The following is a 115,343-nucleotide window of genomic DNA, read 5'->3' on the forward strand; positions in this document are numbered from 1 at the left end:
AGGTGTAGCAATAGGTTGAATTAGCCTCTTGTTTAGGATATAATTTACTGTAAATGAGTTGGCTAACACTATGGTAGTCGTTGGCTGACATGAACATTTATACTAGTAAAAATTATCTCAATTCATACTAATACTAGTAGGTTAATATATTAAGTTAAATAAATTAGTTAATGTAACTATAGCTTATTTCTATATAAATAACTTTTATCAAGTATTGATAATAACAGAACAGAAATTAGTATAGATAATAGCCTATAGACCATTAAATAATTTACTAATGATACATTAAAATCGAATATATAAAACAGCCATGAAGAGCAAAATATATCTTAAGTAATAGGATATAATATGTGAATAGTATAGATATATGGTACAAATATTGAATTAAAAAAAACCTATCAATACTGCAATACATGCATTGTTAGTGTTGGAGCTATTTTACCATCTATATCAAACTATTAAATTTTATGAAAACCTATATTAATATAGATAATAGAGCTATAAAACTCTTTGTAATATAAGTTAGTGATTGAAATTAAGTTCGGCTAAATACGGTCAGGCTCAACGGAGAGTACAATACTTCAGATATGCATTGGAACGGGAAACATCATCTAAACAAAGCAAAAAAATTATTGTCGGAATCTTGTTTACCAGTTTTGTATCTTTAGTTGTAATGAAAGTCTGGTTTGCAAGAAAGTATAAATTACTAATGAAAGCCCACCAGCAGGAGAAGACAGAGATGGGGAATGATATTCATGACGTAATTAACCCTATGCTTACGTATACCAGAATGACTTTATACAACTTAAGTATATCATCTGGGTATGATCGTGAGAAGTTAAGTGACGTTATAAAATCTTTAGATTCTTCTATTCTTGAAGTAAGAAAATTATCATCCTGGATTCGAAAGACTAACGAATTCAGCGACTTTAAAAATGCTCTTTCAGACATGCTCACTGATCACGGGGCGGCCTATAATCTGAAAGTCTATTTTACCTACCAATTAGATGAGTCTGTTCTAACCAATAGGTCTAAAGCGAATATCTATTTTATTCTGGAAGAATTACTACTTAATACCTGGCGGCACGCCGCTGCTACACGGGTGAAAGTATCCCTATTCATGCAGGAATCAAAGGTTGTAGTACACTATAGTGATAATGGTAAGGGTATTCCCTGGGAGAATGACCACAAGACCACAGGCTTGTCCAGTATTAAACATCGCATAAGCCGCATGGAAGGACATCTTCACTATGCACCACTCAACGAAAACGAAAGTTTTAATTACCTTTTTTCATTCAAAATTCCTTTTAGAACGTAAGATGAATAAGAAGCTTAAAATCGTGATTGCCGATGATCATCCCTATGTCGTACAGGCTTTTAAGTCAACGATTACAATGGATCATAATCTTACCGTAGTCGCTACTGCCCCTGATGGACAACAGGTTCTTGAAGTAGTTGCCAAGTATCAGCCCGACGTAGTCTTCATGGATATACGTATGCCCCGGATGAATGGAATTGAGGCAACTAGATATTTAAGTAATACGAAGTCTGGAGCTAAAGTAATATGTGTAACTGGTTTCGATGATGAGGATGACTTGATGAATATGCTAAAGGCAGGAGCCAAAGGGATTATTTTGAAGACGTCAGAGCCCAGTGAAATACTTAGGGCCGTTGAAAAAGTAATGAATGGAGAGGAATACTTCTGCAGGGACGGAATGATGGTGATGATTAAACGCTTCATGAAAAATGCTCCGTCTGTACGAAAAGCAGAATTCGATGGATATTCTAGTAAAGAAATGGAAATAATCAAGCTTATTGGTAAGCAGAAAACCAGTAAAGAAATCTCTGAAGAACTGTTCTTAGGCGAGCATACCATTAATTATTACCGCCAGAGAATTATGGAAAAAATGAATGTCAAGACTTCAATTGGTATTGTTTTGTACGCATTGAAAAATAATATGATGAGCCTTAACGAGCTATTTTGAAGTTGCAGATGAGTCTCAGTCAAGCTCTTTCAGTATAATACAATTTGTTTTATAATTTTGTTTATGTTAAATAAAAAACATCTTCAACCCTATTCCACTTTATAAATACCCACTAAAAGCTAAAATTAAGACTTCGTTTTTCGCAGAAAGAGAATAATTAATAGAATACATTCGATCCCATACACAAAAAGCAGGGCCCGGATGTAAGGCATATTGTCTGGGTTGGAATAATAATATAAGCCCACCGTTACCATAAAACAGGCGAAGACCGTGAGCGGAGCTTTCCAGCTAGGACGGTTGGGCGATTGAAGTACGTTAATCGCGTAAACGAAGAGTAAAGACTGTACTAGAATGAAAATAAAAAGGCTTATGACGGAGCCTAACTGGTATAAAAAATTCATGTAGGGAAGTCTTGCTACTTTAGGTAAAGTTAATAAAACAACCTATTGTTTCAGGGTTTCGGTTCCGTCAGGGGCATCATCTTTCAGTGCTACGCCAGTCAATTGCAGACGAAAAGCCTGTTGAGTCAGGTACATAAGCTTGTCTACGGCAAGGTTAATACCTAATCCCTGCGGACGAATGTTGGAGATACAATTGCGGCGTTCGTCGGTCAAACCGGGTTCTGGTGCGTACGTTACATACGCTCCCATGCTGTCTGAGGAACTCAAGCCGGGCCGTTCTCCAATCAGTTGGACCACCATTTTGACCTGAAGTAAAGTGCCAATTTCGTCAGAAATAGCTACGCGAGCCTGTTGGACTAAAACCAATGGACTGAAGGTGAAACCCTGGGCCAAGGCTTGTGCCCGAAAAGCCCTAATCAAAGGCCAGGCGTGGGTATTTACCGCTGAGGCCGATAGTCCGTCTGCAATGACGATGGCAATATCGGCTGGTTGTAAATGAGTTGCTGCTAAATTTTTCCGGGATTCTTCCTGTAGCCGTCTTCCTAAATCGGGTCTTTGCAGGTATTCGTCGCGGTGAGCGGCTTTGCTTTTCAGGAGAAAGAACGGTAAGTCATATTCCGTAAATTTTTCCATGAAAAAATTGGTATCCAGGGAAGAATACACCGCGTCTTTGGCGTGAGCATGAGCAAGTTTGAAGGCCAGCGATTCCCGCAGAGGAATGGAAACACCCGTACGACCCAGGGCGATGCGAGCCTGCGTGAATGTTTTCAGACTTTCCCATCCGTCGGGCGAAACCGGACTTTTTTGTAGTTCATTCATGACTCAAAAAATTGTCGATATAACGTTTGTGAAGCTCCCGATTCAAGCCTTTTCTGATCCGCTCCCATGATTCCCTGCTGCAACAGCCAGGCCTCAAATTCGGGTGCGGGACGAAGTCCTAACGCCCGCCGTAAGTATAAGGCATCGTGAAAGGAAGTAGACTGGTAATTCAGCATAATGTCGTCGGCTCCGGGAACGCCCATAATGAAATTGATGCCCGCTACTCCCAAGAGCGTTAATAGCGTATCCATATCATCCTGATCGGCCTGGGCATGGTTGGTATAACAGATGTCCATACCCATCGGCAGACCCAGTAATTTCCCGCAGAAGTGATCTTCCAGTCCTGCCCGGATGATTTGCTTTCCATCGAAAAGGTATTCCGGCCCAATGAAACCAACGACGGAGTTGACCATAAATGGCTTAAAATGACGAGCAACGGCATATGCTCGTACTTCGCAAGTTTGCTGATCGACGCCGTGATGAGCGTTGGATGACAAGGCACTCCCCTGCCCCGTTTCAAAATACATGACATTCGAGCCAACCGTTCCCCGATTCAGGGCTAAACCGGCCTCGTAAGCTTCCTGTAATAAAGCGAGGGTAATCCCAAAACTGGTATTGGCCTGTTGAGTTCCGGCAATCGATTGGAAAATCAGATCCACCGGAACCTGTTGTTCCATAAGCGGGATCGTAGTAGTGATATGACTCAACACGCAGCTTTGTGTGGGCATATCAAAGCGTTGCCGAACGTCGTCGAGCATACGCAATAATCGGGTAACGGCAGCGGGACTGTCAGTGGCCGGGTTAATACCAATCACGGCGTCACCGCTGCCGTATAATAAACCGTCGATAATACTGGCGGCAATTCCTTTGGCATTGTCCGTAGGGTGATTCGGCTGGAGACGAACGGACAAGCGACCTCTCAAACCCAGCGTATTACGAAAGCGGGTAACGACTTCGCACTTTTGAGCAACCAGAATTAAATCCTGATTTCGCATCAGCTTTGACACCGCTGCGACGATTTCGGGGGTTAACCCAGAGCTAATCGTTTGTAAAAGCTCTGGCGTGGCGTCGTCACTTAATAACCAGTCCCGCAAATCTCCCACGGTAAAATGACTCATAGCCGCAAAGGTGTGTGTATCGTGCGTGTCGATGATGAGTCGGGTTACTTCGTCGTTTTCGTAAGGAATAACCGTTTCAGATAAAAAGACCGGTAACGGAACGTCCGCCAGAGCCATTTGAGCCGCAATTCGTTCTTCATACGTCTGAGCCGCAATGCCCGCCAATCCGTCTCCCGACCGAAGCGGACTAGCTTTAGCCAGTAACTCCTTGAGGTCTGCAAAGCGATAGGTAAATCCCCGAATGGTACATTGATAACTCATAAGGAGGATTGAGTCGGTTTTTTCTGGAAACGATAGATTAGTAAAATCAGAAGTAATCCGCCGAAAAAGAGCAGGGTTAACAGGCTGTAGAAATACACCATTGCTAGTAAAGCCAGTAACGCAAGGGCAAAAGCGATAGCCGGGAAATACGGATAGAAGGGGGCTTTAAAGGGCCGATTCATACCAGGTTCGGTTTTCCGCAGACGAAACAGCGTTAACATGCTTACGACGTAAACCACCACCGCTCCAATCGTGGAAAGAATCACTAACTTACTGGTGTCCAGCAATAAGAGTGCCAGGATGCCTAATCCCGCCCCGACCAACAAAGCCACGTAAGGTACCTGTCGTTTCGAACTGACTTTCGCTAAAGACGCCGGTAAATATCCCTGTCGGGCCAGTGCGAACATCTGCCGGGAGTAGCTGATAATAATGCCGTGAAAAGAAGCGATGAGTCCGAATAGGCCTACGCTGGCAAACAGCTTGGTTAAGGGATTATTCTGTCCGAGTATCAAACCGATGGATTCGGGTAAGGGGTAATCAATGGTGGAAAGTTGCTCCCAGGAAGTAATACCACCCACACTAATCATTACGGCCAGAGCGAGCAAGGCCAGCGTTAACAAAGCAGAAATATATCCTTTGGCCAAAGCCCATTTTTCGTCTTTAACCTCTTCAGCCACCATAGCAATTCCTTCCAGACAAACGAATAACCAGATGGCAAAAGGTAAGGCGGCAAACACACCCGCCCAACCAAAGGGAAAGGGGTTATGCAGGAAGTTACTCATCTGAAAATGAGGGGCCGCCACACCAATGAATAGCAGCAGTTCGGCAATGGCCAGAATCGTCATGATGAGCGAAAACCAGGCTGCTTCCTGAATGCCCAGCAGATTAATCAGCGTGAAAACGATATAGCCCGTGATGGCCGCCGGAATGACGTCAATGCTGGGATACAGAAAGTGCATGTAACTGCCCAGAGCCAGGGCAATGGCTGGGGTAGCAAAGAGAAATTCGATGAGTGTGGCGTAACCAGCAATGATGGCTCCCCAGCTCCCAAAGGCTTTCAGGGCGTAGGCAAATGGGCCACCCGCATTGGGGATGGCGGTAGTTAATTCTGTAAAACTGAAAATGAAGGTAAAGTAAAGGACGGTGATAATCAGCGTGGCGATTAACAGACCCAGGGTTCCGGCCACTCCCCAGCCCAGATTCCAGCCGAAGTATTCGCCCGAGATGACCAGCCCAACGCCAATGGCCCACACGTGAACGGGACTTAATGCTTTCTTTAATTCTGACATAGTTTCAAATGGTTAAGGGAAGGTATAAAATAAAGGAGAAGTATTTATCTATCTTGCCTAATAAAACTTAGGTAAAATTAATAAATACTTCTCCTTTGTTTTAGGGATAAAGTAATAAACTTAACTCATAGCCGGATCACTGAAGCTGGATTTCCCGGTTTCGATATGACCTGCGTAGCGGTAAGAAACACCCTGAATTGCTACGCTGAAATCATACCAGTGATGGCTTTTCTGCTGATTCAAGGTTAGTTTCTGGGGCTTGTTACTGAGCTTTTTAGTCTGCGGGGCCTGCCCGTAGGAGTGGTCGGTAATGGTTGCGATCTGACCGTCTTTTCCTGAGAATGTTACGAGTAGATTACCCGTAAATTCTTTCTTCGCTGACTGCTCATACGCACAGTGGACCTGGAGATTCGCAACCCCAGCCGCACCTTTAAATTCCCGATAAAAACCGTTCGGCCCATAGACCCGGAAGTAATAATTTCCAGAAATCGGCCAGTGATCGGTTAACACATCACCCGCCGCAACGGTATAATGACGGATGTTGAAATCGTTTTCGAGGATTTCGTAAACCGTGAAAGGAGAACCCGCTGGGCCCAGGGATTTCAGCGTTAATACAAAATCATTACCATTTACTTGAGCATCTGCATAGAGTTCGTAAGGTAGGGCATTGGCCGGACGCGTGCCCTTTTCCTGACGCGGGTAATAGATGGAAGACTTCGGATCTTTCAGCAGTTGCTGAATTTCAGTCTCTGAAAACGCGTGAAAATTGGAAGGTAATCCTTTGAACTGAGCCGAGTGAATTTGCTCAATAAATGCGTTTTTATTGACCGGTTGTGGTAAATCCATTTTCTCTCCGTGAAAAGGACGGAAAACCGAAGTTAAGTCGCCGCAAATCGTCCTTCGCCAATCGCTGATGTTTGTTTCTCGAATGGACTTACCTTTTTTGTGACTCAAAAAGTTTTCCAGGAATTGAAGAACGGAGGTATGGTCAAATACCTCGGAACATACAAACCCACCCCGACTCCAGGGCGAAGCAATGACAAGCGGAACGCGGTAGCCCAGACCAATGGGGCCGGAACGGGGATTTTTTTCCTTTGCCTCCTGTTCTAGACTAACAAATTCCAGGGTTGTGTCAATGCCTTTACTGGTCTTACCCGTTTCTGGACGAGTCGGATGAGCCGGAACAAAAGGCGGCAGGTGATCGAAATACCCGTCATTTTCATCGTAAGCCAGGATGAAAATGGTCTTCTTCCAGACGTCAGGATTTTTCGTTAGAATATCCATTGCTTCTGAAATATACCACGCCCCATACCAGGGAGCCGTCGGGTGATCGGAGAAGTTTTCGGGAGCCACCAGCCATGAAACCGTGGGTAAGGTCTTGTTCTCTACATCCGAACGGAACTGGTGCAAAATATCGCCTTTCGGCAGCATCGTTTCGCGTTGGGTACCTTTGTCGTCGTAGGTAAGCTTGGTTACTTTACGGTAGTCAGGATCGTTTACGTTAGTGGTAAAGGCTTTCCGGTGAAGATTTTTTTCTCGTTCTGAAAGCTTGTCAAAGGCTTCAGGCGTCCACTTGGCATGATCCTGTTTGGCGATCTTAAGCCATTCGTTCAGGCGGGTTAACTCCTGTTTGGTTCTTTTATGAGCTTCAGAACCAGCCGTTTCCTGCTGAAGTTTTTTCTCTAAATCCGTTATTTTTTGCGGAGCTTCCTCAATAAATTTTGTGAGATACGCATGATAAGCCGGGTGAAAACGTACCTGAAACTGACTGAACCATTCAATGGGGTTATCGGTGAAGTTTGCTAACCAGCTTTCGGCTTCACCTTCCAGGCCGCTTGGTAGGCTGATTTCATTCTGATAAATCTTCCAGGAAATCTGTTCATCCTCTAATCGTTCAGGGAAGGTTTTCCAACTGGCTTCTTTTCCATAATCGACGTTACTATTCCAGACGTTAGCCCGGCTTTCGGGATGACGCGGATCGCGGATGGTTCCGGTCCACAGGAATAAACGGTTGGGCGTAGTACCCGTTTGGGACGAACAAAAATTATGGTCACAAACGGTAAAGGCATCCGCCAGGGCGTAATAGAAGGGCAAATCCTCACGCGTGTAATACCCCAGTGTGAGGGGCATAGAAGCAAAAGCTTGATTACCTGATTTTTTAGCCTGAAGCCATTTATTGTATTTCCCGCCGTTAAAAGCCTCAACCTGATCGCCCCAGGAGTGCGGCAGGGAGTTCATCCAGGTGGCTTTGGTGTCCTTCAGATTCAAACGGAAAGGGGCATACGTTTCACCTTTGTCATTGGTTTGCAGCCAGACGGGACGTTTATTGGGTAAATCAATGGCTCGAGGATCATTGAAACCGCGAACGCCCCGCAGGCTTCCCAGGGCATGATCGAACGAGCGATTTTCCTGCATTAAAATGACGATGTGTTCGGCATCAAGGTAGCTAGTTCCTTCTTCTGGATCAATGGCAAGAGCCTTTTGAATGGAAGCAGGAATAAGCCCGGCGGCAGCTAATAAGGAAGCTTTTTTCAGAAAATCTCGTCTGGAATCCATCATTTGAAATTACTGACTAAGTTAAAAGCTCTTACCAGGTTGGTAATCTAAAGAATTGGTAAGAAATTCGTAATATAAATTAGGTAACTAGGAGTTTTGCTTGTAAAAAATGTAGTTAGCTAGCCTATTCATCCTTACGTAAAATAAATAGATTAGATGATTCAAATACCCATTTTTGTTGTAGTTGATAATAACACGGATTACCAGAGAATTTTAAAAATGGCTTTTCAGAAAAGCCAGATCGACGGACAGTTACACTTTAGTGAAGACGCCAGCCAGTTATTTGACTTACTTGAAAAGCTTGATTCAAAGCCCGACCTCTTTATCCTGGATTATGAATTGTCCTCATCCAATGGCATAGAGATAGCTAAACGCATCATGCAATTAGAAAAATGGAAAACCATTCCAATTATTATCTTTTCTTTTCTGGATAGTGCAAAAGTGAAAAAACAAGCTCTTGAACTCGGCATTAAAGCCTTTGTTGCCAAACCAGAAAGTTACAATGGCACAATTGAATTCTGGAATGCAATCCGTACTTATTTATAAGTGAGGATTGCATTATGGACATGCAAAAGTAATAGCTGGTAAGAAAAGAAGGGTGTTAATAAATGAGATAGTTGTTGTGGTAAATACTTACAATAATGTAAAAAGCCAGTAACATACAAGTAATATATGGTAGAGAATTTTGCAGCTTAACAGCAATTGATCACATGCAACGAGCTTTATCTGCAACGATTCTTTTAGGGGCTGCTTTATGGGCGTGTACGGATCACACCGACCCTGATAATAGCGGCGTGGTACTTCAAAATCATTCAGTAACCCCAGTGTTACTGAAGAAAAAAACGGGCTTCGAGAACCTGGAACTTTTCTCGCTCATTGGGTCTGACGACGTGCTTCCTCAGTCACCGGGTTTCGTTTTCGGAGGTTCTGCGGATGGCTCAGGTTTATTGAAAAACGCAGATGGCACCTTCTCGATGCTCATCAACCACGAGGATAACTTCTCTGTTTCACGGATTACCCTGGATAAAACCTTCAAACCCGTGAAAGGAGAATACATCCTTAACTCGGATGGAGGCCAGTATCGTTTGTGTTCGGCTACGATGGCAACGCCAAAGGAACACGGTTTTGGTCCCGTTTATCTGACTTGTGGTGAATCCAGCGAAGAGTCTCAGATTCATGCCCTAGACCCCTACTCTATGCCCGGAGCGGCCAGCACCTCCCGCACGAAATCTTCATTGGGTCGTCAGAATGCAGAACAGGCCTTGCCCTTACCTAAAACGGCCTATGCGGGTAAAACGGTTATCATTGTAGGGGATGACGACAGCGGAACCAATGGCGGTCAGGTGTTTATGTACATGGCGGATCAGGTGGGTGATCTGGATAATGGGTCGTATTACACGATGCGTCGCAAGGACTTGAACCAGCGGGAAATGGACATGAAAGAAGGGCAGAAATACGCCGTTGAATTTGTGAAAATTGAAGATCAGAAAACGCTGACGGGCCGCCAGATGAACCAGAAGGTTGATACTGAACTGAAATCCATCAAATTTGGTCGGGTTGAAGACGTGGATTACCGCAAAGATGGCATCGGTCGCGAGCTGTATTTCAACGTAACCGGACAAAACAATACGGGAGTTAATGCTGATTATTCCCGTACCAAATATGGACGTACCTACCGTCTGGTATTGGATGCTAACAACCCGTTAAATGGGCAACTGGAAGTGATTCTGGACGGTGATGACCGCAATGGTAAAGCTAAAACGTTCCAGGATGTGGATAACATTTGCGTGACGAAAAACTACGTTTACGTGCAGGAAGATCCTAACGGTTACGGCGATGAAAAGCACGACAGCTACATTTATCAGTATAACATTGCTACGGGTGAACTGAAAGTAGTGCTGGAGCTGGATCACCACCGCACGGCGGCTGATAAAGAAAAGTATAACCAGAACGAGTCAGCCACGCAATACGTGGAGTCACGCCTGGGTAGCTGGGAATACGGCTCAATGGTAGATATTTCGGAAGCTACCGGACAGGATGCTACCTTTATGTTGATGGTTCAGCCTCACAGTTGGCGTTCGTCCAAATACGCAGGCGTGGATGGCGGAAGCATTCGTAAAAACGAAAATCAGGCGAGTCAGGTAGTAATCATCCGTGGCTTACCTCGCTAGTTATCAATAAAGTAACACCTAATTCCTGCCGGGTAACTGGCAGGAATTTCTGCTTTTTATTCATGAAAAAAAGCTTGATTTTTTGTTTGAGTTTAGGAATTCTGGCGGGGGTAATCTGGTGGGGATGCCAGCCTAAGCAGAGCCGTGCAGCACTCGTTCAGGAGCAATTTCGAAAGGATATTATTCAACTGGATTCATCGGTTAGTTTATTACTAAAAAGCGTTGAAAGCAAAGCAAAGCCCGCTGAGATTCAGAGCCGCTTTTGTCAAGCCCGCCTCGCCTACAAACGGGTGGAGTGGCTGACGGATTATTATTTTCCGGAAACGGCAAAAAACCTGAACGGCCCGCCACTGGACGAATTTGAAGAGGCTGATCAAGTGGTCATTCCGCCCGAGGGTTTCCAGGTCATTGAAGAATACCTGTTTCCGCAAGTAGACACCACCCAGAATGCTGCTTTATTGCAACATCTGAGGGTATTAAAGGCGAATCTGACCCGTTTAACTTTCATGGATGGTTCGAACCAGCTAACCGATCAGCATATTTTCGATGCGGCCCGGCTGGAGCTTTTCCGCATTTTTACACTCGGCATTTCCGGCTTTGATTCTCCCGCCGCTTTGCATTCTTTACCCGAAGCCAGAGCAGCTCTTAGGGCTATAGAAGATAACATTAACGTATATAGAGAAGAGTTACAGGAAGAAGACCCGGTTTTGGCTCAACAATTACAGCGGCAATTTGAATTATGCCATCACCCTTTACAGGGGTCGTTTGAAGCGTTCAATCGTCTGGACTACCTGACTGAACACCTGAATCCCTTGAGTAAAAAGTTATATGAAGCCCAGTTAGCCCTTCGTATAGAACCCTTTGGAGAATCGAGAGCCTTGTCGGCTTCGGCTATGACGATGCATGATTCGGCTGCTTTTAACCCCGAACATTACTTATCCGTTGCCAGCCAGGGAACCACTCCGCAAAAAGTGGAACTGGGTAAACGTCTGTTTTATGATCCGATTCTTTCTGGCAATCATCAACGCAGTTGTGCTTCGTGTCACCAGCCGGACAAGGCCTTTACCGATGGCATAACGCGGAGTGCTTCGCTGTCGGGCGGGACGATTCAACGCAATACGCCGAGTTTATTAAATGCTGCCTTGCAAGCTCGTCTTTTTAGCGACTCCCGCGTGGTTTATCTGGAAGATCAGGCTCAGGATGTTATTGCCAATATTGACGAAATGCATGGCTCTTTAGAGAAGGCCGTGGATGAACTTCAGCATCATGCAGCCTATAAGAAAGCTTTTCAAAAGGCTTATCCGACAGAAGCCATTAGTCCTCAAACGATTCGTAACGCCATTGCCGCTTACGAGCGAACGCTGCTGTCCCTAAATAGTCGCTTTGATCAGTACGTTCGGGGTAATTATAAAGCTCTGAATGCCAGTGAGAAAAGAGGGTTTAATCTCTTCGCGGGGAAGGCCAAATGTGCGACCTGCCATTTTCTGCCTCTGATGAATGGAACGGTACCGCCTTTCTATGAAAAAGCAGAAAGTGAAGTGTTGGGCGTACCGGCACAGGCTGGTTGGAAAAACCTTCGCCTGGATTCTGACTTGGGAAAATACAACTTAACCAAAGCAGATCTGCATCGACATGCCTTCAAAACACCTACTGTACGGAACGTCGAGTTAACGGCCCCTTACATGCACAACGGCGTTTATAAAACCCTCGAAGAAGTCGTCGAGTTTTATGATCGCGGTGGTGGGCAGGGATTAGGCTTGATAGTACCCAATCAAACCCTAGCCGCTGATTCGCTTCATTTAACGATCCAAGAGAAAGCAGATCTGGTTAACTTTATGAAAGCATTAACGGATGTATCTGCTATTCAGTAATTTATAGGAGTGGTAATTTAATCAGAAGAGCGTATGAATGGCTAATGTTCATACGCTCTTCTGATTTATCTGGCCGACTTAGATATTTTAAGAACTTACTTTTCTGGTTTTCAATTGGCTAGTTACTGGCTTTACCGAATTGGATCCTTCAAAACAAGCTAACTAAGTAGTTGATTTAACTTATCTAAGGTTGTATAACATTTTACAAACGCACAATTATAAAATGTTATATAACCTTTCACGGAAAGTTTATTATACTCAGAAATGGATAAAAATATATAATAGTTGTTGAAAAGGCTTGAAAAGTTACTTCGCGAGAATGGCGTAGATGAAAAAAATAAGACAGAGACCGGCTCTGTCTTATTCTTACGAAAATGAGATTAGTTGCAACTATCCCCTATAAAATCATTACTTTTTTCGTATAAACACCCGAATGGTCCTGGATGCGAAGCAAATACGTTCCAGTCTGTAATCGATGGGAAGGAGTTACTTGAAGAGTTCTGCTTTCGATCTGATGGGTAGAAATGGCGATTTCAATGCCTTGGGTACTCATCATTTTTACCTGAGTATCAGCATCCTGCACGCGAATGGCGAAGCTTTCGCCGTGATTAGGATTGGGGTATACCGCGTGTAAATGATTTTCAGGAGAATCGATAACTATTGAAACTATCCGCAGGTTATGAATAGTGCCGTCAGTATCCATTTGTTTCAGCCCATAATAGTTCACGCCAAAACTGGGGTTAGTATCCAGGAATGAGTAATTTTTCGTTACTGTAGACTTCCCTTGGGCAGCTACAGTCTTGATGGTTTCAAAAGACTTACCGTCCTGACTCCGTTCAATGGTAAAATAGGAGCTGTTCGATTCCTGGGCTGTAGACCAGGTTAATTTCGTTTGCTGCTGATCCGTAGCCTGAGCTTTGAAAGTAGCTAACTCTACTGGAAGGCTTTTATTATTCGTCTGACATCCGCTTACGTCCGCACTAAATACCTGGTAGTGATTTTCTCCACCCGATTGATTATAACTCAAGGCCACTACCTGACCGTCGATGTTACTTGAAATAGTTTTTTCGAAATCAGCGTTTGGAGCGAGAATCGTACCCCTGATTGTATTATTGCGAGATTTTAACGTAAGTGTTGTGGTATTGGGGAAATTGAATAAAATGTATTGCCCCTGCTGATCTCCAATGCCGGAAATATCAATGGAATTCCAGTTAATGGTTGTTCCTTCGGTGATGTTAATAACAAAAGGAGTAGTACTATTAGGCTGAATATTATCTTTAAAAACCAGCGTACTAATCTTATTTAGTTGTTCGCCAGTTAAATTTAGAAAATTGACTTTATCCCGCGTTAATTTTACTTCTACACGTCCTGAACCAGGGATTTCATTAGCAGTAATTTTTCCCTTATTCGCATTTGATGCTTTGTCTGTATCATACAGATCTACAGAGGATTGACAGTTAGCAATCAGGGTAGAGTTATCCTGAAGCTGACTAAAAATGGATTCCATATCCAGCTTTTCACTCTTCTGGATCTGAACACTTTCAACGGGTTGAGTGGTAGATAATTCAATGCGTGGATTCTGGTTACGAATGGTATTAATATCCGTTGCCGATGTTTTTTTAACGATTCTGGTAGTCTCTGTTCCCTGATTACCATTGTTTACGGTAGAGGTGCTTAAGTCACCAATTTTAACGTAACGACTGTTGTCCACTTTTACGGTATTTCCAGCGTTATAGTCTACTTTACCACCCACGTACAAGCCTATAAGTTTTCCTTCCACACCCGTGTAAGTACCTACGGAATGAATATTTACCTGATAGTTACCCTTAATAGTAAGATTTCCACCAACGGCCATTGGCCCATCGGTTTCATTACTACTAATGGTCAAATTGTTCTTAACCATGACATTAAATCCTTTTGCGGGTGTAAGCGGATTTTGAGCCATTAAAGCAATACCTGATAAAAGAAATCCAATGGAGAAGGTAATAGTTTTTTTCATGTTGATTAGTTGACGGATGATCCTTTTTGTTAGAATGAGCATACGAAATACAGGCTCTGTTGATTAGTCAGAGCTGAAAATAGATCAATACGCGACTTACCAGAACTTTATAAAAGTCTGGGTTAGATAGCATTATATGCTTGCGTTACATGATTGACGTATTGACGATTATGTATATACGTACACAAAAATCAATTGAATAAATTCTACTTCCGGGTTGGATTTTCAAATGAACAGCAAACGGGATGAGTAACGATCAGTAGTTATGAGTAGTGGCGGTTGCCTGGCGGAGCTATGATTTACTCATAAAGACTCATAAAAGAAGATTCTGAGCGGGAATCAACGCAGAATACAAGTCTTCTGATCTTAGTTATTGGCGGATACTATAATCTCATCGTTCTTAACCACTAGAAGCATATGGCAGTATGCCGCGTTTAAGAACTCCCCAAAATTAGGTATATATCGGTATTGTAGCAAATTAAATTTTGTCGTTTTATGAAAATTAAAGTAGTGTTATAATGATTAAACGGCTGCCTACTATAAGTATGTATTGGGATTGATATATTAAGTTAATAAACTCATTCATGCATTACATCATTGGGATTATTAGAAATTTTATTTTATAATACACTCATTATCAATTAGTAAATAAATCAAAGTTATAATAACTTACTAACTAGTTAAGCTATTCGAGTCAGCTATTGATGTTAAGGCAATAAATACGTAGCAAATTTTGTAAGCTATTTTTAACAGTTTATGATGAAATTCTACCAATGAGTAGTAATAGATTCAATAGTGTATCATTAGAATTATATCTCTACTTTAATAAAAATGAAAAAGAGAACTAACTCAGGCGAGCTAGTTCTCTTTTTTCTTCTATTAATTACAAATCAATAGACGATCGGCTATGGATTTCTTGTCCGCCTGAACGCTGCAGCTCCTGAGCAATAACTTCATATTCAGCATCGCTTCTAGGCGTAACTCCTAACACAATTCCTCCTTCCTTCAGACTGTTTTCATAATACTCCGCTCGCTCCTGGGGAATTCCAGATCCTACCAGAGCACCAATAATGCCACCAGTCAGTCCACCGGCCCCTGCTCCGGTCAAGGCCGCCAGAAGCGGACCTGCTACCACCAGACCTAAGCCAGGTAATACAACGACTGTACCCAGAGCTGCTATCGCTCCAACAATGGCTCCGGCAGCTCCGCCGATGGCTGAACCAACGCCAGCTTTTTCAAGAGCTTTGTTACCCAATTCGGACGTATTTTCCTGATCTTTGAAACGTTCACGCGTTTCGTCTGACATTAATACAGAAATGTCTTTGGATGAAAACCCATGATTGATCAATGCGTTATAAGCATTTTCAGCGTCTTTCGTATTAGCGAACACCCCCGTTACAACAGCATCAGAAGTGTGAGTTGGATTTACTGCATTCATAGTTATGGATGGCTTAGTTGATAATGTATGTATGCTTATATAATCATACCAGTGAAGGTTTTGAATGGTAAAGTGGGGCCATTATCGGCCTGGTTGGGGCATTTCCTTTCTAGTAAAATCAATTCCATAGATCAGATTTAATCGAAAGCCCTGATTAATCTCATAAATAGGGCGGTTGCTGACGGGGTCAAGATCAGACTGACGCGTGATTTGATGCAGATACCCCAGCTCTAGTTTCAAATCATCGTTAAATTGATAACCGACGCCCCCCAGAATTCGATTCTGATTATAGACATTATCATCTTTGCCCAGATTAATAAAAAGCTCGTCAAAAGCAGTCAGATAAAATTCCCGATCATCGATACTTGAGCCTTGTAAGGGATACTGAATTTCAAGTTGATAGCGAATTCGGTTGGCGTAATTCCAGGTATCAAGATGGTGAACTCCTTTGACGGTAGACTCGCCCATCCAACGCTGTTCTACTCGGATTCGTTGTTCCAGATTGAAACGGGCAAGGGTTTGCGACCATTGAATGTCTTCGTACAAACGGTGTTCCCGATTGGGTACCATTTGCCCGGCTACGGGATGCTCGCCATAGGGATAAGTAGTTAGATTGGTATAACCACCGGATACTTTTACCAACTCATGTAATGAATAAACGGCTCCTATGCGAGCCAGCGATTGCTGCCAGGAACGAATATATTGCGTCCGCCGCCACTGGTATTCGGTATGAATAGCCCATTTTTTGCTCACCTGATGATTGCCATTATAAGTAAACCAACCAATCGAGTTACGATCAATGATACGTTCGGATTGAGCCAAGGTAATGAAGGGTATTGAAAAAAGAATAAGTAGAGATAAGATAGATTTCATGTTAGTAGGAGTGAGTATAGATAGGATAAAAAACGTTTGCCACATTAACACTGATTTTATATAAATTATAAAAACGTTATTTAAACGTTATAATTTCTATAAAAGTAAATTGATACAAACTAATGCGTAGTTTCCATTTATAAGCTGTCTAACACTACAATTTCAAAACCTACTACGAATGGAAACGACTACGGCTCTCTACCACTACTTGACTCTGGCGATGTTTTATTTGAGAAAGCATTTTCTAGTGATGATCCACTGGTTTACATCCTCTCGGCCAGAGGCCTATAGCCAAGTAGTCGCTCGGCTCTCGCCGAGCGACTGCGAGAGTGGGGAGCCACTCTATGACCCCATAACTTCGCAATCCTTCGCTTCGCTCTGGATGACAGCGGTAAGAAGATGGTAACAGTAGTGATCCGCGACTGTGTCGCGGACGCCCAAGAAATGCGTCTGTGACGCTAAATGTTACTGATGCAGACGAGCAATGGTCATGAGTAGATTAAGATAATCCCACAGCTCATATCGAATACTTTAATCAGCTCTAGCAACGGAGTATCAGAGCTTGCTTATGTAGAATTTCCGTATGCTTGATGGATGTTAACTATTCAATCGGTACGATACTCCCCTCTCCTTCCAGGCCACAAGTAAAAGGCTTCCCGTGTTCGGACGTGAAAACGCCATCTTCTCCCAGATTTTCTTTACGTCTTACTGAGAAATTAATGTTATAAAACTTCTTGTAAGTCCCCCCAATTGATCCATAGGAATAATGCGGTACATTCAGAAACAAGAAAACCCGGAAGTCAAAAACTTCCGGGTTACGAATAAAATTCTCTAAATCTATTTAGGTAAGGCTTCTAAAACGGTCTTCACCAGGCCATCTATCGCCTTTGTTTCAATCCAGCGAACTACCATGACCAGTTCGTGATCAGGATCTACATAAATTATATTTGTTCCGTTACCCACGTGAGTAAAAGCCGTTTCGGGAGCACTGGGTAAATATTTCTTATCCGTATTCAAAAACCAGTTCATGTATCCGTACGTTGGCTGAGCAAGAGTTGGCGTGCGTGCCTGACTTACCCATTTTTCGGACAATAGTTGCTTGCCATTCCAATTACCTTTGTGCATGGTTAACAAACCAAAACGGCCCATGTCATACGCATTAATAAACATGCCCCCACCCCAGTGACCACCGCCACTCACCGACTGAACGGGATGCCCGTCGAGTACAATCCAGGCATTGCGGTAACCCGTCCATCGCCACGTATTAGAAGCTCCAATGGGGTCCATAATATGCGTCTTCAACACTTCAGGCAAAGGCTTCCGCCAAACACTAGTCGCGGCCAGAGCCAATGCGTTTACCCGCACATCATTGTACTCATACGTGCTACCCGGTTTGTTTCGGGGGCGTGTTCGCCACTCTGATGCATTCGCACTGGGACGGTCGGCCCATTCTGGTTTTCCCCACAACATGCCTTCCCAATCGCTCGTTTGCCGCAGCAGATGATCCCAGGTAATGGTGCGGTTATGAGGTGTAGCGAAAGGTTGCAGTAATTCAGGCTCGCCCAATTGATCAGCCGCACGCATGAGTGGTTGTGCGAACACTTCGATGGGCGGCACATACGGAGCCACGGTATCGTTCACATTCCGAATCAATCCCTGATCTACGGCCAGTCCAACGACAGTAGACAAAAAGCTTTTTGTCACACTGTGCGTCATGTCGCATCGCATGGGTTCACCCCAGCTAGCTACGACATACCCTTTGTAGATGATTAACCCCGTAGGTTCCCCACGTTCGGCAAAAGGGCCAATGGCAAAGCCGTAAGGTTCTTTCCCGAAACTCTGGTAGTGCGACATTTCCATGCTTCGGGGGTTTTTACTTTCATTAACCTTCGCATAGTTGATTGCTGATGCAATTTGAGTGGCATTCAAACCCAGGTCCTGCGGGCTTTTCTGCTCCCAGTTTTGAGCAGTGGGAAAGTACGGAGTTGGAGCGGCAGTCTTCTTTTTTTGAGCTATGCTTGTGGAAACACTCAAGAGAAGAAAAGCAATCGCTGTTGATGATCGACGAATAGACATCATAAGGATGGGCACGAGAAGACAGTTCAGTCAAAATTACTAGATCAACCGTAGCAAATCCATAATTAACTTCAATTTAGAAGAGTTTAACGTTTAGGGAAATCCGTTCAATCACTTCTATTCTTATTTAAGTCTGTGAAATTGCATTAATTAATGCTTGAAATATACACAACTATTTAATTATCAGTCTTTTATTCAGCATCAATTTGAATTATGTGGTGATTGTAGCTTATGCATTCCTTGCATCATTGAAAAATATATCTACTCACTAGAAAAAATATCATTGATTATCAGAGTATTACTTAATAAAATGGTACCTTAGAGCCAGTAGATAATACCTGCTTGTGTATCCTGTTCCTCGTGTTTACAATTCACCGAACGTATGAAACTTATCTTCTTATTACTTGGCCTAGTGGGGTATCCGCTATGGGGTATCTCTCAAACTGCTCAGAGGGATTCTGTAGTGTTTCTTAGAGCGAACACGATTGAATTAACGTCTACTTTTCCTGAAGACGATTTGTATCACATCTCTCAGGTTTACTTGATTGGTCAGGGTTATCAATTAGAAACCAATCATTCTACGCATAAATTAGTGGTGGGAGTTTTAGAAGATGAGGCCTTATCCAAAAAACATAAAGTACGCATACAAATTCGCAAAGATGGCTTGTTTCTTCAGTGGGAACACCCTCTCAACCAAAGCATGGGATATGCCGCTATTTCGTACTTACCCAGCTCCCCTTACTGGCCTATTTTTGAAGCTTTGGCCGATGAATTGAAAGGGTATTTAAAGGGCTCTGACAAGTATTACCTAAATTTATAAATCGCCCAAAAAAGTGTTTAAACGATTCAATTAATCTATAATAGGTACGAAAATAAAAAGACCTGCTTGTCGTCACAAGCAGGTCAAATTTTTTACATCTATCAATCGTCAAAGCCGCCACTAATCTGACTGATTTTAGTGATTCAAATATAAACTTCCGATATACCCCCAAACCATCGTCTTCGATGAATGGTACTATTTTCTCGATGAAATGTATAAAATGGCGGTTAAATGGTTTTGTTTAAAATAATCTTACGAACAAAAATGTTTTATTAAAGCAAGTGAAGTAACTCCTGTTTAAAAGCCATTAACGTATGATAATCAAAAGCTTAAAATATAGTTAACTAGCCATTAATTGTTTACTAATCATTCCTGATTCCATTGTATTATTTAGTATCGCTTAAAACCGGAAGCTTAGAAATAGATGTTACATTTTTAATACGCTGGAAACTTCACTAGTAATTAATTATTTCTACCACTTTTATTTATGATAGGCTATCAAAATATATTAATGTATGTGCGTTTACTGCGAATAAATTATTACCAATAATCAATTATCTTATCTTACTAGCTATTTATTTTAGTTGACATTATTTAGAGATAGATTTGAACCATTTTTTGCCAGGAGTCCGCTTCGTGAGCCCGACCTTCCCAGATATAGAATTCATTGGAAATGTTTTTCTGATCTAAAGCCGCACGTAATTGCAAGCTACTGCTAAGAAACGGATCGGTATTGCCAATCGTTAACACGAAATGCAACTTTTGTAATTCTTCCAGTAAATGCACGTCGTGGAGGTTGGGCAGGAAGTGATTAGGCGTATGGTAATAAATGGTATCGTCGTAATATTCGTCGAACAATCCGCGGAATTCGGATACCGGTGCGGAAAGATCATAACGTCCACTAAAAGCAACGACCTTTCGAAACCGTTGCGGGTGCCGTAAAGCAATGTTAACCGCGTGAAAAGCTCCAAAACTGCAGCCATGAACGATCAGAAATGAATCAGGATTCAGCGTCTCACTGTAGGGAAGGACTTCATCGAGAATGTAATGCTCATACTGAATGTGCCGCTTGATTCGTTCCGAAGGAGGAATACTCTGACTGTAGAGGCTCTCCGCATCAATGGAATCCACGCAAAATAACTGGAGCCACCCCTGGTCAATTTTATCCTGAATAGCCTCAACCAACCCTAGTCTTTCGTATTCATAAAAACGTCCGCGTCGAGTAGGAAACACCAGAACCCGGGCCCCGGCGTGTCCATAGACCTTCATTTCCATCTGCTTTTGCAGAGCCATACTAAACCAGGCGTGAGCAGTACCCGACATTCCCATTATGGTAGTTAAAGTTCCGAAGGTCTATACTTTTTAAGTAGTTTTTACGCTTCGGAAGATCAAGAAATCGTTAAAAAATTCCTTTCTGCTTCTTCAGTATTTCTGTCCATAATCGGTAACCTGCCGGACTTAAATGCAGGCCATCCGATTCAAATAACTCCTTTCTTGGACGATTATCCGTTCCCAGCATCGCCGAGTGGGTATCGACATACGTAAAATCAGGCGTCTCGCTTATTTTTTGAGCGATAAGCGAGTTGGTATAACGGATTCGTTCAATCAGGTCCCAGCGGGCCAGACTTGGTTTAATGGAGATGAAGTATAGAGGGATACCGGGAAGCCGATGCTGCATCTTCTCAACCACGGTGCAGAAAAACAGGTATACCTCTTCAGGATTTCGCTGATCTCCGAGGTCATTATCACCCGCATAAAAAACTACTGATTTGGGTTTGCGGGGTAAAAGCAAATCATCAAAAAACCAGGAACACGCAGCTAAGGTCGAGCCGCCGAAACCAATATTAACCGTTGGCGTACCAGGAAAATCCTGAGCTAACGTGGACCATAAACGGATGGAGGAGCTTCCGTAGAATACTGTGCTTTGCAAGGGGGCATTCGCAACTCTTTGCTGAAGTTGCCGTACTTCGTCTTCGTACCAATTCATTCAAAAAACCATTAAAGCGAGCAAATTAACGATCCTGAGTCGAAAGCGGAAGGAATCTTTTGCTTTTACCGCCAGAATCTAAAAGATTATCTGAGTATTGCTAATTACTGCCTGTAGGAAACTATTTTCGCAGGAATACAGCTAGAGTTTCATGCACGATTTTGTTCTGATTCATACCACTATTCCAGCGTTATCTGAAAGTCAGTTGATCCGCTACAGTCTGGATTTCAACCATTCGGACCTAGTGGATATTTTGCCACAAACGCTGGAGGTAAATGAAGGTGTTTTCAATAAGACGTCCCGGGCGAATCCGTTTCCCAGCGTACGGGTTAGTCAGACCGAAGATTCGGTGCAGGTTTCGTGTAGCTGTAACCGTTCGGCGGGCGGACTCTGTGACCATGAAGTACAGGTATTAATGGCCATTAAAAGTCGTAAGGAGCTACTTATTTTCTTTGACTCAACGCTACGTCAGAACGAAATGCGAAGAGTAGCCGAGGGATACGGACTCGAAAATGAAGAAAATCTGGAGGATTATTTTGAGCTGGAATACACTGCCCGGACGTACGTCATTAAACCCCTTATGGCTGAGTTATTTCCGGTAACTCCTCAGTCAACGGATGAATTACGAGCGATTTTATTTCCTGACGAATCTTTTAGTAATGAGACGATTACCCGGCGAATCGTAGTCTTTTCAAAGCCCCGTTTTCAGGATCGGTTCGTCATTACGTTGCATGAAGCCGCGGTTACTAAACAGGGTAAGCTTAAAAACCCCATTTCGGTCATTAACCCGCTGGATGTCATTGAGGCCTCCATGAAGGAAGCCGAACTGAAAGCGTATACCAGTCTGGCTAAATTCCAGAATCCACATCGGCTCAAACGGGAAGCCGCGGACATTGACAGTCTTAAATTTTTGCTGGATTTAAACCTTGAAGTGTATTATCACGATCCCCGGATTTCAGAGAACATTAATGCTCCCTCGCTTTTTCCTATTCAGTTGAAAAAATTGCCGTTGGATTTGACCTTATCAGTTCATAAACAGGACGTGATGTATCAGATCAAAGCCACGCTGGATATTAACCATCAACCCTTTTCGTTGGAGCATCTGAGACTTCGTTACGAATATTTTCTGGAGTTTCAGGGCAGTTTATTACTAATTGATCACGTCCAGTATTTACGGATTATCACGGTTTTCAAGCAGAAAAATCATGCCTTAGTAATTCATCAATCTAGGTTTGAAGATTTTCGTAATAATCTGTTAATCAGTCTTGAAAATCGGATTAAAGTCAAGTATTCCTACCTCAAACCTGCCACTCCCCGGCAACGGGAAGAGAGTGGTTTTGACGAACCGCCTCAGCGACTGATTTACCTGACGGATTCCGATCAATACATTTCCCTAATGCCAGTGCTCAAATACGGCTCGCTCGAAGTGCCGATTCTTTCGCAGCGACAAATTTACGGGCTTGATCCACTCGGCAATCCGTTTACCCTGGAACGCGACGAAGAAGCTGAAATAGCTTTCACCAGTCTGATTCTGTCTCAACATCCGAACTTCATGCAGCACCCGGAGGAGCCTTACTATCAGCTAACTAAGGGCGATTTTTTAGACGAACTTTGGATACTCGACGCATGGGAGTATTGGCAGCAACAAGGGATCACCGTTTTAGGTTTTAATACCCTCAAAAACAATCGGTTAAATCCGAATAAAGCTAAAATTAGCGTACATGTTACCAGCGGTATTAGTTGGTTTGAAACGTCTATTGGTGTTTATTTTGGGAAACAACGGGTAAGCCTGAAGCACTTACATCAGGCCGTAAAAAACCGAAACCGTTTCGTTAAACTGGATGACGGAACGCAGGGCTTATTACCACAGGAATGGCTGGAGAAGTTTGCCCGCTATTTTCAGTCTGGAGAAGTAGTAAAAGAAACGCTGCACACACCGAAAGTTAATTACGCTGACATTCGGACGATGTACGAGGAAGAAGTACTCGATTCAGACGTTATGCGGGAAATCTCGCTGTATGAATCGAAATTTGCGAACCTTTCGAGTAGGCCCGCTCCAGAAATTCCGGCAAGTCTCAACGCCTCTCTGCGAGATTATCAGAAACAGGGTGTACACTGGCTTCAGATTCTGGATGAACTAGGATTCGGTGGCTGCCTGGCGGATGACATGGGTTTAGGGAAAACGCTTCAAGTAATTACCTTTTTGCTACTTCAGAAAAACCAGAGACCGGACTCGACAAGCCTGATTGTGGTGCCGACATCTTTATTAGCAAACTGGCAAAATGAAGTAGCCCGCTTTGCTCCTTCCTTGGGATTGAAGATTCTGTACGGCCCTGATCGAATTGCCAATACGCAAGATTTTTTAACTTATGATATCATTCTGACCACCTACGGAACGCTGGTATCAGATGTGCATTACCTGAAAGATTTTGCGTTTAATTACCTCATTCTGGATGAATCTCAGGCCATTAAAAACCCGGATTCCCAACGGTACAAAGCGGCCCGATTACTACAGTCGCGGAACAAGCTTGTATTAACCGGCACCCCCATCGAAAACCATACCTTCGATTTATACGGCCAATTGTCTTTTGCCTGTCCGGGCCTACTTGGGAGTTACACTTATTTCAAGGAACATTACTCCATGCCCATTGATCGCTACCAGGATCGGAAACGGGCCGCTGAGCTTCATGAAAAAATTAATCCTTTCGTTCTTCGTCGAACCAAAGCTCAGGTAGCTAGTGAATTACCCGATAAAACGGAGATGGTGATTTTCTGCGAAATGGGTTCCGAGCAACGTCGGGTATATACGGCTTTCGAACAAGAATTCCGGCATTTTCTGCTAACTAAAAAAGAAGGCGATTTACCCCGTCGGAAACTGCGGGTGTTGCAAGGTTTAACAAAACTCCGGCAAATCTGTGACTCGCCGATACTGGTTAATGACGAGAAGTATTACGGGAATCATTCGGCGAAAATTGATACGTTAATTGAACAGATTGAAGAACGGGCTCCTGATCATAAAATCCTGGTTTTCTCGCAATTTGTCAGCATGCTGGAGCTAATCAGGACCGAACTTGAGCAAAGAGGCATTGGCTACGAATACCTGACGGGGCAAACCCGAAACCGGGCGGAGCGGGTAAATCGTTTTCAGGAAAATGAAGATGTTCGGGTTTTTCTGATCAGTTTGAAAGCAGGTGGAACGGGCCTGAATCTAACGCGGGCCGATTATGTCTATCTGGTAGATCCGTGGTGGAACCCGGCGGTAGAAAATCAGGCCATCGACCGTTGTTACCGCATTGGTCAAAAAAAGAACGTCGTGGCGGTCCGCCTGATTTGCCCTGATACGATTGAAGAAAAAATCCTGCAATTGCAGCAAAACAAAACCTTTCTGGTTCAGGGGTTGATCAAAGCTCAGGATGTAGAAAGCTGGAGCACAGATGATTTGCTGAAATTGTTTCAAACGTAGAGACGCGACTTTTTATCGCGTCTGGGTAAGAGGCGGTTTTTATTATCCTTACATTGTTCCCATCTCCGAACCAGACACAGTTTGGGTTACCCTTAACATTATTCTCATCTCCCGGCTAGACGCGATAAAGTCGCGTCTCTACGAGAAAAATTTATCCTGTCTCCTATAACTGAGCGTTACCCGTAATGTATTCCTGAATACGTCGTAATGATTCGTCATTTCTGACAATATGGTCGTGAAAACGAGCTTGCCATCCAAACGAAGACTGGAATTTACGAATCTCATAGCTGGATTTTCCTTTATACCAGCGGATCACTTTGGATAGGTTTTCATGAAACATAGGATTGTGGATACTGGTTATGCCACCTTTCGCATTTGCAACTGCAATTTCTGATTGGCCGACCGCATGATTTAAGGTTAATAAGCCATGCATGTGATTCGGCATCACGACAAATTCATTCAGTAAAACATAAGAAAATTGTTCAGAAATGGTTTCCCAGATATGGCTAGTAACCATACCCGCTTCATTTAAAACCATCTCATCGTTGATGATTTCTCCGAAAAAATGTTTACGATCTCTTGTGCAAATGGTGATAAAGTAGATACTGTTCCAACCGTAGTCCCAGTGTGTTCGTCTTGCTGAGGGTATTCTGTATTTGTTTCTATATAATTCGTCCATTGTCTTTGTTGAAAGTTTGACAACAAAAACAACATAATTCAGCCATTTATTGAAGAGGAATAATTAGTATTGACTATGTGGTAAGGTATCTGGATAAGGCACCTCAACTAGAGATTAAACAAACATAAAGACTCAACTTCATCGCATCTGGGTAAGAGGTGGTTTTTATTACTTCTACATTACTCCCATCTCCCAGCCAGACGCGATGAAGTGGATTGCCCCCGAAAAGTTAGACATTAACTGAAAGGAGCAATGCAAAAGAAAAAGAAGTATAGTTATGCCTTTAAGAAAGCAGCGGTGGAAGCGGCCAAGTCGAGTAAAGCATCGATTCACGCCCTAGCCCGAGCTTACGGTATTCACGAGTCCATGCTACGACGATGGATCGATGGGTATGAAGCCTTTGGGCCATCGGCTCTGGCATGCGTTTCGCATCAACATCGCTATTCCGAATCGATCAAAACTGCCGCCGTTGCCGCTTTTCTGACTCAAGACTTATCTTTGCGGGAAGTTTGTTTGACTTTTTCTCTTCGCTCGACTAGTGTGCTTCGGGGTTGGATTAACAGGGCCCTGGCAAATTACCCCCAGCAGAGCGATGAGCTTAACGATTTCCCCCCTATGGCTTCATCCCAATCGAGTCGAGTGCCCGCCAGTGAATACGAGCGAGTCGTTGAGGAGAATAAACGACTGCAGGCGGAGGTGGCTTACCTAAAAAAGTTACGAGCCTTGATTCAGGCCCAGAAAAAAGGCAAAAAGCCCTGATTGTGCATGAATTAAGGCCTGATTATGATCTATCGCTGCTACTAAGGGCCGCTCAGCTCGCCCGCAGTACGTACTACTATCAACTCAAAAGCAGGGATAGGTTAGGCAAGTATGCTCCCCATAAACAGCGGCTGAGCCAGCTTTATCAGCAACATCAGGGACGCTATGGCTACCGACGCCTGACCTCTGTTCTACGGGCAGAAGGCTATACGCTCAATCATAAAACGGTGTTCAAACTCTTGGGAGAGTTGCAGCTCAGAAGCCGGATTCGCCTCAAAAAATACCGGTCCTATCGGGGAGAAAAGGCTCCCACCACTCCCAACCTACTGAATCGGGAGTTTACAGCAGAAAAGCCTTTTGCCAAGTGGGTGACCGATGTCACCGAGTTCAAAGTGGGTGCTCAAAAACTGTATTTATCCCCCATACTAGATCTTTACAATGGTGAGATTGTCAGTTATGATCTCTCGGAGCGAGCCAATTTTAAACAGGTAAGTCGGATGCTGGAAGAGGCCTTAGCTAAATTGCCTGCTCCTACGAGGCTCTTGTTACACTCGGACCAGGGCTGGCAATATCAGATGAAACCCTATCAGAGAAGACTGAAAAAGCAGGGTCTGATCCAAAGTATGTCCAGAAAGGGGAATTGTCTGGATAATGCGGTGATGGAAAATTTTTTTGGTACGCTTAAAAGTGAGTTATTTTACCTTAACAGTTATGAATGTATCCAGGCTTTAGAAAAAGACATCAGGCAGTACATTCACTATTACAATCACCAGCGAATCCGTTTGAACCTACAGGGTATGAGTCCCGTAGACTTCCGCATCAACGCTGGCTTTTAAAACAACCGTCCAACTTCTTGGGGCTAGTCCAAAGTCGCGTCTCTACGATAAATTCTCTAAAACAATAGTAGCCTACGCACTAAAATACCCTTCACATTTTTTTGGTAGAGACGCGACTTCATCGCGTCTGGGTAGAGGCGGTTTTTATTACCTCTATATTAGTTCTATCTCCGAACCAGACGCAGTTTGGATTACCCTTAACATGATTCCCATCTCCCGGCCAGACGCGATAAAGTCGCGTCTCTACATTCTAACAGAATAAACCCCGCTGGTTCTCAGCGGGGTTTATTCTGTTAGAATTCCATCATTTCTTCCTAAAGGCAACAAAGTTATAAACCCAACCGTACAGCACAACCCCTAGCAAAGCCCAGGTTCCGAACATATAGCCCAATCCAATGTAGAAGAATCCAGCAATAACGGCCAGGGTGCCTAAGCCAATAATGCCCCAACTGACTACTTTAAACCAGGTAGGTAACTCTTCTGCATCAGTAATGACTCGGGACAATGGAATGATTACCAGCAAACTATACAAACCAAGAATGAACAAGAGTTCGTAATAATGGGAATACTGCCCCAGATAATACGCCGCTGGCGACGAAGAATCTACAGGTATAAAAAACGGTATCAGGTAATAAGCCCCGAGTGTTAGGATTCCTATTAACAGAGCCACACCCGTAATAATCCCCACCCATTTCTGCCGTTTCTCCAGAGCCAACCTTCCGTAGGAATCCAGTTGCAAAATGAGGTACCCGATGGGCATCATTACCCAGGTTAAGTACATAAACAGGATCATGAGTACTAAAGCTACGTTCAGAATCGGATAACGCTCGGCGTACTGACGAATCATGTTTTGACCAATCATAAATCCGATAATGATCGTCCACTGCACACTGGACTGGTGACGGTTCATCCAGAACAAGTACCCCAGATACGCCCGATAAATAGGGTTTTTAGCTTTTACCGCCTCCTTCATCCCTCCCTGAGCATATTCATACGTGGGGTTGATCCGTAACGATTCCGCAAAATGCTGACGAGCTTCGTGCACATTGCCTCGTTCCAGCTTACTCCAACCCACGTTAGCCTGTGTGTAAGCGTTATGCGGATCAGCAGCGAGGGTATCTTCAATGGTGCTTTGCAGTTCTTCAAGTCTGCCGAGTTTGGTTAACGCTTCCGTTCGGGTATTCAGGCAACGCACGTGTTCGGGATCAACGGCCAATCCCTGATCTGCGTAGAACAAACCCTTTTCCCAATTCTTTTGCAGGTTATGCAAAGCCCCCAGCATGCTGAAATAGTCAGCATCCCAGGGATCCATTTCAATGGCCTGTAACAAGGATTCTTCGGCTTCCTTATAGCGTTTATTCAGCATTAAGGTAACCCCGTAGAAGTAATGCGACAGCGAATAATCGGGAATCATTCCCAGCATATCTTCCGCCGTTTCGAGAGCCGCCTTGTGCTGATCGGTTGAGATATAGGCCTGAATCAGTAAGGACAAAGCTTCAATATCTTCGGGGTATAAAACAAGCCATTGCTTTAACTCCTGAATCGCCTCCGATGCACGGTTGAGATTCATTAAAAGTCGGGCTTTGTTGAGTTGAGAAGATTCCAAGTGAGGTTAGGTTTTAAAAAGATTAATCGTTACTTCAGCTTCAGATATTTTAAAATATCATCATATAATCCGCTTTCATTCGAATAAAGGGCGTAATTCTTCGCCGTCGCAAACCATTCCTTCGTTGTAGGCCGGTGCTTTTTCAGGGCTTCCTTGAAATCGGAAGTCGTGAGGGGTAATACTTTTCCTAACCGTAGCGACTCAGGTAACTTTTGTTCTACGGCGATGTCTACCAAAGCCCGTAAATCTGCTCCCGAATACCCATCGGATTGTTTGGCAATGTAGGTATAATCAATACTTTCCGTAGGTTTGTCTTCCATCAGAATTCTGAGGATATCTATCCGGGCTTCGGCATCGGGCGGGGTAACAAACACAATCCGGTCAAATCGCCCGGGACGACGGAAAGCCGTATCCAGATACCAAGGCGTGTTTGTAGCCCCAAGAATCAAAATGCCTTCATTGCTATATTTCACGCCATCCAGCTCGTCCAGAAACTGGTTAATCAGGGTTCGTCCTGCCGCTTTTCGTAAATCCGTCCGGCTGGCACCGAGAGCGTCTACTTCGTCAAAAAATAACACGCAGGGGGTATTCATCCGGGCCTGCTGAAACAGATCGTGGAGGTTCTTTTCAGAATTTCCCATCCACATATCCAGCACATCGTTAATTCCCACTGAAATAAAATTGGCTTTAATTTCACCAGCCGTCGCCCGAGCCAGTAAGGTTTTTCCGCAACCCGGGGGGCCGTACAAAAGGATTCCACCGCCAATCTTTTTACCGAAGGCTTTATAAATTTCTGGATTGTTAATCGGATGAATTACTTTCAATGCAATCTCTTCCTTTACAGCTGACAATCCGCCTACTTCGGCAAAGGTTACCCGGGGGTTTTCCACTAAACCAGATCCTTCCGCTTCGATGCGATCAATTTCCTCCTGAAAAGAACTCGTCTGAGCCTGCCCGGACTCGCGAATAGCCTGATTGAGTTGACTTTCAAATTCGGCCTGGGTTAAGGTATGATCCTGAGCGGTGGCTTTTTTGTAATAACTATTAGCCGACTGTAAATCATTAGAAGCTAGAGAAATACGAGCTAATAAAAAGAGAATTTGGGGCGATGGATTGGTTTCCAGCAATTCCTCAGCGATGACGTGAGCCGTCGGATAATTGGATAATTGCAGGTAACACTCCGCCAGTTTAATTTTCAGATCGGGGTCGGCACTGAGTTGTAAAGCGGATTTATATTCATCCAGGGCTTCTTCGTAGCGAGCCAGTTGAAAATAAGCATCGGCCAGCATTCGCCGAAGCGGAAGGTTTTGAGGCGAAAACTGAAGGGCTTCGCGTAAGGCATCTAACTGAGACTGATTCATACCCAAAGGTAGGTCTTCCGCTCAATTCTTCCATTGTTCTATTCTAGATTCAGAAATGAAAATGGCATAAAAAAACCTCCCAAGCTGATTACACAGCATGGGAGGTTTTGGTTCGAATCGTTAAATCGTGGGACGACCGCCAGTTACCTGGATGGTAGATCCGTTCATGTAACTGGAATCTTCCGAAGCCAGTAACACGTAGGCCGGAGCCAACTCTGCGGGCTGGGCTGCCCGACCAATCGGCGTATCTTCGCCAAAGGTTTTCACTTTTTCAGGCGGCATGGTTGACGGAATCAGAGGCGTCCAGACGGGTCCCGGAGCCACGCAATTCACGCGAATGCCCTGCTTGGCAAAGGTTTGAGCCAGGTTACTTGTAAAATTTTGAATCGCTCCTTTCGTGGTCGTGTACGCTAGCAGGTTTGGTGAAGGCGAATAGGCATTTACCGAGGTAGTATTAACCACCGTACTACCGGGTCTCATGTGAGGCTCGGCAGCTTTGCAGAGGTAAAACATGGCATAAATGTTCGTCTTAAAAGTATAATCCCATTCCTCGCTGCTGATTTCCTGAATGGATTCATGCGACATCTGAAAAGCGGCGTTGTTGACGAGAATATCAATTTGACCAAATTCGGCAACAGCTTTTTCAATAATAGCCTTGCAGTGAGCTTCCTCACTAATATCGCCGGACACTAAAACGGCTTTTCGTCCAGCTTCCTTAATATATTTGGCCGTTTCTTCGGCATCTTCGTCTTCATTCAGGTATGAAATAAGTACATCGGCTCCTTCGCGGGCAAAGGCAATGGCAACCGCCCGACCAATACCTGAATCACCACCCGTAATAATTGCTTTTTTACCCTCTAATTTTCCGTGCCCCACATAGGAGTTTTCGCCGTGGTCGGGTGTGGGTGACATCTTGGATAAATGTCCAGGAACATCCTGCCCCGTATTGTCATACGGAGGCGTTGGATATTTTTCCTTGGGATCTTGCTGGGTTAATGCCTGTGTTTCTGATAATAGAGTCATGTGGATTGGAAATTTAAGTGAAACCATAGACCTGTTGGTCTTGCTTATCACCCAAAAAGACACGTACCAGAAACTCCAAAATAACGATCAGAAAGGAAGAAAATACCTTACATCAAGCGTAAGGGTCACGCCGTTACAGCCATTTTTCCAGTTGAGAACGATACGAAGAACCAATGGGAATCTGTCGATCTGGTAACTGGATGTCGGCCCGTCCGATGCGTTCAACGTGCTGCATATTAACGACAAACGAACGATGTACGCGAATGAAATTTCCCGGTGGAAGCATTTCCAGCAGTTCAGGTAAGGTACTACGAACAAGTACCGTTTGCTGAGACTGGCGAATTTTTACGTAATTATCCGCTGATTCCAAGTAATGCACCTGTTCAGGCTGAATACTTACCCATTCATACCCATCTTTGACGAACAAAGGCATCACTTTTGCAGGTACGCGAGATTGCCGTGCTTCCTGCACTTTTTGACTGGCTTGCAGAAAACGGTCAAATGCAATGGGTTTCAAGAGATAATCTGAAACCTCCAGTTCATACCCTTTCAGGGCGTGTTCGGGATAAGCCGTTGTGAAAATAACAGAGGTCTGACGACGAAGAATTTCCGCCATTTCCAAGCCATTAATAACCGGCATATTCACATCCAGGAAAATCAGATCGACGGGTTGGGTTTTCAGGAATTCCAGAGCCTTACGGGGATTCGTAAACGTCGCTTTCAAATCCAGAAAAGGAACCCGATCGGCAAAGGTTTGAATGATTTCCAATGCGATAGGTTCATCATCAACAGCCAGACAGCTTAACATAGGTGTACACGATTAAATATTTTTCAACTGGATCGTCAAATCAACCCGAAACGCTTGTTCATCCGACTCTATTTGTAAGGTATGCTGAGCAGGATACATCAACTCCAGACGCTTGCTCACATTACTTAAGCCAATCCCAGATTTTTCCTGTAATATCGTTTTAGGCACAATGGTATTAGCTAACTGCATGGCTAACTCTTGCTCATTGACACTGATTTTCAGACAAATCCAACACGGAGCGTCCGTTCTGATGCCATACTGAAACGCATTTTCAACAAAGGGAATCAATACTAACGGAGCTATTTCTTTAGGAGGAATGTACGAAGGAAATTCAACCTGAAGGTCAATATCGGCATCCGTAGGTAACCTTTTTCGCTGAAATCTGATGTACTCATCAATAAAATGAATTTCTTCCGCAATCGGCACCTTAGTTTGTCCATCGGTTTGTTGTACATAGTCCATTAAACTTATTAATTGTTGCAAACTTTCCTCCGTTGCAGTTCCTTTTAACTCCCCTTCTATGCCTAATAAACCCTGCAATAGCGTTAACAAATGGCTATTACTCTCCTGCTTTTTCTGTTCTTTCAATTGCTTTTCCAGATTTTTAGACTGGGAAATCCACATAAGGGATGTATAGATGATAGCGGTAATTACGTAGGGAATAATACTAGTAACGCATATGACTACAACACTTCGAATGATTCCTACATAGAAATCTACATTTATTTCCTTCTCCCAAACATACTTCAAATCAGATCCAGGTAAAGATGGAAGTGCATAAGGTGATTTCGTTCGTATTAACCAGGTATTGAGCTCATTTTGAATATTCATAATAATCGAATAAAACACAGCTAAAATGAATAAACCTAAAACATACAATGGCAACTTATAAAATATCGTATTTCTATTTAAATTAGTAAACCAGACCGGTTTAAAAACTTTTTTAAAGTGCACTAAAGTAAAAATTGAAAAAAGAATAGCACTAGCCAAAGCTCCCTGAGGATTCAATATCATTTTAACCCAAGTATGAGCAATAAAATTTGCCTTTTGGGGGTCGCTAGAAAAAAAAGAAATAAGCAAAGAATGAATAAAGGCTAATGTTCCAATAGCAATGGAAACAATGTATAGTATTGTATTTTCGGAATAGGTAACCGTTTTATAATCAGACTCTTTCAGAACTTTCTTTCTGGCTTGCAAAGCCATATGCTGGATTAAGTCAGCAAAAGTATCCAATCTATCTTTTATAGCCTGCCCATAAATTGTGTTGAGTGCATTGTATAAAAAGTGTGGATTAATCTGAGATTTCAGCAAAAAAAGCTCTGATTGTCGATTAGCTATGTACAGTTCTCTCTTTCTATAATAACTATCCACTAATAAGTAAAAAAAGCCTAAGCTTATAAAAAATATGGCAAATTTCATCAAGCCAACTAGCAACATGCTCCTTTCGGGACCGCTATGCAAAGCCCGATTAAACATGGCTATATTCTTTTTAAAATCAATGAGGTTATTTAAATATTGTTTAACGTCAGTACTTTCCTGATTTCCTATGATTAAATCAATAAATATACTTAGACCTAATATACTAATAAATAATAGTAATTTATATAAAGTGGTTTTATTAAAATTATTGATAAAAATAGGTTTAATGAACAACTGATAGCTCAACAAACCCATGGAACAATAGAATAGACTAAACAGCCCGTATTTTATATAAAAGTACAGTTGATGCTCTATATACTTTGCAAAATTAAAAAACAATAGCAACAAGCTAAGTTGGGCAATAAAAACGGTTTGGTGTCTGGGTAAGCCGATCATGTTCTTGTCATAAATGGTTCAGTGACAAAAGAAGTGCCCTGAATTCGTCCCTAAAAATAAATGGGATAAAGCCATAGATTGGTGGGGTAAATGCATGAATCTTTTCATGTAAAGGTAAATGCCACAACCACGACGAATGAAAGTATACTTGCCAGATCATTAAAACTGCCCTTGACAATACTCTATATTTGGCGATGGCTTTACGTACAGCCATTGCCACTATTTGTATGCAAACCAAAATTCTGCTGGTAGACGATGAAACCCGGCTTAGAAATTTACTGGCCCGTCTGCTTCGATTAGAAGAATATGAAGTACTAGAGGCTGAAAATATTCAGTCGGGCTTAACCTTGCTTCAACTCCATCCAACGATTAAAGTAGTCTTACTGGACGTTCGACTTCCTGATGGAAATGGGCTGGAAACGGTTCCCAAAGTGAAACAGATTAATCCATCTGCCGAGATTTTATTACTTACTGCGTACGGAACGATTCCTGATAGTGTACAGGCCATAAAAAATGGGGCATTCGATTACCTGGTTAAGGGCGATGACAACGATAGAATTATCACCCTGGTTTCGAAGGCAGTCGAGAAAGCGAACCTGCAATTCAGAATTCGTGAACTGGAAAATCAGGTCAGCGAAAAACTCATTTCATTGGAAGATATTCAGGGAGAATCACCGGCAATTCTTAGGGCAAAAGAATTGGCTCGAAAAGTTTCTCATACCGATACGACCGTTTTGTTAATTGGAGAAACGGGCACGGGAAAAGAACTCTTTGCCCAGGCCATCCATCGCGAAAGTAATCGTCGGACTAAAACCTTTCTGGCCATCAACTGTGGGGCTTTTTCTCGGGAATTACTGGAAAGCGAACTGTTTGGCCACCGGGCCGGAGCTTTTACCGGAGCCACCAAAGATAAAAAAGGGCTCTTCGAAGAGGCTAACGGCGGTACGTTGTTTCTGGATGAAATGGGCGAAATGTCACTGGATCTTCAGGCTAAACTGCTACGGGTGCTGGAAAACAGGGAGTTTTTACGAGTGGGTGACACAAAACCTACGCAGGTGAATGTACGCATCATTGCAGCTACCAATCGGGACTTGTTAAAAGAAAGTCAGGAGGGGCATTTCCGGGCAGATTTATATTACCGCCTTTCCGTTTTTCAGATGGATTTGCCTCCCCTTCGCGAACGGCTTAGTGATTTACCGATCCTGGCACAGGGACTTGCTCAAAGTTTATCTCGCCGCTTACGAATCCCCTTTCAAACGATAGAACCTGATTTTTTAAAACAATTGAGTCAACATAACTGGCCGGGCAACATACGAGAGCTTCGAAACGTAATTGAACGGGCTTTAATTCTATCAGATACTGGCTTATTAAAAGCAGAAACGTTACCTTTCCATACGCAAAATCAGTCAATCGATTCTTTTGAACTTTCAGTGATCGAGCAGCAACATATCAGGAAAGTTCTTCAACATACAAAAGGTAATAAAACCGAAGCAGCCCGATTATTAGGCATTGGTTTAACCACCTTATACCGAAAAATTGAAGAGTACCAGTTGAATGAATAACCCCTTTATTACGACAGTTATGAACAAAGAATTGATTGAAAAGTACATTGAGGCTTACAATTCCAAGAACGTACCCGGCATGATTGCTCTCCTGGAAGATGATGTTCTGTTTGAGAATGTTTCCAACGCTTCTGAAGGCATAACAACGCATACTAAAGTCGAATTTGAACGCCTAGCGGTGCAATCATTAGCCTACTTTTCGGAGCGAAAACAAACCATTCGATTTATAACTGAATCCCAGAATTCCATAGCTATTGAAATTGATTACCAGGCAACTTTTGCTGCCGACTTTCCAGATCCTACCAAAGCAGGACAACAACTGAACCTTCGGGGAGTTAGTGTTTTCGAAATAAAGGAAGGCAAGATTACCCGAATTAGTGACTATAGTTAGACAATACTAATGTAAGCTATCCTTCACTCACTCTGCGTAACAAGCTTGGAAGTAACGACAGATGGGAACCTGTCTTAGGGCAGGAACGAGATGGGATCTCGTTCCTGAGTAGTTATAAAAGAAAAGAGAGATCCAGTATGGTCTCTCTTTTCTTTTAGGATCTTATTCTTAGACCGCCTCTTCCAATAGTAAACAAGTTATTTACTATCAATAGCTTAGCTTGATTTCCGCTATGCCTTAGGCAACTACTCATTTTATTATGAAACACTTTTTCTTTCTATTCACATTGTTTTTTAATCCCTCCGTTGCTTTAGCTCAACAGAGTCTGAAATTTGAATCTACCCTAGCAGTAGAATACTTTCATCATTTAACCACTATGCTACAAGTAGACCCTGGCCCTGGCTGGAAAGGCTATTATCTACCGAAAGACAGTCAGGGATTCAAGATTACCTCTATCAACGGAATCGTTAAGAATCAATCTTTGCATATTGGTTTAGGACTTAGTTACGCCAGACTTGCTCAAATTGATGGAGCTTTGGCTTTTGTGGATATGCGTTTTGACTTCAGTAAAAAACGACTGGCTCCTTATTTCTATCTCAATCCCGGTTATTCTCATTTCTGGAATCAGTACGAGGGCGGAACGGGTTCATTTAACTGGGAAAATGGTCTGGGTGCACGTTACCGCATCAGAGGCAAAAGTAGTGTACTGGCCAGTGTCGGCCTGGCTATTATGCAACAAGGGAGTATGTTTCTAACAACAAAAGTGGGCTATACCTTTTAATATTCGGAAATGTCTACCTAAGCTTCAGAAAATTTCTGAAGCTCTTGCTTTATTAGGTAGGTAAATTACTCGGATGCAGGCAGCTTTTCCAGTAATTGTAAATAGTTTGAATCTGCTCTTTTAACTCTATGAACGAACTTCCTTTTCGGTAAAATCCCTGTATCATTTGCTGGTAAGCTTCGTCAATTAGTTTGGCATTCGCAGCTGTTGTAAAAAATATGAAAGGGATAGATTTTTTCTTTAATTCTTCGTTTGAAATAAGATGCATATGTAACTCCAGCCCATTCATGATAGGCATATTGACGTCACAAATGATGAAGAAAGGTTGTTCTTCCGTAACCAGTAAATAATCAAGAGCAGCTTTTCCATTATTAAAAAACAAAAGCCTGTTTGTAATACCTAATTCATCAATTACTGACTGAATTAAGTATTGATCGTCTTCGTCATCTTCGACTGAAATGATTGGACCTTGCAAGGACATAATGATATTCTATTCTGTTTAAATGGGTTGCTTAAACATGTGTATGCTTAGGCAAATATAATTCAAATCCACTTTCTAAACAGCATTATTGATTCGGTATGAGATTAATTATTATTGATTAGATAAGTTATTTTTTAAATACTCAAGTATTTCTACTTTATAGGTATTTAGTTACATACAAGGTTACTAGTAATTTTTACAGTTATCATGCCTACATTTGACTTTTAAATCTAGAAAGCCTGTCCAGATTCCGAACAGGCTTTTGTATAATAGCGTTTAAACCGCCAGGATTAAACACTGAGTTAATAAATCCAGGGGCCTAAATTATAGGCACCCTCTAGTTTCTGCAAATCACATCCTATCTAAAGTCAATATTTATCGACCAAACGAATAATAACGTATACCCATATGGTTAGTATTACGTATAATATCAAAGGTTAGCATTTATTCCCTAGTAGCATTCACATTAGAATTGATTTAAATAAAGATATTCTTACAAATTGTTTCCGTGATTACACGATAAACCCTAACCGGAACCCAGTCAGGGTTTATGATAACTTAAAGTCTGTACAAATCTCACTAGAGAGCCCTACAAACTCCAAGTGTTTACGATGTTAATATGAGGCATATATTTTATAAATTCAAACTAAAACCTTTTTTGTTTGGTCGTTCTGTTACAATTAGTATGTCATTTAACCATCTAATATTTAAGCATTAATAGCTATGCATTCTCCCCCTCAGTTGGTACCTAGTTATTCTTTTGACCTAATTATTGGCATCATTACCATACGCTCAGAAAATAAATAAAATTCTTCTGTTCTTATTGATATAAACGTTATGCTTTTAATGGATTAGTGTGGTGATCTCAATAGTCAATAAGTGCTATCAGATAACTTTATTTGACAGCTATAAATCCCCCATAAAATTAAAAAATCGGGTAGGTTAGGTATTTATACAAGTCAAAATTAGCATTATCACTTATCCATTAATTTAATTTGTGGTAACAATACTCAAAATTACCTTAAGCAACGAATCCATTTGCGAAAAAGTAAGTTATCTGTCTACGGATAGACCCTTCTACTGGTACTCGGTTTGTCTTGAAAACTAGATTTTATGTTGGGATTATTACTTTCCTTTTCCAGCCTGATTTTTTCGCCACCTCCTAATCTGACTGATCTGAGGCGGGAAGATTCGCTTAAGCCTTCTCCTGTCAGAGCCGTCTTTAACCTGGATTCGAGAAGCTCCTTTATTGAACATCAACCCGTTAACATTTGGGGAGTAAACGCGGGTATTTCCTTTGGGGCTAAACGTAACCAGCTCACGCTGGGTTATTACTGGATGAATTATGCCACCTACATGCGTCTGATTAACTGGCGAAAGGAAGCTGCCCACCGTATTAATCTGGACTATTATACGCGTACCGATTTATGGTTTGCGAGTCTGCTTTACTGGTGGAATCTCAAGAATAGCAAACGCTGGATGATTAGTATTCCTATGGAAGTGGGTGGAGGGTTAGCCTATGCCATCCCGCATGATTTAAAAAGCGACGTGCCGATTGATCGTACGACCCGTCATTTCTTTGCTCCCGTTCAAATGGGGATGTACGTTCAGTGGAAAGCTACCCGTTGGGTAGGTTTTGGCATTCAGGGGGGGTATCGCTATTCTGTTTTCCAGACTGATATAAATCAGCATTTCAACGGAACGTATTACAGTTTTGGAATGACCATCTACCCTACCTTTCTGAAAGATTCCTGGCGTTTTTTAAAATATAAAGACCGCATTTCTCCTTTTCACCCACCCCGCCCACGCAATAAATCAACGGTTCCTCAGTAGATAGTCTTCATCTGCATTGTTAGAGCAATCCATCCTTTCCCTGCTTTTTACCGACTTTCACGAACGGGCACTTGCCCTCAGATTGGTATTTGCGTTTTCCAACTAACGCAGTCCATTCGTACCTATGGATTGTTGACTTCGACTGGTTCATTAGAGGTCACGCTTCAATTCTTCTCCAAGCGTTTTTCCTGCGTTTTAAGCCCCTGTTACGTGAGATTCGAAAGCGAATTGATTTCCCTCTCCATCGTCCACCCTTCCAAAATGAAAAACTGACCTTTTCAAAATGAAAGACCGATAAGGATCAATGCTTCAACCAATTCTCTTATCTATCTGATTTTCAATAATATATAAACACTTTTTCAAGTTGGCACGGGGCTTGAATAAATACAGACGTACAAACATTTTTCCCATGCTCATCACCATCGCATATCTTCTGGCTGGCCTGCTCTGCTTCGGGCTTTTCTTCAAATCCGTCGACTATTTCGAAAAAATCTGACGCCATGTTTATCGCACTTTTCATACTGTCGCTACTGGTTTTTGCTTACATGATTTACGTCCTGCTGAAACCCGAAAATTTTTAAGAAATGAATTCTGAACTTCTGGGCATCGGTCTTATTTTTCTCATTACCCTTGTCCTTTCTATACCTCTGGGTCGTTACATGGCCCGGGTTTACGCCGGGGAACGCACCTTTCTGGATCGTATTTTAGGTCCTCTTGAGCGACTATTCTTCCGAATTTCTGGCATTGACTCTCTTCGGGAAATGACTTGGAAAGAGCACTTAAAAGCTTTGCTAACCATTAATCTCATCTGGTTTTTCTGGGCCATGTTTGTGTTAATGAATCAAAGCTGGCTGCCCTGGAATCCCGACGGTAACCCTGATATGACCGCCGACCTGGCCTTTAACACGGCGATTAGCTTTCTGGTTAACTGCAACCTGCAACACTATTCCGGCGAAACGGGCGTGTCTTACTTTAGTCAGATTTTTTGTCTGAATTTCCTTCAGTTCGTTTCTGCGGGCACGGGTATGGCGGCAGCAGTCATTGTCTTTAAAGCCATTCGTGACCGTCAGACTACTCAATTAGGTAACTTTTATGATTTCTTTCTGAAATCCTGTACGCGGGTATTGTTACCGCTTTCACTCATCGTAGCAGCGATTCTGGTGTTTAACGGAACACCCATGAACACCGCCGGGAAAGCCTCTTATGTTTCGATGCAGGGCGATAGCATGCAGGTATCGCAAGGACCAGCCGCGGCCATGATTGCCATCAAACACATAGGTACTAACGGGGGCGGTTACTTCGGCGTAAACTCTGCTCACCCCCTCGAAAACCCCAATTACTTGACCATGGTCGTTGAGCTCATTGCTCAAACGGTTATTCCTCTGGGGATGATTTTTGCTTTGGGTTATTACATCCGAAACCGCCGATTCAGTTACATGGTCTTTGGCGTAATGACGCTTGGATTTCTCCTCTTGCTGGCTTCAGCCATTTACAGCGAAACACAGGGGAACCCTGCTATTGCACAAATGGGGATTAATCAGTCTGCGGGGGCAATGGAAGGAAAAGAAGTTCGGTTTGGTACCGTGGCCTCGGCTTACTGGAGTATCATTACTACCGTTATCTCTACGGGTTCGGTTAACGCCATGCATGACAGCACCATGCCGCTATCCGGGATGGCCGAATTATTGAGCATGATGACTAATGCGTTTTACGGAGGTTGCGGCGTCGGCATTCTGAACTTTTACATATTCATTATTCTAGCCGTATTCATTTCGGGATTGATGGTGGGTAGAACGCCAGAATTCATGGGTAAGAAAGTAGAAGGTCGGGAGATGAAAATCGCCATGATTGTGGCCCTCCTTCACCCCCTGTTAATCATGGCAGGTACCGCCATCGCTAGTTACCTTGCGGCCAACGACGTAAACATGGGCTGGTGGTACCTCAATGCCCAAGGACAACCCAACACCGCCACGGCCTGGCTGAATAACCCCGGATTTCACGGTTTTTCAGAAATGCTTTACGAGTATACGTCCTCGTCAGCTAACAACGGTTCGGGCTTTGAGGGTTTGGGAGATAACAACCCATTCTGGAATATCACTACAGGTATCTGCCTGATTTTCAGTCGGTTCATTCCCATCATTGGGCCCGTAGCCATTGCCGGATTGCTTGGTTCCAAGAAATACATTCCAGAGTCGGCCGGAACCTTACGCACCGACACTGGAACGTTTGGTATCATGGTCTTCGCCGTCATCGTCATCCTGGCTGCTCTGGCCTTCTTCCCAGCCCTAGCCCTCGGACCTTTAGCTGAATATTTCTCTTAGTTTACAGTCTTCGGTTTACCGTTTTCAGTGGATAAAAATTGGAAACCGTAAACTGGAAACTGAAAACAGTAAACTGAAAACTAATCTCATGAACAATTCCACCCGGTTGTTTGAGCCTGCTTTGGTTCAGACTGCCATCCGGCAGGCTTTCATTAAACTTAATCCCCGCGTCCAGTTTCGTAATCCGGTTATGTTTACCGTTGAGCTGGGTACAGTGGTGATGCTGCTGGTGACTCTATACATTGCCGCTACGGGCGACCAAAGTCAGGGATCGCTGGCTTACAACCTGATTGTGTTTGTAGTTTTATTATTGACCTTGCTCTTTGCCAACTTTGCCGAAGCCCTGGCCGAAGCACGGGGCAAAGCTCAAGCCGACAGCTTACGAAAAACCCGCGAAGAAACCCCCGCCCGGCTCATCCAGCCCCTGGGTGAAATGTACGTCGGAGAAATCAAAACGGTTCCTTCGTCTCAACTGCGAAAAGGGGACGTCTTTCTGTGTGAAGCAGGAGACATCATTCCATCCGACGGTGAAATCATTGAAGGGATTGCCACCATCGACGAATCGGCCATTACGGGAGAATCGGCTCCGGTTATTCGGGAATCCGGCGGGGATCGTTCCAGCGTGACGGGTGGAACAAAAGTGCTTTCCGATCAGATTAAAGTGCTAGTGACGACTGAACCGGGCGAGAGCTTTCTCGATAAAATGATTGCTCTGGTCGAGGGAGCTTCCCGCCAGAAGACTCCTAACGAGATTGCCCTGACCATTCTGCTGGCAGGATTTACGCTGGTTTTCGTCATTGTTTGTATTACCCTGAAACCCTTCGCCGATTACGCCCAAACCCCCATTCCCATTGCAGCCTTCATCTCGCTGTTCGTTTGTCTGATTCCTACAACGATCGGGGGTTTATTATCCGCAATTGGTATTGCCGGAATGGATCGGGCCTTACGGGCCAATGTCATTACCAAATCCGGCAAAGCGGTAGAAACTGCTGGAGATGTAGATACCTTGTTGTTGGATAAAACCGGCACTATCACGCTGGGCAATCGCCGGGCTACGCATTTCTGGCCCGCTACGGGCATTAGTGAACAATCGTTCATCGAAACAGCTCTGCTTTCTTCGCTGGCGGATGATACCCCTGAAGGTAAATCTATTGTCGAACTCGCCCAGCAAAAGGGTAGTAAAGCAAGTTTACCCGAAGGAGTTGAACTCATTCGCTTTACCGCCGAAACCCGTTCCTCGGGCGTTAACCTTCCTTCTGGACTACGGATTCGGAAAGGAGCCCAGGATTCGATCCGCAATCTGGTCACTCGTCAGGGAAATGCCGTTCCGGCAGACATGAGTGATCGCGTAAAAGCCATTGCTCAAAATGGCGGAACTCCGCTGGTGGTAGCCCAGAATGAAGAAGTTCAGGGAGTGATCGAATTACAGGACATTATTAAACCCGGCATGCAGGAACGCTTTGATCGACTGCGGAAAATGGGGGTAAAAACGGTAATGGTCACGGGCGATAACCCCTTAACAGCCGAATACATTGCCAAAAAAGCGGGCGTTGACGACTTTATTGCCGAAGCCAAACCCGAAGATAAAATGCAGTACATCCGCATGGAACAGGCCAATGGTAAGTTGGTAGCCATGATGGGTGACGGTACTAATGACGCCCCCGCCCTGGCTCAGGCCGATGTAGGAGTAGCCATGAACTCGGGTACGCAAGCCGCCAAAGAGGCGGGGAACATGGTCGATTTAGACAATGATCCAACCAAGCTGATTGAGATTGTAGAAATTGGGAAGCAGTTATTAATGACTCGCGGCACGTTAACGACCTTTTCTATTGCTAACGACGTAGCCAAATATTTTGCGATTGTTCCAGCCTTATTCATTCTCAGCATTCCCGGACTGCAAAGCCTGAATATCATGCACTTGCATAGTCCAGAATCGGCCATTCTCTCTGCCGTCATCTTTAATGCGATTGTCATTCCCATGCTGATTCCACTGGCTCTAAAAGGTGTGGCGTATAAACCCATCGGTGCCAGTGCCCTACTCCGCCGCAATTTGTTCATCTACGGTTTAGGCGGAATCATTATTCCTTTCATCGGTATCAAATTATTAGACCTGGCTGTTTCCGTTTTCTTTTAATACATGGATGAGCAGCTATTTAAATATGAAATTTTATGAAAACGCATCTGTTTCCAGCTCTCAAACTTACCCTGCTTAGTGTTGTTTTTTTCAGCGTAATCTATCCGGCAGTCGTTTGGGGCATTGCTCAGTTAAGTCCGACTAAGGGTAACGTAGCCTGGTTTGAACACAAGGGCAAGGTCGTTGGAGCAAAGCTCATCGGACAATCTTTTACTCAGGATCAGTATTTCCAGAGTCGGCCATCGGCAGCGGGTTATAATGCTGCAAGTTCAGTCGGCTCCAACAAAGGCCCGACGAATGCTGATTACCTGAAAGAAGTTCAGGCTCGCATTGATACTTTTCTGGTACATAACCCAGGTATTCAGAAAAACCAGATCCCGGCGGATTTGGTAACGGCTTCGGGTTCGGGCCTTGATCCTGACATTAGTGTGCAGGGAGCTTTGGTGCAAATTCCACGCATCGCCCGTATTCGTCACATTTCCGAAGAACAGCTTCAACAATTAGTAAAAATCCACACTCAGAGGTCATTCGTTGGGGGTGTTGAAACGGTCAATGTCCTTGCTCTCAATGCGGCTTTATAGGAGAAGGTTGGGAGTTGAGGGGGTTATGTTTAGGGTTTAGGGTTTAGGGTTTAGGGGTTTGGGGTTTGGGGTTTGGGGTTTGGGTTTAGAGTTTTGGGGTTTGAGTTGCTATTAGTTGCTATTAATAGAATTCTCTCCATGCCGCTGCCAGCGTGGCCCGACCAGCTTTTCCGCTGGCAGCAACCACCCAGGACTTTGTAAAAACTTCCTAATCCCTACTCAACGCAGCCGCTGCAGGCGTGGCCCGACCACCGTGGCCCGACCAGCAACCACCCAAGGCTTTGCAAAAACCTCCTAATCCCTACTCAACGCAGCCGCTGACAGCGAAAAAGCTGACTGAACCACTGAGGAAACCTTCTCCCGACTTCTACACAAAATCTGAAAAACACAGTTTATAGTATTACATCACTTTATTCATGAAAACCATTCTTACTGCTCTATTTGTCAGTGCATTTGCCAGTACTATTCATGCTCAGACTGATTCTACCAAAGCCCTAACCGTCAGCGGTTATGCAGAGGTATATTATGGGTATGATTTCAACCGTCCGGCCAATCATACCATGGACGGTTTCCTCTACAATTATAACCGCCATAATGAATTCAATTTAAATTTGGGCTTCGTAAAAGCGGCCTATCAAACCGATCGCGTTCGCGGAAACATAGCCCTGATGGCTGGGACGTATGCTCAGTATAACCTCGCCGCCGAGCCTGAGTTACTGCGTCACGTTTACGAGGCGAACATCGGCGTAAAACTGGCTAAAGATTTCTGGCTGGACGCCGGGATCATGCCTTCTCACATTGGTTTTGAAAGTGCCGTTGGCAAAGACAACTGGACGCTAAGCCGAAGTTTACTCGCCGAAAATTCTCCTTATTACGAAACCGGGGCTAAACTTTCCTACACTAGCGGGAAATGGTCTTTCTCCGGACTGGTTCTCAATGGCTGGCAACGCATTCGTCGGGTAGACGGCAATCAGACGCCCGCGTTTGGCTGGCAGGTGCAATACAAGCCATCGGATCGGATAACGCTGAATTCCAGCAGTTTCATTGGGAATGACAAACCGGACTCAACCCGGCAGATGCGTTACTTTCATAACTTCTATGGCATTTTTCAACTCAGCTCAAAAGTTGGCCTGATCGCCGGATTTGACAGCGGCTGGCAGCAGTCGGCTAAGGGTTCAAACGATCTGAATTTCTGGTATTCTCCCGTAGCTATCCTGCGGTATGTCATTACTGATGCTTTTTCACTGGCGGCCCGGGCCGAGTATTACCAGGACAAAAAAGGCGTTATCATCACCGCTCCAGCTCCGTTTAAAGTGTATGGATTTTCAATCAATGCTGACTATAAAGTAAGCCAGGAAGTATTGGTTCGACTGGAAGCTCGGCAGTTAACCAGCTCCGAAGACTTATTTCAAAAAAATGGTACGTATACGAATACCAATACCAGCGTGAAAACCGCCCTTTGCATCGCCTTATAACGAACTATTTTAACCGTGGAGACGCGATTGATCGCGTCTGGGTATAGGCCGACTATGGATTTGATGAAGAGACGAGTTAGGTTTCCCTTAACTGGATCTCAGCCAGACGCTATAATTCGCGTCTCTACATAAAAAGATACACTTGCTCTTCGCAGTCGCTCGATTCTGCCGAGTGGCAAAATGAACATAGGCCTTTGGTAGGATAGTATTGAAAAACATTGGAATCTGGCAAACATTGGTTTGTCTACGGTTTAGCAAACGACAAAGCCGAGCGACTGTAGGGTAATCTAAATCGCTTGTTAATCAGACAAACGTTGCCTCTACCCAGACGGAATCCATCGCGTCTTTACCTATTACAATCATGGAACCGAATACCAGCCATTTTCTGGAACTCATTCAAAAATCCCGACGTGGGAAATTCAAAATTTACATTGGAATGAGTGCCGGTGTAGGGAAAACCTACCGAATGCTTCAGGAAGCACATGCTCTGCACCGGAATGGTCTGGATGTTCGCATCGCCTTTGTTGAAACCCATCGGCGGTCAGAAACCGAGGCCCTGGTGGAGGGCCTTCCTTTATTACCCCGTCGAAAAGTTTTTTACAAGGGCAAAGAGCTCGACGAAATGGATTTACCCGCCGTGCTGGCGGCTCATCCCCAATTAGTAGTAGTCGATGAGTTAGCTCACACGAATATTCCCGGCAGCAAGAACGAAAAACGCTGGCAGGATGTGCTAGAAATTCTGGATCAGGGGATTAGCGTTATCTCAGCGGTTAACATCCAACACCTGGAAAGCCTTAACGAAGCCGTTGAACGCATTTCGGGCGTGTCGATTACTGAACGTATTCCCGATCATTTATTACGGTTAGCGGACGAAATTGTCAACATCGACCTTACCGCCGATGAGCTCATTACCCGCCTCCGCGAAGGGAAAATTTATCAGCCTGACAAAGTAGAACAGGCCCTTCGTAATTTCTTTCAACCCGAAAAAATCCTGCAACTGCGGGAACTGGCCTTACGGGAAGTGGCGACTCAGGTAGAGCGAAAAATTGAAAAAGAGTTACCCGGTACCTTCGAGGCGGAGCGTTTTTTAGCCTGTGTTAGTTCTTCCGACCAAACCGCCCGTAAAATTATTCGCAAAACCGCCCGGCTGGCCTCGTATTACAATGCCCAGTGGTATGTGTTATACGTACACACGCCCCGCGAAAACCAGAATAATATTTCCCTGGCCTTACAGCGACATTTGATTAATAACTTCAAACTCGCCACCGAACTGGGGGCTGAAATTATTCAGATTCATGATCCGGACATTGCCCAAACCATAACTGCTACCGCCGAAAAATACAAAGTAACAACCATTTGTATCGGCAAGCCTCATCTGAACCTCTTCCAGGTTATCTTGCGTACCAACGTTTTTAATCGACTGCTGAAAGAACTTAGTGCGTCGGACATCGATTTGATTATTTTATCATGAAACTCAAGGTTAAATTATCGCTGGGCTTATGGTTTCTGTTTCTGGTAAGCGGGGCCCTAGGAGTGCTGGGCGTTTACTTTTTGCGGGAATTAGCCCAGGATTCGCAGGACATCATCAAGGCTAATTACGAGTCGCTTACGTATGTCGATGAACTAAGTTCGGTGATTGATGCTCAGGAAATGAAATCATCTATTCCTGACTTTCAACAATTTGAATCTTTATTAAAACGGCAGGAAAAGAACGTTACCGAGCTGGGCGAACGAGATTTAACCCGGCAAATCAGGCTGGGCTATGAGCAATGGAAAAGGGATACTTCCCAATTTCAGTACTTAAAGAACCTTCGCCTACCCCTGCATCGCATTGCAGAATTAAACCGAGAAGCCATTTTCAGAAAAAGTGAAACGGCTCGGGAAACTGCCGATTCAGCCCTTTTATTACTCACCTGCATCGCCACTTTTTGTTTGCTCGTCACCTTTTCATTTGCCGTTAATTTTCCTTCCTTTATCGCCAATCCCATTCGGGAATTAACGCAGAAAATCAAGGAAGTAGCCGCCCGCAATTATTCCACACGACTAGGTTTTCGTTCCGACGATGAATTTGGCGAGCTGGCCGAGGCCTTTAATACCATGGCCATTAAACTCGATCAATGGGAAAACAGTAATCTGGCGAAAGTTCAGTTTGAAAAACGTCGCATCGAAACCGTCATTGCTTCCATGCCCGAAGCCATAATCGGCTTGGATGATCAACGTATTATCCTGTTTGTGAACGAGCTGGCTCTGGGATTATTAGGCATGAAAGAGTCCGATCTGGTTGGCAAGTATGCTCCCGACGTTGCCCTTCGTAACGATCTGTTGCGAACACTTTTGCAGGAAAAAGCGGAAGATTTACCCATTGTGGTGGATGGACAAGAGCAATATTTCAGCCGGGAAAAACAATCTGTCATCAATGGTACTACCGTTATTGGAGAAGTCATTGTCCTTAAAAACGTAACCCGTTTTCACCAACTCGATCAGGCAAAAACGCATTTTATTGCTACGGTGTCTCATGAATTAAAAACACCCATTTCCGCCATAAAAATGAGCTTACAGCTTCTCGGCGATCCCCGCATTGGTTCCCTTTCGGAAGATCAGCAACAGTTATTATCCAGTATTCAATCTGACACCCAGCGATTGCTCCGCATCACGGGAGAATTACTGGAACTGTCGCAGGTAGAAACGGGTAATATTCAACTGCAAATGGCTTCGGTAAATGTGCAGCAAATTGTACAGTTAGCTCAGGAAAGTATCCAGAGTACGGCTCAACAGCGTCACGTTACCATTCAAGTAAACCGTTCTGAGTCCCCCCTTTCCGTATATGCCGATGCTGAGAAAACAGCCTGGGTATTAATTAACTTTCTGACCAATGCCATCCGGTACAGTCCTGAGCAAAGCACCGTTGAAATCAACATTCAGCCGCTTGATTCCTGGGTTGAATTTCAGGTAAAAGATCAGGGTAAAGGTATTGAAGCGACGTACCTCAGCAAAATTTTTGACCGCTATTTTCAGATTCCAAACGGGCAGGGAAAAACAGGGACAGGTCTGGGACTAGCCATTTCCAAAGACTTTATCGAAGCTCAAAATGGATCCATCTCCGCCAAGAGTCAGGGTTTGGGTTATGGGAGTACCTTTGCTTTCCGATTGCCAAGAGTAACTTCCCAGAACTAATGAAATAATAATTGCCAGAGTCGCTTTAACAGAGGAATAAGTATATAGATATGAAATAGCAGACAGAGAAGCACTAGTATTGCCCAGGTATAAACGTTATACCACTTTATCGTCGTTTTTCTTTTGTGCATGGATAGATTTGTGGTTGGGTTAATTAAAGCTAATCCATGGCGGTGGGGACTTTAAAGATATGGTAGTTTTTCCATAGAAGATGAATTTTTTAATTATATAATTATCAGTAGCTTACTTTATAGCTAAAAATACCCAAAAATAGTCTATATATTTTTAGAGAAAGTTAGTGCTCCTTACTTGACGTTAAGTAATGGCACTAATTTCTCCGCCATTCGCTCGTAACCCGTTTCGTTGGGATGTAGCCCATCCGTAAAAAGTGTCTCATCAATTTTACCATTAGCAAGTAAAAGTGCCTTACCCGGTTGCGTAAATAACACTTGTTCATCGCCTGCCGCTTTTGCTAGCTGAAGATTTAATTCCTCCAGGCGACTTTCCTGGTTTCGACGCGGTAGGATGCCAATCAGTATAGTTCTTGCTTTCGGCTGTTTTCGCCGAATGGCCTGTATCAAAAACCGGAGGCCTTCCACAATCTCTTCATTTGTGTTCCATTCCAGGTTATTGGTACCAATCATTACCGCCACTGTGTGGGGCTTATAACCGTCCAATTCACCGTGATACACCCGCCAGAGCACATTTTCAATCCGGTCCCATCCAAAACCAAGATTCTGAACCCCTAAAGGCTCCATGTATTTAATCCAGGTTTTAGGACCATTGGAACGTTCGCTCAGCGGTTCTCCTCCCCAGAAATGTGTGATGGAATTTCCCAGAAAAACGATCGGTGGTTTCTTTTGCTTCAACCGCTTCAAAATAGCCCGATGGCGAGTTTCATAATTATAAAAATCACGACTTTGGGGAATGGGCCTCGTCGTAGAAATACTGCCTTGCGGTTCATTCCAAATCATACGAATTTTTCGCTGGTAAGCATCCGCGTAGGCCTGCATGCCTAAATCGGAAGGGTGCGTTCCATCCACCATCGCATCGTTACTCAGATTAATCTCGGATTTTGACAACAGATATAATCCCTCAGGAAAACTGGCTTTCAATTCCTGATAAGCTTCCTGTAAAATCGCATTTACCTGAACGACATACTCATTTCGAAGCGGGTTCATGCCCGCATCCGAATAACCCGCGTGTTCGACTACTAATACGGGCACTTGGGGGTGCTTCTGTTTCAACACCTTCACCGATTCCACAATTCTCTTTCTGATTTCTTCGGGAGCAATCCCCACACTGGCCACCAGATTAGGCAAGCAGTCCAGCACAAACAGCCGGGCATCGATTTCATTCACATAGTGCAGTACCTCTTTCTCCAGTCGTCCATTTCCCGAAAAACCCAGGTTAATAAGCGGATGGTCCAATTGCCGTTCGAGAATTGAGGTCCAGGCCATGCCGGGACGGGATGCACAGGCTCCCTGAGCAATGGAAGTGCCGTATACCACCACCGGCTTTTCTTCTCTCAAGGCCAGCGGCGTTAACTTTTCCTGTTCAGGAACACCAATTTCCAGCCATTCTACCGAATTATAAAGGGGCAGATATAACCTAAACTCCTGCCCTTTAGCCACGCTTTTGAGGTTTGAAAATTGATAGGTAATGGTATCTCCAAAGGTGTATTTCCCACCACACCAGGCAAAAGCTCCATGCGGATCACGGGCGTATAAATCCACTCCACTAACCCCTGTAGCGGGCATGTGCGGCAAACCCGGCTGCTTTTTACCTACGGTATACCTGACCGTAATTTGGGTAGCATTACTAATAAAGCGAATGAACATTCCCGCCGATTGTCGCGATAAATCCCAAACGGGCGGACGGACCTCTTTTTCAGCCGAAGCAGGTAAACGATCGTAGAACTTCTGTAGCCCCTTAGACCAGCCCTGGCCTTCAATCACTGGAAATGAATGACTGGCTGGATTCCACCAGGAAATTTTAGACTGAGCCTGAACGGCAAGGTTGAAAAACAGAAGTAAGACTAAGGAAATTTTATGCATAGAAATCAAAAGTCAATCGTAAAAATTACCTCAAACCGATCAAAATAAATGCGAACGTTTATTCTTAGAGTCTCCAATTTTAGCAATATCTAATCATTTATCAATGAAAATAGCTCAACGCGATGTCATTTATCGAGCAAACACTACCATTCATCGAATAAATACCTTACCGGCTTCAATTATACACAAGTTTGTATTACATACTCGCTAATCACTCCGCTTATGCTCCGCCATTTCTTACTTATCACGCTAGTATTAACTTGTTTCATAAGCTCTGCCGTACCTCCCAGAGAAATGCATTTGCCTTTCGGAATGAAGTTCGGAATGAACGCTCAAGAGCTGACTCAGGTACTTGGTAAAAAAGTTATTTCAGAGTCTAAGGATGAGTCAATCGAGTATAAAGGAGTTGTATACCAGAATCGACCTGCGATCCTGAAAAGTTATTTCAAAAACAACCAGCTTTATATGGTTTCTATTGAAATGCAGGCGAAGACAGATATACAAGCGGATTTTAACCAATGCAAGCAGGAGTTAAGTACGCATTATGGCCAAGCATCTAAAGAGTCCGGTTTTGATGCTCGTTTACAAGCCGCTACCTGCCAGTGGAATTATAAAAACGGCTTTTCTACATTAGTATTAGCAGATCAAACTCTTGAGGTTTTTTTTGTAGATACTTCTGATGTATTGACTGCACAGGTTACTCATTAGACATTCCCCCTTTTATTGCTATACGAAGCCAGTAAGAAACCTCTTACTGGCTTTTTTGTGCTCTTTACTCTCCATGCCTTTGATTAATTTGAGGCTTAAGTGACTACCTTAGTGTTCCTAGTACTCAAACTTTATAGATTTTACAGACTTCCCTGAGCCTTATGTCATCTTTAACGCAAGAAAAACCCAACCTCAAAACTCAGCTGAAATCCATTGTCGGAGGGTCTATCGGCAACATGATAGAGTGGTACGACTGGTACGCTTACTCGGTATTTTCGCTGTATTTTGCCGGATCATTTTTCCCGAAAGACAACGAAACTGCTCAGTTATTAAATACGGCTGGAATTTTCGCCATCGGCTTTCTCATGCGACCCGTTGGCGGCTGGATTATGGGAGCCTATGCGGATCGTAAAGGTCGGAAGGCGGCTTTAACCCTTTCGGTTTTATTAATGAGTGCGGGTTCATTAATGATCACGTTTGTACCGAATTATGAGAAAATTGGCCTCGCAGCTCCGCTCATTCTCGTGTTAGCCCGAATGATTCAGGGTATCAGTATTGGCGGCGAATACGGCACTGCCGCCACGTACTTAAGCGAAATGGCTCCGCCTCATCAGCGGGGATTTTATTCCAGTTTTCAGTACGTATCAACCACGATGGGTCAGTTAATTGCCTTGGCAATCCTATTGGTGTTGCAACGATTTTTATTGACCGAACAACAACTCAGCGACTGGGGCTGGCGAATTCCCTTTGGGATTGGAGCTATTCTGGCCGTGTCAGCGATATACCTAAGAAAAGAAATTTCCGAGACCGATTCGTTTCAACAAACACACGTCAAAGCCGAACAGCGGGGTACATTCAAAGAATTGCTACGCTACAAACGCGAATCTTTGCTGGTGGTGGGGTTTACTATTGGCTTAACCGTAGCCTATTATACGTTCACTACGTATATGCAGAAATTTCTGGTAAACACGGCGGGCTTCAGCAAAAACGAATCCACTACAATTACCGTCATAACCCTCATTTTATTCATGCTCGTACAGCCCTTATTTGGGGCATTAGGCGATAAAATTGGGCGTAAGCGACAAATGATTATTTACGGCAGCATTGGGGTTTGTACCAGCATTCCGATTTTAACCTGGCTCGGTGAAACGCAGAATTTCTGGATGGCCACGGGATTAATTACCCTTGCTTTGCTCATTACCAGTTTATGCACGTCGATTTCGGCCATTATTAAGGCCGAAATGTTCCCAGCGAACGTGCGTTCGCTGGGGGTTAGTTTTCCGTATGCTCTGGCCGTTGCTCTTTTTGGCGGAACCGCCGAATACGTGGCTTTACTTTTCAAAAATGCAGGTCACGCCCATTGGTTTTACTGGTATCTGACGGGCTGTCTGGCCGTTTCGCTGATCGTCAGCATTAACATGCGGGATACTGAGAAACACTCGCAGATGAGCGAATCCTAACGTACGGCATCTCTTTTCAGTACGAAGTAATAAACCGGAATTCCCAGTAAGATGATTCCCAAACCTGGTAAGGTGTATTCTGCTTCAAAAATCAGTAATAAGACGGCCAGGGTTGTTGCCACCACCACATAAATAGCGGGCAAAAAAGGGTAACCAAACGCCTTGTAGGGACGGGCCATATCGGGCCTTTTTATTCGCAGAATGTAAATTCCCAGAATCGTCAGAATATAGAATAGCAATACCCCAAAAATAACCAGAGCCAGCAGGCGGTTATACTCGCCCGTCAGGCATAACAAACTCGCCCAGGCACACTGAATCCAGAGGCTGTAGGCGGGTACCTGCTTTTCGTTTAATGTTCCAGCCTTCTTGAAAAACAGACCGTCTTTTGCCATGGTATAATACACACGAGCCCCCGAAAGGATCAGTCCGTTATTACAACCAAAGGTCGAAATCATGATCATAATTGCGATGGCAATGGTGCCGCCTGAGCCAAAAATGTAATCGGCAGCCACCACCCCTACCCGGTCATTCGGAGCAAAGGCAATCTCTTTCAACGGCACTACTGCCAGGTACATCACATTGGTAGACATGTACACAACGGTTACGATGATCGTACCCAGCAGTAGACTTAGTCCAATGTTTCGTTGAGGATTTTTTACTTCCCCGGCAATGGAAGTGATAGAGTTCCAAGCATCGCTGGAGAACAACGTACCCTTCATTGAAATCGCGATGGCTCCCCAGAAAGCCAGCCCGGTAAGAGCCGTTTGCTGAAACTGACCATTGTCCAGCGTAAGGTTGGAAAGCGTCCAGGCGTTCTGCCAGTTTTGCTCCCAGATTTCAGCTTTTGCCCCCCAGATAAAACCGGCAATAGTTAATCCAATGAGTGAAATAATTTTGACACTGGTCAGAAATGTCTGGAGGAATACACCATTTTCAACGCCACGGCTATTAATATACGTCAGCAAAACAATAGTAATAATAGCCACTAGCTGAGCGGCCGAAAACTGAAAACTTCCTAAAGCAAAAAGGATCTGTTTTTCACTAAAAGCCGGAATGAGATAGGCCGTAAATTTGGCGAACGCGACTCCAACGGCGGCAATCGTTCCGGTTTGAATAACCGTAAAAAAAGCCCAGCCGTAGAGAAAGCCGATTAGGGAGTTGTAAGCTTCCCGCAGGTAAACGTACTGCCCGCCCGCACCAGGAAACATGGCCGCTAATTCGCCGTAACTTACGGCAGCGATAATGGTAACCAGCCCCGCCAGTAACCACATAGACAACATCCAGCCCGCCCCGCCGACGCTACGGGTAATTTCGGCACTTACAATAAAAATTCCCGAACCGATCATCGATCCGGCCACGACCATCGTCGCATCTACTAATGTTACCCGAGGCTTAAAGCCGTTTTCGTTTGTTTGTGAAGTCATTCGTACAGTAAAGGCTCAATGGTTAAGCTGATTTTTCAAATCAAAGTCTTTCTGTAAAGAAAACAGCTTTGCTCGATTTTTAAAGTAATTAGCGATGAAACCTTCCATATCGGAGGGATGTGAGTAACACTTGGCGAGTAACTCCTTGCTTGTCATTCAAAGTAACTCACCCTTACCGCTGCCAGCTTTTTCACGGGTAGCCTGTGTTAATAAGTAACTAAAGCTGCCAGCAAAAAGGCTGGCAGCGGCATTGCACTTATTTGGTTTCAAAAATACTTCTTTCCTTATATCAGGCCTTTTCATAAGATTATCCAGAGACTATTCATTCTTGTTGCTGCCAGCTTTTCCGCTGGCAGCATATGCCGATAGATAGGTAACAAAGCTTCCAGATAACCCAGCCAGCTTTTTGCAGCCAACAAAATCACTACTAATTTGACCTTCCTTCTCCCCCCTATATGGGATAGACAAGTGACTTTCTCGGGTTATCTTTGTTAATCCTAATCCCTGAATTATATGGCCATCCGAGTGTTAGTTTACGAAGACAATCTGGCTCTTCGGGAAGCCCTGACGGTGCTGATTTCAGATGCTGAAGACTGTATCCTCGTCGGAGCCTTCGGTGACTGCCTTCGGGCCAACGAACAGGTCTACCGACTGCAACCAGAAGTGGTTTTGATGGATATTGACCTTCCCGGACGCGATGGCATTCAGGCCGTATCGAGTATTCGTAGAGAGTTTCCTTCGGTGGAAGTAGTCATGCTCACCGTTTTCGATGATGATGACCGGGTTTTCCGGGCTTTGTGTGCTGGAGCTTCGGGTTACCTTCTCAAACAAACCCCTCCGAATCAGTTACTGGAAGCCATCCGTTCCGTACGTATGGGTGGGGCTCCGATGTCACCGAGCATTGCCCGAAAAGTCATTCAGACTTTTCCTGCCCGTCATACATCCTCAGCGGACTTAGATCAGCTAACCAGCCGCGAACGACAGATTTTACATTACCTGGCACAGGGACTTAGTTATAAACTGGTCGCCGCAGAATTAATGATTAGTCTGGAAACCGTACGAAGTCATATCAAACGTATTTACGAAAAACTTCAGGTTCACTCCGCTACCGAAGCTATTGCCCGGTATCGTCCTATCTCGTAGAGATACCCCCCTTTTATGGGATTGTAGGAACCTTTGGAACTGATCACATTTGTCTTGGTAATCAAAGAGCATTAAGTCGCTTTAGTATCGTTCAACCTTCTATATCAATGATTTCTCCCTAAGAGGCTATCCTAGAGGTAGTCTCTTAGTTTTGGGGTTGATTATCAATGGTTAGTAACCACACGCCATGAAATTTGTAAAAGCGTACCACTTTCGGGAGAACTCGTTAAATTATAAGTAGCCCCCATTTGCGAAGCTCTTTCACGAATATTTTTCATACCCAGACCGCTGACTTCCAGCATAGAATCAAATCCAATTCCATCATCTTTTATATGTAGGGTTACGTCATTGACGTCAACATCCAGATTTACCCAAACCTGATCCGCCCGGGCGTGCCGAAGGACATTTGTCAGGGCTTCTTTGACGATCAGGTGTAACTCCCGACGCTGGCGTTCGGATAATCCCAGCGGCTGGCTAGATTCAGGAATTTGAATGAACAAACGAGTCGATGAATCAGCAAAGAGTGAATAGGCAGTTTCCTGAATTCGTAAGCCAATGTTTAGTAAAGAGTCGCTGGAGGAGTTGAGCGACCAGACAATTTCCCGCATACTGTCCATCACCTGACGGGCACTGTCGCCGATTCGGCTGAGCCGTTGCTGCACTCGTTCGTCATGAACCAGAGGCACAATCGTCTGACTTAGAATATTAATACTGCTCAGGTGCGAACCGATTTCATCGTGTAGATCGCGAGCAATTTCATCACGAATCCCGTTCAGCCGCGATTGCTTGCGTTCGTTTTCCTGTAACTGCTCAATCAGTTGAGCCTGTACGGCAATTTTCTCCTGCTCGGTTCGGTAATTGGTATATCCAATGCCGGAAGTAAAAAATAAGACTTCTAACACCACGCCGCCCTGAATCCAGACGCTTGGGGTCATGTACGGCGTTACGCCCATGACTAAAGCCACAATACAGCCCAAAATAAAGAAAAAGGACCCAATGATAAAGTAGGGGGTAACGACGTTTCGGATTCTTAAAATCCGAGGAATGACGTATAAGCCAATGGCTGCCAGTATGAATCGGCTGATGGAATAAAATGTACTTCTGATGTTGGCATCGGCTTTACTAGCCCACAAGAGGGTATCCAGTGCTACGGCTCCAATCAGGAATAGCTCCATCGCCCGTAGAAACTTTAAACTAATGGGATCAAATCTGGGCAAATTCATTAATAAAATGACGAATCGCATGTAAAGTAAAAAAGCCAGCGATTCGAACAGCAGCACTATATAATTAGTACCGGGTTTATACGAAGGAAGGTGGTAACTGGCTTCATTCAAGCGGCAGGCAATGGTAATACAGAGGATATAAAGGGCGTATAAAGAATAGATTTTTTTCCGCTGTTGTACGAACAGTAACAACATGTATAGAAACATCATCAGTAACATTCCATCCATAAACAGATGCAACTCTGAAACCGTAATGGAAAGCTGTCCCATACCTTCGTCTTTGTTCTTAAAACCACCCGAATAAACCGTAATTAACACCTAAAGCATTAGTAATCCCATTTCTTGTAAACGTTGAGCCACCTTTCAATAGTAACTGATCGATCGAATGTTACCTTTTACTTATTCTCATCAATCATAAAAAAATGGTCTCAGAAAATAGTTTCTAAGACCATTTACGGTATTTTTTATAGTTCGGATTACCTCTTACGTTTCAGGTTCTTTGGACCGCTTGAACTAACTAAATTTAGCCGTTAAAAACCATACTACCCAAAAACCAATTCCCAACACACAGATGGCGTTTAAACTCATGGTATAGATCCGAACCTGAACAGCCTTGGTTACTTTTCTACTGCCGTGTACTTTCAGGTAACAATGAATTCCTAAAACTATACAGATTAAAATGAAGTAGTTGCAGTTTTCTGCTAGGAAAGTGAGCATAAGTATGTTTTTTAAGTTAGGTAAGCCCATGGGTAGAGCGGATAAACAAAGATAAAGACAAGTTGATTCTGGAAAAACTCTCTTCACCATTTTAACATGTAGATGTTTACTTTCTTTCCTTAATAGAGTAAGCAAGATAACCTTGTATAAAGGTTCGCTTCTCAGCTAAAAGTACATGTAGCTTATCCCCCTTCTCTTCTGTCATCCAGAACGAAGGGCCTTACTAGAGTCAGGTAAGGGGTTGAATTTTAGGAAAGTGCAGATGGGTCGCTCTAAAGCCGTCCCATTCCAAAAGAAGTTCTCTCACTTCGTTCGAGATGAAAGGTCATGAGGGAGTTCAGCTAAAAGATAGCGATGCTTACCCAAACATCAACTGGAGCATGAACAAATGCTACTCTGGTAGCCTTTCTTTTTCCACCCAATACCTCCCTACTACCTGTCATCCAGAGCGAAGGACCTTACTTACCTTCCGAATATCTACTAGCAGAACCGCTTAGTTATCTTCATACTTATTCGTAGCTCTAAGATGACTTGGGAGAAAGAGAAACGGCACGCTGTTTAAAGTTATTAGTTGTGATTTCAATCAGACTACGTATATAAATTTACGTTATTATGCTTTCCATACTGTCCCATTAGCTTAAGCTGCAAAAAGCATACATTATAACTATATTACCATATAATATTTTGATATAATGATTTTCAATAAAATATAACCTACTTCATCGGTAGTAAAAGGCAATTTTATTACTTTACCTTTCTGACTTTGTTCTATTAATCTGAATTGAAAATGTTATCGAAGTTTTACCTCCCCCTGCTGGGGCTGGGCTTGAGCCTTGGTTCGGCCCTTGCTCAGCGTCCTTTTTCGGATCAGGAAGTCAAGGCGATGCGTGCTCAGGCCAAACGCATTGAAATTATCAAAGATACATATGGTGTCCCTCACGTTTACACGAAGACGGATGCTGATGCTGTTTTTGGAATGATGTACGTGCAGTGCGAAGAATTTTTCGAAAAGGTGGAAAACTCGCTCATTAGTCGCACGGGTCGTCTGGCTGAAGTAGAGGGCGAGGCAGCTTTAATCCGCGACCTTTGGTCGAAGATGTTCATTGATTCTACGCAGGCGAAAGCGTATTATCAGCAGTCACCTGAGTGGCTACGCAAGCTTTGCGACGCCCACGCCGCCGGGATCAATTATTACTTGATTACTCATCCTCAGGTGAAGCCCAAGCTCATTAAACGGGTGGAACCCTGGATGAATCTGATGAATAACGTGCCCGCTATGACGGGAAGTAACGTTTCGGAAGCAGACTTCAAAGCCTTTTACCTGAAAGATACGCATGCCATTCAGGGCCGGAGTTTTACAGCCGAACCTCCCAAAAACGATGGCTCTAATGGCTGGGTACTGGGACCGTCCCGCACCAAAAGCAAAAAACCGATTTTGCTTATCAACCCCCACTCGGAATATTACGGTCGAATTGAAATTCAGGTGGTAAGTGAAGAAGGACTGAATTCGTATGGAGCACCATTTCTGGGACAATTCTCTATTTTTCAGGGCTTCAACGAATATTGTGGCTGGATGCACCCGGTATCCCTTTCCGATGCGAAAGATCTTTACGCTGAGGATGTGCAGTGGAAAAACGGGAAGTTGATGTACCGGTACGACGGTGCCTGGAAAAACGTGGATAGCACCCTTCACGAAATTAAGTACAAAAAAGGCGATGGCTTTGCTACTAAAAAAGTGGTTACCTATCGCACGCATCATGGCCCCATTGTCTACGCCACCGCAACGCGTTGGGTGTCTCTGAAAACGCACGAGCCGAATATTGATTTACTAGCCATGCATTGGCTGAAAATGAAGGCGAAAAACCTACAGGAGTTCACCGAGGCCATGAACAAGCGAGCCATGGTAGGCAGCAATGTGCTGTACGCCGATAAGGACGGGAACATAGCGTACTGGCACGGGAACTTCGTTCCTAAAAAGAATCCGATTCTGGATTGGAAACGCCCAGTAGATGGCACTACTTCCGCTACAGAATGGCAGGGAACGCACGAACTTTCCGAGATTCCCCATTACCTTAATCCTACAAACGGCTGGCTACAAAACTGTAATTCTACGCCTTTATACGGTGCGGGAGAGTTATCGCAGGAAATCCTGAAACTTCCGGCCTACATGCACCCTGATGGACATACGCCCCGGGCGGTTCATGCCGTCAAAGTATTAACCCCTTTGAAAGAAGCAACGATGGATGACGTCGTGAAAGCGTCTTACGATCATTACTTACCCAGCGGAGAGCGTTATGTACCCAGTTTGATTGCGGCGTATCACACCTTAACTTCGGACTCTCTGAAATCCTTGCTAAAAGAGCCGATTGACGTTTTGAAAAAATGGGATTTCAAAACAGATACTAATTCCATCGCAACTACACTGACGGTTCACTGGCTGGAGAAAATCATTCAACTGGACATGGCTCGCCTGCCCCGCCCAGTTACGACCGAAGAGCAATATTCATTAACGAATGGAGCTGCGATGACAACGGAATTCCTTTCAGCCCGTGAACAGGTTATGGCTTTGGCTCAGGTAGTTGAGGAGCTCAAAAAAGAATACGGCACTTGGGAAGTTACCTGGGGCAATGCCAATCGTTTTCAACGCACCGACGGTGACCCGAGTGACGATAAACCCAGTTGGGCCGTGCCTGCAACACCCGGTTTCATGGGTTCACTGAATGCTTACGTCAGTCGCAAAATGCCTCAAACACACAAACGCTACGGTGTGACGGGGAACACCTTCGTGGCCGCCGTAGAATTTGGTGATAAGCTACGGGCTAAAACTATTCTGACGGGTGGTTCCAGCAGTGATCCGAGATCTCCACATTATACCGATCAGGTTCGTGGGTATATCGACGGTACCTATAAGGAAATTTATTTTTACAAAGAAGATGTATTGAAACACGTGGAGAAAAAATACCGCCCCGGCGATAAATAATTCAACGTTTTCCCGGAATTTCCTTTTTGGTAAGCTGGTAATTGCTTCTACTGTTTGAAAGGTGACGGCACTTCTATCATTTCCAAAAGCCTATAAAATGTAGAGACGCGATTAATCGCGTCTCTACATTTTATAGGCTTTTGTCTCTTGCCGAAATAGCTAAACGCTCGGTCTTTTACCTAAGCTCTCTCGCCGCCATTCAGAGCGAAGTCCTTAGGGAAAGACTGAATAATTGGGTTAGTTTTAAATTCATTTATTCGTCTCTCACTGCGTTCGAGATGGTAATGTGAAGTAAGATTGTTTCTACTCACTCTTGTCATCCAGAGCGAAGGACCTTACTTATCTTTTCAAACTTACTTGGTCATGAGTAAAAGCCGACGCATTCCGCAGAAGGTCTCTCATGTCGTTCGAGATGACAGGGTTTTAAAGATTATTGATGCAAACGCTTACCCTAATCATTTTCTGTAAGTACTACTATCCAGCAAAACTTACCAGCATTTAACGTTTATCGTAAAATATACTTTTCATCGTTTAAATACCGTGTACTGTCATTGCTTCGTTTGAACGTCAACAATGGTGGAGGCCATTTATGTAATCCTTATTTACTATGAGATATTCCTATAACCTTACAATTATCCTTCTGTATTTCTAAATAGGGCGTACCTCCATCATAATCAGCCCCTTTATTTAGAGTTCCTTCTACAATCCATACTTTATTATCAATCAGTTTGGCTTTATAAGGTTTTGTATCTAATACATTTTCTCCATATACATTAAGCCATATTATTTCTGCAATCTTAACGGCTGTTGTACTGTCTGGAATTAACCCGTCGCTTTCTTTCCATTCTCTAGCTGCATTTTTTTGCTGACAGCCAGATAATAGTATTGTTACTATCACTAGTATTTTAATAAGATTGCGTCGCATAATGTGTTTGCAATGAAACATAACTATTCTTTTTGCCCAGCATGAACAAATGTTCGTTTCATTCACTTAACGCTTTGCTTACCTAAACTCTACACCCTTTGAAGAAGTACCTAGTGTGTAGAAAGGCTTTCCAGTCAAATGCCATGAACTTGGTTTGTTCAATAAAGTGATTACTTCAATCAGGTCAACGATTTTGATTTTTCTAGTTAGACTAGCTTTTATGTATTTTTCTTATTTAGCTATCCGGCACAGCGGAGAAAAACAGATGGCCACAATGAGAATCCGTTTTTCTCCGCTTCGTTGTAATCCTCAAGTCCTTTCGTTACATTCTACTTGGGCTGTGTATTGATGAAACTAACTTTATAGGGGAACTTAGGCGTATCAGACTCAGCCAAGCCCCAGGGATGATTGAAATGTTGCTGAGGAGCTCCGGCTACTACCAGGTAAAGCTCTTTGGTATTAAGGCTAATTGTTAATGTCACGGTTCCCTGCTGAGTTTTCCCTAGCGTACTATACGTTACTCCTCCATTTTGATTGACAGCTACTAATCCGTAACGCCAGCCCTGTATGTTTGAAAATTGGGTACTGTTGAGTCCCTCAAAGTTGACTTTCACCTCCAAGGTAGTAGTAGGAACATTCAAAGGAATGGCATTGAACCCATAACATTGAGGAGCGATATTACTAGCAACCTGATAAGACCCATCACTATTCTGGCTAAGAGCCGTTGAGAATTGAATAGTTCCCTGAGCGGCCCGATCGCGTACGTACGAACCATTGGGAAAGTCCCAGTTCATACAACGCATGGCGTACTCTCCTATTTCGTCATTGAGTTGATCCTGAGAAAGTCCCGTGATGCGTTTATACGTCTGTAGCGGGTGCTCGGTTCCAATCGCCTCTTTCCATACCCGACCCAGAAAATCCGCTCCGTGTTTCGCCTTCCAGTACTCAGGTAGATGGAAAGACTGGTAGCGAATGTTTTCGTGCGAAAAGTTTTGGTAGGAATTACTAACAAAGTGCCCTAAATCCCCTAGTGCGTCTCCGGGATAAAGTTGACGAGACATGTATTGAGCACACTGCTCCCAAAACGTCCCTACGTAGTTCTGATCGCGAAAACCGTAGCCACCATCGCAGTGAACCTGATACTGAAACGCGTGGCCAATTTCATGGGCTAGTACGGGTGACGAACGTACCGCACTCGGACTCATCCAAATGGCTCCAATCACGTTATCGTAACCAGCTCCGGTAGCTTGCCAACCGCCATTGTAAAAGACCATAATCATCAGTTTAAGCGTATCCATTCGCGTGTTTGCTTTCGTAAACTGAAGCGTCTGTCGATCGTACGTATAGATATTTTCAGCCGTGTTCAGAACAGCATTTACATCAAAACGCATGTTAGGATCGCTGGCCTGAAGCGGGTTGTTTCCAAAACCTTTTTGCCAGAAAATAACCACATTATCAGATTGAGCGGATCGTTGGTAACTCCACTCGCTGTTATCATCGTTTAAATTAATGTTTTTGAGATCGTTGGGAATGTACACTTGTTTTCCCGCAGTGACTCGGGCTGCATGATCTGCCGCATGTTGATTGGATTCCAAGGCGTTGTCTTTGCAACCCCAGAGAAGCGTGAGGGCGGTGAGGCCCATAAGCCAGCTTTTCATTTTCATAATTAATAGAGTAGTTATATTTTAAAGTGAGCAATGACAGAACATATAGACAAAAGCCGTTTCACCCCTTATTTGTAAGGTTCGCTTCAAGCAATAAATAAATGAAAACTGATGAGTGAAGACAGGCGGTAAGCCTATGAAGTCTTAGCGTTTGTTTGTATTATTCTATGAAATAATAGGTATATAAATCTAAAAATACCTTTCAAATTCTCCAAACCAACCCTTGATTTTCGTTAATCATGTATATAAATCAGTAATTATTTTATTACTTACTACTATTTATACACGCAAGGGTTAACTTTTGAAAGCAATTGAGGGTCTGATTATTAGTATATTTAATTATCCTATTCCATTAACTAATGGAGTACGCCGAATGAAAGTTTCTTTTTACTTTCCGTATTCATTGAACGGGCGAATTTAATATTCGCACGTCCGAAGCTTTCCGTCTACTACTTTTCAACAAAATACATCTGTATATCACCTTTTGGCATTGATTCATCTCTGGCAGAGTCGAGCCATTTAAGAATTGTGCTGACCGATGCTGCAAAACAGCTCCTTGTTCGCAACCACGATGCGATTACAAACCTGTTCTCACTCTATAAATATTTTTTAGATACTTACTCTTTGGGGTAATTCTATCAACCAAGTATACAAATCTCTATCCTCTTAGTAATTACATTAATCCGTATTACCTGATAAATAGAGAGTCCTTTTTTCTAATAGCTGATTATGTAATTCTTTAGCATAAAAAGCAGGATCATTTTTGAATACAGATTTTATTTCTCGAGCAGGAGGCAAATAAAAATAATAAGTCTTACCATCCTTAAATGTGATTAAACATCCAACTATTTGACCCCTTATTTCTTTAAACATGGTAATATCATATACTTCCTGTTTGAAAAGATCACGTAAGTAAATTTTACCGTTTTCATAGTATATTTCTTTATACATATTTTTAGAAAATAACCAATAGCATATATAGAGTATTATTAATAGTATCAATAACTCTATATAAGAGAAATTAAAACATAAATAAACGATATATATTACTACAAATAAAGAAACTATCATACTACCTACCATTTGTCCAAATCTAATTCCTTGTCCACTTATTTTTAAATAATCATTCATATAAGCTATGGATTACAAGCACCTATACATTAAGCAATAATGGCCTCATCTATGAACTGATAAATAATAGCTGTTTACAATTCAATTTTCGTAGAAACTCTTTTGACTGACAAGACCAATTCCAGAAAATAAACTCTAAATCGCTAAATAACCCAGTCAGGGTCGAACTGATAGATACGTATAGCATCCTCTGTTCTACAGGGTGAGCATACCCTTGTATCCTTTACTTTTTCTATCCAAAGCTCATTCCCCCAATCATCTATAAACCAAATGGTGGCAAATCTCTTGTTAGTTCCGATCCTGCTGAAATTGCAAATTCTTGATCCGTAAAGTACCATTCGTACTTTACGGCTTTGACTAAATCATAGTAGGATTGCTTAGGCACACTAGTAATACAGTGATCACTTTTTTATTTGTTAAGTCAATACTTAAAAACCAAATAACTAACCACCAAAGGAGTGTAAGTACCATCATTGATACGATAGGCCCCATTTGCTCCTAGCTTTTTGCAGTCTTTAAACAATTGGTCTTTCACATACTTATCATTGTCCATACCTGCGTTACCATTGATTCTTAAAGAAACCACGCCTAATCGTTCTATATTTTGAGGAATATCTCTTTCCAATAGAAAAACAGTAACCGAAGATGTTTCTACTTTTGAGCTATGTGTTACCTGAGAATAAGGTTTGATTCGTGAAGTAACGCAAGAAGCAAAGCTTATGCTTATGGCTATTGCGAGGATAGAAAGGTTGATATAATTTCTTTTCATGGCTGGTATTTTTAAGGTTTAGAATTGCGTAATACTTTCTTGATTAAAACAATCTGGCCTAAATGGTAATGGGTATGTTCAATCATCCCGTGAAGATTGCGGTAATACGTTCCGTATTTCTCATCCACAAAAGTCTTTTGCCAAGCCTCCTCCGGCATTTGTAGTACTAATTCAGCTAACGCATCAACATCGATCCAAATTTTATTAACCAGATTTTCCCAGTCTTCGGATGATTGAATGGGCGGATGATCAAAACTAAGTTTATCACTTGCGTTAATATCTAGTCCTCGGAAGACGCGTAATATAGCAGCCACGTAATAGTGCACGTGATAAGTTAAAGCAACAATTGTGTTCAGATCATAAACTTGGGTAGTGGCCTGCTCCCAGCTTACATCCGCAAGCTGATCTCTTAGATTCGAAAAGGTCCAATTACCCCCAAAATATACTTCGCGAAGATGTTTGGAAATTTGTTGAGAAAGATTGATCATGGGATGCGTTTCAACTGAGGTCGATAATTGATTCTCTAAGGTATTATTCTTTTTAAAGATTGCCTAAGATCTAAGTATATTCATGCAATACTAAGTAGTTTGTTACTAAGTAACATTTATTACTGCGTTCAAGATGCTAACTAGGGCATACGAACTCTCTTCTCTGTCATTCAGAGCGAAGCGAAGAACCTTGCCGGGGATTGCATAACTCGTAGGAGAAAACGAAATAAGTAATACCCGATTATTCTTTTGTTGACAGACGTACTTCGCATTCCGATAAGGATGCTGGCAGCGATAAAGCCAGTCACTTCGTTGCCAGCGTGGCCGGGCCACGCTGGCCCGACAGCTCTTCATTCAAAGTGAAATTAGCTCTCTCACTACATTTTAGATAAAGCCCTGGTGCTAGATTCCATCTCGTTCCTACAAAACAGCAGGTTCCTACCTGTCCTTACTTTAAACCTAATCATTCCCACAATCACTCGGCTTCTTACCATTCTACAGCAGGTCTCTACGTTCGAGAAGATAGACAGAATAATAAATCATCGCTGCTAGTAACCCTCTCTTTCTTCACTTCTCTTAGAAATTTGCTAGGTTTACTAACGTTCGTAAACGGGCGAACTTGCCTATAAAAACTTTAATTCCTTCCCTAAGTAAGCTCTCACTAAGTTCAAAAAGAAAGAATATAATTAATATTTGATAATCAAATTACTTCTCACGGCTAGAAAAAATTTACCCTCAAAAAATGCTTTTTAAATTTCAATAGAAGGCTGTTCAAAGTTTATCACTAAAGCAGAAAACAAAATCGAATCTCCGATCGATTATTACTTTTCTTCAGGCTCATCGACGCAGCTACTTTGTGAACATAAACTAAGTTCAATTAACATATAACATCCTGATTCATACATATCTACCTTAAAAATTTTATTATATTTTTTGATAACCTTTCCTCTACCTTTTACATAGAGTTTTGAGGCCAATTGTTTATTTTTAAATGACGTTACCCACCGCATTAACCAAACTATGTATGAACGAGACAGACGCTTACGCCGAAGCCAGAAAGTTCTGGAAAAAAGCAACTCGCTACCAAGATGCCACCGATATTAATCTTGAATTTGAACTAACTCTACACAAAAAATTATTAAACATCTTTCACGTTGGTCCTTATTTTTATTTCATCTTCAATTTAACGAACGGTGAAATAGAATATGTGAGTGATTCGGTAACTCAGGTTTTAGGGTGTAATCCCGAAGATTTCGGCGTTAAACATACGCTGGCTCATATCCATCCTGAAGATTTAACAGTTTTTCTAAATTTTGAAAATACAGCCGTTGAATTTTTCAGCCAATTGAGTCCTGAGAAGGTTCTTCGGTATAAGGTAAGCTACGATTATCGAATCCGCCGAACGGATGGGGAGTACATTCGAATCTTACATCAACTGGTAGCCATTCAAACGGGAGAAAACGGCAGTGTCCTTCGTACGCTGGGTATTCATACCGACATCAGTGAATTCAAGACTGATTCCAAGCCTATTCTTTCGTTCATTGATCTGGATAATAAGGAATCTTTTATCAATGTCAAGCCTCAAACCACCTTTACCCCCTCCAAAGCAACCCTGACACCTCGGGAAAAGGAAATCCTGAAGGCCCTCATTGATGGTTACCCGAGTAAACAAATTGCGGGGTTGTTTAACATTACCAAAGAAACTGTTGACCGCCACCGGAAGAATATGCTCGCGAAGACAGGAGTCAAAAGCTCCGCTGAACTAGTAGGAAAGGCTATTCGTGAAGGATGGTTGTAAGTTACTTTCTCTTGCTCTCTGTTTTTATAGCCTTAAAAGCTTTCTGAAGGTTCTAAAACTTCAGAGGCTTTCTCTGGCAAATACCGCCTACGTCTCCCCTAAAGCAGGTTTTATCGACAATTTGCCCATTTTTTACTTAAATAGTTCCCTAAACACTTTTATTTATAATTAGTCTTAATACATTTGCAAATAGAAGCGATTGTATTTAGATATTACTTAATACTTATCCCACTTATCCTCTCTTTTTCTCACGTATTCTGGGTTTCTCACCATACGTTTTCATGAGCAAAAAATACACGTTCCGTAAAGTACTTAATGACCTGCACCTTTGGGTAGGACTTCCATGCACGCTGGTGTTATTCATCATGTGTCTCACCGGAACTATGTATGTCTTTAATCGTGAAATTACGCAATGGGTAGATCAGGATAAGTTTCAGGTTTCTGCACCCGCTCAGGCTCAGATTCTGCCCATCTCGCAACTGATTAGTATCGTTGAGAAGGAAAAGAAAGATTCCCGCGTTTCGGTTATTCAGATTCCTGAAAACACGAATGAAGCCTGGACTTTTGGATTTTTACCCAAGGGCAAAAAAGGAGAAGGCAAGGAACCCGCTGGAGTTAAAGCCGAAAAAGGGAAGCAAGGCAAAGCTCCTAAAAAAGAGAAACCTAAAAATTTCTGGGTTAATCCTTACACCGGAGCCATTCAGGGCGATGCTCAGACACCCACTGTAAAGTTTTTTGCTTCCACGCTTCAATTACACCGCTGGTTGATGATTGAAAACCACGATATCGGTGGACTTATCACGGGTATTGCGTGTTTTGGCATGCTTTTCCTTTGCATCTCAGGTTTTATTCTCTGGTTACCCGCGAAAATCAGTAGCTGGAAAAAATGGAAGGTCTGGAAAACGGGTTTGGTCATTAAAACTGATGCCAGCGGTAAACGTCTCAATTTTGATTTGCATAAAACGCTGGGCTTTTATGCCTTCGTTTTCGTAACTATCATGGCTTTGACTGGTCCTATTTTTGCTTATGAATGGTACCGCGACGGCTATCGAAATTTATTTGGCTTTAAAGCTATTGAAGAAAACACAGAGGTAGCCGTAACAGGCAACGCCATCGTTTTTGAGAAGCTCATTGCCGAAGCCAATCGGGTTTATCCGTATACCGGAGCCCTTCGCATCAACATTCCTAAAAAAGCCGAAGGAACCGTCTCTATTCAAAAGAACCACAGTGGATTTTTCGCTTCAGCGGGAACGGATCGCATCGTCTTCAATCCCTATTCAGGTCAAGCTTTACTTATTGATCGCTTCTCGGAAAAACCTTTCGGTCAGAAAATGACTTCGCTGACTAAGGCCATTCACACAGGAGAAATCTTCGGTACGTTTACCAAGATTCTCTATTTTCTGGCTTGCCTAGTTGCCACCAGCTTACCTATTACCGGATTTTTTATCTGGTGGAATCGGGGTAAATCTGATAAGGGTAAGGCAAAAACCAAAGTAGCTGCCACACCAAGCATACCTATTCCGGCACGAGCCGTTCGCCGTAGTCCGGTTATGCAGGCTTCTGTAAAATCTTAAACTAGGATTTATTCCTTCCAAAGAGAGAGCATTTTATCCAATGCTCTCTTTATTATTTATACAGGAACTTCGTGAATCAAAATGCGGCTTTCTGGCTTAGCTATGCCAATGATTTTAAATAAATCTTTTAGGTTTGCCGGAAGTTTGGGAATCTTCATTGATTTTTAAAGTACGATACCATCTAAAAATTATATAGATTATGATCATTACCCCTAAAATTCGCGGGTTCATTTGTTTGACTTCTCATCCGCAGGGATGCGAGCAAAATGTGCTGAATCAGATCAACTATACCAAGTCTCAGGGTACAATTGATGGCCCTAAAAAAGTTCTGGTTATTGGAGCTTCTACGGGTTTTGGTCTGGCTTCGCGAATTACCAGTGCTTTTGGTTCCAATGCCTCTACCATTGGTGTGTATTTTGAAAAACCAGCGGCTCCCGGCAAACCCGGTTCAGCGGGCTGGTACAACACGGCTGCTTTCGAAAAATTCGCTCAGTCCGAAGGGCTGTATGCGAAAAGTATCAATGGCGATGCCTTCTCTAACGAAATCAAGCAACAAACCATCGATCTGATCAAAGCCGATTTAGGTCAAATTGATTTGGTGGTTTATAGCCTTGCGTCTCCCCGCCGTACAAACCCCGTTACAGGGATTACACATCAGTCAACGCTGAAGCCTATCGGTGGTACGTTCACGAATAAAACGGTTGATTTCCACACGGGTACCGTTTCAGAAATTTCTATTGATCCTGCCAACGAAGAGGAAATTGCGAATACGGTTGCCGTCATGGGTGGTGATGACTGGGAAATGTGGATCGATGCCTTGAAGGCCGCTGACGTGCTGGCCCCCGGTGCAACAACAGTAGCATATTCTTACATTGGCCCTAAGCTGACAGAACCCGTTTACCGTAATGGTACGATTGGTCGGGCGAAAGATCACCTCGAAGCAAAAGCTTTCGATATTGATGCAAAACTGAAAGAGGTAGACGGTCGTGCGTATGTTTCGGTGAACAAAGCCCTGGTTACCCAGGCTAGCTCGGCTATTCCCGTTATTCCTTTATACATTTCATTGTTGTATAAAACGATGAAGGAAAAAGGCATTCACGAAGGTTGCATCGAACAGATTAACCGTTTATTCCGCGATCGACTGTACACCAATGGTGAAGTTCCGGTTGATGAAAAAGGCCGTATTCGCATTGACGATTGGGAAATGCGGGAAGATGTTCAGTCAACGGTTGCCACCCTTTGGGAAGAAGCTACGACCGAAACCTTACCCGCCATCGGTGATCTGGAGGGTTACAAAACTGATTTCTATAACCTTTTTGGTTTTGAAGTTCCCGGTGTGGATTATGAAGCAGAGGTCAATGAAGTAGTAGAAGTTCCCGGTCTGCAGCAGGCTTAGTTTTACTTCTTTATCGTACTAACGAAAAGCCGGTTCTCAGATGAGAATCGGCTTTTCGTCGTAAAACCCTTCCCGTCGTTCAGAGCGAAGGGCTTTACTTACCAACTAACTATTGCTGCCAACGAAAGGCAATTTTTAAAGCTGTCTCTTAACCCAAGGTTTTTGTCATTCCCCCTCCTGTCATTAGAGCGAGGCGAGAATCTCCCTTTTCGATTAGGGATAATTAGTTTCATCCAAACTTTGTCTCATGTCTAAGTAAGTTCTCTCCCTACGTTTGAGATGACAGCAAAGGGGATGATCGATACATACGCCGAAATGATGCTACTAGCGAAAAGCTGGCCGGGCCACGCTGGCAGCATTATCTAAAACTTCCTCACCCCAAACTTTACCCCTGCCTAAATAAACTCTTTTTCTGCGTTTGAGATTACAGCAAGGGGATGTTCGATATGCCAAAGTGATGCTGCCAGCAAAAAAAGCTGGCAGCGGCAGAGGTCACTATAACACTACTCTATGCAGCCTCTACCAGCTTTTCCGCTGGTAGCATTGTCTAAAACTCTCTTACCTAAACTTCATGCGTAAGTAAGGTCTCATTACTGCGTTCGAGATGATCGTCTACAACATCCATACAAAAAGTGGCTGGTGTCCCCACCAGCCACGATAAATGAAGTACTCATTAAGTCAGAGAGATGGTCACCATCAAACTAACTTCAAACCCATCACATTAACCCTAAATGCCAGGATACCCTGGATTCTGCGGACGCAGGTTAGGATTATTCAACATTTCCTGACGACCCAAGGGTAGTAATAAATGTTTTTCCTGTAAAGGACGGTTCGAACTCAGGTTTACGTGACCCACAAAATCATCAAAACCCTTGGTGGTTACGTTAAATACTTTGCGAAGACGCACCATGTCGAACCAGATGATTCCTTCGTACGAAAGCTCATACCAACGTTCCCGCCAAACGGCTTCCCGGAAACTATTCTGCGTAAACGAGCTTAGAGCTGGCGTCGTTAGCTTCGCCCGATCTCTTACTTTTTTCAGAGCATCATAAGCAGCCTGGGTGGGAGCTCCTAACTCATTCTGAGCTTCCGCATAAATCAACAACGTCTCCGCGTAGCGAATCTGAGGGACATTCAGGTTGTTCTGACGCGTTCCGGGCACGCCCCGTGTTCCGTTCGCCGTGACGTTAAAGTGCTTGAATACATAGGGTGCCCCCAAATCAAAAAGAGCTCCATCTCCATTCGTGAAATAGCTCGTGTAAAAATACCCTTCGCGATCTTTCGCCCGTAAATCTCCGGTTTCGTAGGAACGATAGAAGTTAATTTCAGGTACCGTACTGCCCGTTCCTGAAGGACCGTTGTAAGTAACGGGCTTGAAGTTAGGATAATAATTATCCAGCGGATTTGCGGCTACGACGGTGTTGTACTGCAACATGAACAAATGTTCCGTGCGGTTTTTCAGACTTTCCTGATGGACTTCGCCATAGGTAGAGAACAGATTGATCGTACCGGGATTGGCATTCGCGTAAGTAACTACCTCCAGAGCTTTATCAGCCGCCAGTTTGTAATGGGTAGCTCCTTTTCTCAGCGGGAAACCTGCCATCGTCAGGTATACTTTTGCCAATTGCGTCTTCACCGCCGCCAGATTCACGTGACCAGACACATCCATCCAGGGTAAGCCTGCTGCTTCTGCGAAAGTCAGGTCTTCAATAATCAGGTTATACACCTGCTCGGAAGGCGTTCTGGAGGGACGGAAATCTTCGGAAGTTATGGTTTGCGGTTTCGTTACCAGAGGCACATCTCCCCACAAACGAACAGCCGTGAAGTAGGCCCAGGCCCGGAGGAATCGAGCTTCACCAAGAATTTTTTTCTTGGCTGCTTCATCCATCGTAATGCCCGGAACTTTTTCAAGCACCTGATTCGTCTGAGCAATAACCCGGTATAAGCCATTCCAGTAGTTAACCACATGGGCCGTATTCCCATCGTGAATTAAACCGTACAGGTTATTTAAATCCGAGTTCTGAGCTGTTTCCGTAGTTGCATTACCTGTTAATGCTTCGAGCAGTTGCCAGTTGGAAGAGAAAATACCAGCCCCATCTCCAATAAATCGAAGATCGGCATACGCTGCATTTAATGCCGCCGTTGCGTGATCGGGCAAGGTATAAAAAGCATTCTCGGTTAAATTGGAAGGGGCCTCTTCGGACAGGAATTTGGTACAGCCCGTAGCCGCCAGCATAAGCGTACAAGCGAGGGCCGCTTTCCCTATATTTTGACGAATATGTAATTTCATGATCATTTCTTTAAGTACCTACGATTAGAAACCTACCTGTAAACCAACCATGTAAGTGGTGGGCTTGGGATAGTTATGCCAGATCATTCCCTGCGTAAAGGCACTGCTGTTGTCACCCTGGTTGGTAGGAGTTACTTCAGGATCACCAATCACGGGATCTTTCACGAGCAGGAAGAAGTTCTGAGCTGAAGCGTACACCCGTAAACGGCTAATCTTCATCTTGCTCGTCATTGTAGCAGGGAAGTTATAGCCAATCAGGGCGTTTCTACCTCTCAGGAATGAACCGTCTTTGATCCAGTGGCTATCTACGTTTGTGACATACCCCGCACGCGTTTCGCGGATTTCAGCAATCGGCGTATTCTGGTTCGTGGGTGTCCACGCATTCAGAACTGTTGTGTAACTGTTCGCCAAAGCCTGACGATCTTCGCTAGCATGGAGGTTCATCAACATCACATCGTTACCGAACATGTACTGAAGTTCCAGCGTGAAGTCTACGTTTTTGAAACGCAAGGTGTTCGTCAACGCTCCCCAGCCTTTCGGATTACCATTACCGATGATCGAACGGTCAGCATCCGTAATGGCCCGGTCGCCATTTACATCCAGATACTTAATATCACCAGGTAACATCGTCAGACCATTTCGGTAACTGGTGAAACGAGCCGCTTCCTCACGCTCAGCTTCACTCCAGGTTCCCAGGCGAGTGAGCCCCCAGAACGAACCTACGGACTCACCAATACGAATAATGTTTGTCTGGTTGGTGAAGTTAGGTCCGCCTACTCCGAAGATATCCGAAGGCGTTGCCAGCGATAGAACTTTGTTTTTGTTCATCGAAATATTGAAAATCGTGCTCCACGAGAAGTTCGGACGCTCAATATTGGTGCTGTTTACGCTAAATTCCAGACCCTTGTTTTCCATGGATCCCACGTTTTGGCGAATCGTCGCGTAGCCGCTGGTACGGGGAACGGGAGCATCCAATAACATATCCGTTGTTTTACGGTAGTATAAATCCACTTCAACGTTGATGCGATTTTTCAGTAAGCCCAATTCAAAACCGACATCTGCCTGAGCCGTTTTTTCCCATCGCAAATCGGGGTTAGCCAGACGACTCAACCCCGTTCCACCCTGACGAGTGTCATTAAATACGGTCGAGAAGTTAGCACTTAACAGAGCCAATGAGCTGTACGGAGGAATCTCTGAGTTACCCGTCATACCAAAACTAGTCCGAAATTTCAGGTTTGAGACCACGTTACTATTCTTCAGGAAGGCTTCTTCCGAGGCACGCCAGGCTAATGCCGCCGAGGGGAAAAAGGCATATTTGTGGTTGGCTCCGAATTTGGAGGAGCCATCGATCCGACCCGTTACCGTCAGCAAATATTTGTCCATGAAACCATAGTTCACCCGACCGAAATACGAGTTAAAGGCATTACGCGAAGCTTCCGATTCAACCGTTGGCAACAGAGCTCCAGCTCCGAGGTTATTGAAACCAAAATAATCCGTAGCAAATGTTCGAACGCTGGCACCGATGCGGAAGAAATTCGTTTCCTGCCAGGAAATCCCTAACAAAGCATTCAGCGAATGGTTTTCAGCAATTTGCTTGTTGTAGGTCAGGTAGTTTTCCAGCGACCAGAAACTTTCTTTCCGGTTACGGGCCGAAGCGGTTCCCTGAGCACCAATCTCAAGCGTACGTGTGCTGGATTCGTTTTGTTCCTGCGTTAATACGTTAACTCCCAAAACCGTACGCATCTCCAGCCCTTTAGCCAGATTGATATTGGAGTATAAGCTACCCAGCGTAGTCTGCGTATTGAGGATGTACTTACGACCCATTAAACGGTGAACCGAACTCATGGTACCTTCCGCATAAGGATAATCACGGTTATTGGCATACGTTCCGTCGGCGTATTTCACGGGCAGGAAAGGGAAATCTTCCACAATCTGACGGGCCACGGCATCATTCTGATCGACGATGTTTTCGGACTGGTTATTATAACTCAGGGTACCGCCAATTTTCAGCCATTTCTTCACCTGATCGTCGATGGTTAATCGACCTGAATAACGTTTCAGATAAGAAGTCTTAATCAGCCCCTGGTCGTCACGATAGCCCAGTGACAGAGAGTATTGCGTCCGTTCATTACCGCCACTGAACCCTAACTGATGGTTTTGAGAAATTCTGTTCTGTGTTGATTCTTTAAACCAGTCCGTGTCGTACAATGGATTTCCATTACTATCAAAAACCCGGGGATCTGTCCGGCGTAGCTTCGGATTAAGGTAAGCCCATTTACCGGAAGCCCAACCTGCGGGATCATACTTCGCAATATTGGCGAAAGCCAGATCTTCAACGGCCAGGTATTCTTTGGCATTCAATACCCGGGGACGATTAGGGCCAATGGTATTTACACTCAAATCCGTGCTATACGTCACGGTTCCCTCTCCCGCTTTCCCTTTCTTGGTTTGTACCAGAATAACGCCGTTGGCACCACGAGCCCCGTAAATAGCCGTAGACGAAGCATCTTTCAATACCTCTACCGATACGATGTCGTTCGGATTGATGTAATCAATGGCAGAGCTAAACTGAGCCTGGGTTCCCTGCGGCATCATCACCCCGTCAATCACGTACAAGGGGTTATTGGAAGAGTTAATCGAACTGAACCCCCGAATCCGTACCGTAGTTCTGCCACCGGGGCGGCCTGAATTGGTATTTACTTGAACACCAGACACTTTTCCAGACAAAGCCTGGTTCAAAGAAGGAGCTGGACGCTCGCGTAACTGGGCTTCTTTTACAGAACCTACTGCACCCGTCAAGTCGGATTTCTTCGCAGTACCGTAACCCACCACGACGACCTCATCTAGTACTTTATTGTCACTCGACAGTACTACATTTAGTGAAGTCTGATTACCCACCACTACCTCTTTGGGAGCAAAACCTACGGAAGAAAAGACCAGCGTAGCTCCATTTTCAGGAATTTCGAACCTGAAGCCCCCTGTACCATCGGTAACCGTTCCGCGTTGGGTTCCCTTCAGAATTACACTTACGCCGGGAAGAGGCTCGTTATTTTCGTCAGTTACTTTTCCAGTGATGGTTTTGTCTACACTGTGCGTGTGAGCAAGAACTTCACCACGATCAGTAGCAAAACTAACCTGAAAGCCGACACAGGTCAGTAACAGCTGTCCCAGGGAAAGCCGTGTCAATCTGCCCAACTTTTTGAGATCAAGTAAGGGTTTTAACATAGGTTTAAATTATGTAAGGAATTGTTAATTTTAAAAGGCATAGGCCTACCATGACAGGTACCTAATGGTACTCGTTTCAATGGATTTTATAGAAGAAATCAATGAGAGTAATACGGGCTTTTTAATGATGAAGCCACACACAGTCATCCCGCCCGAAGCAGTTTTCTGTTTTGGATTAAGTGTTCAATAATTTAAATCAAAATGATTCCGTCCTGAGCTCGATTAAGGGACTGGATAGAAGTATTTATTAGGCAAAAGTAATGATTGGAATAGTACTAGTTAGTCTGTACTATAAGCGGGTAAGAATACTCATCAAGGGTGTAAAAAGTTTCATAGAAATGTTCAGGTTATTAGAGTTTACAAGCAAATGTATTTCTTTTAGATTCATATTTCCTAACCTTTTTCTTAAATAATTAAAATTTTTACTAAATATAATCAAATACACTGCCTGGATATTGCTGGCATTAATTGCAAAGCATTTCCTGCATTTTCTGCAAGAATTGGGTTTCAAAGACATTATAACCCTAATAAATTTGCAAAATTGGGGCATTCAGCCCTCTGAAATCCATAAATGTCAGGAAATGACCGAGACCTCCGATTTGCTAAAAATTTACTTCAACCATCCACTGCATTTTTTAGAGAGCTACGTTCCCCTAAAACTCAATTTCCAGTTTTTTTCTATAAATGCTTCCATATTAAATTACTATTCATTTAGAGCTTTTTTATAGTACGGAAAGCCTGAAAATACATCCGGCATATTTTGAAATAGAATAGAGCGTGTATTTTAAATAGGAGAAACGAAATGGTGTCATTCCTAAGGTACTATTAGCGGCTAAAAACTAGCTCAGGCAAAGCTGGTAGTTAATCCAAAAAAATGGCGATTAATGATTAAAAACCATTAATCGCCATTTCTGACTTCTAGCTATTATTTCGCTTGATAATTTCCGTATAATTTGATCAAACGATCAGGGTAATTGGAGATAATTCCATCCACGCCATACGATGCCATTAACTCCATGTCTTTCACTTCGTCCACCGTCCAGGGTAATACCTTGATTTTTCTTTGATGTAGCTGTTCTACCATTTCCCTGGTTACCAACATGTGATGCGGGCTAAAGTATTCTGGCGTAAAACCCAGACGCTTCAGGTTCTCTTCCACCCCATCTTTGTTATATATCAATACCGACAGCGATTGTTCAGGGAATTTTTTATGGATATCCTGTAGCGTACGGATGTCAAAAGACTGAACGGTTACCCGCTTCGCGATTCCCTTGCGGTTGATTACACTCATCATCAAATCCACAAAAACCTTAGGGCTGGGGTTATACTTCCCATCGCCCTGGGGCGAACACTTGGTTTCAATATTGTAAGCAACGGGTTGCAGTCGATTTACTTTAATGAACGTTTCCACACTGTCAATCACTTCCGAAAGCAAAGGTTTATGTACCTTCATTTTTTGCTGCATCGGAAAGTTAGGATGTGGCTTCATACCAGCATCGTACTTCTTAATCTCCTCGTAGCTCATCTGATACAACGCCAGATTCTTTTCTTCTTCTTTCGTGATGGGCGAACCGTCTGGTTTCAGCATAATGACCGAAGACATATAGGGATCATGAGAGACCACTACCTGATGGTCTGATGAAATAACGCAGTCCAGCTCCAGCGTTCGACTTCCCATTTTTACGGCATTGATCATGGAGGCTACGGTATTTTCGGGGATTAACCCCATGCCGCCCCGGTGGGCCTGAACGTCTAATTTTTGTTGAGCCGAAACGCTTAACATTCCCGCTGTACTTAGGACTAGCGTACAAATCACTTTCTTCATTAGCGAATAGTATGTTTCTAAAGGGGTAGAAAGGAGGATTCTCATGAGATTTAGTAGGGCAATAGCTAAGGATTTACTTAAATCCAGTATGATGAAAACGAATATCACCTGAGGCTTTTCATGACCACCAACCTATCTACTCTTCCAAAATCCTTTCTAGTAGCCTTCATTTTAAAACATCAAAAGTAAAAAGTGAAATTTCGTAGAGGGTTACGCCTTCGTTAAATCACCAAGCGTTGGCTTAATGCTAGGATAATCTGGTTAAATTTCCAGAGAATCAGGGTTTATCTCCCCTCACTTGTATTTCATTGCGTCATTACCTCTTTCAATAACCTATGAAAAAATTGCTAGTTGCCCTCGGGCTCAGTGCGACATTGGCTGCTACTGCTCAGACTACACCTACCCTCTCCTACAGCCGAGCTCCACTGCATCAGAATCCCTATCAGGAGCTACCACTGGGAGCTATTAAACCTAAAGGCTGGCTCAAAGAGATGCTGGTTCGCCAGAAGAATGGAGCTACCGGGCATCTGGACGAGCTTTATCCACTGGTTATGAATCATAGAAACGGCTGGCTAGGCGGTGACGGCGATCAATGGGAACGCGGGCCTTACTGGATTGACGGCTTATTGCCCCTCGCCTACCTGCTCGATGATGCCGAATTGATTTCGAAAGCTAAGCCCTGGGTAGAATGGGCACTTAAAAGCCAGCAGCCCGACGGCTATTTTGGTCCAGCAAAAGATTATGGGCCCGAACCAGGTATTCAACGCGATAATAGCCGAGACTGGTGGCCTAAAATGGTAATGCTGAAAATATTGAAACAGTATTATTCGGCCACTGGTGATCAGCGGGTAACTACATTAATGACGAATTATTTCCGGTATCAGCTAAAGGAGTTACCGGCCAAACCACTGGATCACTGGACTTTCTGGGCCCGGTACCGGGGCGGAGACAATTTGATGATGGTGTATTGGTTGTACAATCAAACCGGGGATCCCTTTCTGCTCAAACTCGGAGATTTAATTCATAAGCAGACCTTTGATTATACCGATGGTTTTCTGAACACTGATTTTCTGACCCGGGCGGGTAGCATTCACTGTGTCAATCTGGCTCAGGGTATTAAATCTCCCATCATTTATTACCAACACCATCCCGAGCAGAAATACATCCAGGCCGTTGAGAAAGGATTCGCCGATATTCGGAAATTCAATGGCATGGCTCACGGACTCTACGGCGGTGATGAAGCCTTGCATGGGAATAATCCTACGCAGGGGTCTGAATTATGCTCGGCTGTGGAAATGATGTTTTCTCTGGAAAGTATGCTAGAGATTACGGGTAAGGTAAGCTTTGCAGATCACCTGGAAAAAATTGCTTTCAATGCCCTGCCCGCTCAGGTTTCAGAAGATTACCTGACACGCCAATATTTCCAGCAGGCGAACCAGGTAATGGCTACCCGACAAACCCGGAATTTTGATGTTAATCATGGCGGCACAGACGTTTGTTTTGGTTTACTTTCCGGCTACCCTTGTTGCACCTCTAACATGCACCAGGGCTGGCCAAAATTCACTCAAAACTTGTGGTATACTACACCCGACCATGGTATAGCCGCTTTGGTCTATGCTCCCAGTCAGGTAAAGACAAAAGTAGGCTCAGGAACGGACGTCACGTTCACAGAGGAAACTAATTATCCCTTCGAAGAATCGATTCGCTTTACGCTTACCATGAAAAAGAAAGTAGTAACATTCCCTTTTCAGCTACGTATTCCTGAATGGTGCAAACAAGGGCAAATTCTGATTAATGGCAAAGTAGTGCAGGAGCCTAAAGGTAATCAGGTAGTAACCCTAAACCGATCGTGGAAATCGGGAGATGTAGTTGAATTAAAGTTACCCATGCACATCTATCATAATTCCTGGTATGAAAATTCAAGATCCGTAGAACGTGGTCCTATCGTTTACGCTCTAAAGATTGGTGAATCTATGAAGAAAGTTAAGAATGAAAAAGACCCGATTGATTACGGTGACTCTTACGTAGAAGTTCGCCCGACAACTCCCTGGAACTATGGTTTAGTTAACATTTCTCCAGAAAAAATTGATCAGCATTATTCAATCATAAAGACAGGAAAATTTTCTAATTTCCCGTGGAAATCTGAAGAGGCTCCTATCCTACTCAAGACGAAAGCAAAACGCATTCCATCCTGGGGATTATACAACGACATGACTGGCCAAGTTCCTTATAGTATTACCTATAATCTTGAAACCGGTGAGACCGAAGAGATAGAACTAATTCCATACGGATGCACGAAGCTTCGTATTTCTCAGTTTCCAGTAGTCCATTGATTGAAATATACAGTTATTTATATATAAACTACATATAAATAACTCATTGTCAAATATTTATCATCATATTATACTCTAAAATAAACACTAATTTTAACGTTATTTATCTGTTGTTATCTATACAACTTTAGAGTTATTTTTAACGTTAAAATTACAGGTATTCATCTTCAAGTGCTTTACTAGCTATAACGTTTAATTTACCGTCAAAATCGACGTTAAATTAATAACAACAACAACTTTATTTTTAACGTCTTTTTTAGATTTAAAATTAGAACTGTCTTTCCGAATCTATCTAGTCAATTTTACCTGTAATTTTAACGTTAAAATTACAGGTAAAATTGACTTTTTAAATATAAGCAATAGCACTAAAAATACCTTTAATTAAAGAGCCTTTTTTAACGTTAAAATCAACGTATATTTTTCAGTAAAATCCACTTCTTATTTAGTCTCATTTTTAACGTTAATTTTAATTCTATTATATACGTTATTTATAACTTCTTAACTAGCTCTATTTGAAGAGTCTATTTTAACGCTAGTTATAGCTTCTTTATCAATTCTGAATATAACGTCAATATTCATTCTGAAAATACCTTCCACTTATGAGTCAAAAACAGAGTCAGTAAAGAAGTTTATTTGGAATCTATTTTTAACTTTGTACCCAACTCAGTAAAAGGCGTTCATTTTCAAGTTATTTTTAACGTCTTTTTTAACGCTATTTTTACACTTTTATCTAACGCTATTTTCAAAGGCTATGGTATTCACCGTTGGAGGAATCAAAGGAGGGAGTGGCAAAACCACCATCGCAACCAACTTGACCGTTTTACTTTCCAAACAGGGTTTTGACGTACTCCTGGTAGACGCCGATGAACAGGAAACATCGACCGATTTTACGACCTGGCGGGAAGAGAACTTGCAGGGAGAAATTGGCTATACGGCCATTAAACTTTCGGGCGAAAGTGTGCGTAGTCAAATTTTAAAACTCATTCCGAAGTACGATCACATCGTAATTGATACGGGTGGACGTGATACCACAAGCCAACGGGCCGCTATGACGGTTTCAGATGTGTATCTGGTTCCTTTTAATCCCAGAAGTTTCGATTTGTGGACGCTTAACAAAGTAGAGAAGCTGGTGCAGGAAATCCGGGCGGTCAAGGCCAATCCTTTAACTGCTTTTGCTTTTCTAAACCGAGCTGACCCTAAAGGTTCAGACAATAACGACGCAGCAGAATTGCTGAAAGATTCCGAAGTCTTTACGTACCTGCCTACAGCTCTGGTGAATCGTAAAGCTTATTCCAATGCCGCATCTCAGGGCTTAGGTGTAGTTGAGCTCGAAGTCAAAGATTCGAAAGCCATTGCAGAAATCACCACTCTTTTTGATTCTTTTAAGGAGTTGATTTCCAGCGAAATAGAATAAATATATAGCGTTGATAATAACTTTATTTTAGAAGTTAATTCTAACGTAGAAATTACCTTTTAAATCGAAGTTATTTTTAACGTCAACATGAATTGATAAGTAACGTCATATTAAGCACTTAACGTTATGGCCATATCCTCAGCACCAAAAAAGAAAGCTCCGGTTGAAGTAGTAAATGAAGATGAAATTATGCAGGTGATTAATCGGGGAGGATCTACCACCCGGTCATCACCGGAGCCCCCACAGCCAGAGGAATTACCTAAAGTGACTAAAACCAGGAAATCGGCGGAAAAGAAGGTAGTCGCCGAAGTTGTGCCTGAAGTATTGAAACGGTTTTCGATAGAACTGACGGAATCTGAAACCGACATGATTAAGCAATTACGTACGCATCGGCCTCAACGGGGACGAGCCCGCAAGATTACCATATCCGTTACCGACTGGATTGTAGAAGCGGTTCAGGAAAAAATAGAACGGGAAAAACGTAAATACGGTGTTGATTAACCCCAAAGCTGGGGTAGGGGAGGGGTTAAGACAGTCCAAAGGACTTAGCCGTATAACTCCCCACATTTTTTATTTCGTTGTTCGCCAACCGAATTTCAATGTCGTAGAGAATTTTATTGATTTTATCGATTGGAAACGATTCAATCACTTCCTCAGCCTGATCCGCCCGTAATTTAAAACGAGTCATCAGTCGGTTGATTAAAGGATTGAGATCAATGACGCTGGGTTTATTGAGGTAAGACACTTCGAATTCAACCTGCTCAACGGGCTTACGACCCCGTCCGGGGCGGTCGCCCAAAATAGGAGAGTAGGTGAACGTTAAATCTGTGTTACCATTGATTTCACGGCTGGCCACTTCCAGAACGTCCCGCTGAAATTGCGTCCAGATTGGATACTTATCCTTACCCGTTTTGGAATCTATTACTCCAAGCATTAGTTTCAGATCCATCAGGTTCCGGCGGAAGGTTTTGTTCTTCATGTTTTTATACATGCAAAGCAACTCGTAAATCCGCTTGGCATAAATCGACTGAAGGCTGATGGCAGCCTGTAACTGAATCTTGGTAAACTTCTCTTTCAGGTCGACGTAGAAAGGACGAATTTCCTGGGAAAGTGCAATTTCTATAATTCCTGTTCCTTTCTTATATTTGGCAGAAGCCGCAAAAGTAGTTTGTAAGAAATCGCCATTGGGAAGATACCCCTGCACCAAACGGGTTACAATACGGGCAGTAGCATTCTTGTAAGATTCAAAATTGATTTCGCCGCTACCCATGATGTGGGCAATCTCCTTGATGGATACCTTGTACACCTTAAGCGGCGAGTCATCGGGACGAACCTGGGCAATCACCATGTACATGATGTTTCGCTCCGTTTCCGTCATTTCATAACGAGCCTGGGTAATAAAGTTATCCTGATAGATTTCAATCGGCGTATTCATAGGATGAAGTTGTGATTTTCAGGCAAATAAAGATAAAAAAACAATATAATGTACTCCATTCAGTAAAATACATTTTTTTACCGACCAAACCTCCTTTTTTTAAGACCTAAATACCAACCAAACCCCATTTTTTTAGACCTTACTGACCAATTAAACCCCATTTTTTTACCAACCAAACCCCATTAAATAAAAGTTATCCACAGATTAAATATCTGTTAATCAGTTAGTTATTTCAGTAAAAAATTCCTTCAAGAGATTATCAAGAGAATATTGAAAAACACAATCTCTTGATAATGAAAAATTCCTCTGCTTTTTGGGCATTGAACGCACTCGAATCAAAATACATTTTAATCAAGAAAATCAAAAAGCGTGGGTAAAAAGAAAAGAGGAGCTAGGCCGAAAACTAAATTATTAGTTTATCGTTTCTAAGTTTGACTAACCCTAAGCCTAGGAGGAGATGCTTTATTTCTTCCATAAATCGTTCCTAAGGCCTTTTCTATACTATTCATAGGAATTAGGCCGCCGACACAAGTTATGCTGAATCTGAGAGGAAATTTTAAGGTCCTTGCTTGTTAAGATAAAAACTAGTTTGCCAACCAAACCACATTTTATTATTCGATTTTCAGATGGAATGACTTGGAACTATAATGTTCGGCTGACTTTAACCTATTGGTAGACAGGAGACTCTGATAACCAAAGCCAATCACCAACCAAAATACATTTAATTACTAACTTAATCCATTAACTTAGAAGTAAAAGGATCTGATAATCAGCAATTTAATTACTATACTCTGTACTTCAGATCCACACCAATCAAAATACATTTAATTACTGCTTGCTCATCAGATTTACTGATCGTTTTACCTCAATACCGACCAAACCACATTTTATTAATACTCTTTTTATACAAAGAATACTGATACTGAGAAGTAAAAGCACCAACGAAACCACATTTTATTAAATCCCTCTCTTGAATAAATTTTACCAACCAAACTACATTTTATTGAATCAACTTTTATCAATAAACTCCTCTCTATCTGATCATTACCTTAGTTAAACCGAAAAACTGATAGTAAAATTAAATGTACTTTGGTTGGTAAAACTCAGCCCTATGTCATAAGCCCACTTCGACGGCATTACCATAAGAAATTCTACTACCGACGAAAATACATTTAATTCACCTTATTCATATTTAAGTATCTGATATACAGTGTACTGCGATTAATAAATAAAGTAAAGCTTTAGCATCATGATTGTAAAGTTGACCAGCAATACGTTATTCCCGCAAGAACACTAACCAAAGTACATTTTATTAGGGATGCCTTCTGAGAAACGTCCAATCAACGTATAATAACTATGGGTAGTTGTTTTTAAGTCCAAACTACTGGGATAATCCTAAGCATTTTCTGCCCATTTAGGATTTTTATTTAATGTATTTTGGTAGATGGGACACGTCGACGTGTGAGCTCCGGGTAGATAACCAATACTCATTAGAAAGGAATGTACAATCTCGCCACCCGTAAAACGAAACGTCTTTTTAAACAACTTTACCCACTCTTCCTTCTTTTTCGGATGATGTGACTCCAGCCAATTTTCAAAGGAACCAAACTCTTTTTGAAGCTGAAGGATCGTTTTCGCATTTTCGATAGCTGCATTAATCTTCAATCGATTGCGGATAATACCCGCATCACCCATCAATCTTTCCCGATCCGACTCAGTATAGGCAGCCACTACTTCAAGATTGTAATGATCGTAGGCTTTCCGAAAATTAGACTCTTTCTTCAAAATGGTTTCCCAGCTCAGTCCTGCCTGATTGATTTCCAGTAGCAGTCGACCAAAAAGTTCGTTATCATCATGGATTGGAAACCCGTAATGATGGTCGTGATAGGTTTTATGCAGAGCCTTTTTTTCGCCGTCCAGGTTTTCGATATACGTACAGTAAGACATAGGGAATATTCTATAAATGGTTTGAACGTATAAAACAGAAAAGGAAAGAAGGGTTCCTCCTTTCCTTTTGCTAATTGTAAATGAAGCTCACTATTTCGTATCAATGTTCATAGACATCGCAACCGCAGGGCTTACTTCAACACCCGGTGGAACCTCAGCATTTTTACCTTTCATAGTCAGAAACAGGATACAGATAAACACGCCTAACACGATGGACAAGGTCTGTTTATCTTCTCCTTCGTTATAAAGATTTCCTCCGGTAAGAAAAATTTCCTGACCATCAACGGCTTGCACAGATTTAATCTGGATTTCAACGAAACCTTCTTTACCCAGGCCTTTTGCTTTCTGAGCACGCATCACCTGACCTTTTGCGATGGTACCAGCTGCAATGACTACCTTATCGTCTGATTTCACATCATACCGTACCCGAAAGTCGATCACCTGGCCGGGAATAACCTGATCGGAACGAATGAATGAAATGGTCTCCAGCGGAATCACAGTTCCGGCATTGAGTGGGACTCCATTCCCTCGCATTTGGAATGACATACAGGTAACGGCCACCACTAATACTAAAGCGATGTGCTTTACATACATTGATTTACAGATAGAATTGATCATTGGTTTGTATTTAAAGGTGAGAATTGAATTCGAGTTTATTAATCAGTTGTTGGGTTTGCTGCTCGTTGTAACGTTTCGCACTTTTAGCAGCCCCTGTCATATTACCCAGGTAAAAACTCAGGTTAAATACACCAGTTAAGGCAGTCATTCCATAGTTTTCCTTCTTAATATTTGAATAGGTAGCGAAGCCTAATAATCCATTGATTAAGAAGGAAGTAACCGCCGTTTGCTTATGCCCTGTGTACCAATAACCGGCCCCGGGAATAATGGAAAGGGCACCCGCTACTAAAGGATTTTTCTTTTTTTGATTATTAGCTTTGATAATGAGCTGAATAGCCAAATTAGATAGAGCCGTATAGTTCTGAAAAGCAGAAAGTTCCCGATAACTTTGGAGGGCTAGATCCCAGTTTTTTTGTTTGGTATAAAGTAGAGCCTGTAAGTTAAGTAGCTTAGGTTTGGTTGGACTTGAATCAGCCTGTTGAAGGGTACGTGAAATCAATTGAATCGCCTGCTCGTTATTATGTAACTTATCCTGAATCAATGCTATTTGATAGACAAGTTCAGGTTCTTTTTTGAGGGATTCTGGTACTTTGGTTTCATACTCAAAAATCGCTTTTTCGTAATCATTGGTGGCCTTTAGACAGATTATTTTATTAATAATTAATTCATAACTAGGGGTATCATATTGATTTTCAATGCGATGTATTTCCAGTAAAGCTTCGTGATAATAAGCGTTATTAATTAATTTCTTGACCAGTTTAAGCGTAGAGTCAGGAGCCGCAAGGTTTGTAAAGGCGAAAGAATAACCATTTTTAGTGTAATACAAACTTTCAGGAACAGGATCATAATCAGGGTAATCGATGTATTTAAAGCCTGAATTACTGAGCGTCAACGCATAATAGTTCTGATCATGACCACATCTTAAAAGACGATCTGAAGTCAGTAAAAATGCATTAACAAAAGACGTTTCCCTGAAAACTTTTAAACCATAATTAGAACAACTAGGGTACATCGGACACTGGTGTCCACGAATACCACTTATATAGGTTTGATATACCCCAATGTAATCGTTAACGGCTGATTTTTTGGCAACGTTCTGCTTATAAAACGATTGATTACTAGTCAGCGTCTGACCATCAGATTGGTAAGTAAACGTCTGGGCACTACAGTAATAAGAAAAAAGCTGGAGTGCTAAAAAATATAAAAAATGATTCATACTAATCACTTACTCATGTACCCTTCAAATGTATACGCTAGTAAGTAACGAAGTGGCATCTAAAAGCTTAAAGAAAGTTAAATTATATAATAAATTTTTTTAATTTATGGGAGTGAAGGATTCCTGATCTAAGCAGATTCTGCAATCTATTTAAGGCTCTGATATTGTTTCCCCAAATAAATCGTGACGGAGCCCTGCAAGCTGGGTTGAATCCAGTTGGTTTGGGTAAGTCTGCCCGCTTTAATAACTCCTTCCAGATTAACGCGTCGCGTTAATCTGATTTCCAGGCCTGCTAATGCGTTAATTTTAGGACTTCTATAAATTTGAGGAGGTTTAGGATTATCAATATCCCAATTCCATATTTCGAAATAGCCATAACTAAGGCCTCCACCCAAAAAGCATTAATGGGTTTTCGATCACCAGTATAATAACGAGTAAAAATGCCCCCTTCTACTCGGGTAGAGAAGAGGAAATGAAGTTCTCCTTCTGCACCTATCCACCAGTTTTTTTAGGAAAATAACCCGCTCTGGTAGATAGCCCATAGAAAGTAACACCACCACTCACAAAACTACTTTTAGCCTGATGAGACGGTGAAAGCTTTTCATCACTTTCCAGGATGGCTTGGTTTTGGGCGTTAGTTTGAGAAGAAAGTAGAATACAGGAAAAGAAGAAGAATAAAAAGATACGTTTCATAAGTTGGTAGAAGATCAATACAGACAGCTTGATTACGGGCAAATGTAGGAAATAATACGTCATTAAATTTCCTTACTAATCCCTCATACTACTAGTGATCGTTAATGCTAAAAGCGGAAAATCTGTTTTTTCTGACTAGATAAAAGGCATTTAACAGAAATAAAGACTAATAAGATATGATTTTGAAGGCTAAACAGTCGATATCGATTCTAGAATTTATAAGGGTACTCTTTTTCCTTCACTAATATATTTTTACCTTAAAAAAGAACTCGGGCCACTAGTTTCCTAGACGGAGACTAGTGGCCCGAGTTCTAATAAAACTATTTCAAGTACTACGAACGAGAAGGCTTATACCCAATGAATCCGTAGAATGCAATGTATACGTAGCAAATCAGCGGTAACAGAAAGGACAATTGTAGGTTGTGTGTAACGTCCGCAAAAGCTCCCTGCAAAGGAGGAATAATGGCTCCACCCACGATTGCCATTACCAGTAGAGAAGACCCCTGGCTGGTGTGAATACCCAGATTTTTGATCGCTAAATCGAAAATGGTGGGGAACATGATGGAGTTGAATAACCCGATGGAAATCACTGCCCACATGGCCACCGAACCCTGACCGAAGATGGCAACGGCTAATAAAGCCACTGTAATCGATGCAAAAAGCCCTAAAGAACGGCTGGGATTGGAGGCTCCTAAAATGAAGGCGAAGATGTTGAAAGCCATTAATCCCAGTACAATCATTGCAATGGCGGGATCGTACAAGGTGTACACCAACCCGAAAGCTACCAGCCCAATAACAGCCATGATGCCGTATTTAGTAACGGCTGACTGATACCGAGCTAAAGCGACGGCTCCGAAGAAACGGCCTACCATGGCTCCACCCCAGAAAAAGGAAAGGTAATACGTGGCCTGAGCTTCATTATAACCAGCAATGTTAGGCAATTCGAGAAAACCAATAATGCTGGAACCGATGGACACTTCACCGCCTACATAAGCGAAAATACAGATGATACCGAGTACTAAATGACGATACTTCAAAGCACCCGCGTCACTAACAATGGTGCCTTCGCTACCTACTTTGGGCAGGGGAGAAATTTTAATAATTCCGGCAATGAGCAACAACATCACCGCCAGGGCCACGTAAGGAACCCGAACCGAGTCAGCTCCCGAAGAAGCATTGGCTCCGGCAAAAATCAGATAACCGCCAATAATGGGGGCTACCGTGGTACCAAGAGCGTTCAGGGCCTGCGTCAGGTTCATCCGGCTGGACGAACTTTCTGGTGGCCCCAGGATGGACACGTAAGGGTTAGCCGTGATTTGAAGCAGCGTGATTCCCGAAGCCAAAACGAATAGAGCCAGTAAGAAGAAACCGTAGCTTTCCAGACTAGCGGCGGGCAAAAACAGTACACATCCAACGGCCGCGATTAACAATCCGAGGATGATTCCGTTTTTATAACCAATTCGCATGATGGGATCACCTTTGGTTACGGACAGAATAAAATAGATGAGAGATACGATAAAGTAAGCCCCAAAGAACGCTGTTTGAATCAGCATGGCCTGCCAGTGCTGAAGATCAAACACCTGCTTCATTTTCGGAATCAGAATGTCGTTGAGACAGGTAATTAACCCCCACATGAAAAAAAGAAGCGTGACGGTAATGAGCGGCCCACGGTAATTAGCTCCGGCGGAGGAGACATCACTACGGGCGGCCGATGTAGAAGAAACGGGTACTCCAGCCATATTTAATAATTCAGTAATGTGTTGAAATGGAAAGAATGTGATGGTTACGCCGATGTCAGTCCTACGATGGGTTCCCCGCTTGTAACGCTGAAAGAAGAAAATGATGGGCAGGAAGATGTGATAAAAACTTCGTAACCTACTTCAAATCAGTATCTTATGGGGTTTCGAAGCAAGTCCGAACACCAGAAATAGTTTTCATGTGGGTCATTGACCATCAATCAACTATATAGCATAATCCTTTAAAAGTATGACTGTTTTACGTCTTAAGTCAAGCTTTTACTTGAAAGTTAATGTATGTCAACGGGCCAAACAGTTACTAAAATGGCTTTCCAGACCTCTAATACCTTCCCTAAGCTATTGAACAAAAGGAATGAATTTTCGTATATTTTCTACGATTCACGACACCATAAAATTGACTTCATGTTCAGGAAACAAGGCATGACTATCTTCGGAAAGTGGTCTGTGTAGAACCTCCCCTAAATCAACCCATGAAATGGCCTCAATCTCTAAAAGTCAGTTAACCGAAATATTTGAGCGTTACCAGGAAATTCAGAATCAAACCTTTCTGCCCCTGGAGCCGGAATTAACTACCGCCCGACTTCAGGTGATGGTGGAAAACTCGCTAGACAAGCCGCAGGAAGCTCTGGAGAAAATTCGGGGAACGAATAACCTTACTTCGGTAGCGACCTTTCTGCGGGGTTTTGAAGTGAGTATGTCCGTAGGCCTAATCTATGATCGCCGAAAACCGGATATGGATCGTGCGGCCATCGGCACCGGATTCTTAGTTGCTCCCGGCATTTTGATTACTAACCATCACGTCATCGCTTCAAAAGAAGAAGCTCAGCAGTATGGTGTTTTGATGAATTACCAGCGAAATCTCGAAGGTAACCTTTCCATTTCCTACGCATACGCCTTTGCTCCCGATGAGCTTTTTTACACCCATGCTCATCTGGACTTCACGGTCGTAAAAGTGGTGGCCCAGGAATTGAAACAAGCCAAAAAGCCCATTACTGATTTTGGCTATTTACGATTGATAGAAGAAAGTGGCAAGATTACCAAGGGTGAATTTGCCGCCCTGATTGAACATCCCAATGGCAAACCCAAGCAGGTTGTGTTGTTCGAAAACGCCATTTTGTATGACCGCCATCCCGACTTTTTGTTATACAGCACCGATACCGACGAAGGAGCTTCCGGTTCTCCGGTTTTCAATTACGAATGGGTTGTGGTGGCCTTGCATCACGCGGGCGTTCCTTCTTCACTGGATGATTTACAGCAACTGGGTAAGGGCGAGATTGACGAAAATGAATACCCTAAAGCCGCTAATGAAGGAATTCGGATCAGTGCAATCATGAAGCATTTGAAGGAAAATCATTCACTGGCGTATGAATTAATCATTAAGGCGGCCCTGGATCCCTTAACCGAAAGCATTCCCGTTCAGCCTTTTCTGGATGCCCGTCCGCTGGCGGCTCCGCTTCCTTCACTGGAATCACTAAAAGAAACCAAACCTATGTCAGAAAACAAAGAGTCTATTCCTTCGGTGACGAATGCATCTTCCGAAACGGTGATTCATCTGAATATTCCCCTGGAAATCAAAATAGGACTGCCTCAGGTGGTTAATGCCGAAGCCATAGTCGTTTCTAATGAACTAGAGAAAAAAACGGCTGTGGTGAGTGATTCGGTAAATCGAAATATCAAAAATCGGGAAGGGTATAAAGCCGATTTTCTGGAAGGGTTCCCCATTCTTCTTGAAAGTCTCTATAAACCTTTTGCCGATAAAAAACTGATTGCCCCAACGCTCCAGGAAGAATCGGAGCTTAAGTATGTGCACTTTAGCGTAGTCATGCACAAAGTTCGCCGGATGTGTCTGTTGACGGCGGTGAATATGGATGGACAGAAAATGGTAAAAGTGCCGCGTAATGATAATTGGCAACTGGATGGCCGAATGGATGTGAAGTATCAGTTGGGCAATGCCGTGTATGCGAATAATGATCTGGATCGCGGGCACATGGTTCGGCGGGAAGACCCTAACTGGGGCCCTGATGCAAAAACAGCCAATGACGATACCTTTCATTACACCAACTCCTGTCCGCAGCATAAAGATCTGAATCAGAAAACCTGGTTGAATCTGGAGGATTATGTATTAAACAGTGCAAAAGCCCACCAACTGAAAGTATCCGTTTTTACAGGGCCAGTTTTAGATGAAAACTATGTGCATTACCGCGAAGCTTTGGTTCCTGCCCAATTTTATAAAATCGTGGCAATGGTGAAAACTGACGGAACGCCTTCGGTCACGGGATACATTTTGACACAAAAAGAAATGATTAGCGGGCTGGAGCGGGTGATGACAGACTTCGTTTTCGGAGCATTCAAAACCTATCAGATTTCTCTTGAAAAGCTGGAAGAAATCACGGGTCTGGATTTGTCTTCGGTGAAAGCTTACGATCCTTTAAATAAAGCTCTGGAAAGCGTTCCGAGGGAAATTGAAGAAGCAGGGGATTTAGTTTTATAACTTCTTTACCTTTTATAGCCACTACACCTTCCTGAAAACTCTAAAGCTTTCAGGAAGGTGTAGTAGCGAGACAAAATGAATGCCTCCCGGCAAAGTCATCATTTCTTATGCTGTCCTTTCTACTAAAGTGTGATTCTGTTACCCTATAAACTAGTTCATCCCCCGGCCAGACGCGATGAAGTTACGTCTCTACCCTTTGACGGCTTTAATCCTATCATCTCGAACGTAGGGAGAAACCTTACTTAGCGAGTGGTAAAATGGAGTTACAGCAAAGTTAGCTAGCTCAAGAGGTTATGAAATGATGGTAGAGTTTTTAGGCTCAATGGCTTCGCAGCCCAAAGCCTCACTTGATTTAGCATTTGAGTCATTTAGTTCAATTCCAGAATATAGTCCTTCCAATGATCGGGCTTGTGATTACCCTCCAACTGCGGATTATCTGAATCGTGAATATGATAGTCATCTTCAGGAATTTGGTAACTATCTTCCCAATAACTCTGCATGAAATTGATCAATCTCGAAAAGAGATACAACTGATATTTTTCTGTGTCTTCACCGTTTTCGGGCTTTGTTCCAATGATATGAATTTGACGCTCATGGCCCTGATCGCCATCGAGGCTGATGTAGGTAAAAGTTAGTTCGTATTCTTCCGTAGAAGAAGCTTCGCAGGCAGTAAATTGATAACGCGGCATAAATACGTAGGTTTTAGCGACTGTCTAACAATAAGAGTTAAATAAAAGGCTCTCCTCACTTCAGGAGAACTGTTAAATTTTATGCTCCAGTCTGTGATCGAGAGCAAAGTTGCTAGCTTCCCCGGATGAAATCCGGGGACACGGTTGGTATTTAGGGCTATTTCATACTTAAATAACCGCTAACTATTATATTATCAGCGTCTGTCATCCAGAGCGAAGCGAAGGATCTTATGACCTTTTGCGAGCTTGCTGGCTCATGCGGTAACTTGACTAAACCAGCCCAGCCCCATTCTACTGCCGCACTCACTCGGCTAGAGCCGAGCGACTGCGAGGGAAGTGGGTTCATACCCCATCTGCCGTTATCGCTCAGGGTTTCAAAAGCTCTGATTACATGAAGGTTTTCGCTTATAAATTTCAGACAGGCTCTTATAATCCTTACGATTTCTGTTCCTACCAAAAGTCTATGCCTGCCTTTTAAATGTAAAACGCCGTTACTGTATGTCGCATCAAAATTTTATAAGAATCATTTCAAAATAAGAGAGGTGTACGCTTAAGTATAAAAAAAGCGAGGCTCTGGATTCACCCAGAGCCTCGCTTTTTGAAAAGAGCCTATTAGTTGAGCACCGACCCTTCGGGCATAAGTTTCCAGTTGTTATCAAAGAAACCAGCCATTTTTACGCCTTTGCTACCCGATTGAAGCATATCCAGGCTAAAAATCATGTAGTCAGGAAAGCCACTGGCTCCGGCAAAATACTGGTTGGCCGAAGAGGCTTTGAAACCTTTAATGCCTGTACCCGTAATGACAGATACCGAGGCCTGAGCAGAACCCCGTAAGGGCCATACGAAGTAAGCCGCCAGATCGTCCCCATTCCAGTTTTGGTTTCCTGCTTTTATCCCGTTTCGATCTACCTGAATCGGACAGTCAGCCAGCAGGGCTTTCCAGGCCCCGTTGGTGCTTGCGTTTCCGTACAACACCACACCCCGGTTAGCGTATTTCTGTAAAGCGTATTCTTTATCCGAAATAACATCAACGGCACCGTTGCCACGATAATACCAGGTTTCCGCATCAAAGCGGGCTTTTTCCACACTCCACTGATTTTCCTCTGTTGTGCCCTGCGTTCCATACACAAAGATCATCCGGTGATTAAACCCATCCTTGAAAGTACCGTAGCGATGCGGACCTTTTTCCTGAAGTGAAGGAGCCTGTACCTTCGTCCAGCCGCTGGCTTCCCGCCGCAAGTAAATGCTGTCCTGAGCCGATGCGGTGGTAACAGTAAGGGAGGGAAGGCTATCCAGTGTAATGCTTACCTTCGCATTTGAGCCAAAGGCATGAAGAGCCAGTTTTAACAAGTGCACGTTTTCGGTTTTACCCGTAATGGCTTTCTCTGATCGTTGCAGTTGAATACGGCTGTATTCTAGTGGTTTTATTTGTTGCTGAATCCCTGCCCAGTAATAAGACGCAGAAACACCCGGATTAGAAGTAATGAAATCAATGGAATGAATGGTAGAGTCCGCCGGACGCTGGTGCCATTTGAAAAAATCGAATAGGGGTTTCCAGTCTACACTGTGATCTCCGAACCAGTGAGAACCGCCGGGGTACTCATAGTAACTGAGGTCGGGATGAAAACCACCGAGTGCTTTTCGCATTTGTCGGGCATAAGTAACCGGAACGGTCCGATCCGCATCGCCGTGAAAAACGTAGACGCCCAGAGGTTTGTAGTTAGTTACCAGTTTTAAGACATCACTTTGATTGCCCGAACGCAGCAGCATTTGTTCCATCGGAACTTCGCTGCTCGCAGGAATAAGACCATCGGCAGAACCGTACTCTTTCAAAGTAGGATAACCCGCACAAGGAGCAATAGCCGCCCATCTATCGGGGTACGTAGCTCCGAGAAACCAGGTTCCATGTCCACCCATTGAATGACCCGTTAGGTACACCCGTTGCGGGTCAGGATTGAAACGGGTTTTCGCTAGAGTTAATACTTCCAGGGCATCCAGCCGCCCCCAGTCTTCCCAGTTGAATCCACGGGGACGGCGGTTAGTGGCCGCCACCAGCGTACCCCAGTCTTTGGCTTTATAAGCCCGTGCCTGACCGCTGGCTTCTACGCCAGCCCCGTGTACGGACAAAAACAGAGCTGACTGAGCAGTGGGAGTAGTAGATTGCGGCGTAACTGCATAGTATTGCAAGCTTCCGTCGATGCTGCTGATGAATGTGTTGCTGTAAGATTCGCCCGGTGCAACAGCCTCCAGAGCAATCGTAGCCTGATCAACGGATTTACCCTTGCGAATTAAGCTGAGCGTACCCTCCGTTTTACCCTTGGAGGTGATGCCACTGGCATCTAGTGTAAAAGGCACTTTCCGGGTAGTCAGAGCCGGAATGGGCGGTAAGTTTGTCAAAACTTCCTTGCCCTGAAAGCTACTCTTTAGTTGTAAATCCGTCAGAGCATTGCTAGATGTATTAATGACGACCACGCCCGCCTGCAACAATTGATTAGCTCCGCCAACGATGGGTTGGGGTAAGGTCAAGTCCTGCGTTTGCAGGAGTATAGGTTTTGTAGGGAAAGTCAGGCTGGCAATAATCGAAGTTCCTCGGACGTAAAAGGTGTTTAGGCCTTTTTTAAGTTTCACGGGAACGTCCATATACCCCATACTATAGGCATCGCCCATGTGCAGTTCCTCGTTTACATACACATGGCTGTTCCCTTTGATGTTCAGAATAGCCACTTGTTCTTTAGGAGAATGGTAGCTCAGATAAATATAAGCTCCCGTTCCTGCAAGGCCACCCCGCATGCTTCCGGGATTAATACCGGGTCCGGCAGGGCCGCCGGAACTGCTTCGAAAACCAAAACGTCCCCGTAGACGGTGCAGACTATCGGCAGTAATGGCCTGCCACTTGAGTTCATCTCCTTGCTCGCTCTTCCCGAAAACGGAGCCTTCCGCGGGCGTTTTGAGCGTGTGCGTGTACAGTTGATACGCCAGCTGATCGGTATAGATGGCTTCCCGGCCGTATCGCTGTGGCACACTGGTCATCAATCCCTTATCAAAGTAATGAATCTGTTGAGCCTGTACGACCTGACTAAAAGTAGTGATGAGTAATCCTAAAGCACCAAGGCTGGCACGCATAAAGTTGAGGTTTAAGTCAAATGAGAGTTTAATGGTGAGAATAGAAATTAAAAGTAACGTTGAACACACAAAAATGGCCTGAATTGCGATGAAAGACGGATTAGGGACGATTAGAAAAAGGTTTTTGCAAATGCATGGTTATTCCTTCAAGGAATAATAAAAAAGTCGCCAACCTGCGGGCTGACGACTTCTAATCCAGAAATAAAAACCATTCAGAACGATAGTGAAAGAAAATGGGAGCGTTACTCAAATACCGCTACCGCCCGAACGGGTGAACCCGTGCCGCCGCGAATTTTCAGGGGTAGGGCAATGAACCGAAACCGCCCCCGACCTACCAGCAAATGCAGATTTATCAGGTTTTCGTAATGCGTAAATCCCATCTCGCCGCAAATGCGGTGAACTTCATTATTCGAAACTTTCGGTACGCCTGGGGACATCATCTCCACACCAAAAGCCGCAATACCCTGGTTACCCAACCAACGAGTGGCTTCAGCAGTTAATCCGGGCCCATTTGCCCAGTTTTCGGTGTGATAAGCCTTGCGGTAATGATCTGTGTAGATTAATACGGTATCCCCCTTTTGAATCGTTAAGGCCTGGTTCTGGCACGCCTCTTCCAATTCCTCTGCTTTGATAAGCTCTTTAAAACTTTTGTGAGAAAAGTCCAGACAAATGCCTTCGGTATAGAACATGGAAAGGGGCATGGTATCAATCGACTGCCCAACAAACTCGCGTCCCATGTGATTGAGTGCATCAACATGGGTGCCCGTATGTTCGCTCATATTCAGGTTTAGTACACTGGGGGTTACAGTCTGGGTATCGGTTAGCCCGTCCCACTGCTCATGCGTGGCATGAATGCCGATATGGACGGGGGGTAAACTCTTGTAGACGGGCATTCCCGCATAAATTTCCTGACTCAGATCAATGATTTCAGGCATGGGAGTTAGTTGGTTGAATGATGTTGTCTTAAAGATTAGAATCCACAATTAGTTCCTGAAAGTTAAAAGCAGCCATAGCATCAGTTACGGCTGCCAGCTTTTCGCTGGCAGCATGATTTCGAGACAACAAGTAACACATGCTGTCAGCAGACTTGATAGCTTCTCCTGTTCCCTTGAACTAAGAAGAGAGAATAAGCCAATGTTTGGCTATAGGAAAGTTTGCTAGCTCAGGAAAGTGACACGATCTCCAGTAAGGTTTTTCCCTCTACCTTGAAGAATAGGAAGGAAGTAGAAAATATGGAATTATGAAAGTTATAGTCGCTGTGCAGTAGCAGGCCTGTGTAATACTTTAACGACTAAGGTGAAAGCAATATATAAAATGGGACCGATGAAAGGAGTAACTAGTAATACAAGGGCTACCGCCCCTTTCAACAACGGAGAGAGCCCTTTTTCTCTTATGACTAGCAGAAAACTCAGTAGATACAACAAAGCATAAATTCCCAGAATTAATGACCAGAGAAAAAGGCTGGAGGAAGGGGTTGTCAAATCCATAGCTACATAAGATTATCAGGAAGTAATGATAGAGCTTTACTGCGGTAAATCAAAGGGATTCATCTTTTGCGAAGGAACCGAAATAGCTTTCAGAAAAGCTTCTAGCTGTAATTGCTCCGGTTTGGTTAGATGAAGTTTCCGCAAGATCGGCGAAGTTACTGGGCGAAGCCGCTCATCCACTAGGACCCGCTTCTGAATAGGAGAGGGGTTACCCAGATTGTAATACTCCACCACATCGCGGAGAGTAGGAAAGTTACCGTGGTGCATCCAGGGGCCGGTTCGGAACACTTCCCGCAGCGAAGGCGTTCGAAATTTCCCTACATCCTCCGGGTTACCCGTTTGCAGATATTTACCAAAATCCTGCTGGGAAGAACCGTATAAGGTCTGTCCGTCGTTGTGAAATTGGTTATCCGAGAATAGCGGCGAGTTATGGCAGTTAATGCAGCGGGCTTTGGTGCGGAAAAGGTGTAGACCCATCACTTCATCGTCAGACAAAGCCTTTGCGTTTCCCTGAACAAATCGGTCAAACCGACTCGGCGGACTCACAATGGTTCGCTCAAACGTGGCAATGGCCTGCTGAATTCGTTCGATGGTTACCTGATCGGTGCCAAAGGCTTCCTTAAAGTAAGGTCGATACCCTTTCACCTTTCGAACGTTCCGCTGCATAGTCCTGAGATTTTGAGCCATTTCTTTAGGATCCTGCACCGGAAAGCTTACCTGCTCTTCCAGACTTGCCGCCCGGCCATCCCAGAACAGCGTTTTGTAATGAGCAGTATTTAAAATGGTCATGGCATTGCGTTTGCCATTCTGACGATTATGCCCAAAGGACAAATGCCGACCATCGCCCCAGCCTAACTCTGGATCGTGGCAATTGGCACAGGAAATCTGTTTGGAGGCGGATAATCGGGGATCAAAAAACAGGAGTTTTCCCAGCTTTGCTTTCGCTTCCGAATAGGGGTTATGGGCCGGGAATTCGGCTTTTCCCAGCACACCAATTTCCTGAAAGGTCTTTACCACCGAAGTATCCAGATCGGGTTTGGGCCAGCGGGAAACGTCTCCACTGCTGTATAATTCCCGAAGTTCTTCGATGCTATATTCCTTCTGAAAAGCAGTAATGATCAGGAAAAAGGCCAGCGAAACCAGTAATGGAATTTTCATGTTTTTTGCTCTAATTCAACTTCCCGAAAGCTCCACACTTTCGGGAAGTTATGGTATTCGTAATCAATCAGTTAAGCGTTAATGCATTGACGCTTAGTTTGTATGTGTGGGAAACCTTTGCTTTTCCACCGATAGCCGTTTCATTAAAATTGACGATCAGGTCAATTACCTTCGTATTCGCATCGTAAGTACCTTCGCCACTAATGCCAATTTTAAACGTTGTGCCCACGCTCCGGGTGATGGTGATATCCTGAGTTAGCACTTTGACTTTACCTTTGGTTGAACCTACCTCGTCCGGGAAAAACTGAAGCACTTTCTCCGCGTTAATTTTAGCCGTTTTGATGTTGTTAGATCCAATCTCTGACGTGTATAAGGTTACCATCCCAAACAGATTGACTCCACTATCAACCACGTTGGGGTTGGTAAAACCGATATAGGTTGGATCATCCGCCGGAATGGTTGAAAAATGAGAACCAATCCGGTTTGTCCATTTCGTAGCGGTTGAATCATAGCGGTAGACGTACATCTGATAATACTGTTCAGATTTGTGAAATACGTTAATAACTTCGGTGGAAGCGGCGGCCTCTTCGGGTTCCGGTTCAACGGTCTTATTATCTTTGGAACAGCTGTTCAGCATTAAAACTCCGGCAAGGAAGAAAGGAAGTAATCGCAGCATTTTCATGATAGAAATAATTGGAATGAATAGTTTAACAAATGGGTAATCAGGGAATTAATAGCCTGGATTTTGTGCCATAAAGGGGTTCACCAAAACCGTTTTGGCGGGTAGGGGCAGAATGAAATAATCCGAAGGGTAGGTTAAACTACAGCGGATTCCCTGACAATCCTGCCGATTCAGGTTTTGCTTGGTTCGGGCGAGGTCCAGCATCAGAAAGCCTTCGAAACAAAGCTCCTTGCGACGTTCCAGATAAATCAGATTCAGTAATTCCTGCTGATTAGTACCCGATAAAGCAGTAGCCGAAGGATCTGCTCGCTGACGAATGGTATTTAAGTCCTGGTAGGCCTGAGTGAAGTTATTCAGGTGAGCCGCAGCTTCAGCCCGAATTAGATACATTTCGGATAAGCGAATCACTTTGATGCCCGTCGAATTCTCATTGCCCCGGTTATACTTGTTGCAAAAAGAATAGACTGTATTTGCAAGCGTGGTAGTCGTATACAAACTTGACTTATTGCGAACGTCAGTCGCTTCGTATAAATCAAGCAGATCATTGGTGGCGGCCATTTGAAGGAAATTATTACTGGCTCCGGCTGAAGTAACATCGAAAAAGCTACCGAGGCTGGTCGTATTGTAATTCGATGGAACAGAAACCTCAAAAATGGCTTCGCTCGTATTTTTCTGCGTCCAAGAACTTACGTAATTCTGGTTGGTGTACAGACTAAACGCGTTACTGGTAATGACCGTGTTAGCGTACGTATAAGCCTGTTGCCAGTCGCCTTGATTCAAGTAAACCCGAGCCAGTAATGCCTGAACTACGGATGGGTTCATGTAATTCTTCGTACTTCCCGAACTCCAGATGGCCGTGCTATTTTCAAACAACACCAGTGATTGATTCAGGTCTTCAATGATCGCTTCATAACATTCCGCCACCGTCTGGCGTGGGCGTTGCGATTCACTGACCAGAATGGGTTTTAGGTTCAGAATAATGCCGGGATGCGAGGCATCCGAAGTATACGTATAGGGCTGAGCGTAGAGTAAAACCAAATCAAAATGAATCATGGCCCGCAGAGCGGTTGCTTCCGCCACTAGCCGTGTACGCGTGCGTGCCGTGCCGTTGGTAATCGCAGGAACTTTGGTAATGATGTTGTTGAGATTATTGAGAATGGAGTATAACTGAGAATAAGTACTGTTCATCCCACCCGAAGACGAACTGGTTTCGGTATCTTCATTACCGGGATCAGCGGCCAGATTATACACATCCAGTAATCGGGCATTGCTCAGCGTTGCATGTTTGATATTACCACCCGCAACGTCTGGATACAGCAGGCGATTGCCATTTAGGTAACTCAAATCAAACAGCGACCGATACGCTCCACTCAAGGCTACGGTTGCCGATTCAATGTCCTGAAAGGTTTCTTCCAGAGAAATCTTATTCTGTGGTTCTTTGTCAAGTAAGGCCTGGCAGTTAGTCAAAAAAATCATCAAACACAGAAGGCTCAGTTTCAAACCTCTGCTTTTGGTCAAGGAAACAATCATGATTCGTTATAAGCTAAGGTTTAAACCTGCACTAATGGTCCGGGCTTCCGGGAACGTAAAGCGGGTTTCCCGGATGCCATTCCGCCCAGCGGGACTTTTTTCCTTATACCAGTAGGCCACATTCGTTGCGTTGAAAAAAGCAGAAACCCCCTGCATGCGAAGACGTTTGGTAAGGCTACCCGGTAAGGAATAGTGGAGTGTAATATTTGAAAGCTTTAGATTAGTCAGGTCTCGCAGGTAACGGGATGAATTAGTTACCAGTCCCTTTTTAATCGACAACCTGGACACCTGAGTTACATCACCCGGCTGCTGCCAGCGATCCAGCAGATTGACACTCATGTTGGAATGTTCCAGATTCTTTCCATCGGCAAGAAACCGGGTGGATTCCATCATATTTCCACCGATGTTGTAAAGGATATTAATGTTCAGGGATACGTTTTTGTAGGATAAGGAGTTAATCCACCCGCCCTGAACTGTGGGTAATCGATCCCCCAGCACGACGTAACTGGAACGGGGATACGCACGAATGGCTGTACGAGTGACTAGGTTACCATCCGGGGCATAGAATTGCTCTTCGCCCGTTTCAGGATTAACACCACCCCACAGAATACCCCAAATGGCCGTAGTACTATAACCTTCCCTTATGGCTGCATTTGCCTCTCCCGTGGTAGTAGCAGGATCATTAAAAATGGAAGTGTAGCCCCCGTTATAGCGTAGAACCTTATTACGATTTAAACCCGCGGTAAAAGTGGACTGCCAGCGAAAGGATTGCTTCTGGAGGATGTCCATTTTTAGCGTTACGTCAACTCCCTGATTTCGCATTTTAGCCGTATTTACCGAAATGGAGCTATAACCCGTTTCCAGCGGAACTTCTACACTAGAGATTAGATCATGAATGGTGTTGTTGTAATATTCCGCAGTGAGCGAGAGCCGATTAAAAAGCGTAGCGTCAATGCCCAAATTCAGCTTGATATTTCTTTCCCATCCTAGATTAGGATTAGGAGCGGAAGCAGATTCAGGAATGGCGGCAACGTAGCCATTGTAATTGCCATAGCCAAAATTATATAGACCTCGGGCCGCATAAGAGCCAATCCGCGAGTTTCCGGTTGAGCCATAGCTGGTTCGGATTTTCAGGAAATTGATCGTAGAATGATCCTGTAGAAAGGATTCTTTACTGACAATCCAGCTAAAGCCAACCGCTGAATTAAGAGCCAGACTGAAATCACTGCCAAACATGGAAGACTGATCGGCTCGTAAGCTTGTGGTGAATAGGTACTTCTTTCTGAAGTCATAGTTTCCCTGCGTGTAATAGGAAACTGTGGCATTTTCCTGTCTGGAAGAAGAAGTGGTTCGGTTAGTGGCTTGTCCAAGCTCCCGAATCCGATCATAGGTGAAGTTAGAACCCGAGCCCGCCAGTAATACGGTGCTCTGGTCCTGAGCTTCCATTCCGGCAATGATGTGTACCGAATGATTTTCGAGGAACGTTTTAGAATAATTACCTTGGATATACCCTAACCAGCCGAGGGTTTGACGGTCGAAAATCTGTAAGCGTCCGCCGACGGTACTGCCCGTAGCGTTTTTGGCCGAAAAATATTTAACCTGCTTCCCCTGCGAGAAGTTAGTCCCAATCGTTCCCGACAGCGTGAAGGATGGCGTGAGGGCGTAATGAATATTCGAGTTACCATTGAAACTAATGGTATGATTAACATTCTCATTCTGAGCTAATACTGCCAGCGGATTAGGTACTCCCAAAAACGTAGTAAAGTTTCCGTCCGAGTCATAGGGGTTGAGATTGGGAGGTAAATAAGCGTTATTTTCGAAATTATCTATTCCATTCTTTTTGGAGAAAGTAGGCGATAACGTAATGCCAAACTTCAACTTCTTATTCAGGACGCTGTTAACCTTCAAACTCAGATTAACTTGCTGCATATCGTTACTCATGGCACTGGCTTGCTGGTAACGATAGCCCGTCGAAAACCGATAATTTAAACCTTCTTTTCCTCCAGAAACATCCGCGTTGACAGCTGTGTAAGAGGCATTTCGTGTCGTTAATCCAAGCCAGTCCGTATTTATGGTCGAACTGCCTGCTTGGGTACTGGCCTGAGATTCTGAAAAACCATCGTTAATCAGAGCTTCTCGTTTAAGCATGTAAAACTCAGGGCCGCTTAATAACTTCATCCGATTAATAAAGCTGGATACTCCCCGCGAGATGGAAACATGGGCAGCTGTTCGCCCTGCTGAGCCAGACTTCGTAGTAATGATGATAACGCCATTGGCTGCATTTGCTCCATAAATCGTAGTAGCGGAAGCATCTTTCAAAATGGAAATCGACGCAATGTCCTGAGGGTTAATCCCGGCAAGGGGATTGATAAGCGTTTCGCCATTAAAAATGCTTGCGGCATCCCCACGTTCCTGTTCCATGATGGGTATTCCATCGATCACGTATAAAGGTTGCGTAGAGGTGGTCCTGCCGCCACCAACGGGTGTTAACGTACCCTGCCCGCGAATGTTAATTTTTACCGGAGTACCGAGCTGCGTATTAGGTTCGACGTACACGCCAGCCGCTAAGCCTTCCAGCATTTTGTCAATGCTTTCGATGGGGCGATAAGGTTGTAACTCTTTGGCGGTTACCTGAGAAATACTACCGATGACTTCTTCCTTTGGCGTGCCGTTGGTATAGGCGTTTGTAACTACCAGTTCGTTCATCTGCTGGAAGTCAGACTCCATTTCTACGTTAATCGTGCTTTGAGAACCCAGGGGTTTGGATACAACGGGCTTCATGCCCACCATCCGAAATTCGAGCTGGGTATTTTCAAGGTCTGATGCGGCTACAATCGATGAATAATACCCTTCGGCATTCGTAACACCGATGACTTTTCCATGGAGAGATCGAACCGAAACCCCAGCAAGCGGTTTTTTATCCGCTTGGTCCAGCACCGTTCCGGTTACGCGACGCACGCTTTGCGGACGAACCAGAATGCGATTTCCTTCCTTGCGGAACGAGAGGCTGGTCAATGCCGACAAATCCCGCAGAATGACGGGCAGGGGTCCTCGACTAACAAACGTATACCGGCGGGTAGCGTGAATATCCTGGGTGTCGTAGTTGAATTGTACACCCGCCTGTTTTTCAATTTCCGAGAAAATACTCGTTAGCCCCGCCTGTTTTAACTGGAAAGAAAGTTGTTGAGCCTCCGTTTTTTGCATAAACCCGAGACCAACCCAAAAGGCTAGGAGTAGCCCTGTTAATCTAACATTCATTTCTCCGCACTTAAATAAATCTTACGATGATGGATGGTATAAGTCAGGTGTTTAGAGAAGGAGATATTTTCAATGACCCGTTGCATTTCTTCGCGGTAGAAGCTACCCGTGTAATGCCAGGTTGGGTTGGGGTTTTTAAGGATTATTTCGTAGCCGTACATTCGCTCAATAGCCTGAGCTACGGTTTTGAAGTCCGCATTTTTGAAGACCAGATACCCATCTTTCCAGCCACTAACGGCCAGAGAATCGAAGGACGTTCGGGTTAATTTCTGAGTAGTCGTTTGAAAAATCGCCTGCTGACCGGGCATTAATACGAGTCGCTGCCGAAGTGCATTCTCAACCTGAACCTTTCCCCGATGCAGCGAAACGGTAACCTGATTGGCAGGGGAATAAGCCGAAACGTTGAATTCCGTGCCTAATACGCTCGTCGATAACTCGCCCGTCTGTACGATGAAAGGTTTAGTGGAGTCGTGAGCGACGGAGAAAAAAGCTTCCCCTTCCAGCCTAATTTCCCGAACATTCGAATGGAAAGTTTTAGGGTAATGAATTGTACTGGCTGCATTCAGAATAACCGTACTTCCGTCCGATAAAGTAAGTCGTGTTTTCTTACCGTTCGGGTTCGAATGATGAACCCACTCCACTTTTGCAGGAGGTACGGACGGATTGCTACGATTGAAATAGAGCAGTCCGCCTACCAGTCCCAGTATAAGTAATACCGAGGCTGCCGCCAGCCAGGGTTTGCGGCTGGAACGCTGTATGTGCGGAATGACGGGCGTATCCAGGTATTGACGCATCCGTTCTTTTTCCTGCTCAAATTCTTCAGTAGGGAGTCGCAGAGCGAGCAAATCCAGCAGATTTTCGGCAGCGACGATTTCATCCAGTTTTTCAGGATGCGTACGAATCCAGTGCTCCCAGAAAGCGACGGCTTCGGGATCTGACTTCAGGTAATACGCAATGAATGACGCTTCGGCTGCAAAATCTTCCGCCTGGTAATGTTCCATGAATACACTCGTTTGCTTACCAGTGCAGAAAAGCGGCTTTTTTTACCGACTAAATTCAATCTTTTTTATAATTAATTTTTAATGAATTGGTAATCAGTGAAGTAATAGGATTTTTTCTTAGGAAAGGTTTAACCATAAGTGTTAAATAAGAGTAAAGAAGCCGCTTCCCACTTTGGGGACCATTGGAACAAGGGCTTAGCAACTCTCTGTCGTCGAGAGCGAAGCGTGAATGTCCCCGGATTTTATCCGGGGCTATCCGTATTGAACCCCTCCGGGGTCATTGGTCGTAACCCTATTGTAACAATCTTAACAACAACCCCAGCGGGGTTGAATATGAGTAGCCCCGGATGAAATCCGGGGACATCGCGGGTACTTGATCATCCGCATCTGTCATCCAGAGCGAAGCGAAGAATCTGATGATCTTTGTCGAGCTGGTTGGGGCAGGTGGTAACTGGATGAAGCTAGTCCCTTCCACCCAGGGTCCGATTCGCATGCAGGTCTTCATTCTAGATGCCAGACCGGTTTTTAACGAACGAAGATAAAAAGAAACAGGCTGCTTAACACCTGCATATGCTTGCGGAGGGTTTTTAGGGCTTCCGAAACCTGATTATACACGGTTCGGGGTTGAAGCTGTAGGCGTTGAGCAATAGCCTCGTAACTTAATTGTTCATAATACTTGAGTCGAATCATTTCCAACTGACCCGGCGTAAGCTTACTTAACAAGTGCTGCACCCGGCGTTTGTTATCGTCATCCGACTGCATCTCCACCAGCGTTTCTTCGTAAGAACGCTCGACGGGCCCTGCCGTTGTATCACTCAGTGAGGCAAAAACATCCTGATTTTCTCTGAGTAATTTTCGCTTGAGAGAAGTGAAGAGATAGGCCTTGACATTGTCAACTTCAGGCAGACGCGAACGCCGATCCCAGAGTTCACAGAAGAGTTCGTGGATGGTATCTTTCACTAACTCGCGGTCGGCAATAACCCGGCAGCCAAAGGCAAATAAAGCCTGATAATGAGATTCGTAGAGAAACATGAATGCCTCCCGGTCGCCCATTTTCAAGTGTTGCCAATGTATTTGTTCCGTGCTTGCTGCCATAAGAAGGGCACAAAGGTAAATCAATTATTTATAATCATTATAAATAATTTCACTGAATAGTACTCAGCTCCTGGTAATCGATGAATGAACAGGAGTGAGCATAAGGTTGGCTAGAAGCCTTGAAGTTATGCACGTATAGCCCATGAAAGAAAAGGCAGCGTAACTAAATATTAGGCGGGTTACAGAAACGATGAGTAGAAGAGTAAAGAATTTTTAGAAGCGGTCTAACCGTTAGAATGAAGGCCTTCATGCGAATCGGACTTTGGCTAGGGCTGACAGGTTTGGCAGAACGACAGGTGGCACCTGCCTGATCGTAGGAACGAGAGGGAATCTCGCACCAGGGATTCACCTTCACCTGTCCTCTCAAATGTAAAGAGAGACCTTGGGTAGAAGGGGGCGGGGCTGGTTTCGTCAAGTTACCGCATGCCCCAACCAGCTCGACAAAGATCATCAGATCCTTCGCTTCGCTCTGGATGACAGATGCGGATAATTACGTAATGATGTATCCTTTAAGTATGAGATAATTGTCATGACCAACCGTGTCCCCGCGTTATCCCCGGATTTGTCATCCGGGGATATCCAGCCTGGGGCTATTCATATTCAACCCCGTTGGGGTTGTTGTTAAGATTGTTACAATAGGGTTACGACTAATAACCCCGGAGGGGTTCAATATGAGTAGCCCCGGATGAAATCCGGGGACATTCACGCTTCGCTCTCGACGACAGAGAGTTGCCTAAGCCCTTGTTCCAATGGTCCCCAAAGCGGGAAGAGGCTTCCTTCCCCTTATTTAATGCTCCTGGTTAGACCTTCGCTAAAAAATTTTTTATTCTCTATTGAATTGTAAATCAGTACATTAATAAAATCTTATTAGTCTATAAAATAAATAGATTTAGTAGACTATTGTTTTTAAAAAATACATCCTCTTTCTTTGAACCGTCATTCAAATCTGCGACTATGTTAGAGAACTACGAATGGGTTTTAATTAACCTCCGGCTTCGCTCCTCTTTGTGTTGTAAGTAACCTGCTTTTCTCGATTAAGTACCCTAATCAGCTCTTTCTCAGCGAATAGAGTCGGGGAAGTATTGTTTCTTATCAATTCAAAATCAGGAAATCATGAGTCAGACATTCGTTTTCAATAAAGCTTTAACCGAAGAACAGCGTCAGTATTTTAAAACCCACGGCATCATTCAATTCAAGCAGTTTGTAGACCGGGCTACGGTGCAGGAATTCATTCGGGAAGTAAACCGCGTAGAACAGCATTTACTAAAAACTAACACTGAAAAAGTAAACGGTATTCCCCTGAAATTCGGCGAAAACGAACGCGGTGACCGGATGATTCAACGGCTGGCCTTTACCTCACACTACAGCCAGAAGCTACGTGATTTCCTGAGAGATCCTCGTTTTCAATTATTACTGGAATTACTGGGTCCTTATGAGGGACGCATTGGGGAGAATGAAAAAGATGGTTTAGTCGTCAACCATTACGTCAATACGCCCACCAGCCAGTTCAAGCAACTAGGCTGGCACACGGATAGCCCCCGCGATTTATTTTTAGGAACTCGAATTCAACCCATGTTGAATGTGGGTCTGCACCTGGATGATTGCTCGCAGGCCAATGGTGGGTTGCGAGTGCTGACGGGCACCCATGAGCAGAGCATCTGGAAGTTACTGTTCCGTAAAAAATACTTCATCGATAATAATCCCGATCCCAAAGAAACGGGCTTTGAAATCGAGGCAGGCGACCTCACCATCCACGATGGCCGCCTTTGGCATCGCGTGCAGCAATCCCCCTTTATCGGTGAAAAAAGCCGCCGCCGGGTTATGTACATTCCGATTATTACGGGAGAATACAGTCCCAAACACGCCGAAAGTCCAACACCGTTTTACCATAAACTAGGCAGTATCAAGCTACCGAAACCCTCTTTATCCGGCTGGTTGAATAAAAACTGGCAACCCGGAATTGCTCGCTTTTTAAGTTAATCCGTTAACGGTCCTTGCTTCTGGCAAGGACTGCTTTTCTTTTCACTCTAGACGTTTTTCATATGCCATACGCCCTAGTTACCGGGGCCGCTCAGGGAATAGGACGGTCGCTGGCTGAGCAGCTTGCTCAGCGAAAGTATGATTTGTTACTAGTTGATTTTCAGGAAGAAAAGCTCTATCAGACGGCTGACTACCTGCGAAATACCTATGCCCGGAACGTCCATGTCTTGACCATTGATTTAGCCCTGCCGGGATTTTTGCGGGTTGTCACCATCTGGCAAAAACAAATCACACCAAATCTGGAAGTGTTGGTGAACAATGCAGGGTTTGGTCTGAATGGCAGCTTCGAAGACCTCGACATCAATGAACAACTTGATATAGTCAATGTCAACGTGCGGGCGGTCATGCAGATTACCCACGCGTTTTTACCCACCTTACGGAAACAGGAAAAAGCCTATTTGCTCAATGTCTGTAGCACCACGGCTTATCAGACGGTGCCTTACCTGACCGTCTACGCGGCTTCCAAGGCCTTCGTTCTTTCGTTCACGCGGGGCCTGCGACATGAGTTACGCGGTTCAAACGTGAGTGTAACCATGCTGAGTCCGGGCAGCACGGACACGGGTTTCGTAGATCGGGCTCGCATGGGAGAATCGCTTAAACAGACTGCCAGCAAGGTTCACATGAATCCCGATGTAGTGGCTGAAATCGCTATAAAAGCGTTGTTTTCGGGTAGAGCTGAAGTAGTCCCGGGTTTCCTCAACCAAGTCGGAGCGTGGTTACCCCGAGTAGTTCCCATGCGTCTGATTGAACGGGTCGTTGGGAATCTGTATAAGCCCAAAACGGAAAGAACGCTAGTCACAGTATTGTAATTATTCTGATTATCAAAAACGTAACGGTATGTCCATGTTTCAAATACACGCTCCGCCCGGGCCTTGCCTTTCTTAATCTTCCCTTCTCAGTAAATTATTGAATGTAATTATGAATCAACTTTTAATAAAAAACGTCCTGCTTCTGGCAGGATTGCTATTTTTTCAGCCTCTCTTTGCTCAGCAACGCCAGCTTAAAGGCCGCGTTCTTACGCCCGATCAGGAACCTTTAGTGGGAGCTACCGTCCAGATTTCCGGCACTTCAAATGCCACCTTGACGGATGCCAACGGTTCTTTTCAGTTAACCCTTTCATCAGGAAACAAAACCCTGCGAATCAGTTACATTGGTTACGAAACGCAGGAGATTCCCATTACTTCCCAGACTAACCTTACCGTACAGCTTCAGCCGGATAGTAAAGTACTGAATGATGTAGTGATTACGGGTTACAGTACGCAGAATCGCAAGGAAATTGTCGGTTCTGTAGCTAAAATCAATGGCGATGATTTGAAAAATATTCCGGCGGCGGCAGGGTTCAATCAGCTTTTGCAGGGAAAACTGACGGGTGTTCAGGTAAACTCCAACTCGGGTGTTCCCGGCGGCGGTATCACTTTTCGTATTCGCGGCAATAACTCCATCAATGCCTCGGTTGATCCTTTATATGTGATTGATGGTGTATTTGTTAGTAACTCCGAACCCATTCGAACCAGTATAGGTCAGCAACAACAGTCAAATCCGCTGGCGGACATTAATCCCGCTGATATTGAGAGCATTCAGGTGTTAAAAGATGCCAACGCAACCGCTATTTATGGGTCGCTCGGAGCGAATGGCGTGGTAATCGTAACGACCAAACGCGGTCGACTGAATACCAAAGCAAAAATCACCGCCAATGTTTCACACGGCTGGTCTTCGGCGGCAAAGAAATTCCAGGCCACGACCGGGCCAGAAACGGCTACGCTGGTAAACGAGTCGGTTCGAAATACAGCGATTGATCGTGGTCTAGATCCTTCGACGGTGACCTTACCTTTCCCAGACCCCAGCAACGTTCCAACGTATGATCGCATCAGCGATATTTTTAGAGTAGCCTCTACGGCTAACTATGATTTATCCGCTCAGGGAGGCTCTGCTCAGAGTACCTACTTTGCGGGTTTAAGTTATACCAATCAGGAATCGATTGTGAAACCATCAGGTTTTGAGCGGTATACCCTTCGCTTCAACTACGACAATTACCTGACGAGTAAACTCAAATTGGGGAATAGCATTAACATTTCCCGGACGTATCGGAACGTCAGTAGTAACGATAATAACCCGACGGGCGTCATTAACTCGGCGATTTTTCCGCGTTCGTATCTGCCGATTTATAACGAAGACGGCACCTACGCTCGTTCGGGAAGTTTCGATAATCACATTGCCCTCATCAAGAATCTGAATAACAATGCCGTGGGATGGCGGACAATTGGGAATGTCTTTGCTGAACTGACCATTCTGCCCGAACTGGTCTTGCGTAGTAGCTGGAGCGTGGATAACAGTGATATGTATGAGAATAATTACAGCAACACGCTCATTGCGGCAGGCATTGCATCGAAGGGTTCTGCTTCTTCCTATGAAACCAAAAACCTGATTTTAACGAACGAGCAGGTACTGACGTATATCAAGTCCTTCGGAGAGAAACACCGCATCAATGCCCTGATTGGGAACACGTTTAATACCGTTCGTTATGAAGGAACCAGTGCCTTTGGTCAGAATTTTGCCAGTAACGATCTGACCAGTATTGACGTGGCAGCAACCACGACGGGTTCGTCCAGCCGGAATAAAAATAAGCTGGTTTCTTTCTTCGGAAAAGCGACCTATACCTATGACGGTCGATTCACGTTTGATGCCAGTTTGCGGGCCGACGCTTCATCTAAGTTTGGAGCGGATCGTCGTTGGGGTTACTTCCCTTCCGGCGGATTTGCCTGGAATGCAGGTAACGAAGCTTTCCTGAAAAACCAGAATGTATTGAGTGATCTGAAATTCCGGGCCAGTTGGGGCCTAAGCGGTAATCAGAACGGCATTGGTTCCTACGCGGCTCAGGGCCTGTGGTCTTCGGGTTTCAATTACCTGGATGCAGCGGGGATTGCCCCTTCGCAGCTCGAGAACCGTCGCTTAACCTGGGAAACCACCCGTCAGATAGACATCGGAATGGAGTTTAGTTTTCTGCAAAATCGACTGAGTTTTATCTTTGATTACTATAATAAGTACACCTACGACTTACTCCTGAACGTACCCGTTCCTTCGCGTTCCGGTTTCACGACTTATTTGCAGAACTACGGAGCCGTCAGTAATAAGGGTGTGGAATTCTCGATTCATTCCGAAAATTTTGCGGGTAAAGACTTCCGTTGGTCAACGGATTTCAATATTTCCTTCAACCGCAACCGGATTGAAAAACTGGCTTCGGATATTGCTCAGGGAGCTTCCGGGCGAAACATCTCGATTTTACGTCAGGGCTATTCCGTCAACTCTTTCCAGTTATACAAGCAGTTATACGTCGATCCGCAAACGGGTAATGCCGTGTATGAGGACGTGAACAAAGACGGCATTATTACCTCCGCCGACCGTCAGATTGTAGGGAATGCTTTGCCAAAATTCAGTGGAGGTTTGACGAATACACTTTCCTACAAACGATTTGATCTGAACTTCCTTTTCTACTTCCAGCAGGGTAATAAGATTATGAGCATGCACGATTTCTTCCTGGTGCACGGCGGAACGCAGAACTTCATCGGCTTCATTCCCCGACAACTGGAACGCTGGCAAAACCCCGGTGACGTAACGGACATTCCACGGCTGACAACCTACAGCGGTAACCCAACGGTTAACGGTGGGGCCTCCAATAATTACGGGGGTAATGTAGCCAACCAGAGTTCGCGGTATCTGCTCGACGGTTCCTTCATTCGTCTGCGGAATGTAGCTTTGAACTATAACCTGCCCGCTAGTCTGGTTCAGAAAGCCCGTCTTTCGTCTGCCCGGATATACGTGCAGGGAGCTAACTTGTTAACCTTCACCAAATTCACCGGGCTCGATCCCGAAGTAAGCTCGCAGAGTAATAACCAGAATACGGCTGGTTACGACTGGGCCACGGTGCCTCAACCCCGTACCTTTTTGGTGGGCTTAAGTCTTACCCTTTAATTGATGCCTTGATGAAAAAGTTATATAAACCCTGGAGTAAACTCGCGGTTGTTTTTACTTTGCTGAGCTTTACTTCCTGCCAGAAATACCTGGAAGAGTATCCTAGTAATGCCCTGCCCGCAGCTAGTGCTATTACCGACGCCGGAACAGCCCGGGCGGCCATCAATGGTGCCTATGCCCGCGTGCAAAGTTACTACGCCAGCAGTTATCCAACGTTAGGTACCATCACGACCGATAACGTGGTTTTCAATGGAACGCTAAGCCAATACCTGCAACTGGACCAGAACGCCGTTACCCCCGATAATGCCATTACGCTGGATGTGTATCAGAGTATATACCGGGCAGTAAATACGGCTAACAGCATCATTACCTACGTTCCGCAAGTAAGCGACCCGAACCTGAGTGCGACCGAGAAAAATACCATTGTCGGGGAAGCCTATTTCATTCGAGCTCTAGGTTATTTTGATCTGGCTCGGGGTTGGGGTGGTGTGCAGTTACAGCTTAAACCTACCCTGAATCTGGACGATTTGAAAGGCATTAAACGCTCGACGCTCGAACAGACCTACGATCAGGTATTGGCCGATTTAATCAAAGCTGAAGAGTTATTACCCGAAGATGCCGCTACCCGAAACCGGGCCCAGAAAAGTGTGGCCCGGGCCTTGCGTGCCCGCTTGCACTTGTATCGCAAACAGTGGGCCGATGCCGAAACCTACGCTTCGCAAGTGATTGATAACCGAAAGTATAGCCTGGTTAAGCCGTATAAAAACTTTTTTACGTCGCCGTTTTTAAGTCAGGAATCGGTTTTTGAACTTAGTTTCTCCATTAATAACCGAAATTCATACTGGAACCTGTGGTACCCCAGCTCCCTGGGCGGACAGTATACGCTGAAGCCATCCCCTACGCTGATTGCAAAGCTGACTAACCCCAACCAGGGCGGCAGCCGCAGTGCCTTGCTGGCGGGAACGGGTAACAACGTGTACGGCGTTTTATACAACACGTCCAGTACGAGTACCGACCCGGCTTATCTCATTCGGATTGCCGAGTTATACCTGATTCGAGCCGAAGCCAGAGCCCAGCAAAACAAGCTGAGTCAGGCGTTGTCGGATTTGAATACGGTGCGGGCCCGGGCCGATGTGCCGGCTTCAACCGTCGCCACGCAGGCCGAGTTATTACTAGCCATTGAAGAAGAGAATAATCTGGAATTTGCCTTTGAGGCTCACCGCTGGTTTGACCTCGTGCGAACGGGTCGGGTAGGAGCGGTGCTCGGGCTTACCAATACCAATTACTGGGTATTTCCTTTTCCTTACCAGGACGTACTTTCTGATCCCGATCTGGAACAAAACCCTGGCTATTAACCTGTTGTAACCTTTTCCCAAATGAAAAAACGGAATCTCTTTACCTTCCTTCTGGTATTAACCAGTCCGCTACTCTGGGCCCAGCAAAACTACTTTTTCCCGAAATCAGGGAGTTTTGACCCGAAAGTACCTTCACCCGAGCAGTTTCTGGGATATCCCATTGGAACACATTATACCCGTCACGATCAGATTGTGGCTTACTTCAGAGAGCTGGAACGTACGTCGGGGGGGAAAGCTCACGTCGAGGTAATCGGGAAAACCTACGAAGAACGTCCACAGGTTATTCTGACGATCACTTCCCCCGAAAACTACGGGAAACTCGAACAGATTCGACAGAAACACCTCACCGTACTGGATGCCTCCAAACCCAATCTGGACAAGAACGATCCGGTGGTGGTATTATTAGGATACAGCGTTCACGGAGCCGAGACTTCGGGTGGTGAAACGGCTTTGTTAACGGCCTATTACCTCGCAGCCAATCAAAGTCAGCAAACGGCTAATTACCTGAAAGAAGCGGTGATTTTGATTGACCCTTCGCAAAACCCTGACGGTCGGGATCGGGCGGCCAACTGGCATAATGCCTATAAATCGTTTCCACCGGTGAGTGATCCTGCCGATCTGGAACATAATCAGGCTTTTCCGGGTGGGAGGGTGAACCATTATTTCACCGATCTGAACCGCGACTGGCTGAGTGCCGAGCAGATCGAAAGCAAAAATCGCGTTGATTTCTCGCATCGCTGGTATCCTAATGTGCACATTGACTTTCACGAAATGGGAACGAACAGCACGTATTATTTCGAGCCTACTCCGGCGGGTCATGAGAGCCCCTTATTACCCCGGGCTTCGTATGATTTCAATGCGACACTGGCGAAATACCACGCCGAAGCATTAGATGAAATTGGTTCGCTGTATTTTACGAAAGAAGCTTTCGATAACCTGTCGCCCATTTACGGTTCAACCTATCCCGACTTTTTCGGGGCGGTCGGCGTTACCTTCGAGCAGGGCAGCTCGCGGGGCTTGGTGCAGGAAAGCACATCCGGCCCGGTTACGTTTGCCTTTACCGTACGCAACCATTTAGTAACCGGACTCGCCACGCTGAAAGGAGCATTAGCCGAGAAAGAAAACCTATTCAAACTGCAAAAGGATTTCTTCAAATCCGCCGTGACGCAGGGGAAAGCAAATCCCGCGAAGGGTTTTGTTTTTGGGGATAGTCGGGATGTGAGTTTAACCAACAAGTTACTTTCTCTCGTGCTTCGTCACCGCCTGAAAGTGTATCCTCTGAACTCAGATTTAACCGTAGACGGCAAGAAGTTTGAAAAAGGACACGCCTATGTTGTTCCTTCCGAGCAGCCTTTTTTCCGAATCGTTCACTCTTTGTTTGAAGAAACCCCTAAACTCAAAGACAGTGTCTTTTACGATAACACGTCCTGGTCGGTGGCTCATGCCTACGGCTTGGCATACGCTAAACTAACCTCAGTTCCTTCACTGAGTGAAGCCGTTACAGCTGTTCCTGACGTAAAAGGAAGCGTGGCGGGGGGGAAAGCCTCGCTGGCGTATTTGCTGAACTGGTCGGAGTATAATGCTTCGCGGGCTTTGTATTATTTGGTATCGAAAGGGGTATTGGTAAAAACGGCTCTCAAGCCTTTTACCAGTAAAACTACGACTGGAAATCAGAAATTTGCGTATGGATCACTCGTGATTCCCGTGGCTGGACAATCCATTAGTCCCGACAGCCTCTATGCTTTGGTCAGCGAAGCCGCGACGAAAGCACAGGTAACTTTTGCCGGAACGACGACGGGTTTCAGTGTGGAAGGGATTGATCTGGGTAGTAATAACATTGTTCCCGTTCGTAAACCCGAAGTAGCCCTGATTACCGGAAGTACGGGTGGACTGGCCGAAGCCGGACAAGTCTGGTTTTTGCTGAATGAACACTTGCAGTTACCCGTTTCCAAACTGGATGTCAATGCGTTGGGCCGGGTTTCGCTGGATCGTTATAATGTACTGGTGTTGCCGAATGGAAACTACCGGGAACTCAGTAAACCGACCGCCGACGCTATTAAAAGCTGGGTAGCCCGTGGAGGAACACTGATTACGTTCCGCACGGCTTCAGAATGGGCCATTACTCAGGGACTGCTTCACGAACGGGCTTACGTGGATTCCTCAGCTACGAAAAAAGGAGTAACTACTCGCGTGGATTATGCCTTAAAATCAGAAACGGATGCACCGAAACGAATCAATGGTGGTATTTTCCTGGCTGATATTGACATCTCAAACCCCGTAGCTTTTGGCTTAAGTAATCGCAAAATCTACTTCACTAAAACGGGAACTACGATTCTGTTACCCAGCAAGGACAAATATGCTACGGTGGCTCAATACCTGCCTTCGTCGTACATCAGCGGGTACATTACGAAGGATAACATCGCCAAAATCAATAACACGGCTTCCATTCTCGTTGGTCAGAGTGGACAGGGGAAGGTCATTGCTTTTGCGGAAGATCCCACGTATCGC

At 44.0% G+C, this 115,343-nt stretch carries 83 protein-coding genes (1 of these 83 running past the window's edge); 35 read left to right on the forward strand and 48 right to left on the reverse strand.

All coding sequences use genetic code 11. The features are described from left to right. Positions 1–673 precede the first annotated feature (673 nt). Complete coding sequence (locus QE357_RS21680; protein ID WP_309712321.1) at positions 674–1,318, forward strand: ATP-binding protein; 645 nt, start codon at positions 674–676, stop codon at positions 1,316–1,318. A 1-nt stretch (position 1,319) separates the two neighbouring features. Continuing rightward, positions 1,320–1,985 carry a response regulator transcription factor gene (locus QE357_RS21685; protein WP_309712324.1) on the forward strand — a complete coding sequence of 222 codons (666 nt, stop codon included), beginning with the start codon at positions 1,320–1,322 and terminating at the stop codon, positions 1,983–1,985. A 125-nt stretch (positions 1,986–2,110) separates the two neighbouring features. Here QE357_RS21685 and QE357_RS21690 read toward each other — a convergent pair whose 3' ends face one another. From QE357_RS21690 to QE357_RS21710, 5 genes are all read right to left on the reverse strand, one after another. Next, on the reverse strand, positions 2,111–2,386 hold the full coding sequence (locus QE357_RS21690; protein ID WP_309712327.1) for a hypothetical protein: 276 nt from the start codon (positions 2,384–2,386) through the stop codon (positions 2,111–2,113). Between the two features lie 42 nt (positions 2,387–2,428). Then, positions 2,429–3,205: an ethanolamine ammonia-lyase subunit EutC gene (gene eutC, locus QE357_RS21695; RefSeq protein WP_309712330.1), complete on the reverse strand. Its 777-nt coding sequence runs from the start codon at positions 3,203–3,205 to the stop codon at positions 2,429–2,431. Next, entirely contained in the window at positions 3,202–4,584 is a 1,383-nt protein-coding gene (locus tag QE357_RS21700) for an ethanolamine ammonia-lyase subunit EutB (protein WP_309712333.1), read from the reverse strand. Before QE357_RS21700 ends, eutC begins: the two co-directional genes overlap by 4 nt. Then, the gene (gene eat / locus QE357_RS21705; RefSeq protein ID WP_309712336.1) at positions 4,581–5,873 is read right to left on the reverse strand and encodes an ethanolamine permease; all 1,293 of its coding nucleotides are present in this window, start codon (positions 5,871–5,873) and stop codon (positions 4,581–4,583) included. Before eat ends, QE357_RS21700 begins: the two co-directional genes overlap by 4 nt. A gap of 120 nt (positions 5,874–5,993) precedes the next feature. Beyond that, a complete protein-coding gene (locus QE357_RS21710; protein WP_309712339.1) occupies positions 5,994–8,432 on the reverse strand; it encodes a phosphocholine-specific phospholipase C in 2,439 nt (812 codons plus the stop codon). 153 nt (positions 8,433–8,585) lie between these two features. Here QE357_RS21710 and QE357_RS21715 point away from each other — a divergent pair, with 153 nt between their 5' ends. From QE357_RS21715 to QE357_RS21725, 3 genes are all read left to right on the forward strand, one after another. Further along, a complete protein-coding gene (locus QE357_RS21715) occupies positions 8,586–8,975 on the forward strand; it encodes a response regulator (RefSeq protein ID WP_309712342.1) in 390 nt (129 codons plus the stop codon). Between the two features lie 164 nt (positions 8,976–9,139). Next, positions 9,140–10,600 carry a hypothetical protein gene (locus tag QE357_RS21720; protein WP_309712345.1) on the forward strand — a complete coding sequence of 487 codons (1,461 nt, stop codon included), beginning with the start codon at positions 9,140–9,142 and terminating at the stop codon, positions 10,598–10,600. A 62-nt stretch (positions 10,601–10,662) separates the two neighbouring features. Beyond that, positions 10,663–12,471 carry a cytochrome c peroxidase gene (locus QE357_RS21725; protein ID WP_309712350.1) on the forward strand — a complete coding sequence of 603 codons (1,809 nt, stop codon included), beginning with the start codon at positions 10,663–10,665 and terminating at the stop codon, positions 12,469–12,471. A gap of 397 nt (positions 12,472–12,868) precedes the next feature. On the opposite strand, the gene QE357_RS21730 is transcribed toward QE357_RS21725, so the two are convergent. The 4 genes from QE357_RS21730 to QE357_RS21745 form a co-directional block, all read right to left on the reverse strand. Then, a complete protein-coding gene (locus QE357_RS21730) occupies positions 12,869–14,470 on the reverse strand; it encodes a collagen-binding domain-containing protein (RefSeq protein ID WP_309712353.1) in 1,602 nt (533 codons plus the stop codon). 883 nt (positions 14,471–15,353) lie between these two features. Then, positions 15,354–15,908 carry a hypothetical protein gene (locus QE357_RS21735; RefSeq protein ID WP_309712356.1) on the reverse strand — a complete coding sequence of 185 codons (555 nt, stop codon included), beginning with the start codon at positions 15,906–15,908 and terminating at the stop codon, positions 15,354–15,356. Positions 15,909–15,989: 81 nt separating this feature from the next. Next, a complete protein-coding gene (locus QE357_RS21740; protein WP_309712359.1) occupies positions 15,990–16,781 on the reverse strand; it encodes a DUF2490 domain-containing protein in 792 nt (263 codons plus the stop codon). An 837-nt stretch (positions 16,782–17,618) separates the two neighbouring features. Further along, a complete protein-coding gene (locus tag QE357_RS21745) occupies positions 17,619–18,860 on the reverse strand; it encodes a serine hydrolase (protein ID WP_309712362.1) in 1,242 nt (413 codons plus the stop codon). A 379-nt stretch (positions 18,861–19,239) separates the two neighbouring features. Here QE357_RS21745 and QE357_RS21750 point away from each other — a divergent pair, with 379 nt between their 5' ends. Further along, a complete protein-coding gene (locus tag QE357_RS21750) occupies positions 19,240–19,677 on the forward strand; it encodes a hypothetical protein (protein ID WP_309712365.1) in 438 nt (145 codons plus the stop codon). 594 nt (positions 19,678–20,271) lie between these two features. Here the strand turns inward: QE357_RS21750 and QE357_RS21755 are convergent. Together QE357_RS21755 and QE357_RS21760 are read right to left on the reverse strand one after the other, a co-directional pair. Continuing rightward, positions 20,272–21,000 carry an alpha/beta hydrolase-fold protein gene (locus QE357_RS21755; protein ID WP_309712368.1) on the reverse strand — a complete coding sequence of 243 codons (729 nt, stop codon included), beginning with the start codon at positions 20,998–21,000 and terminating at the stop codon, positions 20,272–20,274. A gap of 76 nt (positions 21,001–21,076) precedes the next feature. Beyond that, positions 21,077–21,664 (reverse strand): SGNH/GDSL hydrolase family protein, encoded by a 588-nt coding sequence (locus QE357_RS21760; protein ID WP_309712371.1) that lies wholly within the window; start codon positions 21,662–21,664, stop codon positions 21,077–21,079. A gap of 151 nt (positions 21,665–21,815) precedes the next feature. Between QE357_RS21760 and QE357_RS21765 the strand changes: the two genes are divergently transcribed. After that, a complete protein-coding gene (locus QE357_RS21765; RefSeq protein ID WP_309712374.1) occupies positions 21,816–25,127 on the forward strand; it encodes an SNF2-related protein in 3,312 nt (1,103 codons plus the stop codon). Positions 25,128–25,290: 163 nt separating this feature from the next. On the opposite strand, the gene QE357_RS21770 is transcribed toward QE357_RS21765, so the two are convergent. After that, positions 25,291–25,806, reverse strand: coding sequence for a transposase (locus QE357_RS21770; protein ID WP_309712377.1), 516 nt, complete (start codon positions 25,804–25,806; stop codon positions 25,291–25,293). Between the two features lie 252 nt (positions 25,807–26,058). Here QE357_RS21770 and QE357_RS21775 point away from each other — a divergent pair, with 252 nt between their 5' ends. Continuing rightward, complete coding sequence (locus QE357_RS21775) at positions 26,059–26,565, forward strand: transposase (protein ID WP_309704884.1); 507 nt, start codon at positions 26,059–26,061, stop codon at positions 26,563–26,565. Positions 26,566–26,567: 2 nt separating this feature from the next. After that, positions 26,568–27,401, forward strand: a complete 834-nt coding sequence (locus QE357_RS21780) for an IS3 family transposase (RefSeq protein WP_309704883.1) — start codon at positions 26,568–26,570, stop codon at positions 27,399–27,401. Between the two features lie 304 nt (positions 27,402–27,705). On the opposite strand, the gene QE357_RS21785 is transcribed toward QE357_RS21780, so the two are convergent. From QE357_RS21785 to QE357_RS21805, 5 genes are all read right to left on the reverse strand, one after another. Further along, the gene (locus QE357_RS21785; protein WP_309712380.1) at positions 27,706–29,007 is read right to left on the reverse strand and encodes a tetratricopeptide repeat protein; all 1,302 of its coding nucleotides are present in this window, start codon (positions 29,005–29,007) and stop codon (positions 27,706–27,708) included. A gap of 29 nt (positions 29,008–29,036) precedes the next feature. Continuing rightward, positions 29,037–30,368: an AAA family ATPase gene (locus QE357_RS21790; RefSeq protein WP_309712383.1), complete on the reverse strand. Its 1,332-nt coding sequence runs from the start codon at positions 30,366–30,368 to the stop codon at positions 29,037–29,039. Between the two features lie 120 nt (positions 30,369–30,488). Further along, positions 30,489–31,391, reverse strand: coding sequence for an SDR family oxidoreductase (locus QE357_RS21795; protein WP_309712386.1), 903 nt, complete (start codon positions 31,389–31,391; stop codon positions 30,489–30,491). A gap of 133 nt (positions 31,392–31,524) precedes the next feature. Next, complete coding sequence (locus tag QE357_RS21800) at positions 31,525–32,199, reverse strand: LytTR family DNA-binding domain-containing protein (RefSeq protein ID WP_309712389.1); 675 nt, start codon at positions 32,197–32,199, stop codon at positions 31,525–31,527. Positions 32,200–32,211: 12 nt separating this feature from the next. Further along, a complete protein-coding gene (locus QE357_RS21805; protein WP_309712392.1) occupies positions 32,212–34,014 on the reverse strand; it encodes a histidine kinase in 1,803 nt (600 codons plus the stop codon). 194 nt (positions 34,015–34,208) lie between these two features. Here QE357_RS21805 and QE357_RS21810 point away from each other — a divergent pair, with 194 nt between their 5' ends. From QE357_RS21810 to QE357_RS21820, 3 genes are all read left to right on the forward strand, one after another. Then, positions 34,209–35,576 carry a sigma-54 dependent transcriptional regulator gene (locus tag QE357_RS21810; RefSeq protein ID WP_309712395.1) on the forward strand — a complete coding sequence of 456 codons (1,368 nt, stop codon included), beginning with the start codon at positions 34,209–34,211 and terminating at the stop codon, positions 35,574–35,576. 19 nt (positions 35,577–35,595) lie between these two features. Next, entirely contained in the window at positions 35,596–35,967 is a 372-nt protein-coding gene (locus QE357_RS21815; protein WP_309712398.1) for a nuclear transport factor 2 family protein, read from the forward strand. A 259-nt stretch (positions 35,968–36,226) separates the two neighbouring features. Beyond that, a complete protein-coding gene (locus QE357_RS21820; RefSeq protein ID WP_309712400.1) occupies positions 36,227–36,748 on the forward strand; it encodes a hypothetical protein in 522 nt (173 codons plus the stop codon). A gap of 52 nt (positions 36,749–36,800) precedes the next feature. Here QE357_RS21820 and QE357_RS21825 read toward each other — a convergent pair whose 3' ends face one another. Then, on the reverse strand, positions 36,801–37,229 hold the full coding sequence (locus tag QE357_RS21825; RefSeq protein ID WP_307143918.1) for a response regulator: 429 nt from the start codon (positions 37,227–37,229) through the stop codon (positions 36,801–36,803). A 1,113-nt stretch (positions 37,230–38,342) separates the two neighbouring features. On the opposite strand from QE357_RS21825, the gene QE357_RS21830 reads away from it, so the two are divergent. Beyond that, the gene (locus QE357_RS21830; RefSeq protein ID WP_309712405.1) at positions 38,343–39,062 is read left to right on the forward strand and encodes a hypothetical protein; all 720 of its coding nucleotides are present in this window, start codon (positions 38,343–38,345) and stop codon (positions 39,060–39,062) included. Positions 39,063–39,399: 337 nt separating this feature from the next. Here the strand turns inward: QE357_RS21830 and QE357_RS21835 are convergent, their stop codons facing one another. Beyond that, positions 39,400–39,582 (reverse strand): hypothetical protein, encoded by a 183-nt coding sequence (locus QE357_RS21835; RefSeq protein WP_307143916.1) that lies wholly within the window; start codon positions 39,580–39,582, stop codon positions 39,400–39,402. Positions 39,583–39,646: 64 nt separating this feature from the next. Here QE357_RS21835 and kdpA point away from each other — a divergent pair, with 64 nt between their 5' ends. From kdpA to QE357_RS21865, 6 genes are all read left to right on the forward strand, one after another. Further along, positions 39,647–41,383, forward strand: coding sequence for a potassium-transporting ATPase subunit KdpA (gene kdpA / locus QE357_RS21840; RefSeq protein ID WP_309712408.1), 1,737 nt, complete (start codon positions 39,647–39,649; stop codon positions 41,381–41,383). Between the two features lie 88 nt (positions 41,384–41,471). Further along, complete coding sequence (kdpB, locus tag QE357_RS21845) at positions 41,472–43,517, forward strand: potassium-transporting ATPase subunit KdpB (protein ID WP_309712411.1); 2,046 nt, start codon at positions 41,472–41,474, stop codon at positions 43,515–43,517. Between the two features lie 35 nt (positions 43,518–43,552). Further along, the gene (locus QE357_RS21850) at positions 43,553–44,098 is read left to right on the forward strand and encodes a K(+)-transporting ATPase subunit C (protein WP_309712415.1); all 546 of its coding nucleotides are present in this window, start codon (positions 43,553–43,555) and stop codon (positions 44,096–44,098) included. 416 nt (positions 44,099–44,514) lie between these two features. Further along, complete coding sequence (locus QE357_RS21855; protein ID WP_309712418.1) at positions 44,515–45,573, forward strand: porin; 1,059 nt, start codon at positions 44,515–44,517, stop codon at positions 45,571–45,573. A 361-nt stretch (positions 45,574–45,934) separates the two neighbouring features. Next, positions 45,935–47,044: a universal stress protein gene (locus tag QE357_RS21860; RefSeq protein ID WP_307143911.1), complete on the forward strand. Its 1,110-nt coding sequence runs from the start codon at positions 45,935–45,937 to the stop codon at positions 47,042–47,044. Then, the gene (locus QE357_RS21865) at positions 47,041–48,747 is read left to right on the forward strand and encodes an ATP-binding protein (protein ID WP_309712423.1); all 1,707 of its coding nucleotides are present in this window, start codon (positions 47,041–47,043) and stop codon (positions 48,745–48,747) included. The genes QE357_RS21860 and QE357_RS21865 overlap by 4 nt, the downstream gene beginning before the upstream one ends. A gap of 305 nt (positions 48,748–49,052) precedes the next feature. Here QE357_RS21865 and QE357_RS21870 read toward each other — a convergent pair whose 3' ends face one another. Continuing rightward, positions 49,053–50,804, reverse strand: a complete 1,752-nt coding sequence (locus tag QE357_RS21870; protein WP_309712428.1) for an SGNH/GDSL hydrolase family protein — start codon at positions 50,802–50,804, stop codon at positions 49,053–49,055. A 294-nt stretch (positions 50,805–51,098) separates the two neighbouring features. Between QE357_RS21870 and QE357_RS21875 the strand changes: the two genes are divergently transcribed. Both QE357_RS21875 and QE357_RS21880 read left to right on the forward strand, forming a co-directional pair. Further along, a complete protein-coding gene (locus QE357_RS21875) occupies positions 51,099–51,512 on the forward strand; it encodes a hypothetical protein (RefSeq protein WP_307143905.1) in 414 nt (137 codons plus the stop codon). Positions 51,513–51,673: 161 nt separating this feature from the next. Beyond that, complete coding sequence (locus QE357_RS21880) at positions 51,674–52,972, forward strand: MFS transporter (RefSeq protein WP_309712432.1); 1,299 nt, start codon at positions 51,674–51,676, stop codon at positions 52,970–52,972. Here the strand turns inward: QE357_RS21880 and QE357_RS21885 are convergent. Further along, a complete protein-coding gene (locus tag QE357_RS21885; protein WP_309712435.1) occupies positions 52,969–54,396 on the reverse strand; it encodes an amino acid permease in 1,428 nt (475 codons plus the stop codon). The two genes, QE357_RS21880 and QE357_RS21885, sit on opposite strands and share 4 nt — an antisense overlap. Before the next feature lie 513 nt (positions 54,397–54,909). Here QE357_RS21885 and QE357_RS21890 point away from each other — a divergent pair. Then, positions 54,910–55,539 (forward strand): response regulator transcription factor, encoded by a 630-nt coding sequence (locus tag QE357_RS21890; protein WP_309712438.1) that lies wholly within the window; start codon positions 54,910–54,912, stop codon positions 55,537–55,539. A gap of 164 nt (positions 55,540–55,703) precedes the next feature. Here the strand turns inward: QE357_RS21890 and QE357_RS21895 are convergent, their stop codons facing one another. Both QE357_RS21895 and QE357_RS21900 read right to left on the reverse strand, forming a co-directional pair. After that, complete coding sequence (locus QE357_RS21895) at positions 55,704–57,080, reverse strand: 7TM diverse intracellular signaling domain-containing protein (RefSeq protein WP_309712441.1); 1,377 nt, start codon at positions 57,078–57,080, stop codon at positions 55,704–55,706. A 195-nt stretch (positions 57,081–57,275) separates the two neighbouring features. Next, the gene (locus QE357_RS21900; protein ID WP_309712444.1) at positions 57,276–57,479 is read right to left on the reverse strand and encodes a hypothetical protein; all 204 of its coding nucleotides are present in this window, start codon (positions 57,477–57,479) and stop codon (positions 57,276–57,278) included. A gap of 787 nt (positions 57,480–58,266) precedes the next feature. Between QE357_RS21900 and QE357_RS21905 the strand changes: the two genes are divergently transcribed. Beyond that, on the forward strand, positions 58,267–60,459 hold the full coding sequence (locus QE357_RS21905; protein WP_309712447.1) for a penicillin acylase family protein: 2,193 nt from the start codon (positions 58,267–58,269) through the stop codon (positions 60,457–60,459). Between the two features lie 598 nt (positions 60,460–61,057). On the opposite strand, the gene QE357_RS21910 is transcribed toward QE357_RS21905, so the two are convergent. From QE357_RS21910 to QE357_RS21930, 5 genes are all read right to left on the reverse strand, one after another. Further along, positions 61,058–61,384: a YbbC/YhhH family protein gene (locus tag QE357_RS21910; protein WP_309712449.1), complete on the reverse strand. Its 327-nt coding sequence runs from the start codon at positions 61,382–61,384 to the stop codon at positions 61,058–61,060. 329 nt (positions 61,385–61,713) lie between these two features. Next, entirely contained in the window at positions 61,714–63,042 is a 1,329-nt protein-coding gene (locus QE357_RS21915; protein ID WP_309712452.1) for a DUF6055 domain-containing protein, read from the reverse strand. A 684-nt stretch (positions 63,043–63,726) separates the two neighbouring features. After that, complete coding sequence (locus tag QE357_RS21920) at positions 63,727–64,179, reverse strand: hypothetical protein (protein ID WP_309712455.1); 453 nt, start codon at positions 64,177–64,179, stop codon at positions 63,727–63,729. A gap of 421 nt (positions 64,180–64,600) precedes the next feature. Beyond that, positions 64,601–64,948: a hypothetical protein gene (locus tag QE357_RS21925; RefSeq protein ID WP_309712458.1), complete on the reverse strand. Its 348-nt coding sequence runs from the start codon at positions 64,946–64,948 to the stop codon at positions 64,601–64,603. Between the two features lie 11 nt (positions 64,949–64,959). Further along, on the reverse strand, positions 64,960–65,436 hold the full coding sequence (locus QE357_RS21930; RefSeq protein ID WP_309712461.1) for a hypothetical protein: 477 nt from the start codon (positions 65,434–65,436) through the stop codon (positions 64,960–64,962). 1,024 nt (positions 65,437–66,460) lie between these two features. Here QE357_RS21930 and QE357_RS21935 point away from each other — a divergent pair. The 3 genes from QE357_RS21935 to fabV all read left to right on the forward strand — a co-directional run bounded on the left by QE357_RS21935 (position 66,461) and on the right by fabV (position 70,204). Further along, complete coding sequence (locus tag QE357_RS21935; protein ID WP_309712463.1) at positions 66,461–67,234, forward strand: LuxR C-terminal-related transcriptional regulator; 774 nt, start codon at positions 66,461–66,463, stop codon at positions 67,232–67,234. A gap of 281 nt (positions 67,235–67,515) precedes the next feature. After that, the gene (locus tag QE357_RS21940) at positions 67,516–68,808 is read left to right on the forward strand and encodes a PepSY-associated TM helix domain-containing protein (protein WP_309712466.1); all 1,293 of its coding nucleotides are present in this window, start codon (positions 67,516–67,518) and stop codon (positions 68,806–68,808) included. A 199-nt stretch (positions 68,809–69,007) separates the two neighbouring features. Further along, positions 69,008–70,204 (forward strand): enoyl-ACP reductase FabV, encoded by a 1,197-nt coding sequence (fabV, locus tag QE357_RS21945; protein ID WP_309712469.1) that lies wholly within the window; start codon positions 69,008–69,010, stop codon positions 70,202–70,204. A 727-nt stretch (positions 70,205–70,931) separates the two neighbouring features. Here fabV and QE357_RS21950 read toward each other — a convergent pair. The 3 genes from QE357_RS21950 to QE357_RS21960 all read right to left on the reverse strand — a co-directional run bounded on the left by QE357_RS21950 (position 70,932) and on the right by QE357_RS21960 (position 77,544). Next, on the reverse strand, positions 70,932–72,494 hold the full coding sequence (locus QE357_RS21950) for a RagB/SusD family nutrient uptake outer membrane protein (protein ID WP_309712472.1): 1,563 nt from the start codon (positions 72,492–72,494) through the stop codon (positions 70,932–70,934). A gap of 24 nt (positions 72,495–72,518) precedes the next feature. Next, positions 72,519–75,719 (reverse strand): TonB-dependent receptor, encoded by a 3,201-nt coding sequence (locus tag QE357_RS21955; protein ID WP_309712475.1) that lies wholly within the window; start codon positions 75,717–75,719, stop codon positions 72,519–72,521. A 925-nt stretch (positions 75,720–76,644) separates the two neighbouring features. After that, positions 76,645–77,544 carry a glycerophosphodiester phosphodiesterase family protein gene (locus tag QE357_RS21960; RefSeq protein ID WP_309712477.1) on the reverse strand — a complete coding sequence of 300 codons (900 nt, stop codon included), beginning with the start codon at positions 77,542–77,544 and terminating at the stop codon, positions 76,645–76,647. A gap of 335 nt (positions 77,545–77,879) precedes the next feature. Between QE357_RS21960 and QE357_RS21965 the strand changes: the two genes are divergently transcribed. The 3 genes from QE357_RS21965 to QE357_RS21975 all read left to right on the forward strand — a co-directional run bounded on the left by QE357_RS21965 (position 77,880) and on the right by QE357_RS21975 (position 81,792). Continuing rightward, on the forward strand, positions 77,880–79,877 hold the full coding sequence (locus QE357_RS21965; protein ID WP_309712480.1) for a beta-L-arabinofuranosidase domain-containing protein: 1,998 nt from the start codon (positions 77,880–77,882) through the stop codon (positions 79,875–79,877). Between the two features lie 751 nt (positions 79,878–80,628). Then, the gene (locus QE357_RS21970) at positions 80,629–81,291 is read left to right on the forward strand and encodes an AAA family ATPase (protein ID WP_309712483.1); all 663 of its coding nucleotides are present in this window, start codon (positions 80,629–80,631) and stop codon (positions 81,289–81,291) included. A 126-nt stretch (positions 81,292–81,417) separates the two neighbouring features. Continuing rightward, positions 81,418–81,792 carry a hypothetical protein gene (locus QE357_RS21975; protein ID WP_307143883.1) on the forward strand — a complete coding sequence of 125 codons (375 nt, stop codon included), beginning with the start codon at positions 81,418–81,420 and terminating at the stop codon, positions 81,790–81,792. 25 nt (positions 81,793–81,817) lie between these two features. Here QE357_RS21975 and QE357_RS21980 read toward each other — a convergent pair whose 3' ends face one another. The 6 genes from QE357_RS21980 to QE357_RS22005 all read right to left on the reverse strand — a co-directional run bounded on the left by QE357_RS21980 (position 81,818) and on the right by QE357_RS22005 (position 88,939). Then, the gene (locus QE357_RS21980) at positions 81,818–82,726 is read right to left on the reverse strand and encodes a replication initiation protein (protein ID WP_307143882.1); all 909 of its coding nucleotides are present in this window, start codon (positions 82,724–82,726) and stop codon (positions 81,818–81,820) included. A gap of 1,395 nt (positions 82,727–84,121) precedes the next feature. After that, complete coding sequence (locus QE357_RS21985) at positions 84,122–84,673, reverse strand: DNA-3-methyladenine glycosylase I (RefSeq protein WP_309712490.1); 552 nt, start codon at positions 84,671–84,673, stop codon at positions 84,122–84,124. A gap of 90 nt (positions 84,674–84,763) precedes the next feature. After that, positions 84,764–85,291, reverse strand: a complete 528-nt coding sequence (locus QE357_RS21990; protein WP_309712493.1) for a hypothetical protein — start codon at positions 85,289–85,291, stop codon at positions 84,764–84,766. A gap of 10 nt (positions 85,292–85,301) precedes the next feature. Beyond that, positions 85,302–86,507, reverse strand: a complete 1,206-nt coding sequence (gene yidD, locus QE357_RS21995; protein WP_309712496.1) for a membrane protein insertion efficiency factor YidD — start codon at positions 86,505–86,507, stop codon at positions 85,302–85,304. 492 nt (positions 86,508–86,999) lie between these two features. After that, positions 87,000–87,200, reverse strand: a complete 201-nt coding sequence (locus QE357_RS22000; RefSeq protein ID WP_309712499.1) for a hypothetical protein — start codon at positions 87,198–87,200, stop codon at positions 87,000–87,002. A 332-nt stretch (positions 87,201–87,532) separates the two neighbouring features. Beyond that, positions 87,533–88,939, reverse strand: a complete 1,407-nt coding sequence (locus QE357_RS22005) for a sugar MFS transporter (RefSeq protein ID WP_309712502.1) — start codon at positions 88,937–88,939, stop codon at positions 87,533–87,535. A 493-nt stretch (positions 88,940–89,432) separates the two neighbouring features. Between QE357_RS22005 and QE357_RS22010 the strand changes: the two genes are divergently transcribed. Next, positions 89,433–91,448, forward strand: coding sequence for a DNA/RNA non-specific endonuclease (locus QE357_RS22010; RefSeq protein ID WP_309712506.1), 2,016 nt, complete (start codon positions 89,433–89,435; stop codon positions 91,446–91,448). Between the two features lie 368 nt (positions 91,449–91,816). Here QE357_RS22010 and QE357_RS22015 read toward each other — a convergent pair whose 3' ends face one another. The 11 genes from QE357_RS22015 to QE357_RS22065 form a co-directional block, all read right to left on the reverse strand. Next, positions 91,817–92,137 (reverse strand): hypothetical protein, encoded by a 321-nt coding sequence (locus tag QE357_RS22015; protein WP_309712509.1) that lies wholly within the window; start codon positions 92,135–92,137, stop codon positions 91,817–91,819. A gap of 157 nt (positions 92,138–92,294) precedes the next feature. After that, positions 92,295–92,483, reverse strand: coding sequence for a hypothetical protein (locus QE357_RS22020; RefSeq protein ID WP_309712512.1), 189 nt, complete (start codon positions 92,481–92,483; stop codon positions 92,295–92,297). A gap of 266 nt (positions 92,484–92,749) precedes the next feature. Next, entirely contained in the window at positions 92,750–95,260 is a 2,511-nt protein-coding gene (locus tag QE357_RS22025) for a prolyl oligopeptidase family serine peptidase (protein ID WP_309712515.1), read from the reverse strand. A gap of 242 nt (positions 95,261–95,502) precedes the next feature. Then, a complete protein-coding gene (locus QE357_RS22030) occupies positions 95,503–96,195 on the reverse strand; it encodes a cyclase family protein (protein WP_307143874.1) in 693 nt (230 codons plus the stop codon). Between the two features lie 312 nt (positions 96,196–96,507). After that, positions 96,508–96,747, reverse strand: coding sequence for a hypothetical protein (locus QE357_RS22035; RefSeq protein WP_309712518.1), 240 nt, complete (start codon positions 96,745–96,747; stop codon positions 96,508–96,510). Between the two features lie 36 nt (positions 96,748–96,783). Further along, complete coding sequence (locus tag QE357_RS22040; protein ID WP_309712521.1) at positions 96,784–97,905, reverse strand: cytochrome c peroxidase; 1,122 nt, start codon at positions 97,903–97,905, stop codon at positions 96,784–96,786. Positions 97,906–97,972: 67 nt separating this feature from the next. Further along, positions 97,973–98,587 (reverse strand): hypothetical protein, encoded by a 615-nt coding sequence (locus QE357_RS22045; protein WP_307143872.1) that lies wholly within the window; start codon positions 98,585–98,587, stop codon positions 97,973–97,975. 48 nt (positions 98,588–98,635) lie between these two features. Beyond that, entirely contained in the window at positions 98,636–100,117 is a 1,482-nt protein-coding gene (locus tag QE357_RS22050) for a RagB/SusD family nutrient uptake outer membrane protein (RefSeq protein ID WP_309712525.1), read from the reverse strand. Between the two features lie 6 nt (positions 100,118–100,123). Continuing rightward, a complete protein-coding gene (locus tag QE357_RS22055) occupies positions 100,124–103,321 on the reverse strand; it encodes a SusC/RagA family TonB-linked outer membrane protein (RefSeq protein WP_309712527.1) in 3,198 nt (1,065 codons plus the stop codon). Positions 103,322–103,371: 50 nt separating this feature from the next. Then, the gene (locus tag QE357_RS22060; protein WP_309712530.1) at positions 103,372–104,376 is read right to left on the reverse strand and encodes a FecR domain-containing protein; all 1,005 of its coding nucleotides are present in this window, start codon (positions 104,374–104,376) and stop codon (positions 103,372–103,374) included. A 525-nt stretch (positions 104,377–104,901) separates the two neighbouring features. After that, positions 104,902–105,471 carry a sigma-70 family RNA polymerase sigma factor gene (locus tag QE357_RS22065; protein WP_309712533.1) on the reverse strand — a complete coding sequence of 190 codons (570 nt, stop codon included), beginning with the start codon at positions 105,469–105,471 and terminating at the stop codon, positions 104,902–104,904. Between the two features lie 1,113 nt (positions 105,472–106,584). On the opposite strand from QE357_RS22065, the gene QE357_RS22070 reads away from it, so the two are divergent. The 5 genes from QE357_RS22070 to QE357_RS22090 all read left to right on the forward strand — a co-directional run. Next, the gene (locus QE357_RS22070) at positions 106,585–107,451 is read left to right on the forward strand and encodes a phytanoyl-CoA dioxygenase family protein (protein WP_307143868.1); all 867 of its coding nucleotides are present in this window, start codon (positions 106,585–106,587) and stop codon (positions 107,449–107,451) included. Between the two features lie 62 nt (positions 107,452–107,513). Beyond that, entirely contained in the window at positions 107,514–108,320 is an 807-nt protein-coding gene (locus QE357_RS22075; RefSeq protein WP_309712538.1) for an SDR family oxidoreductase, read from the forward strand. A 109-nt stretch (positions 108,321–108,429) separates the two neighbouring features. Next, positions 108,430–111,480 carry a TonB-dependent receptor gene (locus QE357_RS22080; RefSeq protein WP_309712541.1) on the forward strand — a complete coding sequence of 1,017 codons (3,051 nt, stop codon included), beginning with the start codon at positions 108,430–108,432 and terminating at the stop codon, positions 111,478–111,480. 11 nt (positions 111,481–111,491) lie between these two features. After that, positions 111,492–112,835, forward strand: a complete 1,344-nt coding sequence (locus QE357_RS22085) for a RagB/SusD family nutrient uptake outer membrane protein (RefSeq protein ID WP_309712544.1) — start codon at positions 111,492–111,494, stop codon at positions 112,833–112,835. A gap of 21 nt (positions 112,836–112,856) precedes the next feature. Beyond that, positions 112,857–115,343: the 5' portion of a M14 family metallopeptidase gene (locus QE357_RS22090; RefSeq protein WP_309712547.1), read on the forward strand. 99 nt of this gene lie beyond the right edge of the window; the window shows 2,487 of its 2,586 coding nt (coding positions 1–2,487); it begins with the start codon at positions 112,857–112,859; its stop codon lies beyond the right edge, outside the window.

Source organism: Siphonobacter sp. SORGH_AS_0500 (assembly GCF_031453245.1).
Lineage (GTDB): Bacteria > Bacteroidota > Bacteroidia > Cytophagales > Spirosomataceae > Siphonobacter.

Bases quoted from the DNA above. Each gene is read 5' to 3' on its own strand.
- QE357_RS21680 (WP_309712321.1), top strand. From the start codon at position 674: ATGAAAGTCTGGTTTGCAAGAAAGTATAAATTACTAATGAAAGCCCAC.
- QE357_RS21685 (WP_309712324.1), top strand. From the start codon at position 1,320: ATGAATAAGAAGCTTAAAATCGTGATTGCCGATGATCATCCCTATGTC.
- QE357_RS21690 (WP_309712327.1), bottom strand. From the start codon at position 2,386: ATGAATTTTTTATACCAGTTAGGCTCCGTCATAAGCCTTTTTATTTTC.
- eutC (WP_309712330.1), bottom strand. From the start codon at position 3,205: ATGAATGAACTACAAAAAAGTCCGGTTTCGCCCGACGGATGGGAAAGT.
- QE357_RS21700 (WP_309712333.1), bottom strand. From the start codon at position 4,584: ATGAGTTATCAATGTACCATTCGGGGATTTACCTATCGCTTTGCAGAC.
- eat (WP_309712336.1), bottom strand. From the start codon at position 5,873: ATGTCAGAATTAAAGAAAGCATTAAGTCCCGTTCACGTGTGGGCCATT.
- QE357_RS21710 (WP_309712339.1), bottom strand. From the start codon at position 8,432: ATGATGGATTCCAGACGAGATTTTCTGAAAAAAGCTTCCTTATTAGCT.
- QE357_RS21715 (WP_309712342.1), top strand. From the start codon at position 8,586: ATGATTCAAATACCCATTTTTGTTGTAGTTGATAATAACACGGATTAC.
- QE357_RS21720 (WP_309712345.1), top strand. From the start codon at position 9,140: ATGCAACGAGCTTTATCTGCAACGATTCTTTTAGGGGCTGCTTTATGG.
- QE357_RS21725 (WP_309712350.1), top strand. From the start codon at position 10,663: ATGAAAAAAAGCTTGATTTTTTGTTTGAGTTTAGGAATTCTGGCGGGG.
- QE357_RS21730 (WP_309712353.1), bottom strand. From the start codon at position 14,470: ATGAAAAAAACTATTACCTTCTCCATTGGATTTCTTTTATCAGGTATT.
- QE357_RS21735 (WP_309712356.1), bottom strand. From the start codon at position 15,908: ATGAATGCAGTAAATCCAACTCACACTTCTGATGCTGTTGTAACGGGG.
- QE357_RS21740 (WP_309712359.1), bottom strand. From the start codon at position 16,781: ATGAAATCTATCTTATCTCTACTTATTCTTTTTTCAATACCCTTCATT.
- QE357_RS21745 (WP_309712362.1), bottom strand. From the start codon at position 18,860: ATGATGTCTATTCGTCGATCATCAACAGCGATTGCTTTTCTTCTCTTG.
- QE357_RS21750 (WP_309712365.1), top strand. From the start codon at position 19,240: ATGAAACTTATCTTCTTATTACTTGGCCTAGTGGGGTATCCGCTATGG.
- QE357_RS21755 (WP_309712368.1), bottom strand. From the start codon at position 21,000: ATGTCGGGTACTGCTCACGCCTGGTTTAGTATGGCTCTGCAAAAGCAG.
- QE357_RS21760 (WP_309712371.1), bottom strand. From the start codon at position 21,664: ATGAATTGGTACGAAGACGAAGTACGGCAACTTCAGCAAAGAGTTGCG.
- QE357_RS21765 (WP_309712374.1), top strand. From the start codon at position 21,816: ATGCACGATTTTGTTCTGATTCATACCACTATTCCAGCGTTATCTGAA.
- QE357_RS21770 (WP_309712377.1), bottom strand. From the start codon at position 25,806: ATGGACGAATTATATAGAAACAAATACAGAATACCCTCAGCAAGACGA.
- QE357_RS21775 (WP_309704884.1), top strand. From the start codon at position 26,059: ATGCAAAAGAAAAAGAAGTATAGTTATGCCTTTAAGAAAGCAGCGGTG.
- QE357_RS21790 (WP_309712383.1), bottom strand. From the start codon at position 30,368: ATGAATCAGTCTCAGTTAGATGCCTTACGCGAAGCCCTTCAGTTTTCG.
- QE357_RS21795 (WP_309712386.1), bottom strand. From the start codon at position 31,391: ATGACTCTATTATCAGAAACACAGGCATTAACCCAGCAAGATCCCAAG.
- QE357_RS21800 (WP_309712389.1), bottom strand. From the start codon at position 32,199: ATGTTAAGCTGTCTGGCTGTTGATGATGAACCTATCGCATTGGAAATC.
- QE357_RS21805 (WP_309712392.1), bottom strand. From the start codon at position 34,014: ATGATCGGCTTACCCAGACACCAAACCGTTTTTATTGCCCAACTTAGC.
- QE357_RS21810 (WP_309712395.1), top strand. From the start codon at position 34,209: ATGGCTTTACGTACAGCCATTGCCACTATTTGTATGCAAACCAAAATT.
- QE357_RS21815 (WP_309712398.1), top strand. From the start codon at position 35,596: ATGAACAAAGAATTGATTGAAAAGTACATTGAGGCTTACAATTCCAAG.
- QE357_RS21820 (WP_309712400.1), top strand. From the start codon at position 36,227: ATGAAACACTTTTTCTTTCTATTCACATTGTTTTTTAATCCCTCCGTT.
- QE357_RS21825 (WP_307143918.1), bottom strand. From the start codon at position 37,229: ATGTCCTTGCAAGGTCCAATCATTTCAGTCGAAGATGACGAAGACGAT.
- QE357_RS21830 (WP_309712405.1), top strand. From the start codon at position 38,343: ATGTTGGGATTATTACTTTCCTTTTCCAGCCTGATTTTTTCGCCACCT.
- QE357_RS21835 (WP_307143916.1), bottom strand. From the start codon at position 39,582: ATGAAAAGTGCGATAAACATGGCGTCAGATTTTTTCGAAATAGTCGAC.
- kdpA (WP_309712408.1), top strand. From the start codon at position 39,647: ATGAATTCTGAACTTCTGGGCATCGGTCTTATTTTTCTCATTACCCTT.
- kdpB (WP_309712411.1), top strand. From the start codon at position 41,472: ATGAACAATTCCACCCGGTTGTTTGAGCCTGCTTTGGTTCAGACTGCC.
- QE357_RS21850 (WP_309712415.1), top strand. From the start codon at position 43,553: ATGAAAACGCATCTGTTTCCAGCTCTCAAACTTACCCTGCTTAGTGTT.
- QE357_RS21855 (WP_309712418.1), top strand. From the start codon at position 44,515: ATGAAAACCATTCTTACTGCTCTATTTGTCAGTGCATTTGCCAGTACT.
- QE357_RS21860 (WP_307143911.1), top strand. From the start codon at position 45,935: ATGGAACCGAATACCAGCCATTTTCTGGAACTCATTCAAAAATCCCGA.
- QE357_RS21865 (WP_309712423.1), top strand. From the start codon at position 47,041: ATGAAACTCAAGGTTAAATTATCGCTGGGCTTATGGTTTCTGTTTCTG.
- QE357_RS21870 (WP_309712428.1), bottom strand. From the start codon at position 50,804: ATGCATAAAATTTCCTTAGTCTTACTTCTGTTTTTCAACCTTGCCGTT.
- QE357_RS21875 (WP_307143905.1), top strand. From the start codon at position 51,099: ATGCATTTGCCTTTCGGAATGAAGTTCGGAATGAACGCTCAAGAGCTG.
- QE357_RS21880 (WP_309712432.1), top strand. From the start codon at position 51,674: ATGTCATCTTTAACGCAAGAAAAACCCAACCTCAAAACTCAGCTGAAA.
- QE357_RS21885 (WP_309712435.1), bottom strand. From the start codon at position 54,396: ATGACTTCACAAACAAACGAAAACGGCTTTAAGCCTCGGGTAACATTA.
- QE357_RS21890 (WP_309712438.1), top strand. From the start codon at position 54,910: ATGGCCATCCGAGTGTTAGTTTACGAAGACAATCTGGCTCTTCGGGAA.
- QE357_RS21900 (WP_309712444.1), bottom strand. From the start codon at position 57,479: ATGCTCACTTTCCTAGCAGAAAACTGCAACTACTTCATTTTAATCTGT.
- QE357_RS21905 (WP_309712447.1), top strand. From the start codon at position 58,267: ATGTTATCGAAGTTTTACCTCCCCCTGCTGGGGCTGGGCTTGAGCCTT.
- QE357_RS21910 (WP_309712449.1), bottom strand. From the start codon at position 61,384: ATGCGACGCAATCTTATTAAAATACTAGTGATAGTAACAATACTATTA.
- QE357_RS21915 (WP_309712452.1), bottom strand. From the start codon at position 63,042: ATGAAAAGCTGGCTTATGGGCCTCACCGCCCTCACGCTTCTCTGGGGT.
- QE357_RS21920 (WP_309712455.1), bottom strand. From the start codon at position 64,179: ATGAATGATTATTTAAAAATAAGTGGACAAGGAATTAGATTTGGACAA.
- QE357_RS21925 (WP_309712458.1), bottom strand. From the start codon at position 64,948: ATGAAAAGAAATTATATCAACCTTTCTATCCTCGCAATAGCCATAAGC.
- QE357_RS21930 (WP_309712461.1), bottom strand. From the start codon at position 65,436: ATGATCAATCTTTCTCAACAAATTTCCAAACATCTTCGCGAAGTATAT.
- QE357_RS21935 (WP_309712463.1), top strand. From the start codon at position 66,461: ATGAACGAGACAGACGCTTACGCCGAAGCCAGAAAGTTCTGGAAAAAA.
- QE357_RS21940 (WP_309712466.1), top strand. From the start codon at position 67,516: ATGAGCAAAAAATACACGTTCCGTAAAGTACTTAATGACCTGCACCTT.
- fabV (WP_309712469.1), top strand. From the start codon at position 69,008: ATGATCATTACCCCTAAAATTCGCGGGTTCATTTGTTTGACTTCTCAT.
- QE357_RS21950 (WP_309712472.1), bottom strand. From the start codon at position 72,494: ATGAAATTACATATTCGTCAAAATATAGGGAAAGCGGCCCTCGCTTGT.
- QE357_RS21955 (WP_309712475.1), bottom strand. From the start codon at position 75,719: ATGTTAAAACCCTTACTTGATCTCAAAAAGTTGGGCAGATTGACACGG.
- QE357_RS21960 (WP_309712477.1), bottom strand. From the start codon at position 77,544: ATGAAGAAAGTGATTTGTACGCTAGTCCTAAGTACAGCGGGAATGTTA.
- QE357_RS21965 (WP_309712480.1), top strand. From the start codon at position 77,880: ATGAAAAAATTGCTAGTTGCCCTCGGGCTCAGTGCGACATTGGCTGCT.
- QE357_RS21970 (WP_309712483.1), top strand. From the start codon at position 80,629: ATGGTATTCACCGTTGGAGGAATCAAAGGAGGGAGTGGCAAAACCACC.
- QE357_RS21975 (WP_307143883.1), top strand. From the start codon at position 81,418: ATGGCCATATCCTCAGCACCAAAAAAGAAAGCTCCGGTTGAAGTAGTA.
- QE357_RS21980 (WP_307143882.1), bottom strand. From the start codon at position 82,726: ATGAATACGCCGATTGAAATCTATCAGGATAACTTTATTACCCAGGCT.
- QE357_RS21985 (WP_309712490.1), bottom strand. From the start codon at position 84,673: ATGTCTTACTGTACGTATATCGAAAACCTGGACGGCGAAAAAAAGGCT.
- QE357_RS21990 (WP_309712493.1), bottom strand. From the start codon at position 85,291: ATGATCAATTCTATCTGTAAATCAATGTATGTAAAGCACATCGCTTTA.
- yidD (WP_309712496.1), bottom strand. From the start codon at position 86,507: ATGAATCATTTTTTATATTTTTTAGCACTCCAGCTTTTTTCTTATTAC.
- QE357_RS22000 (WP_309712499.1), bottom strand. From the start codon at position 87,200: ATGAAACGTATCTTTTTATTCTTCTTCTTTTCCTGTATTCTACTTTCT.
- QE357_RS22005 (WP_309712502.1), bottom strand. From the start codon at position 88,939: ATGGCTGGAGTACCCGTTTCTTCTACATCGGCCGCCCGTAGTGATGTC.
- QE357_RS22010 (WP_309712506.1), top strand. From the start codon at position 89,433: ATGGCCTCAATCTCTAAAAGTCAGTTAACCGAAATATTTGAGCGTTAC.
- QE357_RS22015 (WP_309712509.1), bottom strand. From the start codon at position 92,137: ATGCCGCGTTATCAATTTACTGCCTGCGAAGCTTCTTCTACGGAAGAA.
- QE357_RS22020 (WP_309712512.1), bottom strand. From the start codon at position 92,483: ATGAACCCACTTCCCTCGCAGTCGCTCGGCTCTAGCCGAGTGAGTGCG.
- QE357_RS22025 (WP_309712515.1), bottom strand. From the start codon at position 95,260: ATGCGTGCCAGCCTTGGTGCTTTAGGATTACTCATCACTACTTTTAGT.
- QE357_RS22030 (WP_307143874.1), bottom strand. From the start codon at position 96,195: ATGCCTGAAATCATTGATCTGAGTCAGGAAATTTATGCGGGAATGCCC.
- QE357_RS22035 (WP_309712518.1), bottom strand. From the start codon at position 96,747: ATGGATTTGACAACCCCTTCCTCCAGCCTTTTTCTCTGGTCATTAATT.
- QE357_RS22040 (WP_309712521.1), bottom strand. From the start codon at position 97,905: ATGAAAATTCCATTACTGGTTTCGCTGGCCTTTTTCCTGATCATTACT.
- QE357_RS22045 (WP_307143872.1), bottom strand. From the start codon at position 98,587: ATGAAAATGCTGCGATTACTTCCTTTCTTCCTTGCCGGAGTTTTAATG.
- QE357_RS22050 (WP_309712525.1), bottom strand. From the start codon at position 100,117: ATGATTGTTTCCTTGACCAAAAGCAGAGGTTTGAAACTGAGCCTTCTG.
- QE357_RS22055 (WP_309712527.1), bottom strand. From the start codon at position 103,321: ATGCAAAAAACGGAGGCTCAACAACTTTCTTTCCAGTTAAAACAGGCG.
- QE357_RS22060 (WP_309712530.1), bottom strand. From the start codon at position 104,376: ATGGAACATTACCAGGCGGAAGATTTTGCAGCCGAAGCGTCATTCATT.
- QE357_RS22065 (WP_309712533.1), bottom strand. From the start codon at position 105,471: ATGGCAGCAAGCACGGAACAAATACATTGGCAACACTTGAAAATGGGC.
- QE357_RS22070 (WP_307143868.1), top strand. From the start codon at position 106,585: ATGAGTCAGACATTCGTTTTCAATAAAGCTTTAACCGAAGAACAGCGT.
- QE357_RS22075 (WP_309712538.1), top strand. From the start codon at position 107,514: ATGCCATACGCCCTAGTTACCGGGGCCGCTCAGGGAATAGGACGGTCG.
- QE357_RS22080 (WP_309712541.1), top strand. From the start codon at position 108,430: ATGAATCAACTTTTAATAAAAAACGTCCTGCTTCTGGCAGGATTGCTA.
- QE357_RS22085 (WP_309712544.1), top strand. From the start codon at position 111,492: ATGAAAAAGTTATATAAACCCTGGAGTAAACTCGCGGTTGTTTTTACT.